Annotated in this window: 105 protein-coding genes, 1 tRNA gene, 1 other RNA gene and 1 pseudogene (2 of these 108 running past the window's edge); 48 read left to right on the forward strand and 60 right to left on the reverse strand. The window is 73.1% G+C overall.

The window, feature by feature from the left end; all coding sequences use genetic code 11:
• A protein-coding gene (locus DB033_RS07060; RefSeq protein ID WP_240615775.1) for a putative bifunctional diguanylate cyclase/phosphodiesterase crosses the window boundary here: on the forward strand, positions 1-1,827 show its 3' portion. It extends 18 nt beyond the left edge of the window; the window shows 1,827 of its 1,845 coding nt (coding positions 19-1,845); the start codon falls outside the window, past its left edge; it ends in the stop codon at positions 1,825-1,827.
• A 10-nt stretch (positions 1,828-1,837) separates the two neighbouring features.
• Here the strand turns inward: DB033_RS07060 and DB033_RS07065 are convergent, their stop codons facing one another.
• Together DB033_RS07065 and DB033_RS07070 are read right to left on the reverse strand one after the other, a co-directional pair.
• On the reverse strand, positions 1,838-2,998 hold the full coding sequence (locus tag DB033_RS07065; protein ID WP_240615776.1) for a uroporphyrinogen-III synthase: 1,161 nt from the start codon (positions 2,996-2,998) through the stop codon (positions 1,838-1,840).
• Between the two features lie 250 nt (positions 2,999-3,248).
• A complete protein-coding gene (locus DB033_RS07070) occupies positions 3,249-3,929 on the reverse strand; it encodes a hypothetical protein (RefSeq protein WP_111766057.1) in 681 nt (226 codons plus the stop codon).
• A gap of 222 nt (positions 3,930-4,151) precedes the next feature.
• On the opposite strand from DB033_RS07070, the gene DB033_RS07075 reads away from it, so the two are divergent.
• Complete coding sequence (locus DB033_RS07075; protein WP_111766058.1) at positions 4,152-5,168, forward strand: SDR family NAD(P)-dependent oxidoreductase; 1,017 nt, start codon at positions 4,152-4,154, stop codon at positions 5,166-5,168.
• Here DB033_RS07075 and DB033_RS07080 read toward each other — a convergent pair.
• Positions 5,103-6,692 carry a phytoene desaturase family protein gene (locus DB033_RS07080; protein ID WP_111766059.1) on the reverse strand — a complete coding sequence of 530 codons (1,590 nt, stop codon included), beginning with the start codon at positions 6,690-6,692 and terminating at the stop codon, positions 5,103-5,105. The genes DB033_RS07075 and DB033_RS07080 overlap by 66 nt on opposite strands.
• 308 nt (positions 6,693-7,000) lie before the next feature.
• Here DB033_RS07080 and DB033_RS07085 point away from each other — a divergent pair, with 308 nt between their 5' ends.
• From DB033_RS07085 to DB033_RS07105, 5 genes are all read left to right on the forward strand, one after another.
• The gene (locus DB033_RS07085; RefSeq protein WP_111766060.1) at positions 7,001-7,654 is read left to right on the forward strand and encodes an ANTAR domain-containing protein; all 654 of its coding nucleotides are present in this window, start codon (positions 7,001-7,003) and stop codon (positions 7,652-7,654) included.
• A 64-nt stretch (positions 7,655-7,718) separates the two neighbouring features.
• On the forward strand, positions 7,719-8,222 hold the full coding sequence (locus tag DB033_RS07090) for an NUDIX domain-containing protein (protein WP_111766061.1): 504 nt from the start codon (positions 7,719-7,721) through the stop codon (positions 8,220-8,222).
• Positions 8,223-8,354: 132 nt separating this feature from the next.
• Positions 8,355-9,842, forward strand: coding sequence for a sugar porter family MFS transporter (locus tag DB033_RS07095; RefSeq protein WP_111766062.1), 1,488 nt, complete (start codon positions 8,355-8,357; stop codon positions 9,840-9,842).
• Positions 9,843-9,927: 85 nt separating this feature from the next.
• On the forward strand, positions 9,928-10,596 hold the full coding sequence (locus DB033_RS07100) for a class I SAM-dependent methyltransferase (protein WP_205843700.1): 669 nt from the start codon (positions 9,928-9,930) through the stop codon (positions 10,594-10,596).
• A gap of 20 nt (positions 10,597-10,616) precedes the next feature.
• The gene (locus tag DB033_RS07105) at positions 10,617-11,525 is read left to right on the forward strand and encodes an alpha/beta fold hydrolase (protein WP_111766063.1); all 909 of its coding nucleotides are present in this window, start codon (positions 10,617-10,619) and stop codon (positions 11,523-11,525) included.
• Positions 11,526-11,547: 22 nt separating this feature from the next.
• Here the strand turns inward: DB033_RS07105 and DB033_RS07110 are convergent, their stop codons facing one another.
• The gene (locus DB033_RS07110) at positions 11,548-14,559 is read right to left on the reverse strand and encodes a sensor domain-containing protein (RefSeq protein WP_157970558.1); all 3,012 of its coding nucleotides are present in this window, start codon (positions 14,557-14,559) and stop codon (positions 11,548-11,550) included.
• Between the two features lie 225 nt (positions 14,560-14,784).
• On the opposite strand from DB033_RS07110, the gene DB033_RS07115 reads away from it, so the two are divergent.
• The 3 genes from DB033_RS07115 (at position 14,785) to DB033_RS07125 (ending at position 16,295) form a co-directional block, all read left to right on the forward strand.
• On the forward strand, positions 14,785-15,462 hold the full coding sequence (locus tag DB033_RS07115) for an SDR family NAD(P)-dependent oxidoreductase (RefSeq protein WP_111766065.1): 678 nt from the start codon (positions 14,785-14,787) through the stop codon (positions 15,460-15,462).
• A gap of 186 nt (positions 15,463-15,648) precedes the next feature.
• Positions 15,649-15,870, forward strand: coding sequence for a hypothetical protein (locus DB033_RS07120; protein ID WP_111766066.1), 222 nt, complete (start codon positions 15,649-15,651; stop codon positions 15,868-15,870).
• Positions 15,870-16,295, forward strand: coding sequence for a hypothetical protein (locus tag DB033_RS07125; RefSeq protein ID WP_111766067.1), 426 nt, complete (start codon positions 15,870-15,872; stop codon positions 16,293-16,295). Before DB033_RS07120 ends, DB033_RS07125 begins: the two co-directional genes overlap by 1 nt.
• 80 nt (positions 16,296-16,375) lie before the next feature.
• Here the strand turns inward: DB033_RS07125 and DB033_RS07130 are convergent, their stop codons facing one another.
• Complete coding sequence (locus tag DB033_RS07130; protein ID WP_111766068.1) at positions 16,376-17,113, reverse strand: hypothetical protein; 738 nt, start codon at positions 17,111-17,113, stop codon at positions 16,376-16,378.
• 149 nt (positions 17,114-17,262) lie between these two features.
• Complete coding sequence (locus DB033_RS07135; RefSeq protein ID WP_111766069.1) at positions 17,263-18,549, reverse strand: sensor histidine kinase; 1,287 nt, start codon at positions 18,547-18,549, stop codon at positions 17,263-17,265.
• A gap of 126 nt (positions 18,550-18,675) precedes the next feature.
• Between DB033_RS07135 and DB033_RS07140 the strand changes: the two genes are divergently transcribed.
• From DB033_RS07140 to glgX, 4 genes are all read left to right on the forward strand, one after another.
• Positions 18,676-19,323 carry a response regulator gene (locus DB033_RS07140; protein WP_111766070.1) on the forward strand — a complete coding sequence of 216 codons (648 nt, stop codon included), beginning with the start codon at positions 18,676-18,678 and terminating at the stop codon, positions 19,321-19,323.
• Positions 19,324-19,949: 626 nt separating this feature from the next.
• Positions 19,950-22,385 carry a sensor domain-containing diguanylate cyclase gene (locus DB033_RS07150; protein WP_170315489.1) on the forward strand — a complete coding sequence of 812 codons (2,436 nt, stop codon included), beginning with the start codon at positions 19,950-19,952 and terminating at the stop codon, positions 22,383-22,385.
• 283 nt (positions 22,386-22,668) lie between these two features.
• A complete protein-coding gene (locus DB033_RS07155; RefSeq protein ID WP_111766073.1) occupies positions 22,669-23,451 on the forward strand; it encodes a potassium channel family protein in 783 nt (260 codons plus the stop codon).
• Positions 23,452-23,690: 239 nt separating this feature from the next.
• The gene (gene glgX, locus DB033_RS07160; protein WP_111767311.1) at positions 23,691-25,844 is read left to right on the forward strand and encodes a glycogen debranching protein GlgX; all 2,154 of its coding nucleotides are present in this window, start codon (positions 23,691-23,693) and stop codon (positions 25,842-25,844) included.
• A gap of 95 nt (positions 25,845-25,939) precedes the next feature.
• Here glgX and DB033_RS07165 read toward each other — a convergent pair whose 3' ends face one another.
• Positions 25,940-26,188 carry a DUF3072 domain-containing protein gene (locus DB033_RS07165; RefSeq protein ID WP_111766074.1) on the reverse strand — a complete coding sequence of 83 codons (249 nt, stop codon included), beginning with the start codon at positions 26,186-26,188 and terminating at the stop codon, positions 25,940-25,942.
• A gap of 377 nt (positions 26,189-26,565) precedes the next feature.
• Here DB033_RS07165 and DB033_RS07170 point away from each other — a divergent pair, with 377 nt between their 5' ends.
• Positions 26,566-27,504 carry an SMP-30/gluconolactonase/LRE family protein gene (locus tag DB033_RS07170; RefSeq protein ID WP_111766075.1) on the forward strand — a complete coding sequence of 313 codons (939 nt, stop codon included), beginning with the start codon at positions 26,566-26,568 and terminating at the stop codon, positions 27,502-27,504.
• Between the two features lie 60 nt (positions 27,505-27,564).
• On the opposite strand, the gene DB033_RS07175 is transcribed toward DB033_RS07170, so the two are convergent.
• The gene (locus DB033_RS07175; protein ID WP_205843701.1) at positions 27,565-28,323 is read right to left on the reverse strand and encodes a sulfite exporter TauE/SafE family protein; all 759 of its coding nucleotides are present in this window, start codon (positions 28,321-28,323) and stop codon (positions 27,565-27,567) included.
• A 376-nt stretch (positions 28,324-28,699) separates the two neighbouring features.
• Between DB033_RS07175 and DB033_RS07180 the strand changes: the two genes are divergently transcribed.
• Positions 28,700-30,226, forward strand: a complete 1,527-nt coding sequence (locus DB033_RS07180; RefSeq protein ID WP_111766077.1) for an amino acid permease — start codon at positions 28,700-28,702, stop codon at positions 30,224-30,226.
• A gap of 273 nt (positions 30,227-30,499) precedes the next feature.
• Complete coding sequence (locus DB033_RS07185) at positions 30,500-32,272, forward strand: putative nucleotidyltransferase substrate binding domain-containing protein (RefSeq protein WP_205843702.1); 1,773 nt, start codon at positions 30,500-30,502, stop codon at positions 32,270-32,272.
• Here the strand turns inward: DB033_RS07185 and DB033_RS07190 are convergent.
• Positions 32,262-33,128: a metallophosphoesterase gene (locus tag DB033_RS07190; RefSeq protein WP_111766079.1), complete on the reverse strand. Its 867-nt coding sequence runs from the start codon at positions 33,126-33,128 to the stop codon at positions 32,262-32,264. The two genes, DB033_RS07185 and DB033_RS07190, sit on opposite strands and share 11 nt — an antisense overlap.
• A 136-nt stretch (positions 33,129-33,264) precedes the next feature.
• Complete coding sequence (locus DB033_RS07195) at positions 33,265-33,825, reverse strand: hypothetical protein (RefSeq protein WP_111766080.1); 561 nt, start codon at positions 33,823-33,825, stop codon at positions 33,265-33,267.
• A gap of 179 nt (positions 33,826-34,004) precedes the next feature.
• Here DB033_RS07195 and DB033_RS07200 point away from each other — a divergent pair, with 179 nt between their 5' ends.
• Positions 34,005-34,988, forward strand: a complete 984-nt coding sequence (locus DB033_RS07200; protein ID WP_111766081.1) for an acyl-CoA thioesterase — start codon at positions 34,005-34,007, stop codon at positions 34,986-34,988.
• 399 nt (positions 34,989-35,387) lie between these two features.
• Here the strand turns inward: DB033_RS07200 and DB033_RS07210 are convergent, their stop codons facing one another.
• Positions 35,388-36,044, reverse strand: coding sequence for a hypothetical protein (locus DB033_RS07210; protein WP_111766083.1), 657 nt, complete (start codon positions 36,042-36,044; stop codon positions 35,388-35,390).
• An 86-nt stretch (positions 36,045-36,130) separates the two neighbouring features.
• A complete protein-coding gene (locus DB033_RS07215; protein ID WP_111766084.1) occupies positions 36,131-36,520 on the reverse strand; it encodes a rhodanese-like domain-containing protein in 390 nt (129 codons plus the stop codon).
• 139 nt (positions 36,521-36,659) lie between these two features.
• Between DB033_RS07215 and DB033_RS07220 the strand changes: the two genes are divergently transcribed.
• Positions 36,660-38,942 carry an ATP-binding protein gene (locus tag DB033_RS07220; RefSeq protein WP_170315490.1) on the forward strand — a complete coding sequence of 761 codons (2,283 nt, stop codon included), beginning with the start codon at positions 36,660-36,662 and terminating at the stop codon, positions 38,940-38,942.
• An 8-nt stretch (positions 38,943-38,950) separates the two neighbouring features.
• Here DB033_RS07220 and DB033_RS07225 read toward each other — a convergent pair whose 3' ends face one another.
• Together DB033_RS07225 and DB033_RS07230 are read right to left on the reverse strand one after the other, a co-directional pair.
• Positions 38,951-39,202: an SCO4848 family membrane protein gene (locus DB033_RS07225; RefSeq protein WP_111766086.1), complete on the reverse strand. Its 252-nt coding sequence runs from the start codon at positions 39,200-39,202 to the stop codon at positions 38,951-38,953.
• A gap of 27 nt (positions 39,203-39,229) precedes the next feature.
• Entirely contained in the window at positions 39,230-39,658 is a 429-nt protein-coding gene (locus DB033_RS07230) for a MarR family winged helix-turn-helix transcriptional regulator (protein ID WP_111766087.1), read from the reverse strand.
• 181 nt (positions 39,659-39,839) lie between these two features.
• Here DB033_RS07230 and DB033_RS07235 point away from each other — a divergent pair, with 181 nt between their 5' ends.
• Entirely contained in the window at positions 39,840-41,642 is a 1,803-nt protein-coding gene (locus DB033_RS07235) for an ABC transporter ATP-binding protein (protein ID WP_111766088.1), read from the forward strand.
• Between the two features lie 123 nt (positions 41,643-41,765).
• Here DB033_RS07235 and DB033_RS07240 read toward each other — a convergent pair whose 3' ends face one another.
• Together DB033_RS07240 and DB033_RS07245 are read right to left on the reverse strand one after the other, a co-directional pair.
• Positions 41,766-42,575, reverse strand: a complete 810-nt coding sequence (locus tag DB033_RS07240; RefSeq protein WP_111766089.1) for a VIT1/CCC1 transporter family protein — start codon at positions 42,573-42,575, stop codon at positions 41,766-41,768.
• 25 nt (positions 42,576-42,600) lie between these two features.
• On the reverse strand, positions 42,601-43,188 hold the full coding sequence (locus DB033_RS07245; protein ID WP_111766090.1) for a winged helix-turn-helix domain-containing protein: 588 nt from the start codon (positions 43,186-43,188) through the stop codon (positions 42,601-42,603).
• A gap of 67 nt (positions 43,189-43,255) precedes the next feature.
• Between DB033_RS07245 and DB033_RS07250 the strand changes: the two genes are divergently transcribed.
• The 3 genes from DB033_RS07250 to DB033_RS21650 all read left to right on the forward strand — a co-directional run bounded on the left by DB033_RS07250 (position 43,256) and on the right by DB033_RS21650 (position 45,398).
• On the forward strand, positions 43,256-44,521 hold the full coding sequence (locus DB033_RS07250; RefSeq protein ID WP_111767312.1) for an MFS transporter: 1,266 nt from the start codon (positions 43,256-43,258) through the stop codon (positions 44,519-44,521).
• A 74-nt stretch (positions 44,522-44,595) separates the two neighbouring features.
• On the forward strand, positions 44,596-45,150 hold the full coding sequence (locus tag DB033_RS07255) for a maltokinase N-terminal cap-like domain-containing protein (RefSeq protein WP_111766091.1): 555 nt from the start codon (positions 44,596-44,598) through the stop codon (positions 45,148-45,150).
• Positions 45,147-45,398 carry an Ada metal-binding domain-containing protein gene (locus DB033_RS21650; protein WP_111766092.1) on the forward strand — a complete coding sequence of 84 codons (252 nt, stop codon included), beginning with the start codon at positions 45,147-45,149 and terminating at the stop codon, positions 45,396-45,398. The genes DB033_RS07255 and DB033_RS21650 overlap by 4 nt, the downstream gene beginning before the upstream one ends.
• On the opposite strand, the gene DB033_RS07265 is transcribed toward DB033_RS21650, so the two are convergent.
• The 3 genes from DB033_RS07265 to DB033_RS07275 are packed head-to-tail and all read right to left on the reverse strand — an operon-like array spanning position 45,385 to position 48,844.
• Positions 45,385-46,242 carry a MaoC/PaaZ C-terminal domain-containing protein gene (locus tag DB033_RS07265; RefSeq protein ID WP_111766093.1) on the reverse strand — a complete coding sequence of 286 codons (858 nt, stop codon included), beginning with the start codon at positions 46,240-46,242 and terminating at the stop codon, positions 45,385-45,387. The genes DB033_RS21650 and DB033_RS07265 overlap by 14 nt on opposite strands.
• Entirely contained in the window at positions 46,242-47,561 is a 1,320-nt protein-coding gene (locus tag DB033_RS07270) for a 3-oxoacyl-ACP reductase (protein WP_111766094.1), read from the reverse strand. Before DB033_RS07270 ends, DB033_RS07265 begins: the two co-directional genes overlap by 1 nt.
• Complete coding sequence (locus DB033_RS07275; RefSeq protein WP_111767313.1) at positions 47,558-48,844, reverse strand: acetyl-CoA C-acetyltransferase; 1,287 nt, start codon at positions 48,842-48,844, stop codon at positions 47,558-47,560. Before DB033_RS07275 ends, DB033_RS07270 begins: the two co-directional genes overlap by 4 nt.
• 55 nt (positions 48,845-48,899) lie before the next feature.
• On the opposite strand from DB033_RS07275, the gene DB033_RS07280 reads away from it, so the two are divergent.
• The 4 genes from DB033_RS07280 (at position 48,900) to DB033_RS07295 (ending at position 52,800) form a co-directional block, all read left to right on the forward strand.
• Entirely contained in the window at positions 48,900-49,583 is a 684-nt protein-coding gene (locus DB033_RS07280; RefSeq protein WP_111766095.1) for a TetR family transcriptional regulator, read from the forward strand.
• Entirely contained in the window at positions 49,580-51,622 is a 2,043-nt protein-coding gene (locus tag DB033_RS07285; RefSeq protein WP_111766096.1) for an acyl-CoA dehydrogenase family protein, read from the forward strand. Before DB033_RS07280 ends, DB033_RS07285 begins: the two co-directional genes overlap by 4 nt.
• A gap of 131 nt (positions 51,623-51,753) precedes the next feature.
• A complete protein-coding gene (locus tag DB033_RS07290; RefSeq protein WP_111766097.1) occupies positions 51,754-52,149 on the forward strand; it encodes a VOC family protein in 396 nt (131 codons plus the stop codon).
• 45 nt (positions 52,150-52,194) lie between these two features.
• Positions 52,195-52,800 carry a hypothetical protein gene (locus DB033_RS07295; protein WP_111766098.1) on the forward strand — a complete coding sequence of 202 codons (606 nt, stop codon included), beginning with the start codon at positions 52,195-52,197 and terminating at the stop codon, positions 52,798-52,800.
• A gap of 454 nt (positions 52,801-53,254) precedes the next feature.
• On the opposite strand, the gene DB033_RS07300 is transcribed toward DB033_RS07295, so the two are convergent.
• The 8 genes from DB033_RS07300 to clpS form a co-directional block, all read right to left on the reverse strand.
• The gene (locus DB033_RS07300; RefSeq protein ID WP_157970559.1) at positions 53,255-53,734 is read right to left on the reverse strand and encodes a DUF5709 domain-containing protein; all 480 of its coding nucleotides are present in this window, start codon (positions 53,732-53,734) and stop codon (positions 53,255-53,257) included.
• 84 nt (positions 53,735-53,818) lie between these two features.
• Entirely contained in the window at positions 53,819-54,424 is a 606-nt protein-coding gene (gene rdgB, locus DB033_RS07305) for an RdgB/HAM1 family non-canonical purine NTP pyrophosphatase (protein WP_111766100.1), read from the reverse strand.
• Positions 54,421-55,206: a ribonuclease PH gene (gene rph / locus DB033_RS07310; protein WP_111766101.1), complete on the reverse strand. Its 786-nt coding sequence runs from the start codon at positions 55,204-55,206 to the stop codon at positions 54,421-54,423. Before rph ends, rdgB begins: the two co-directional genes overlap by 4 nt.
• 63 nt (positions 55,207-55,269) lie before the next feature.
• Positions 55,270-55,614 (reverse strand): hypothetical protein, encoded by a 345-nt coding sequence (locus tag DB033_RS07315; protein ID WP_111766102.1) that lies wholly within the window; start codon positions 55,612-55,614, stop codon positions 55,270-55,272.
• A 349-nt stretch (positions 55,615-55,963) separates the two neighbouring features.
• The gene (gene murI, locus DB033_RS07320) at positions 55,964-56,773 is read right to left on the reverse strand and encodes a glutamate racemase (protein ID WP_111767314.1); all 810 of its coding nucleotides are present in this window, start codon (positions 56,771-56,773) and stop codon (positions 55,964-55,966) included.
• 15 nt (positions 56,774-56,788) lie between these two features.
• On the reverse strand, positions 56,789-57,445 hold the full coding sequence (locus DB033_RS07325; RefSeq protein WP_111766103.1) for a rhomboid family intramembrane serine protease: 657 nt from the start codon (positions 57,443-57,445) through the stop codon (positions 56,789-56,791).
• Between the two features lie 88 nt (positions 57,446-57,533).
• Complete coding sequence (locus DB033_RS07330; protein WP_111766104.1) at positions 57,534-58,079, reverse strand: DUF2017 domain-containing protein; 546 nt, start codon at positions 58,077-58,079, stop codon at positions 57,534-57,536.
• A 1-nt stretch (position 58,080) separates the two neighbouring features.
• On the reverse strand, positions 58,081-58,377 hold the full coding sequence (gene clpS, locus DB033_RS07335; RefSeq protein ID WP_111766105.1) for an ATP-dependent Clp protease adapter ClpS: 297 nt from the start codon (positions 58,375-58,377) through the stop codon (positions 58,081-58,083).
• Between the two features lie 76 nt (positions 58,378-58,453).
• On the opposite strand from clpS, the gene DB033_RS07340 reads away from it, so the two are divergent.
• Both DB033_RS07340 and DB033_RS07345 read left to right on the forward strand, forming a co-directional pair.
• Complete coding sequence (locus DB033_RS07340) at positions 58,454-59,755, forward strand: nicotinate phosphoribosyltransferase (RefSeq protein WP_111766106.1); 1,302 nt, start codon at positions 58,454-58,456, stop codon at positions 59,753-59,755.
• A 10-nt stretch (positions 59,756-59,765) separates the two neighbouring features.
• A complete protein-coding gene (locus DB033_RS07345; protein WP_111766107.1) occupies positions 59,766-60,353 on the forward strand; it encodes an isochorismatase family protein in 588 nt (195 codons plus the stop codon).
• 20 nt (positions 60,354-60,373) lie between these two features.
• On the opposite strand, the gene DB033_RS07350 is transcribed toward DB033_RS07345, so the two are convergent.
• From DB033_RS07350 to ctaD, 3 genes are all read right to left on the reverse strand, one after another.
• The gene (locus tag DB033_RS07350; RefSeq protein WP_111766108.1) at positions 60,374-61,174 is read right to left on the reverse strand and encodes a peptidyl-tRNA hydrolase; all 801 of its coding nucleotides are present in this window, start codon (positions 61,172-61,174) and stop codon (positions 60,374-60,376) included.
• A complete protein-coding gene (serB, locus tag DB033_RS07355) occupies positions 61,171-62,376 on the reverse strand; it encodes a phosphoserine phosphatase SerB (RefSeq protein ID WP_111766109.1) in 1,206 nt (401 codons plus the stop codon). Before serB ends, DB033_RS07350 begins: the two co-directional genes overlap by 4 nt.
• 97 nt (positions 62,377-62,473) lie before the next feature.
• On the reverse strand, positions 62,474-64,219 hold the full coding sequence (ctaD, locus tag DB033_RS07360; protein WP_240615779.1) for an aa3-type cytochrome oxidase subunit I: 1,746 nt from the start codon (positions 64,217-64,219) through the stop codon (positions 62,474-62,476).
• Positions 64,220-64,659: 440 nt separating this feature from the next.
• On the opposite strand from ctaD, the gene DB033_RS07365 reads away from it, so the two are divergent.
• On the forward strand, positions 64,660-65,601 hold the full coding sequence (locus tag DB033_RS07365; RefSeq protein ID WP_111766111.1) for a siderophore-interacting protein: 942 nt from the start codon (positions 64,660-64,662) through the stop codon (positions 65,599-65,601).
• Positions 65,602-65,608: 7 nt separating this feature from the next.
• Here the strand turns inward: DB033_RS07365 and DB033_RS07370 are convergent, their stop codons facing one another.
• Positions 65,609-66,691: a glycosyltransferase family 4 protein gene (locus DB033_RS07370; RefSeq protein WP_111766112.1), complete on the reverse strand. Its 1,083-nt coding sequence runs from the start codon at positions 66,689-66,691 to the stop codon at positions 65,609-65,611.
• Positions 66,692-66,776: 85 nt separating this feature from the next.
• Between DB033_RS07370 and DB033_RS07375 the strand changes: the two genes are divergently transcribed.
• Entirely contained in the window at positions 66,777-67,841 is a 1,065-nt protein-coding gene (locus tag DB033_RS07375; protein WP_111766113.1) for an NAD-dependent epimerase/dehydratase family protein, read from the forward strand.
• A gap of 151 nt (positions 67,842-67,992) precedes the next feature.
• A complete protein-coding gene (locus tag DB033_RS07380) occupies positions 67,993-68,400 on the forward strand; it encodes a nitroreductase family deazaflavin-dependent oxidoreductase (RefSeq protein ID WP_111766114.1) in 408 nt (135 codons plus the stop codon).
• Positions 68,401-68,414: 14 nt separating this feature from the next.
• Here the strand turns inward: DB033_RS07380 and DB033_RS07385 are convergent, their stop codons facing one another.
• Positions 68,415-68,813: a DNA polymerase ligase N-terminal domain-containing protein gene (locus tag DB033_RS07385; protein ID WP_205843704.1), complete on the reverse strand. Its 399-nt coding sequence runs from the start codon at positions 68,811-68,813 to the stop codon at positions 68,415-68,417.
• A gap of 234 nt (positions 68,814-69,047) precedes the next feature.
• Between DB033_RS07385 and DB033_RS07390 the strand changes: the two genes are divergently transcribed.
• Together DB033_RS07390 and DB033_RS20605 are read left to right on the forward strand one after the other, a co-directional pair.
• Positions 69,048-69,905: a hypothetical protein gene (locus DB033_RS07390; protein WP_157970560.1), complete on the forward strand. Its 858-nt coding sequence runs from the start codon at positions 69,048-69,050 to the stop codon at positions 69,903-69,905.
• 80 nt (positions 69,906-69,985) lie between these two features.
• Positions 69,986-70,156 carry a hypothetical protein gene (locus DB033_RS20605; RefSeq protein ID WP_157970561.1) on the forward strand — a complete coding sequence of 57 codons (171 nt, stop codon included), beginning with the start codon at positions 69,986-69,988 and terminating at the stop codon, positions 70,154-70,156.
• A 47-nt stretch (positions 70,157-70,203) separates the two neighbouring features.
• Here DB033_RS20605 and DB033_RS07395 read toward each other — a convergent pair whose 3' ends face one another.
• Positions 70,204-71,112: a GAF domain-containing protein gene (locus tag DB033_RS07395; RefSeq protein WP_157970562.1), complete on the reverse strand. Its 909-nt coding sequence runs from the start codon at positions 71,110-71,112 to the stop codon at positions 70,204-70,206.
• Between the two features lie 578 nt (positions 71,113-71,690).
• On the opposite strand from DB033_RS07395, the gene DB033_RS07400 reads away from it, so the two are divergent.
• From DB033_RS07400 to DB033_RS07410, 3 genes are all read left to right on the forward strand, one after another.
• Positions 71,691-71,924: a type II toxin-antitoxin system Phd/YefM family antitoxin gene (locus DB033_RS07400; protein WP_111766117.1), complete on the forward strand. Its 234-nt coding sequence runs from the start codon at positions 71,691-71,693 to the stop codon at positions 71,922-71,924.
• Positions 71,925-72,002: 78 nt separating this feature from the next.
• Entirely contained in the window at positions 72,003-73,034 is a 1,032-nt protein-coding gene (locus DB033_RS07405) for an aldo/keto reductase (protein WP_111766118.1), read from the forward strand.
• Between the two features lie 353 nt (positions 73,035-73,387).
• Positions 73,388-73,720: a TfoX/Sxy family protein gene (locus DB033_RS07410; RefSeq protein ID WP_111766119.1), complete on the forward strand. Its 333-nt coding sequence runs from the start codon at positions 73,388-73,390 to the stop codon at positions 73,718-73,720.
• Here the strand turns inward: DB033_RS07410 and DB033_RS07415 are convergent, their stop codons facing one another.
• On the reverse strand, positions 73,721-74,353 hold the full coding sequence (locus DB033_RS07415; RefSeq protein ID WP_111766120.1) for an alpha-ketoglutarate-dependent dioxygenase AlkB: 633 nt from the start codon (positions 74,351-74,353) through the stop codon (positions 73,721-73,723). It abuts the gene before it with no gap.
• A 170-nt stretch (positions 74,354-74,523) separates the two neighbouring features.
• On the opposite strand from DB033_RS07415, the gene DB033_RS07420 reads away from it, so the two are divergent.
• Together DB033_RS07420 and DB033_RS07425 are read left to right on the forward strand one after the other, a co-directional pair.
• Positions 74,524-76,176, forward strand: coding sequence for an FAD-dependent monooxygenase (locus DB033_RS07420; RefSeq protein WP_111766121.1), 1,653 nt, complete (start codon positions 74,524-74,526; stop codon positions 76,174-76,176).
• Between the two features lie 254 nt (positions 76,177-76,430).
• The gene (locus DB033_RS07425; protein ID WP_111766122.1) at positions 76,431-76,943 is read left to right on the forward strand and encodes a hypothetical protein; all 513 of its coding nucleotides are present in this window, start codon (positions 76,431-76,433) and stop codon (positions 76,941-76,943) included.
• A 294-nt stretch (positions 76,944-77,237) separates the two neighbouring features.
• Here DB033_RS07425 and DB033_RS07430 read toward each other — a convergent pair.
• The 3 genes from DB033_RS07430 to DB033_RS21405 all read right to left on the reverse strand — a co-directional run bounded on the left by DB033_RS07430 (position 77,238) and on the right by DB033_RS21405 (position 78,871).
• Positions 77,238-77,310: transfer RNA gene (locus DB033_RS07430), tRNA-Ala, on the reverse strand.
• A gap of 129 nt (positions 77,311-77,439) precedes the next feature.
• The gene (locus DB033_RS07435; protein ID WP_205843705.1) at positions 77,440-78,357 is read right to left on the reverse strand and encodes a DsbA family protein; all 918 of its coding nucleotides are present in this window, start codon (positions 78,355-78,357) and stop codon (positions 77,440-77,442) included.
• A gap of 58 nt (positions 78,358-78,415) precedes the next feature.
• Positions 78,416-78,871 (reverse strand): MauE/DoxX family redox-associated membrane protein, encoded by a 456-nt coding sequence (locus DB033_RS21405; RefSeq protein WP_240615780.1) that lies wholly within the window; start codon positions 78,869-78,871, stop codon positions 78,416-78,418.
• A 417-nt stretch (positions 78,872-79,288) separates the two neighbouring features.
• Here DB033_RS21405 and DB033_RS07445 point away from each other — a divergent pair, with 417 nt between their 5' ends.
• Both DB033_RS07445 and DB033_RS07450 read left to right on the forward strand, forming a co-directional pair.
• Complete coding sequence (locus tag DB033_RS07445) at positions 79,289-80,497, forward strand: inorganic phosphate transporter (protein WP_111766124.1); 1,209 nt, start codon at positions 79,289-79,291, stop codon at positions 80,495-80,497.
• Positions 80,494-80,724 carry a hypothetical protein gene (locus DB033_RS07450; protein ID WP_111766125.1) on the forward strand — a complete coding sequence of 77 codons (231 nt, stop codon included), beginning with the start codon at positions 80,494-80,496 and terminating at the stop codon, positions 80,722-80,724. The genes DB033_RS07445 and DB033_RS07450 overlap by 4 nt, the downstream gene beginning before the upstream one ends.
• A 19-nt stretch (positions 80,725-80,743) precedes the next feature.
• Here the strand turns inward: DB033_RS07450 and DB033_RS07455 are convergent, their stop codons facing one another.
• Both DB033_RS07455 and DB033_RS07460 read right to left on the reverse strand, forming a co-directional pair.
• Positions 80,744-82,921, reverse strand: a complete 2,178-nt coding sequence (locus DB033_RS07455) for a copper-translocating P-type ATPase (RefSeq protein ID WP_240615781.1) — start codon at positions 82,919-82,921, stop codon at positions 80,744-80,746.
• Positions 82,922-83,342: 421 nt separating this feature from the next.
• Positions 83,343-84,296 carry an FKBP-type peptidyl-prolyl cis-trans isomerase gene (locus tag DB033_RS07460; RefSeq protein WP_157970563.1) on the reverse strand — a complete coding sequence of 318 codons (954 nt, stop codon included), beginning with the start codon at positions 84,294-84,296 and terminating at the stop codon, positions 83,343-83,345.
• A 183-nt stretch (positions 84,297-84,479) separates the two neighbouring features.
• On the opposite strand from DB033_RS07460, the gene DB033_RS07465 reads away from it, so the two are divergent.
• From DB033_RS07465 to DB033_RS07480, 4 genes and pseudogenes are all read left to right on the forward strand, one after another.
• Positions 84,480-85,763, forward strand: coding sequence for a magnesium transporter MgtE N-terminal domain-containing protein (locus tag DB033_RS07465; RefSeq protein WP_111766128.1), 1,284 nt, complete (start codon positions 84,480-84,482; stop codon positions 85,761-85,763).
• Positions 85,756-86,211, forward strand: a pseudogene (locus DB033_RS07470) (DUF1003 domain-containing protein); the annotation flags it as partial. The gene DB033_RS07465 and the pseudogene DB033_RS07470, both read left to right, overlap by 8 nt.
• Before the next feature lie 197 nt (positions 86,212-86,408).
• Complete coding sequence (locus DB033_RS07475; protein WP_111766130.1) at positions 86,409-87,239, forward strand: ATP-grasp domain-containing protein; 831 nt, start codon at positions 86,409-86,411, stop codon at positions 87,237-87,239.
• The gene (locus DB033_RS07480; protein WP_111766131.1) at positions 87,236-88,243 is read left to right on the forward strand and encodes a glycerate kinase family protein; all 1,008 of its coding nucleotides are present in this window, start codon (positions 87,236-87,238) and stop codon (positions 88,241-88,243) included. Before DB033_RS07475 ends, DB033_RS07480 begins: the two co-directional genes overlap by 4 nt.
• On the opposite strand, the gene DB033_RS07485 is transcribed toward DB033_RS07480, so the two are convergent.
• The 9 genes from DB033_RS07485 to DB033_RS07530 all read right to left on the reverse strand — a co-directional run bounded on the left by DB033_RS07485 (position 88,244) and on the right by DB033_RS07530 (position 99,086).
• Positions 88,244-89,044: an ECF transporter S component family protein gene (locus tag DB033_RS07485; RefSeq protein WP_111766132.1), complete on the reverse strand. Its 801-nt coding sequence runs from the start codon at positions 89,042-89,044 to the stop codon at positions 88,244-88,246. It abuts the gene before it with no gap.
• The gene (locus DB033_RS07490) at positions 89,041-90,621 is read right to left on the reverse strand and encodes an ABC transporter ATP-binding protein (protein ID WP_420814051.1); all 1,581 of its coding nucleotides are present in this window, start codon (positions 90,619-90,621) and stop codon (positions 89,041-89,043) included. Before DB033_RS07490 ends, DB033_RS07485 begins: the two co-directional genes overlap by 4 nt.
• Positions 90,618-91,682, reverse strand: a complete 1,065-nt coding sequence (locus tag DB033_RS07495; RefSeq protein ID WP_111766134.1) for an energy-coupling factor transporter transmembrane component T — start codon at positions 91,680-91,682, stop codon at positions 90,618-90,620. Before DB033_RS07495 ends, DB033_RS07490 begins: the two co-directional genes overlap by 4 nt.
• A 6-nt stretch (positions 91,683-91,688) precedes the next feature.
• A complete protein-coding gene (locus tag DB033_RS21090) occupies positions 91,689-92,813 on the reverse strand; it encodes a ribosomal eL19 family protein (RefSeq protein WP_157970564.1) in 1,125 nt (374 codons plus the stop codon).
• Positions 92,813-94,645 (reverse strand): prenyltransferase/squalene oxidase repeat-containing protein, encoded by a 1,833-nt coding sequence (locus DB033_RS07510; RefSeq protein WP_111766136.1) that lies wholly within the window; start codon positions 94,643-94,645, stop codon positions 92,813-92,815. Before DB033_RS07510 ends, DB033_RS21090 begins: the two co-directional genes overlap by 1 nt.
• 588 nt (positions 94,646-95,233) lie before the next feature.
• Positions 95,234-95,606, reverse strand: a transfer-messenger RNA (tmRNA) gene (ssrA, locus tag DB033_RS07515).
• A gap of 732 nt (positions 95,607-96,338) precedes the next feature.
• A complete protein-coding gene (locus DB033_RS07520) occupies positions 96,339-97,223 on the reverse strand; it encodes an oxidoreductase (protein WP_111766137.1) in 885 nt (294 codons plus the stop codon).
• 82 nt (positions 97,224-97,305) lie between these two features.
• Entirely contained in the window at positions 97,306-97,785 is a 480-nt protein-coding gene (locus DB033_RS07525; RefSeq protein ID WP_111766138.1) for a DUF3817 domain-containing protein, read from the reverse strand.
• Positions 97,786-97,847: 62 nt separating this feature from the next.
• Positions 97,848-99,086 (reverse strand): MFS transporter, encoded by a 1,239-nt coding sequence (locus DB033_RS07530; RefSeq protein WP_205843706.1) that lies wholly within the window; start codon positions 99,084-99,086, stop codon positions 97,848-97,850.
• Between the two features lie 166 nt (positions 99,087-99,252).
• Between DB033_RS07530 and DB033_RS07535 the strand changes: the two genes are divergently transcribed.
• Both DB033_RS07535 and DB033_RS07540 read left to right on the forward strand, forming a co-directional pair.
• The gene (locus DB033_RS07535; RefSeq protein WP_157970565.1) at positions 99,253-99,531 is read left to right on the forward strand and encodes a hypothetical protein; all 279 of its coding nucleotides are present in this window, start codon (positions 99,253-99,255) and stop codon (positions 99,529-99,531) included.
• Between the two features lie 73 nt (positions 99,532-99,604).
• On the forward strand, positions 99,605-100,180 hold the full coding sequence (locus tag DB033_RS07540; protein WP_111766141.1) for a mismatch-specific DNA-glycosylase: 576 nt from the start codon (positions 99,605-99,607) through the stop codon (positions 100,178-100,180).
• Here DB033_RS07540 and DB033_RS07545 read toward each other — a convergent pair.
• From DB033_RS07545 to DB033_RS07590, 10 genes are all read right to left on the reverse strand, one after another.
• The gene (locus tag DB033_RS07545; RefSeq protein ID WP_157970566.1) at positions 100,161-100,325 is read right to left on the reverse strand and encodes a hypothetical protein; all 165 of its coding nucleotides are present in this window, start codon (positions 100,323-100,325) and stop codon (positions 100,161-100,163) included. The two genes, DB033_RS07540 and DB033_RS07545, sit on opposite strands and share 20 nt — an antisense overlap.
• A gap of 80 nt (positions 100,326-100,405) precedes the next feature.
• The gene (gene smpB, locus DB033_RS07550) at positions 100,406-100,882 is read right to left on the reverse strand and encodes an SsrA-binding protein SmpB (protein WP_111766143.1); all 477 of its coding nucleotides are present in this window, start codon (positions 100,880-100,882) and stop codon (positions 100,406-100,408) included.
• An 88-nt stretch (positions 100,883-100,970) separates the two neighbouring features.
• A complete protein-coding gene (locus tag DB033_RS07555) occupies positions 100,971-101,849 on the reverse strand; it encodes a hypothetical protein (protein ID WP_111766144.1) in 879 nt (292 codons plus the stop codon).
• Positions 101,850-101,884: 35 nt separating this feature from the next.
• Positions 101,885-102,379, reverse strand: a complete 495-nt coding sequence (locus DB033_RS07560) for a metallophosphoesterase family protein (RefSeq protein WP_111767317.1) — start codon at positions 102,377-102,379, stop codon at positions 101,885-101,887.
• 4 nt (positions 102,380-102,383) lie between these two features.
• Entirely contained in the window at positions 102,384-103,286 is a 903-nt protein-coding gene (ftsX, locus tag DB033_RS07565; protein WP_111766145.1) for a permease-like cell division protein FtsX, read from the reverse strand.
• An 84-nt stretch (positions 103,287-103,370) separates the two neighbouring features.
• Positions 103,371-104,051: a cell division ATP-binding protein FtsE gene (gene ftsE, locus DB033_RS07570; protein WP_205843857.1), complete on the reverse strand. Its 681-nt coding sequence runs from the start codon at positions 104,049-104,051 to the stop codon at positions 103,371-103,373.
• Between the two features lie 146 nt (positions 104,052-104,197).
• Positions 104,198-105,676 (reverse strand): glycosyltransferase family 39 protein, encoded by a 1,479-nt coding sequence (locus DB033_RS07575; RefSeq protein WP_111766147.1) that lies wholly within the window; start codon positions 105,674-105,676, stop codon positions 104,198-104,200.
• A 2-nt stretch (positions 105,677-105,678) separates the two neighbouring features.
• Positions 105,679-106,491 (reverse strand): inositol monophosphatase family protein, encoded by an 813-nt coding sequence (locus tag DB033_RS07580; protein WP_111766148.1) that lies wholly within the window; start codon positions 106,489-106,491, stop codon positions 105,679-105,681.
• Positions 106,492-106,513: 22 nt separating this feature from the next.
• Positions 106,514-107,101 (reverse strand): hypothetical protein, encoded by a 588-nt coding sequence (locus DB033_RS07585; RefSeq protein ID WP_111766149.1) that lies wholly within the window; start codon positions 107,099-107,101, stop codon positions 106,514-106,516.
• Entirely contained in the window at positions 107,098-107,640 is a 543-nt protein-coding gene (locus DB033_RS07590) for an RNA polymerase sigma factor (RefSeq protein ID WP_205843707.1), read from the reverse strand. The genes DB033_RS07585 and DB033_RS07590 overlap by 4 nt, the downstream gene beginning before the upstream one ends.
• Positions 107,641-107,770: 130 nt before the next feature.
• On the opposite strand from DB033_RS07590, the gene DB033_RS07595 reads away from it, so the two are divergent.
• The gene (locus DB033_RS07595; RefSeq protein ID WP_111766151.1) at positions 107,771-109,024 is read left to right on the forward strand and encodes a TadA family conjugal transfer-associated ATPase; all 1,254 of its coding nucleotides are present in this window, start codon (positions 107,771-107,773) and stop codon (positions 109,022-109,024) included.
• Between the two features lie 7 nt (positions 109,025-109,031).
• Here the strand turns inward: DB033_RS07595 and DB033_RS07600 are convergent, their stop codons facing one another.
• Entirely contained in the window at positions 109,032-112,211 is a 3,180-nt protein-coding gene (locus tag DB033_RS07600; RefSeq protein ID WP_111767318.1) for a M14 family metallopeptidase, read from the reverse strand.
• Between the two features lie 204 nt (positions 112,212-112,415).
• A protein-coding gene (locus DB033_RS07605) for a hypothetical protein (RefSeq protein WP_111766152.1) crosses the window boundary here: on the reverse strand, positions 112,416-112,745 show its 3' portion. The gene runs 168 nt beyond the window's last position; the window shows 330 of its 498 coding nt (coding positions 169-498); its start codon lies beyond the right edge, outside the window; the stop codon is at positions 112,416-112,418.

Raw genomic sequence — 112,745 nt, forward strand, 5'->3', positions numbered from 1 at the left:
TTGGACGACCTGGTCACCTCCGTGGCGACCGACCTGATGGGCGTCACCGCCGAGACGCTGCACGAGGCGTCGGAACGGCTGCTGCACCAGCTCGTCGACTACTTCCAGGTCGACCTGAGCTTCCTGCGGCGCAACGACCACGACCTGGGCGCGACCATCCTGGTCGCCGAGTGGCCGCCGCGCCCGGAGATCCCGGTGCCGGACCCGCTCGGGGTCATCTTCTTCGCCACCGCGGACCCGACCTTCGCCGCGCTCGAGACTCTGGACACGGTCCTCGTGGTGCGGCCCACCGCGGCCAGCGACGGCTACCAGGACCGGGTGCGGCAGGCCTCGGGCATCCCCAGCGTGTCGCTGGCGACCGTGCCGTTGATGACCCGCGACGTCACCACCGGCACCCTGGGGTTCATCAAGTACGGCGACCGGGCGTGGGAGGTCGAGGAGATCAACGCGCTGCGGGCCGTCGCGGCGCTGCTCGCCCAGCTGCAGGCCCGGGTGGCGGCCGAGGAGCGGCTGCGCTACCTGGCCTACCACGACGCGCTGACCGGGCTGGCGACGCGGCGCGCCCTCACCGACCATCTCGGCGAGCGGCTCGCCGCCGGCGCGCCCGGTCCGGTGCCGGTCATCTTCATCGACGTCGACCGGCTCAAGGCGCTCAACAGCTTCCTCGGACACGCCGCCGGTGACCAGTTCCTGGCCACCCTCGCCGACCGGATGAAGAACGCCTCGCCCCGCCACCACCTGCTGGCCCGGCTCGGCGGCGACGAGTTCGTCGCCATCATGGACGGGCCGGCCGACGAGGCCGAGGCCGCCGCCTACGCCGACCTGCTGCGCCGGGTCGCCAACGAGCCGGTCCAGGTCGGCGGCGAGGAGATCAGCCGGGCGGTGAGCATCGGACTCGCGCTGGGCGAGCCCGGCGTGTCCAACGTGTCGGAGCTGATGAACCAGGCCGATCAGGCGATGCTGCAGGCCAAGTCGCGGGGCGGCAACGAGATCGCCGTGTTCACCGGTGAGATGCGCCGGCAGAACGAGATCCGCACCGACATCGAGCTGCACCTGGTCACCGCGATCCGCACCGGGTCGCTGCTGCTGCACTACCAGCCGGAGGTCGACATGATGACCGGCGCGGTGACCGGCATCGAGGCCCTGGTGCGCTGGCCGCACCCGAACCTGGGCCTGCTGCCGCCCGGCGCGTTCATCGACGTCATCGAGACCACCAACCTGGCCGGGGAGCTCGGCCGCTGGGTGCTCGAGACGGGGTGCCGGCAGCTGCGGAAGTGGCACCGGATGTTCCCGGACAGCGAGCCCGTCGGTCTCAGCGTCAACGTCACCCCGGCCGAGCTGATCACCCGCGACTTCGTCTCCACCGTCGCGCAGATCCTCGCCGACGCCGACCTCGCCGGTGAGCACCTGACCCTGGAGATCACCGAGAAGGCGATCGTGCGCGACACCGAGCAGGCGCTGGCCACCCTGCGTGGGCTGAAGGAGATCGGCGTCAAGGTCGCCATCGACGACTTCGGCACCGGCTACAGCTCACTCGCCCAGCTGAAGTCGCTGCCCGTCGACGGGCTCAAGATCGACCGCGGTTTCGTCCGCGACCTCGGGGTCAGCGCCGACGACCTGGCGATCGTGCGCTCGATCATCGGGCTGGCCGGCTCGTTCGGCCTGAACATCGTCGCCGAGGGCGTCGAGACCGAGTTGGCCGCGGCCACTCTCGTCGCGCTGGGCTGCACCCGGGCCCAGGGGTTCCTGTACGCGAAGCCGTGCAGCGCCGAGGAGATCGGCACGGTGCTGGAGATGAAGCGGTTCCAGGTCAAGCGGATGCTCTGACCCGGCCGGTTCAGTCGTCCGGGACCGCCAGCCGGTAGCCCCGTTTGACCACCGTGCGCACGACGTCCGGCCGGCCCAGCAGGGTGCGCAACCGGGCGACCGCCACCTCGACGGCGTGCTCGTCCCGGCTCTCCCCCGGCAGCGCCGTGAGCAGGTCGGCCCGGGTCAGCACCTGACCCGGCCGGGCCGACAACGCCCGCAGCAGCGACATCCCCACCGGCGGCAGCGCGATCCAGCGGCCGTCGAGGACGACGCCGTGGCCCCGGATGTCCAGCGTCCCGGCGGCCAGCGGGACCGTCCGGCCCGACCGTCGCGGCACCTGCAGCACGATCTCGCGGACCAGGGCACCGAGCCGGAAACGCTCCGGCTGCACGATCGGGACGCCCGCACGCTCCAGGGGTGCCGCGGTCACGGAGCCGACGCAGGCGGCGACCACGTCGGTCCGCAGCGCCTCCCGCACCGCCGGTCCGTGGCCGTCGGCGTCGGCGGTGCGCAGGAAGTTCAGCGACGCGGGGGCGCTGGTGAAAGCGACCGCCTGCAGCTCCCGGTCCACGACCCCGGCGATCAGCCGGCGCAACGGCTGCACGTCCGCCGGCGGTTCCCAGCGGTACACCGGCACCTCGATGACGTGGGCACCCGCCGCGACGAGGGTCTCGAGCATCCCGGGCACCGGCTCCCCGTGCAGCTGCACCGCGATGCGGGCACCGGCCAGCTCGTGGTGCCCGACCAGGTGCCGCAGCACCTCCGTCGACGACTCCGAGTCCGGCGACCACTCCTCCCGCAGCCCCGAGGCCCGGATGGCCCCCTGCACCTTCGGGCCACGGGCCAGCACCGTGGCCGCCCCCAGCGCGGCCAGCAGCGACTCCCCCAGCCCCCAGGTGTCGGCGGCCTCGATCCAGCCCCGGTACCCGATGGCGGTCGTCACCACCACCAGGTCCAGGGGTTCGGCGATGCACGCCCGCGTCGCGGCCAGCAGGTCGGCGTCGTCGACCAGCGGAACGATGCGGATGGCGGGTCCGTACCGGACGGTCGCGCCGCGGCGCTCCAGGGCGGCTCCGAATTCCTCGCGCCGGCGGGCGGCGGTGATCCCGACGGTGAACCCGGTGAGCGGCTCCACCCCGCCGGCGCCCCGCGCCGGCCGCGGCACGGCCGCCCCGTCCGCGGTGCTCACGTCGCCCCGTCCGGGCGTCCCACGGAGCCGTCGGGGCGGGGGTGCGGTGCCGTCGTCGCCGGTGCGTCGGTGCTCATCTGCGTCCTCCACGGTGCGTGTGTCGCCGCCGGGCCCCACCGGCGATCCGGACCCGACCGTGCGTTGCGGTCCGGAGCACCGATGGTCGCGTCCAGGTGTACCCGGCGGGCGTCGGGGGTGTTACGGGCACATGACGTGCGGGCGGTCCCCGTCCCCGCCGGCCGCCGGGTGGTCAGTCGCCGGCCGGCCGGTGCCGGTCCGGGGCGCTGGCCGGTAGCTCGTCGGCCGTGTGGTCGTCGCGGGCCGCCTCGGCGTCCTGCTGCTCCTGCATCTGTTCGATCTTGCGCTTCACCCGGCCCAGGCCCGGGACCGAGCCGATGAGCTCGTTGAGCTCCCTGGAGACGTCCAGCAGGTCCCGCAGATCCGGCGCCACGGTCGCGAGCGTGTCCAGCACCGGGAGGATGTCGGCGTCGAGCTTGGTCACGATCGCGGGCAGTGCGTCGATCAGCGTGACGACCGCGTCGACCTCGGTGGCGCTGGTGGTGTTCACGAGGCGGTCCACGAGCGGCTCCAGCCGGTGCATCAGCGGTTCGTAGCGGTCCAGCAGCGGCTCCACCCGGTGCACCAGCTGCGAGGACCGGCCGACGACGCTCTCGGTGCGCTCGAGCAGACCGGTCGTCGTGTCCAACACGGCGTCGGTCCGGTCGGAGATCCGCTGCACGCGGGACACCGCGGCCGCCGCCTGCCGTTGGGTCTCCTCGATACCGGTGAGCACCGCGTCGACGCGCCGCATCACGCCCTCCACCTGACCGACGATGTCGACCAGCTGGGGCACCAGGCCGATGGCCCGCTGGATCGCCTCGTACCCCTGCTCGGTGATGCGGAACAGATCGCCCGGTCCTGGAAGTCGCATGTGCGTCCCGCCTCGTCGCCGCGGCCCGGTCCGCGCAGGTGCGTCCCGTCGCCGCGTCGAGGCTAGCCGCTCGGCCGGGCCCGGGCGGCGGCACCGGCGTCCACCGGCGACGGGGCCCGGCGGGTCGGTGCGGCGAAGTGGGTACCCACCCCAGCAGCCAGTGCTCCCACCGGAAGGCTCCTCCATGCTGCTGTCCCTCCCCTCCGTCCCCGGCGTCCCGCGGTGACCGGCGACCGTCCGACGGTGCTCATCACCGGCGCGTCCAGCGGCATCGGGCTGGCCACCGCCCGTGACTTCGCCCGGCGCGGGGCACGGCTCGTGCTGGTCTCCCGGTCCGCGGAGGCCCTCGGTGCCGCCGCGGAGAGCTGCACCGCGCTGGGCGCGGAGGTGCTCACCGCACCCGCCGACATCGGCGTGGCGGCCACGGTCGACGCGGCCTTCGACGCCGCGGTCGCGCGCTTCGGCCGGATCGACGTGGTGGTGAACTCGGCGGCCACCGTGGCCTACGGGCGCTTCGTGGACGTCCCCCCGGAGATCTTCGACCGCGTCCTGCGGACCAACCTGACCGGCACCGCCAACGTGGCCCGCGCGGCCCTGAAGCACTTCGAGGCGGGCGGCGGCGGCGACCTCATCCTGGTGGGCTCGCTGCTGGGCAAGATCGCGGTACCCACCATGGGCAGCTACGTCACCGGCAAGTGGGGTGTGCACGGGTTGGCCCGCATCCTGCAGCTGGAGGCGCGCGCGATGGACGGGGTCCGGGTCAGCCTGGTCTCGCCGGGCGGTGTCGACACCCCGGTCTACGCCCAGGCCGCGAACTACGTCGGCTGGGAGGGACGGCCGCCGCCGCCGGTGGACCCGCCGGAGAAGGTGGCCGCCGCCATCGTCGCGGCGGTCGGCCGGCAGCGGCGGGACCGTTCGGTCGGCCTGGCCAACGAGGTCATCGTCCTGGGCTTCCGGGCATTGCCCGCGGTGTTCGACGCGCTGGTGACCCCGCTGGTGAAGCTGGCCGCGCACTCCCGTACCCCGGTGTCCCCGTGGGCGGGCAACGTCCTGGAGCCGCAGCCGGCCGGCGAGGCCGAACACGGCAAGTGGGGCCGGCACTGGCTGCGCGGCGTCACCGCGGGCACCGTCGCCGTCGCGGGTGGCGTCGCGGGCGCCGTCCTGCGGGGACGCTCAGCGGGCCAGGACGCGGTCCCAGGCGGTGCGGCTCAGACGCCGGCGGAGCGCACCCGCCGCTGAGCCCGCGGCCAGCGCCGAGCGGGCCGCGTTCCACCCGCAGGCACCGTGCACCCCGCCCCCCGGGTGCGCGGAGGCGCTGGCCAGGTAGAGCCCCTCGACGGGGGTCTCGGGCCGGCCGAGACCCACCGTCGGACGGAAGACAAGCTGCTGGTGGATCGACGCCGTGCCGCCGTTGAGCGCACCGCCGACCAGATTCGCGTCGTCGTCCTCCAGGTCCCCCGGGGTCTGGACCTGCCGGGCGACGACGCGGTCGGCGAAGCCGGGCGCCACCGTCTCCAGGTGGTCCTCGACCCGGCCGACCTGCGCGTCGATCTCGGCCCGCGAGGCCCCGAACGGCACGTGGGTGTACGCCCACGCCGACTCGGTGCCGGTGGGTGACCGCGTCGGGTCGGCCGTGGTCATCTGCCCGAACAACGTGAACGGGTGCCGCGGCATCCGGCCCACGGACAGGTCGGCGGCGGTGTCGACGAACCCGTCGACGTCCACGCCGAAGTGCACGGTGCCCGCCCGCCGGGCGCCCGGCGCGACCCACGGCACCGGCCGGTCCAGCGCCCAGTTGAGCTTGAGCGTGGGGTTGTCCCACTGGAAGCGCTCGACATCGGCCCGCAGCCGGGGCGGCAGCCGGTCGAAACCGACCAGGTCGCGGTAGAGCACCGGTGCGGCCACGTCGGCGAGCACCGCCCGCCGGACCCGGACGAAGGTGCCGTCGGCCGTGCGCACCCCGACCGCACGGCCGCCGGTCACCGCGATCGAGGTGACCCGGGCGCCGGTGCGCACCTGACCGCCGGCCGCGACGAAGCGGGACTCGAGTGCCCGGGCCAGATTCTGCGCACCGCCCCGTGGGACCGGGAAGCCGACGTCCTGACCCAGCATGCTGAGCAGCCAGCCGAAGACGCCGCTGCCCGCCGCGTCCGGCGCGACGTCGCTGTGCATCGCGTTGCCGGTGAGCAGCAGTGCCGCACCCGCGCCGTCGAAGTTCTCCATGGCCAGCCGCCGCACCGGCAACACGGCCAGTCGGGCCAGATCCAGCAGGCCGGCGACCTTCAACCGGCGCAGCAGCCCGACCGCGGCCTTCACCGGCGGGAGCGGTGTGAAGAGAGCGTCCAGCAGCGGATCCCGGACGCGCTGCCACTGCTGGAACATCGCCGTCCACGCCGCACCGTCGCCGGGGGCGAACTCCTCCAGCCCCGCGGCGGTCGCGCTCACGTCCCGGTGCAGCACCGCGGCTCGGCCGTCCGGCAACGCGTGGGCCAGCACCGAGTCCGCCTGCACCCAGCTCAGCCCGTGAGCGCCCAGGTCCAGGTCACGGATCACCGGCGAGGCCAACGCGAGCGGGTAGAACGCGCTGTAGAGGTCGTTGAGGTAGCCGGGCGCGGTGACCTCCGCGGTGCGGACGGCACCTCCGGTGGTGGCGTTGGCCTCCAGGAGCAGCACGTCCCAACCCGCGTCGGCCAGCGCGTTCGCCGCCACCAGTCCGTTCGGGCCGCCACCGACGACGACCGCGTCCACTGCCTGATCCGTCATACCGTTCCCACCGTCGCCATGTCCCGGGACCCTCGGCGCCGCGGCCGTTGCGCCGCGACGTCCGTTCCCGGCCGGACCGCAGTCCTATACCCAGCCCCGTCGGCCCGCCGGTGGGGGCCGGCGGGCCTCCGTCCGGGTCGGTGCGGGCTGCTGGGCCGTCACCACCCCGGGCGTCGACCCCGCCCGGACGGGTGGACCCGGCCGGGCGGCGGTGGGATCACTCCCGGAGCCCCGGCCGGGTCTCTACATTGGGACCGGTGACCGTGCTGCGGCGTCCGTCCGTCGCAGCGTCGTACGAAGGAGCGGTGATGCGCCAACCACGGGCGGAAGCGACGCTGGCCGTGGGCGAGAACGCCCCGGTCGGCACCTACCGCTACCGACGCGCCACCGACACCTGGTGGTGGTCGGACGAGGTGTACGTGCTGCACGGCTTCCGGCCCGGCGAGGTGGTCCCCACCTCGGCGCTGCTGCTGGCCCACAAGCACCCCCAGGACCGGGCGATGGTCCAGCACGTCATCGACGTCGAGATCCCCGCGACGGGCAGCTACTGCTTCCGGCACAAGATCGTGGACGCCCAGCGGCGGGTGCGCACGGTCATCGCGGTCGGCCAGTCCGACCGGGACCCGGAGACCGCCGAGGTCATCGGCCTGTCCGGCTACTTCGTCGATCTGACCGAGTCCGAGCGGGTGCACGCCGCCGTCGCCGTCGCCAACGCCTTCGAGCTGTCGCTGGAGCACCGGATCGTGATCGAGCAGGCCAAGGGCGCCCTGATGGCCGTCTACGGCCTCGCGCCGGACGACGCCTTCACGCTGCTGTCCACCCGCTCGCAGCTGCTCAACGTCAAGGTGCGCGAACTGGCCGCCCGGATGATGCGGCAACTCGCCGCGGGCGGGCGGGTGGACGCCGCTCCCGACCCGCGGACCACGGTCGCCGACGTGCTGGCGCTGGACCGGACGGCCTGACGGCACACTGGATCCCGGACCGGCCGCACGGGACGGGTCCGCGACGACGGGACGTGGTGGCGGCATGACCGGTGGGTCGGGTGACGGCTGGACGACGTGCGCCGCCGGGCACCGCCACTGGGGGCTCTTCGGCGCGGCGGGGCTGATGGTGTCCACCCCCACCGCCCTGCTGCTGCAGCTGCGCAGTCCCCGCACCCACCACGGCGACACCTGGAGCGTGCCCGGCGGCGCCCGCGACCGTGGCGAGGGCGTCGTGGCCGCCGCGCTGCGGGAGGCGGCGGAGGAGATGGACGTCCGCCCGGCCGAGATCGCGGTGTGGGGCGAGGACGTCGACGACCACGGTGGCTGGAGCTACACCACGGTGCTCGCCCACCCCAGGGTCCCGCTGCGGTTCCGGACGAACGAGGAGACGGCGGCGGTGCGCTGGGTTCCCCTGGACGAGGTGGCGACACTGCCGCTGCACCCCGGGTTCCGGGCCAGCTGGCCCCGGCTCGCCGCCCGCCTGCAGGCCGGCCCGGGCGCCACCGGGGACGCCGGGCCGGTCGACCGGCGCCCTGACCGTCCGTGACGTACTGTGCGGAGGTTGTGACGAGGCGTCCTGACGGGTGGGGTCTTTCGCGGTGAGCCGCGGTGAGCCGCGGTCCGTCGGCACGTCCTCGCCGACCGGTGCCCTCCGGGGCACGGCATCGAAGGAGATGTGATGGGTGGGAGCGGCATCACGGACGCGGGTGGGGCCGGGGCGGACCCGATGGAACCCGCCGACGAGGCCACGAGTGACACCGGCTCCGGCCGCAGCGCCATCCGGATCGCCGCGGTCGCCGCCCTCGGCGGGTTCCTCTTCGGCTACGACAGCGCGGTGGTCAACGGCGCGGTGGACGCCATCCAGCGGCAGTTCGAGATCGCCGCGCAGCCATTGGGTTTCGCCGTGGCGTCGGCCCTGCTGGGCGCCGCGGTGGGCGCGGTCAGCGCGGGCCGGGTGGCCGACCGGCTGGGCCGGCTCGCCGTCATGAAGATCGCCGCGTTCCTGTTCTTCCTCAGCGCCATCGGCACCGGACTGGCCCCCAACCTGACCATGCTGATCATCTTCCGGGTGGTCGGTGGCTTCGGCGTCGGTGTCGCCTCGGTGATCGCGCCGGCCTACATCGCCGAGATCGCCCCGGCCCGGATCCGCGGCCGGCTCGGGTCGCTGCAACAGCTCGCCATCGTCAGCGGCATCTTCATCTCGCTGCTGGTCGACTTCATCCTCGCCAAGATCGCCGGCGGCTCGGGCGAGACGCTGTGGCTGGGTCTGGAGGCGTGGCGGTGGATGTTCATCGCGATGGTCGTCCCCGCGGTGCTGTACGGCACGTTCTCCTTCACCATCCCGGAGTCCCCGCGGTACCTGATCGCCACCCACCGCATCCCCGAGGCCCGCCGGATCCTGTCCAAGCTGCTGGGCGAGAAGGGCCTGGACGTCAAGATGGACACCATCGCGCGCAGCCTCGCCAGCGAGAAGCCGCCGTCGTGGGGTGACCTGCTGCGGACCGGCGGCTCGCGGTTCTCGCTGCTGCCCATCGTCTGGATCGGCCTGGGCCTGTCGGTCTTCCAGCAGTTCGTCGGGATCAACGTGATCTTCTACTACTCCAACGTGCTCTGGCAGTCCGTCGGGTTCAGCGAGAGCGACTCGTTCGTCTTCACCGTCATCACCGCGGTGATCAACATCCTGACCACCCTGATCGCCATCGCCACGGTCGACCGGGTCGGCCGGAAGCCGTTGCTGCTCATCGGGTCGGTCGGGATGACGGTGACCCTGGCGACCATGTCGTTCATCTTCGGCACCGCCGACCTCAACGCCGCCGGCGACCCGGTTCTGACCGGCGCGGCCGGCCCGGTGGCACTCGTCGCGGCGAACTTGTTCGTGGTGGCCTTCGGCATGTCCTGGGGCCCGGTGGTGTGGGTGCTGCTGGGTGAGGCGTTCCCGAACCGCATCCGCGCCTCGGCGCTGGCCTTCGCCGCCGGTGGCCAGTGGATCGCCAACTGGATCATCACCGAGACGTTCCCGTCGCTGAAGAACCTGTCGCTGGGCCTGGCCTACGGGTTCTACGCGGTCTGCGCGCTGCTGTCGTTCTTCTTCGTCTGGCGCTGGGTGCGCGAGACCAAGGGCCGCGAGCTGGAGGAGATCGGCAGCGAGGCCGGACAGCAGCGGTGACGCCCGGTACCCGCCCCACCCGCCGCGCCGCCCGCCGGTGACGGCCGGGTCGCCGTCCGCGGGGTACGACCGGGAATCCGTCCGGGTGGCGTACGACGTGGTCGCCGCCGACTACGCCGACCTGGTCCGGCTGGACCGGGCCGAGACGATGCTGGACCGGGCGCTGATCGCCGACTTCGCCGACCGGGTGCGCGGCCGCGGCCGGGTGCTCGACGCGGGGTGCGGTCCCGGCCGGCTCACCCGGCACCTGGCCGACCTCGGCGTCGACGCGGTCGGGGTGGACCTGTCTCCGGAGATGGTGCGGATCGCCCGGGAGCGGCATCCCGACCTGGACGTGTCGGTGGGCGACCTGGACGCGCTGCCCGCCGCCGACGGCAGCCTCGCCGGGGTGCTCGCCTGGTACTCGGTCATCCACACCCGACCCGCCGCGCTGCCCGGGGTGCTCGCGGAACTGCTGCGGGTGCTGCGGCCGGGCGGCTGGCTGCTCATCGCGGTGCAGAGCGGCACCGGCAGCCGGCACCTGGCCTCCGCGTACGGACACAACATCGATCTCACCGCGTACCTGCACACCGCCGACGCGCTCGCCGGAGACCTCGAGGCGCTCGGTGCGACCGTCCACCTGCGGACGACCCGCGGGCCCGAGGGCGCCGAACGGCGACCGCAGGCGTTCGTGCTGGCCCGCCGCCCACCGGACCCCGGGGGCACACCGGACCCGCGGGACGCCGCACGGTCGCCGGAGCCGGCTGCCGGGTAGTTAGCCTGGGCAAGGGGCCGATGCGACCTCACCGATGTCAGGAAGAGGTCCAGGTGTTCCAGGAGTCCGCGCCCCATCCCCCGCCCCACGCCGGTGACGGCCGTCCGGGCGACGCCCCCGGCCCGGCGGGCGGACCGCCGGCGACCGACCGGCGGCTGGTGCGGGTCGGGTGGTTCGACCTGCAGGTCGAGCTGCGGGCCGGCGACCCCTGGCGGACGCCGTTGCTGATGTTCGGCGGCATCGGTGCCGCACTGGACGTCCTCGGGCCGCTGGTCGACGCCATCGACGCCGACGTCCCGGTCATCCGGGTGGACGTGCCCGGCATCGGCGGCTCGCCCGCCGCGGTGCCGCTGCCGATCCCGGTGCTCGCGGGTCTGATGTCGGAACTGCTCGACACGCTCGGCCACCCCGAGGTCGACGTCCTCGGCTATTCGTGGGGCGGCGCCCTGGCGCAGCAGTTCGCTCTCCAGCACGCCGTCCGCTGCCGCCGGCTGATCCTGATGAGCACCAACACCGGGGCGGTGTCGGTCCTGCCGCAACCGTCGGTGCTGGCGTCGCTGCTGATCCCGCGCTCGGTCCCGGACGCCGGCGCCGCGGCCCGGCTGGACGGCCTGACGCTGCACGAGGACCTGCGGACCGCCATCGCCGGGGCGGCGGGCGGCGGCGCCGGCACCGGCACCGGCTGGTGGGGCTACCTGACCCAGCTCGGGGCGCTGATGGCCTGGTCGAGCCTGCCCTTCCTGCCGTTCCTCACGCAGGAGACGCTGGTCATCAGCGGCGCCGACGACCCGATCGTCCCGCTGGTCAACGCCCGGGTGCTGGCCGAGACCATTCCGCGCGCGACGCTGGCCGTGGTGCCCGGCGGGCACTTCGGGATCGTGCACGAAGCCCCGGATCTCGGCGCCCGGATCAGCCGCTTCCTGGCCTGATCAGTCCGCCGGAACGGTGCCGTCAGGGAACCGTCGCCACCTCGACCGGGAGCGGCGCCGGCGGCGGGACCGCAGCGGCCGCGCCCGGGACGAACGACGCGCCCCGGCTCAGGGCCGCCCGCAGATCGCCCTCGGTCAGCGGCCGGCTGTAGCGGAAACCCTGCACGGTCCGACATCCCAGTCGGCGCAGGACGTCCTCCTGGTGCGCATGCTCCACCCCCTCGGCGATCACCGTCAGGTGCAGCGCGTCGCCGATGCCCAGGACGGCCTGCACCACGGCGTGGGCCGCGGGGTCGTGCGACATCCGGTCGATGAAGCCGCGGTCGATCTTGAGGACGTCCACCGGCAGCTCGGCCAGCCGGCTCAGGCTGCTGTGGCCGGTGCCCACGTCGTCGACGGCCAGCCGGACACCGCGGTCGCGCAGATCGCCGAGCTGGTCCAGCACCGGTCCCGCGATCAACGGGGTGAACGTCTCGGGGAGCTCGAGCACCAGCCGGTCGGCGCTCAGACCCGAGTCGGCCAGTGCCGCCAGCACGTCGCCGTGCAGGGTCCCGGACTCCACCTGCCGCCCCGAGATGTTCACCGACACCGACAGTGCCGGCACCGTGGGCGGCAGGGCCGCGACCAGCCGGCACGACTGCGTCAGCACCCACCGCCCCAACGGCACCATCAGGTCACCGGTCTCGGCGACGTCGAGGAAGTCGGCGGGCGGGAGCAGCCCCTGCTGCGGATGCTGCCACCGCAGCAGGGTCTCGACCGCCGTCGCGGCACCGGTCGTCAGGTCGAGCACCGGCTGGGCGTGCAGGACCAGCTCGCCGCGATCCAGCGCCCTGCGCAGCTCGGCCTCCACCTGCAGGAACCGCGCGGCGCGCACGGTGCGCGCCGGTGACCGCGGATCCATGGTGCCGCTGCGGAACACCCGGTTCTTCCCGTCGTCCTTCGCCACGTACATGGCGGCGTCGGCCTCGCGCAGCAGGTTCTCCGCGGTAGCGGCACCGTCGGACACCGCCACCCCGAGGCTGGCACTGAGCCGGTGGACGCTCCGGCCGTAGCGGTAGGGCTGCGCGACGACCACCCGGACCCGCTCGGCCAGCGCCTCCGCGTCCGCCGGATCCACGAAGCCCGGCGCCACCACGACGAACTCGTCGCCCCCGATGCGGGCCACGGTGTCCCCGGGACGCAGGTGGTCGCTCAGCCGCTGGGCCACCGTGCGCAGCACGTCGTCGCCGGCGGAGTGCCCGTCCTCGTCGTTGACCGCCTTGAAACCGTCCAGGTCCAGCCACAGCACCGCGACCTGCGTCTCGGTACGGCGGGCGGCGGCCAGGGCGTGGTGCAGGCGGTCCTGCAGCAGCGCCCGGTTGGGCAGCCCGGTGAGGGCGTCGTGCAGCGCCAGGTGGTTGAGCCGGTCCTCGGCCTCCCGCCGGGCCGTCACGTCCTCGACGATCGCCACCACCCAGCTGCCCTGCTCGGCGGCGATCGGGCTGACGCTGACCGAGACCCAGATGTCCCGGCCGTCGGACCGGACCCACCGCCACTCCGCCTCCGGGGCCCACGACCGGCCGCCGACGAACTCGTCGGCACCGTGCCGGGTGTGCTCGCGGTGGTCGGGGTGCACCAGGTCGCCGAGCGGCATCTCCCGCAGCTGGTCGGCGGTGTACCCGGTGATCCGGCACAGGGCCGGGTTGACCCGCTCGGTCCGGATCCGCAGCGGGTCCGACGTGTCCAGCAGCATGATGCCCGACGGGGCGTTGTCGAAGATCCGCTCGAACAGCGATTCGCTGGCCCGCAGCGCCCGCTCCGCCGTCACCTGCGACGTGACGTCGGTGGCGACGATGAGGTACCCGTCGAGGGCGCCGCCCTCGTCGCGCAGTGCGGTACTGGTGGTGGACACCTGCAACCGGCGGCCGTCCAGGGTCGACCAGGTCCAGCGGTGCGTCTCGGGCACCCCCCGGGCGGCGCTGCCCACGACGACCGGCAGCTGCGCGCGCAGGTCACCGGCGGCGTCGGGGACGGGCAGCCCGAGTTCGGCCGCCCGCGCCGCGACCTCGGCGGCGTCGTAGAACGCCGGCGGCACGCGCCCGACCACCCGGTCGGCCCGGTGGCCGAGCATCCGCTGCGCGCCGCGGTTGAACACCCGGACCGTCCCGTCCAGGTCCACCCGGAGGATGGCCTGCTCGGTGGCGGCGTCGAGCACCCCGGCGAACAGGTCCCGCGCCTCGGCCGACGCCCGCGAGGCCCGGCGCGCGTCGGTGACGTCCTGCACCGTCCCGAGTGCGTACAGCAGGGTGCCGTCGGCGTCGACGTGCCCACGGCCGCGGCTGTGGATCTCGCGGACCACCCCGTCCGCGCGCACCAACGGATGGTCGATCTCGTAGCCGCCCGCACGGACGCCCTCGACGACCGCCCGCGCGAGCACCTGCCGGTGCGGCTCGGGGACCATCGCCAGATAGGAATCGGTGGTCAGCCGGTCGACGGTCGGGTCCAGGCCCAGGATGACGTACATCTCGTCCGACCACGACGACAGACCGGACCGTTGGTCCCACGTCCACGCCCCCACGCCGGTCAGCTGCTCGATGTCGCGGTGGACCTGGTCCCGCAGGTCCGGCGCGCCGGTGCGGGCCGCCAGCCGGTCGACCCCCGCCACGGGCCGGCGGGCGACGTCCGGCGCCGGCGGCGCGGCCGGTCCGAGGTGGCCGGAATCCGCTGACGACGGATCAGTGGGGGCCGGGTCGGTGCCGGTGCGTGTGCCTGTGCGGCCGACCGTGGTCGGGTCCGCGGGTCCGTGATCGGTGCCAGGGGCGCCGACGGTCGTCCGGTCGGTGGGTGTGGGGGCGATGTAGCCGGCGCCGGTGGGAGCGACGGCCGTCCGGTCGGTCGCTGCGGGGTCGGTGTAGTCGGCGCCGGTGGGAGCGACGGCCGTCCGGTCGGTCGCTGCGGGGTCGGTGTAGCCGGCGCCGGTGTGGGCTGCGTCGCCGCCGACCGGGGCCGAACGCGCGTCCGACCGCGCCGGTCCGGGAAGGCCGTGGCTGTCCACGTGCACATCGTGCCATTCCGGCTGCCGCGAATGGTCCGAACCGGCGAAACGTCCGCGCCCGTGCCGCAGAAGAGCCGTCGCCCCGACGACCACCGGATCAGCCCGGCACCCGCCGGAACGGGCCGCGGGCCGACGCGCTCCGGCCCCGCCCAGCCCTGGTGAACGGCCGGGCGGGCGGCGGAGATCCATCGCTTGCGCCCCCGGGTGACTGGGCAGTCACCCTGCATGACGGATCTGAACAACAGACGTGTCCTCGTGGTCGGTGCGAGCGGTGGGCTGGGCGCCCCACTGGCCCGGGCGTTGGCCGCCGCCGGTGCGACGGTGGTGCTGCACGGAAGGGACCCGGACCGGCTCGCCGCGGTCGGCCTCGACGGCGCCGAGATCCACACCGGCGACCTGCGGGACCCGGCCGTCCCGGCGGCGTTGATCGCCGCGGCGGCCGAGGGCGGTCTGGACGGCGTGGTGATCGCCTCGGGCGTCGTCGCCTTCGGCCCGGTCGCCGACGTCACCGACGATCTGGTCGAGGAGCTGATGGCGGTCAACTTCACCGGACCCCGGCAGCTGATCCGGGCGGCGCTGGGCACCCTGGACGCCGGCGGTTTCGTCGTCAGCATCAGCGCCATCGTGGCCGAGATGCCGACCGCGGGGATGTCGGCCTACTCGGCCAGCAAGGCCGCGCTGAGCGCGTTCACCGTCAGCGCCCGCATCGAGGCCCGGCGCCGCCGGATCCGGGTGATCGACGCGCGACCGCCGCACACCGAGACCGGTCTGGCCGGACGCCCGATCGCCGGTGTCGCACCGCATCTCGCCGAGGGCCTGGCGCCCGAGACCGTGGCGGCCCGCATCGTGCGGGCCGTCCTGGACGACGAGACCGAGCTGCCGTCGGCCGCTTTCACGTCCTGACCCGCACCGTTTGCCCCGCCGGGGCGCCGGGTAGTACCGCTGGTGTACCCGACATCCGCTGCGCTGCAACGGTCTTGGCTCCCCTGTCGACTGGCCGGGGGGCAGGCCGATGCCATCTCCGGGGGCCGACCGGCCTCCCGGCGAGCCCCGTGGACGTCACCCCACTTGAATGGAGAGGATTTCGTCATGGCCGAAGAGAGTGCCCCGATGGAAGGTCAGAAGAGCAGCTTCGCCGACATCGGCAAGGAGATGTGGTCGTTCCTGACCGGACGGAACGCCGCGATCAACTACCAGTTCGTCGACATGTCCGTGGAGGTGCCGCGCAGCACCGGGGCCGACTCGCCCCGGGCCACCTGGAAGCTCAACGGCACGCTGCGCATCACCACCGAAGACCGCGCAGCGCTCTGATGGACGGTCGGACCCGCACGCTGGTCGTGCAGGCCGACGTCCGCGTGGAGGTGGACGGTCTTCCGGCGCACCTCACCGGATCCGGCCGTGACCTGCAGCTGAGCACGGACGCCCCCGCCCGGTTGTGGACGGAGTTCACCCGGGCCGAGCTGCCGTCGGGCTGGGGACGCGTCAACGGGCCCCGGGCCATCGGGCGGATCGCCGACCAGCTCGCCGGCCAGGGATTGTCGCTCTCGGTCGTCGGGCCCACCGGTGAGGTGGTGCGCCTCGGCGACCGGGTGTCGTCGCGTCTCGGGCGGGTCGCCACCGGCAGCGCCGCGGTGCACTTCGGATCGCCGCGGACGCTGGCGCCCACGGTGGTCGAGGTGGTCCGCCACGGCGGGGCCGGGTTGTTCGACCGGCTCCGACGGCGGTTGCGCCGCTGACCGACCGCACGCACACGACAGCGCCGCCGACGGATCCCCGTCGGCGGCGCTGTCGTGTTCCGGCCGGTCGGCCCGTCCGGTCAGCGGTTGCGGGCGTTGGACGCCGCCACCGGGACCAGCACCATGATCGACACCCCGACGACCAGGTTCACCAGGGCCAGCGCCAGCTGGGACCCGATGGCCACCGGGGCGGCGAACGGCAGCAGCACGGCGAGGGCGACGAGCAGTCCGGTCAGCCAGCCGTAGTAGACGGCCGGCCGCGGCGCGAACGCGAGCATCCCGTCGTAGGCCAGTGCCGCCAGCATCGCGACCAGCGCGGCGAGCAGGCCGTAGGTCCCCACGTGCGCGCCCCCCAGCCCGATCGAGGCCAGACCCACCGGGACCTTGAGCAGATCCTGGGCGATGACCAGGCCGATCACCCCGGACAACGCCGCCACCCCGGAGGTCAGGACCGCGCCGACCCAGAAGCGGCCCTGGTCGACCACCGCGAAGCGGCCGGCCGGCCGGACGGCGGCTGCCGTGTCGACGGGCTGCAGGGAGCCGGCCGGCGTGTCGTACGCGGGCTCGACGCGACTCACCGGCACCGGGAACGAACGGTAGTGGGTGCCCCCCACCGGGAACCGGTCGGTGACGCGCGGATCGCCGTAGCCGGTGAACCGCGGTCCGTCGAAGCGGGGGCCTGCGGCCGAGCGGGCGTCCGCGGCGTAGCGGACGTCCCGGTCGTCGGTCCGCTCGTCGCGGTGGTCGCCATCCCGGTCGAAGCCGTTGGTGGTGCCGAGGGACTTCCACTGCTGCTCGGGGCTGACGATGGTGGACATTGCGGACCTTCTTCTCTGTGTCCGGCGCTGTGCTGGCCGGCTGAGAACCATCCTCGGTCCGGTCCGACGGCGACACCGTCGGCCGTCCGGTGGGTCCGTCGGCGGAACCCGGGCTCCACCGATCGGCGGACACCGGGGTCCTCCGGTCGTCAGCCGCCGCCGGTTCCGTCCGAGCGGACCGGCAGTTCCACGGTGACCCGGGTGCCGTGCGGGAGAGCCGGCGCGATCAGGAACCTGCCGCCGGCCGCCTCCACCTTCCACCGGTGCGACGCGACCCCGATGTGGCCGGCCGCGAGCCGGCGCTCGACCGCACCGTCGGCGATCCCCCGCCCGTCGTCGGTGACGGTGACCCGCAGCAGGGCGTCGGTACGCTCGACGACGATCGCCACCGCGCTCGCGTGCGCGTGCTTGACCACGTTGCCGAGCGCCTCCCGCACCGCGGAGTACACCACCAGATCACCCGCGTCCCGCCGTACCGCCGGTGCGTCGTCCGGCCGGACGACCACCGAGATCGCGAGACCGGTACGGGCGGCGGTGGTGTCGGCCAGGTCGCGGACCGCCTGGTCCAGCCCCGCCTGCGCGAGGACGGCCGGGTGCAGCTCGCTGACGGTGGACCGCAGGAGTCGACTGGACTGGGTCAGCGCCTCGTCGATCCGGTCGAACGCCGCCGGGTCGCCGGTGTCACGGGCCTCGTCCAGCTCCAGCCGCGCCCCCAGCAGGTACTGCAGGGCACCGTCGTGCAAGGCCTCGGCGAGCTCACGGCGCTGCCGGTCCTCGAGCGTGCCGAGCTGCTCCAGCAGCGCGGCCCGGTCCTTGGCGAGACGGCCGATCTCGGCCACCCGACTCCGCTGGACCCGGCTGAGCAGCACGGCGGCCAGCGCCACCGCGGCCACCACCACGGTCCGCAGCACCACCGAGCTCCACGGCTCCCACTGGGTGCTGTCCTCCCCGTAGGTGCGGGCCGCGGCGCTGGAGACGAAGTACAGGACGGTGGTGACCGCGCCGATGGCCGCGCCGAGCCCGGGCCGCAACTGGGTCGCCGCCAGCAACGGGATGAGGAGGAAGCCGTTGACCAGGATGTACGGCGTCCAGCTCTGGTCCTCCGAGGCGCCAGTCACCTGCACCAGCACACCGAACAGCAGCAGGTCCACGGCCAGCACCAACCAGGTCAGTCGGGCCAGGTGCTGCGGGTCACGGCGGAACCAGAGCAGGACCAGTCCGGCGAAGCCGGCGTAGCCGACGACCAGCGCGCGGCAGAGACCGGCGTCGAACTGCGGCGGCTCCCACCAGACGGTGGCCGCGGCGAAGGCGACGAGCAGCCACCGGAGGGCGACGTGCAGCGCGGCACCGCGGGCCCGTTGGGCGTCGACCCGGGCACCGGCGTCGGACCACCCCCCGGCCGGCCGCCGGTCGGATTCCGTGGCGCGCTCAGACATCGTCGTCCCCCCGTCGCGGACCCCGGTATCGCGGCAGCTCGCGACCGGTCCCCGCGATGGTGCCACGTGCGATGCTGTGTGCTCCGCAGTCCGATCCGCCCGTGCCGCGCCGACCGCCGAGGACCGATGACCACTTCCACGCCCCGGATCACAGTGCTCGTCGCCGACGACCACCCGTTCTTCCGCGACGGTGTCACCCGCGGCCTGCTGCAGAGTGGGATCGTCGACGTGGTCGCACAGGCCGAGGACGGCCGGCAGGCGCTGGAGCTGATCCGCCGACACCGCCCACAGGTGGCTCTCGTCGACTACCAGATGCCCGACATGGACGGCCTGGACGTCCTGCACGCTGTGGTCCGCGACGCCCTGCCGACCCGGGTGCTGCTGTTGTCCGCCGCGACCGACAGTGCCGTGGTGTACCGGGCTCTCGAGGAGGGCGCGGCCGGCTACCTGTCCAAGGACGCCCGCCGCGCGGAGATCGTGGACGCGGTCCGGCAGGCCGCCAGGGGGGACATCGTGGTGCCGCCGGCTCTGGCGGCCGGCCTCGCCGGACAGATCCGGCTGCGCGCGACGTCGTCGGCGCCGGTGCTGTCCGAGCGCGAGCGCGAGGTGCTGGTGGGCTTCGCCCAGGGGAAATCGATCCCGGCCATCGCGGGCGAGCTGTACCTGGCCCCCAGCACCGTCAAGACGCACACCCAGCGGCTCTACGAGAAGCTGGGCGTCTCCGACCGGGCCGCCGCCGTCGCGGAGGCGATGCGGCGGGGCCTGCTCGAGTGACGGCCCGCGTTCACGGCGTCCCGACGCCTCCACCAGTGCGCCGATCCCCCACGACCACTCGACGGCCGGACGGACGCTCAGCCGCCGGCCGCTGATGCCGTGCGGGATGATCCCGCAGCCGGCGGAGATCCGCACCCGGCACCCACGGCACGAGCCCGGTGCCCTCGGTGCGCCCGATCAGCCGCGGATGGTGCTCCGCCGCCACCTCCTCGGCCCAGCCGCGGACGAGCAGGTTCCCCGTGCCGCGCGGGCCGCCAGGGACGTCGGTCCCGCGCCGAGAACCCGACACGCCTGTCGGACCGTCGATCTCGGTCCGCCGGTCGTCGCGGGCGGGCCGTCGGGGCCGCACCGTGCCGCAGCCGGCGGGTCGCGGTGCGCGGCCCCGGACGGTGGCGGCCACGGACGGTCCGGAGCGGCGATCCGCCGGGCCGTCGCGGGGTGGGCGTCGCTCCGCCGGCCACGGAGCCCATCGCCGCCGCCGGCGTGGCCGTCCCGTCGCCGGAACGCGGCTCTCGACCGGAGGAATCCGTCTTGTTACTATCAGCGACAACTCGAACACGGAGAGGATGCAGGATGCGGCTCCACCAGGGCTCCGGATCATCGGACGTCGCGTCCGCACGCGTCGGATGACCACGCCCCGGGTGACGGCCGACGCCGCGCTGCCGCACCCCCGGTCCGCCGCCGGCGACCACACCCCCTCGCGGCCCGCCCTGGCCGTGGCGACCGGCCCGGCGCCGGTCACGGCCGCCGTCCCGCGACTCCCCGTGGGTCCGTCGCGACACCACCCGGGGTCCGGCGCCGCGACCGTGCCCGAACCGGTCCGGCTCGCCGAACTGCACAGTTTCGAGGTGCTCGACACGCCCGCCGAGGACGACTTCGACCTGCTCGTCCGCCTGGCGGCGCACGTCTGCGACGCGCCCATCGCCCTGATCAGCCTGGTCGACACCCACCGCGTGTGGTTCAAGGCGCGCGTCGGCCTCGACCTCTGCGAGAGCGACCGCGCCGGCTCGTTCTGCGACGACGCCCTGTCCCGACGGGAGCTGCTGGTCGTCCCCGACGCGGCAGCCGATCCACGGTTCGCCCACGGGGCGTTCGTCAGCGGCCGGCCGGGGGTGCGCTCCTACGCCGGCGCACCCCTGGTCACGCCGTCCGGGGCGGTCCTGGGCACCTTGTGCGTGCTCGACGTCCGCCCCCGGGACCTCACCCCACTGCAACGGACCCAGCTCACCGGGCTGGCCGGACAGGTGGTCGCCCAGCTGCTGCTGCGCCGGCAGGCCGGCCGGTTGCAGGCCGAGACCACCGCCCACGAAGCCGCCGAGGAGGCCCTGCGGGCCAACGAGCGGCTCCTGCGGGGCGTGCTGTCGCATCCGGACGCGATCGTGTTCGCCAAGGACCTCGAGGGCCGGTACCTGCTGTGCAACACCGCGGGCCACCAACTGTTCGGCGTGCCGGACGGCTCCCTGATCGGGCGGACCGACGACGAGGTGCTCGACACCGCCTCCGCGTCGGTGCTGCGGCGCGGTGACGACCAGGTGCTGCGCCACGGCGCCCGGGTCAGCGCGACCGAGTCGTTCGTGCAGACCGGCGGGATCCGCCGCGACTACCAGACCACGAAGTTCCCGCTACACGATCAACACGGGGCGGTGTACGCCATCGCCGGTATCTCCACCGACATCACCGCTCAGCTGGGCACCGAACGGGCGCTGCGTCAGAGCGAGACCCGGTGGCGGCAACTGTTCGACGCCTCACCGGTGGGGGTCGGGCTGATCGACGAACACGGCCGGTGGATCGCGGTGAACCCCGCGCTGTGCACCCTGCTGGGCCGACCCGCCGCGGACGTCGTGGAGCATCCCGCCGACGACGTCGTGCACCCCGGCGACTCCTTCGACGTCGCCGCCATCTCCGCGCTGATCGCCGGCGCGACGGGCGGCGCCCCGTACAGCGAACTGCGGTTCCGGCTGCCGGACGGCGAGTACCGCTGGGTCGGGACCACTCTGGCGCACACCCAGGGTCCCGACGGGCAACGGTGGACGGTGGCGCACCTGCAGGACATCACCGAGCGGGTGGCCGCGGAGCGGTCCGCCCGGGAGGCCCAGGCCGACCTGACGGCCGTCGTCGAGGTGGTGCGCCGCGTCCAGGCGGCCGCCGACGCCCACCGCATCGTCATCGAGGCCTGTGTGGAACTGGCCGGCGCCGACACCGTCTCGCTGCTCGAGCCCGCTCCCGGTGGCGGCAGTCTGCAGGTGACCGCGGCGAGCCGGGTCGGGCGGCGCGGCCAGCTCATCCCCCTCCGGGTCCGCGACGCCGGCCTGCACGGTCTCGACCCACGGGCGGCGGCGTTCCTGTCGGGCGAGTCGGTACTGACCAAACAGCGGCTGCCGCACACCCCCGGTCTGCCGGCCACCGCGCCGGGGGCGGGGCTGATGGTGCCGATCCGGTCACACACCGGGGTGTCCGCGGTGCTGGCCGTCGAATGGGCCGCGCCCGGGCCGGGACCCGACGACCGGCGCGCCCAGGTGGTGACGATGCTGGCCGCGCAGGCGGGCTCGGTGCTCAGCCAGCGTTCGCTGCTGACCGAGCTGGAGACGCTCGCCCACACCGACGCCCTGACCGGGTTGCCCAACCGCCGCAGCTGGGAGCTGCGGCTGCGCTCGCTGCTGACCACGGTGCCGGCCGGCCGCGGACTGGTCGTCGCGTTGATCGACTTCGACCACTTCAAGCACTACAACGACAGTCGTGGACACGCCGCCGGCGACGTGCTGCTCAGCGGCTTCGCCCGGCAAGCCCGGGCCCAGCTCAAGGCCGACGACATGCTGGCCCGGTGGGGCGGCGAGGAGTTCGCGCTGTCGTTGGTGGACTGCGGCGAGGCGGACGCCGAAGCGGTGCTCGAGCGGGTCCGCACGGCCGTGCCGGACGGCCGGACCTGCAGCATCGGTTACCGGATGGTCGGTCCCGGCGACCGTCCGGAGGATCTGATGGCCGGCGCCGACCTCGCGCTGTACCGGGCGAAGAACACCGGCCGCGACCGGGTGTGCCGTGATCCCGGGGCCGCCGGCGGCTGACCGGTCCCGTGACCGGCGCAGCCGCCCCGCCCGCCCGCGGTGTGGATGGACGGGGCTGCACCCCTCCGACCCGGTCCGCCGGTCGGGGTCGGCGGACGGGCCACGGCCCGCCGGCGGCGACGTGTCGCCGCCGGCGTCTCGACCGATGGAGGTGGTTCGGACCCCGGCCGGGAGGGGTTTGGTCCGGCTCCGACATCCGTCGCCCGCGGTGCGCGACGGGACCGCCGCGACACGGGTGTGCCGCTCCCCGCTCCCCACGGACACGTCCTGCCACACTGCCCGGATGACGCGACTGCAGCGCTGGGCCGACCGCACCGAGGTGCCGTTGATCGTGGTGGCCCTGGTCTTCCTGGGTGCCTACGCCGTTCCGATCGTCCGCCCGGACCTGCCCCGGACCGTGGTGGCGTGGTGCGAGGCGATCGTCACCGTCACCTGGATCCTGTTCGGGGTCGACTACCTGGTCCGGGTCCTGCTGGCCGATCACCGGTGGCGCTTCGTCCGCTCCAACCTGTTCGACCTGGCCGTCCTCGTGCTGCCGTTGCTGCGGCCGCTGCGGCTGTTGCGGCTGCTGGCCCTGCTGTCCGTCCTCAACCGGTCCACCGCCGACAACCTGCGCGGCAAGGTCGTGGTCTACGCCACCGGCGGCGCACTGCTGCTGCTGATCTGTGCCGGACTCGCCATCACCGACGAGGAGCGCCTCGCGCCCGACTCCACCATCACCTCGTTCGGGGACGGCCTGTGGTGGGCCATCACCACCATGACCACCGTCGGCTACGGCGACCGCTACCCGGTGACCACGACCGGCCGCGTCATCGCCGCGGCGCTGATGGTCGGCGGCATCGCCCTGCTCGGCGTGGTCACCGCGACCCTGGCGTCGTGGATGGTGCAGCAGGTGGCCGAGGCCACCGAGGCCGACCAGACCGTCACCAAGGCGCACATCGACCAGCTCGCCGCCCGGATCGAGGACCTGCAGGGCGAGATCCGCCGCCTGGCGCCCCCGCCGCCCGCGACCACCGGCGCTCCCGCGGGCCCAGACCACCCGGGGGCGGCTCCGGCATCGGGGTGATTCCGGTCTCCGGACCTCCCCGACCGGCGTCGGAGCCGGTCGGCTGGGTATAGCTCCCGACGCTGAACGGACGTCCCCGACGCCTGCTCCGACCCCGGTGCGCCGCGGTCCGCGGGGTACGGGACGACCAGGGTCACCGTCCCGCCGGATTTCCGCACGGCGACGGTTCTGTGATCCTGTGAACCCGTTCCGACGACGACACGACCACGGCGCTGTGCGCCCTATGACACGAGGTGACGATGACCGCGACCCAACGGGTCTGGCCGGGAACCCCCTATCCGCTCGGTGCCACCTACAACGGCACCGGCACGAACTTCGCGCTGTTCTCCGAGGTGGCGAAAAAGGTCGAGCTGTGCCTCTTCGACGGCGACGGCACCGAGACGCGCTACCCGCTGACCGAGCGCGACGCCTTCGTCTGGCACGGCTACCTGCCGCACGTCGGACCCGGGCAGCAGTACGGCTTCCGGGTGCACGGTCCCTACGAGCCGGAGAACGGCCACCGCTGCAACCCCAGCAAGCTGCTGCTCGATCCGTACGCGAAGGCGATCGAGGGTGACATCGACTGGGACCAGGCCTGCTTCTCCTACACCTGGGGCGACGAGGACTCGTTCAACGACGAGGACTCCGCGCCGCACATGAGCAAGTCGGTCGTGGTGAGCCCGTTCTTCGACTGGGAGAACGACCGCCCGCCGCGTATCCCCTACGCCGACACGATCGTCTACGAGGCGCACGTGAAGGGCCTCACCCAGACGCACCCGGGCATTCCGGAGGACATCCGCGGCACCTACGCGGCGCTGGCGCACCCGGTCATGCTCGAGCACTACAAGAAGCTCGGGATCACCGCGATCGAGTTGATGCCGGTGCACCAGTTCGTGCACGACAGCCACCTCGCCGACCGCGGGATGCGCAACTACTGGGGTTACAACACCATCGGTTTCTTCGCCCCGCACGCCGAGTACTGCTCGCAGGGCCAGAACGGCCAGCAGGTGCAGGAGTTCAAGGCGACCGTCAAGGCGCTGCACGAGGCGGGCCTGGAGGTCATCCTCGACGTGGTCTACAACCACACCGCCGAGGGCAACCAGCTCGGCCCGACGCTGTCGTTCCGCGGCATCGACAACGCCGCCTACTACCGGCTCGTCGACGGCGACCAGGCGCACTACTTCGACACCACCGGCACCGGCAACTCGCTGCTGATGCGGCACCCGCACGTGCTGCAGCTCATCATGGACTCGTTGCGCTACTGGGTCACCGAGATGCACGTCGACGGGTTCCGCTTCGATCTGGCCAGCTCCCTGGCGCGCCAGTTCCACGAGGTGGACCGGCTGTCGGCGTTCTTCGACCTGGTCCAGCAGGACCCGATCGTCAGCCAGGTCAAGTTGATCGCCGAGCCGTGGGACATCGGTTCCAACGGCTACAACGTCGGCGGGTTCCCCCCGCTGTGGACCGAGTGGAACGGCAAGTACCGCGACCAGGTCCGCGACTTCTGGCGCGGCCAGGACGCCACCCTCGGTGAGTTCGCCTCCCGCTTCACCGGGTCGGCGGATCTGTACGAGGGCGACGGCCGCCGGCCGCACGCGTCGATCAACTTCGTCACCGCGCACGACGGCTTCACGATGCACGACCTGGTGTCGTACAACGAGAAGCACAACGACGCCAACGGCGAAGGCGGCAACGACGGCGAGAGCAACAACTCGTCGTGGAACTGCGGCGTCGAGGGCGAGACCGACGACCCGGAGATCCAGGCGCTGCGCGAGAAGCAGAAGCGCAACATGCTGATGACGCTGTTCCTGTCGCAGGGCGTGCCGATGCTGCTGCACGGTGACGAACTGGGCCGCACCCAGCAGGGCAACAACAACGTCTACGCGCAGGACAACGAACTGGCCTGGGTCGACTGGGAGCGGGCGGAGGAGTTCTCCGACCTCACCGACTTCGTCGGCATCCTCGGGGCCCTGCGTCACGCGCACCCGGTGCTGCGCCGTCGGCGCCACTTCACCGGTCGCGGGTTGAAGAACGAGGAGCTGGCCGACATCGGCTGGTTCACCCCGTCCGGTGACCAGATGTCCAACGAGGACTGGGACAACGCGCACATCCGGTCGGTCGCCGTGTTCCTCAACGGCGACGCCATCCGGGAGCCCGACGACCGCGGCGAGAAGGTCGTGGACGACTCGTTCTTCGTCCTGTTCAACGGCCACTACGAGCCGATCGACTTCACGCTGCCCGACCTGTTCGCCGGCCAGTCGTGGATCATCGAGGCCGACACCGCCCTCGGCGCGGCCGAGGTGGTGGCCATCTCCGGTGGCGTGCCGGTCGTCGTCGAGCCGACGGTGGTGAAGACGGGCGAGACCTTCGCCGTCGACGCACGCTCGATCCGGTTGCTCAAGCGCACCACCTGAGTCCGACAGCACGACGCCCACGGCGCCGGCCCTCCACGGAGGGCCGGCGCCGTGGGCGTTGCTGCGGGTGATGCCGTGATACTGCCGGGGACGGACTACTGGCCGCGGCCGGTCTTGCCCTGCAGCTCGTCGATCATCGTGCTGGCGTCGGCCTTGGTCAGATCCTCGGGGACCTCGACGTCGGCCTCCTGGGCCAGGGTGTGCAGGTAGGACTCCTGCGGGCCGGTCATCGGCTCACCGCCGGTCACCCACTCCTTGGGGTCCTTCTCCGGGTTGGTCGAGACGTTCTCGTCGGAGGCGGTGGCGTTGCTGTCGCCGGCTGCGGTGTCACTGGGCTTGCTCATGGCGTGTCCTTCTCGTCGTGCCTGCCGGAGCAGGGCGGTCCGTCGGAAACCGCAGTACCCACCTGCCGCCCGGTCGAACCTGCGTTCGAACCCGGTCCCGCGTCGTGGACGACATTCCAATTCCCGGCCGGGAGTGGCGTTCACCCGACCGTCCGGAGGGCCTCGGCGGCACCGCGTCCCGAGGGCAGGCTCGCCCTCCCCGAGCACCGGCGCCGGGACCGGTGCGGCCGCCGTCCGGGCCGACCGGGTCCCCCGCGCACGGACGGGCCGCATCCGGCGCCGGTGATCCGGGAGTACTTCGGTGAACGGCGCCGCCTGCCGGGACGTACTTCCTGCAGGGGGCGGCACCGTCCCCGATCCTCGACGTGGAGGTACGCATGTCCGTGCGCCTGTCCCGTGTCCTCGTGGCCACCCTGCTGGCCCTCGGCGTCGGCGTCGCCGCCGCTCCCGCTGCCGCCGCCCACCCCGGCGGCGGCGGCTCCGGTCCGGCCCGCATCGAGCTCCCGGCCGGTTTCCAGCCGGAGGGCATCTCCAGCGCGGGATCGGTCTTCTTCGTCGGTTCCCGCACCGACGGCGCCATCTACCGCGGCAGCCTGCGCACCGGCGAGGGTGCGGTCCTGGTGCCCGGCACCCCCGGCGGCTTCGCGGCCGGCACCGAGGTGGACCGCGCCGGTCGGCTCTGGGTCGCCGGCGGCGCCACCGGGACCGGCACCGTCTACGACACCCGCACCGGCGCCCGGCTGGCCCGCTTCGACTTCGACACCAGCGGCGCCGCCTTCATCAACGACGTGGTCGTGACCCGCAACGCCGCGTACTACACCGACTCACGCCACCCGGTGCTCTACGTCGTCCCGCTGGGCCGCCACGGCAGCGTCGGTGAGGTCACCGCCCTGCCGCTGACCGGCGCGGTGCAGGTCGTCCCCGGCGCCACCAACCTCAACGGCATCGAGACCACCCCGGACGGCCGGCGACTGCTGGCGGTGCAGTCCAACACCGGACTGCTCTTCGCCGTCGACCCGTCCACCGGGGTCACGACTCAGGTCGATCTCGGCGGGGTCGGCGTGGCCAACGGCGACGGCCTGCTGCGGGACGGCCGGACGCTGTACGTGGTGCAGAACCGGCTGAACACCATCGCCGCGTTCGATCTGGACAAGACCGGCACCCGCGGGACCCTGCGGGAGCTCATCACCAGCGGCGACTTCGACATCCCGACCACCGTCACCGGGTCCGGCAGGTACCTGTTCGCCGTCAACGCCCGGTTCGGCACCGCCGATCCGCTCACCGCCGCGTACTGGATCACCCGCGTACCCCGCTGAGCCCGGGGCCGTGGTGCCCCGGCCCGCGCGGCACGGGGCCGGGTGACGCCGCCGTCCGGGTCAGCCGAACGCCCGGATCCCGAGGTGGACGGCCAGCGCCAGCCCGGCCGCTCCGATGAGCCAGCGCAGCACCGTGGCGGGTGACCGCCGGACCACGGCGGGTCCCAGCCGGGCACCGATCAGGCATCCGATGCCCAGCGGGACGACCGCGGACCACTGCACGGGGGCGAGGACGACGAACCCGGCCGCGGCCACCAGGTTCGCCGCCCCCAGCAGCACGTTCTTCGCCGCGTTGGCGCGGGGCAGGTCCAGCGGCGTGCTGTGCAGCAGCAGCGCCAGCAGCAGCACTCCCGCGGCGGCGCCGAAGTAGCCGCCGTAGACCGCGATCGCCCCGAGGGCGACGGCCTGCAGGACCCGGTGCCGCCGGGTCGGCCCGGCGTCGGCCGCGGGATCGGTGCGCCGGCGTGGGATGAGGATGGTCAGCGCCGCCGCGCCGAGGAGGAACGGCACCACCTTCTCGAAGCCGTCCGCGGGCGTGGACAGCAGCAGGGCCCCGCCGAGCACCCCGCCGAGCACCGCCACCGGAACCAGCGGCCGCAGGAAGGGGCCCTGCCCACGCAGTTCCGGGCGCGAACCCAGCACCGACCCGATGGTGGAGAACGTCAGCGCGACCGTGTTGGTGACGTTGGCGTCGATCGGTGACAGCCCGACGGCGAGCAGGCCCGAGTAGGTGGCCAGCGACGCGAGCCCGGCGATGCTCCCGGTCAATCCACCGGCGATGCCGGCGACGACGAGGAAGCAGAACGCGAGGACCGACACCCGCGTGATTCTCCCAGCCCGCTGACGCATGTCCCGCCGTCGATGCACCCGGACGGGTGTGCCGCCGGTCTCCCGTTCGCCCGGTCGTGAGTAATACGCGGGTAAAGGCCCTCCTGAGCGTGAGCTCCGACACGCATTGTTAACAGCGGCGTCCCCGAAGGGGTCCTCACCACCTCCTACAGTTCGCGGCACGAGCACCGACGTCCACGCTGCGAGACGCGGTTCGCCCCCGAGGAGATCCCATGACGCACCCGCAGCACCAGCGGCGCCCCGCCCGGGCGCTCCGTCGTCCCGGGGCGGCCCTCCCGCCCCGCGGTCACCGTCGCCCGCTCCACCCGAGGACGGCGTCCGCCGTCCCGACCCCTCAGGAGACCCGATGACCACCACCGACAAGCCGTCGTCGCTGGACGCCGAACAGGTCGGCTACAAACAGTCGCTGGGCCGCCGACACGTGCAGATGATCGCCATCGGCGGCGCCATCGGCACCGGCCTGTTCCTCGGCTCGGCCTCCCGGCTCAACGCCACCGGACCGGCCCTGCTGATCAGCTACGCCACCGTCGGCGTGATCGCGTACTTCCTGATGCGCGCGTTGGGCGAGCTGGTCCTGCACCGCCAGACGTCCGGCGCCTTCGTGTCGTACATGCGCGAGTTCTACGGCGAGAAGGCGGCCTACGTCACCGGCTGGATGTACTGGCTGAACTGGGCGCTGACCGGCATCGCCGAACTCTCCGCCGTGGCCATCTACATGCAGTACTGGTTCCCGGAGCTGCCGCGCCCGATCACCGTGCTCGTCGCGCTGGCCGTCGTGCTGATCATCAACCTGCTGTCGGCGCGGGCGTTCGGTGAGTTCGAGTTCTGGGCGTCCATCCTCAAGGTCGGCGCGATCGTGATCTTCCTCGTCGTCGGGCTCGTGGTGGTGATCGGCCGGTTCGACATCGGTGACCACCAGGCCGGGTTCCAGAACCTGTGGAGCAACGAGGGCGGCTTCTGGCCGACCTCGGGCGGCTACAACTGGTACGGCCCGATCCTGGTGATGAGCGGCGTGGTGTTCGCCTACGCCGCCATCGAGATGGTCGGCGTCGCCGCCGGCGAGATGGCCGACCCGAAGCGCGAGGTCCCCAAGGCGGTCAACTCGGTCATCTTCCGGATCGCCGTGTTCTACTGCGGCTCGATCCTGCTGCTGGTCAGCATGCTGCCGACCACCGACTACACCGCCGGCGAGAGCCCGTTCGTCACCGTGTTCGGCGCGATGGGGCTGAACTGGATGGGCGCGCTCATCCAGGCCGTGCTCATCGTCGCCGCGATGAGCAGCCTGAACTCCGGGCTCTACTCCACCGGCCGGGTGCTGCGCAGTCTGGGGATGAGCAAGCAGGCGCCGGCCTTCACGCTCAAGATGAGCAGGTCCGGCGTGCCGTGGGCCGGCATCGTGATGACGTCCGTGGTCTACGTGTTCGGCGCCATCCTCAACGAGATCGACCCGGACGCCTTCGAGACCGCCCTGGAGGCGGCCGCCATCGGCGTCGTGTTCACCTGGGGGACGATCTTCGTCTGCCAGCTGCGGCTGCGGAAGCTGGTGGACAGGGGCGTGATCCCGAAGGCGCCGTTCCAGATGCCCGGCTCGCCGTACACCAGCTGGATCGGCCTGGTCTTCCTGGGTCTGGTGCTGGTCGGGATGGCCATCTCCGGGTGGCAGTCATCGCCGGAGTTCTGGCACAAGACCAGCTTCATCGTGATCGTCATCGGCATCCCGGTGATCGCGCTGCTGCTCACCATCGGCTGGAACGTGGTGCGCAACAGGGTCGTGGAGAACACCGGCGGCCGGATGGGACCGCACTGGACCGACGAGGGTCCGGCCTACGGTGACGACGACCCGGAGCTGACCTCCGGCCACCGCGCACCGTGACGGCACGGACGCCCTGACGGCGTCCACCGGCCCCGGGTGCACCCGGGCACGAACCGCCCCGACCGGGCACCGACGGCACCGTCGGTGCCCGGTCGGCTGTGACAGGAGACCGCGATATCGAACCGCCCGCCCCGTGACACGCCGGCCGACCCGGCCCGATCGGTCGAGTCGCTGGCCCGCTTCCTCGCCCGGCATCCCCCGTTCGACGCGCTGCCACCCCCCGAGCGGCACACCCTCGCCGCCGCCGCGACGATCGAGGACGTCGCCCCGGGGGTGACCGTGCTGGACGCGTTCGCCGCCCCGAGCACGGCGATGTTCGTCGTCGTGGCCGGCGAGGTCGAGCTGTGGGACACCGCCGACGCCGCCGGAGCGCCCGACGAGACCCTCGCCGCCGGCGGGGTGTTCGGGTTCTCCGCGATGCTGAGCCGGTCGGCCGTCGGCCCGATCGCCCGCGCCCTGGGGCCGGTGCGGCTGGCCCGGATCCCCGCCGACGCGGTCACCCCGGCGTTCTCGTCGGGCTCGGGCGTGCGGTTCCTGGCCGAGACGTTGACCGCGGTCAACACCCGCACCGGCCAGTCCGGCTACGGCATCGTCGACGAGCTGATCGTCTCGGTGCCGCTGGTGGTGCCGCCGACCGCCACCGTCGGTGAGGTGGCACGGGCCATGAACCGACGCGACACGCGCTATGCCGTGGTCGATCTCGGCGAGGTCGCGACACCAGCGCCGCACGCCGGTGGCAGCCCCGTCCACGGGCTGGTGACCGACGGGACGCTGCGCCGGCTCGTCCTCGGCGCCGGCCGGGGCGCCGACACCCCGGTCACGGAGGCGATGATGCACCCGGCTCCCCGGGTGTTCGCCGGCACCCTGGCCGCGCAGGCGCTGCTCGAACTCACCGACCGCGACCTGCACTGTCTGCTGGTGGTGGGGCGCACCGGAGATCTGCGCGGCATCGTCGACATCGCCGACTTCCTGGTCTCTCCGTCCACCGTCGGGGTGTCGTTGCGGCAGCAGATCGCCCGGAGCACCACCGCCGACCAGCTGGTGACGCTGTCCCGGCGAGCGCCGTTGGTGCTGTCGGACCTGCTGCGCCGGGGTCGCAGCGCCGGGGAGATGACCACCGTCTACTCGACCGTCGTGGACGCCCTCACCCAGCGGGCGCTCACGCTCGTGCTCGAGCAGCACCCCGGGGTGGACCCGGCCGGCGTGACCTGGCTCGCGCTGGGCAGCACCGGACGACGCGAGCCGGTCTTCAGCTCCGATGTCGACGCGGCCGTGGTGCTCGCCGACGACGTGGACCCGGTGGCGGCGCGCACCCGCTACCGCGCCGCATTCGACGACGTCGGGGCGCTGCTGGCGCGCTGCGGGCTCCGGGTCGACGGCCACGGGGCGGTGCCCTGGCGACCGGCGTTCGCGCGGACCCGCCGCGAGTGGCGGGACGCGGCGACCCGCTGGATCGAGTCGCCGCTCGACGACAACGGCATGATGATGACCTCGCTGCTGCTGGACGCCCGGCCCGTCCACGGCGAGCCCGGGCCGCCGATCGTGGCCGAGGTCTTCGGCGACGTGCACCGGCTGCCGGGGACCCTGCGGCTGCTGCTGGCCGAGTCCCTGTCCACCCGCGCCCGGCTCCGCTCCATGCGCGACGTGCTGGCCCGCCGCGGCGGCACCTTCGACATCAAGACGCACGCGCTGCGTCCGGTGGTGGACATCGCCCGGTGGGCGGCACTGGCCGTCGGCTCCACCGAGCTGTCCACCGCCGGCCGGCTGGCGGCGGCGTCCGGTTCGCCGATGCTGCCGGAGGACTCCGCGGCGGTGCTGACCGAGGTGCACGAGGTGCTGCAGCGGACCCGGCTGCGGTACCAGCTCGCCCAGCTCGACCGCGGCGAGGAGCCGAGCGACGTGATGTCGATGCGCCGGCTGTCGCCGCTGGACCGCAGCCTCATCGGGCAGGCGGTCCGGGAGATCGCCGTCGTGCAGAAGCGGATGGCCAACGTGTCGCACCTGGTGGACCCGGCGGCGTGGGGCACGCCCGGCGTCAGCGGATGACGCGGGCGCCGTCCAGGACGAACGGCTCCCACCGCACCCCGCCGACCGCCCCCAGGCAGGGGTCGACACCGACGACGGCATGCGCCCCGACCGGCACGGTCACGTGGCGCCGGTCGCGATCCACCTCGGCCACCGCGGTGACCGCGGGACCGGCCCGCCAGACGTCGCGCTGCCAGTCGATCACCGTGGAGTGGCCGTGCAGCTGCGAGAAGGGCAGCTCGGCCGGCAACTGCTGCCAGGACGCGACCAGCTCGTCGCCGGCCGCCGCCCACAGCGGCCCGGCGGTGGTGGACACCACGCCGTCGATGAGCACCCCGCCGTGGAAGAGCACCGGCTCGTGCACGGTGCCGATGAGGCCGTTCAGGGCCCGCGCCGCGTACGGGGCGGCGGTGGGGGCGGCGAGCACGGTCGACCAGTAGCCGCGGGTGAGGCCGGCGTGGGTGACCAGCCAGTCGTCGGTGGGTCCGGCGATCGCCGCCGCCACCTGCATGCGGCCGTCGCGCCACCAGTCCTGGACGGTACGGACGGTGGCGCGGTCGAGCTTCTCGCGCCAGACGAACCGGGGCTCCTCGGTGAGGTACTGGGCCTCGTGGTTGCCGGCGAGTTGCACCCACCGGCCGGGGTGGTCGGTCATCAACCGGTCGACGAGCCGCACCACGCCGGGGGTGTCCGGGCCGCGGTGGATCAGGTCGCCGACCTGGACGACGGTGAGATCGTCCGGCAGCGCACAGGTCCGGGGGTCGGCGCCGAGCCCGGTGAGCACCCGGGTGAGCTCGGCGGCGTGCCCGCCGATGTCGCCGAGCACCGCCACGCGTCCGACCGCCACCGCCACCCCCTCGTCGCCCCCGGGCTGCATCGTCTCATCCGGGCGGCGATCGGGCGGGCCGCGCCCGCCTGACCCGGCCGCACCCGCCGCGCGCGGATCGGGCGGGCCGCGCCCGCCTGACCCGGCCGCACCCGCCGCGCGCGGATCGGCGCGGACCTCGCCGGGGTCAGCCGAGGCGCCGGCGGACGACGGCCTTCGCGAGCACCAGCGCCACGGTGGCCGTCACCGCGCCGGCCCACAGCCACGGGCTGGACCCGACATTCGCCGGATCGGCACTGAAGAAGCCGGTCGGGTCGGGCGCCGGCGGACGACCCGCTCCCAGTTCCGCGCGCACCCCCGCCGGGACGTTCGCCAACGGCAGGCTGACCCCACAGCCGGACTCGCGCAGGACGCCGCCGTGGACGGTCGGCAGCATCAGGTACGGCCGGTCGTCGTAGCCGGTGCCACAGACCGGGGGGACGAGAACGTCGACGGTGCGGTCGACCTCACCGCGGTAGACCGTGTCCACCGTGAAGGTCCACCGGGTCGCGTCCGACCAGTGCAGCCACCCGACGGGCTCACCGACGGACGTGACGCGGCCGACGAACACCGGTTCCGGGTTCTCGGCCAGCCGTTCGGCGAGGGAGACGTCGACGCAGCTGCAGGCGTGCGCCGTCCCCGGCACACCGACCGACACCAGCCCGCCGAGGAACGCCGCGGCCGCCAGCGACCCGATCCGACGACCCACGGTGGGAGCCTCCCCTCTGTGCTGGTCGGAGCGTAACCGGGGCCGGGCGCTCCGGCGCGGCTCACGCCTCCCGGTCCGGGCGGGTGGGGCGGCGGGGTGAGAAGCTACCTGTCACGACTCCCGCGCCGCCGCGGCCGGCGGGTCGCGACGCCGGCAGACCCCGCTCGGAGAGGCGAACCATGACCGACACCGCGACGGACCTCCCCGGGCGCGCCGGGATCGGGGAACGTGAGATCACCCTCCGCTTCCTCGCCGCCCCCACCGACGTGGCCCTGATCGACAGCACCGCCGTGGCCGGCGGGCGGGTCCTGGAATGGATCGACAAGGCCGCCTACGCCTGCGCGGTCGGCTGGAGCGGTGGCTACTGCGTCACCGCCTACGTCGGCAACGTCAGCTTCACCCGGCCCATCAACTCCGGCGAGCTCGTCGAGGTGCTCGCCCGGCTGGTCTACACCGGCCGTTCGAGCATGCACATCGAGGTGTTGGTGTCCTCGGCCGATCCGCAGCTCGGGGTCTACACCCTCGCGACCTCGTGCACCGTCATCTTCGTCGCCGTCGGTGACGACGGCCGCCCGGTCCCGGTGCAGCAGTGGGAGCCGGTGACCGACGACGACCGCTGGCGCGGCCGCATCGCCCGCGAGAAGATCGCCGTCCGGGCCGATGTCGAGGCCGCGATGAAGGAGCAGACCTACACCGACGACACCGCGGCGCAGCAGGCGACGCTGCGGTTCCTGGCCGCCCCGACGGACGTGAACTGGGGCGGCAAGACCCACGGTGGCACGGTGATGCGCTGGATCGACGAGGCCGCGTACGTGTGCGCCGCCGGGTGGAGCGGTCAGCGCAGCATCGCCATCTACTCCGGCGGGATCCGGTTCTACCGGCCCATCCTCATCGGCCACCTCGTCGAGGTGCAGGCCCGGCTGCTCTACACCGGGCGGTCCAGCATGCACGTCTCGGTGCACGTCCGCTCGGGCGACCCGAAGGCGCCGGAGCTCCAGCTGACCACCCACTGCCTCAGCGTCTTCGTGGCCCTGGACGCCGACGGCCGCACCACGAAGGTGCGGCCGTGGGTGCCGCAGACCGACGAGGACCGTCGCCTCGACGCGCACGCCCAGCATCTGGTCAAGCTGCGGGCGCGGCTGGCGCCGCCCTACCCGGTCTGACCTCCGGTCGGCGGGCCGCCGCGACGCGGGCGATCCGGACGGGCCCGGACCGTCGGGGCGCCGGGACCCCTCCGCCCGGCGCCACCAGCCGCTCCATCCACGGCCGGTCCGGCCGCACCGACGGCGCCGGCAGCGGCGCGGCCGGCAGCGGCGCGGCCGGCAGCGGGGCGGCGGACACCGGTGGGGCCGCGGACACCGGTGGGGCCGCAGACGACGCCCACCCGGCCGGAGGACGCCCCGGCCGCACCACCCGGCGGCCACCGGCCGCCCCGCCGGACCGCCGCGCGAGATCCCGGGCGGCCGCGATCACCGCGGCGGCGCCGGACCGGGCGGCCGGCGCCCGCCTGCCGGACCGGCCGGCCACCGGGTGCGCGGCCGTCTGCGTGGGTCGGTCCATCGTCAGGCCGTGGCCCCGCAGAGCGCGGTGGCGTTCGCGCGCAGTTCCGCCAGGAGCCCGTCGACGATGGCCCGGTCGTAGCTGACCATGCCGACCCCGAGGTCCGCGAGGCACATGTTCTCCTCGGTGACGACCCAGGCGGCGGCATCGGCCCACTCGTAGTGCCGGCCGTGGGCGTCCATGGTGCCCGGGTTGTCGGAGAACAGCGCCGCGGTGGCGTCCGACGGCCGGACCCCCCGCGCGAAGGCGCCGACCTCGATGTTCGTCGCGGCCCCGACGCAGGCGTCCCCCTCGCACGGGGCTCCCCGGAAGGCCTTGACCGCGGCGTCCTCCATCCCGCTGGGCCGGGGGACGACGACGGACATCAGGGTGGCCACGAGGTCGCCGCCCTCCTCGCCCGCGGTCCAGGTGCACTGATGACTGACTTGGAAGTCCTGCTCCTCGGTGGTGGTCTCCCAGCCGTCGGTGAGCGAGATACCCGGGGTGGCGGGGCAGTCGGTGGGTGGTTCGCCGGCCGGCAGCTCGCCGATCGCCGCACCGCCGCCGGTCGGGGACGCACCGCCGCCGGCGGCTGACGGTGGGGCGGAGCCGGAACAGCCGGCGGTGGCGATCAGGGCTGCGGCCATGGTCGCGAACAGGACGGGCCGGATGGGACGCATGCATTCACTCCTGGGTCTGGGGGGGTTCGGGTCGGCCCGACGTACGCCGTCACGGGCGAGGTCGGACCGGGGCCTGCATCGGGGGGTCAGCCGGTCGGGTCGAGGCGGGTGACGGGCCGGCCCTCGTCCTGCCAGGCGGCCATCCCACCGTCGAGGTGCGCGATGTCGGTGTAGCCGAGCGCCCGCATCGTGACCGACGCCAGTGCCGACTGCCCGCCCAGCCCGCAGTACAGCACCGTGCGCCGCTGCGGGTCGAGACCTGTCAGGTGATAGGAACTTTCGGGATCGGCAAGGAACTCGAGCATGCCGCGCGGGGCGTGCAGCGCCTGCGGGATGTGGCCGTCGCGGCGCAGTTCGTCGGCGTCGCGCAGGTCGACGAGGGTGATGCCGCCGTCCTCGAGTTCGCGGGCCACCTCGGCCACGCTGAGGTTGGGTATCTGCTGCCGGGCCGTGCTGATCATGTCTTGGACGCCCATCGCGGGCTCCTTCCGTGTGCTGGGGTTGACGGTTCCCAGTCCAGCCGCCGGCCGGCTGCGGCACATCCGTGGGAACCACGGAACCGGCCACGGAGATCGGTACGGACACCGCGGCCGGCCCCGGGGGATACTCGTGCCCATGTCCGAGACGGCCCCCGATCCCACCGCGGCCGGTGTCACCCGCCGCGAACGTGAGGTGCTGGACCTGGTGGTCGCCCGGCTCGCGAACCGGGAGATCGCCGAGGCCCTGTTCCTGTCGGAACGGACGGTCGAGAGCCACGTGTCGTCGCTGCTGCGCAAGCTCGGCGGCCGGGACCGTTCGGCCCTGCTGCGGTTCGCCCCGCCGCCCACCGTCCCGACCGCCACCGCCGGGGACGCGGCCGGCAGCCGCGGGTTGCCCCATGTGCTGTCCAGCTTCGTGGGGCGGGACCGCGAGACGGCCGACGTGCTGGACCTGATGCGACGGCACCGGCTGGTCACCCTGACCGGGCCGGCCGGCGCCGGGAAGACCCGGTTGGCCGTGCAGCTGGCCGGGTCCGAGGCGATCGGTGGCCCGGTGACCATGGTCGACCTGGCCACCGTCCGCACGCCCGACGACGTGGAACGGGCCTTCGCCGACGCACTCGGCGTGACCGGTGACGACCGTCGTCTGCGGTCGGTGGTGCGCCGGACCGCCGCGTCCCGTCCGCAGCTGCTGCTGATCGACAACTGTGAGCACGTCGTGGACACCACCGCCGAGCTGGTCGGCGAGCTGCTCGCCGACTCCCCCGACACCCGGGTGCTGGCCACCGGTCTCGGGCCTCTGCGGGTGGCCGGTGAGTCGGTGTACGACGTGCCACCGCTACCGGTGCCCAGCGACGCCGCGGCGACCGGATGGGACGCCGACGATCCGGACGGGTCGGCGGTGTCGTTGTTCGTCGAGCGCGCCCGCGCGGTCGATCCCCACCTGGCCATGACTGACGAGAACCGCGCGGCGGTGGCCACCATCTGCCGGCTGCTCGACGGGTTGCCGCTGGCGATCGAGCTGGCCGCGGCCCGAGCGCGGTACTACAGCCCGGTGCAGCTCGTCAGCCTGCTCGACGACCGCTTCGCCCTGCTCACCGACGCCGCGCGACCCAGCCGGCACCGCACCCTCGAGGCCGCCCTGCGGTGGAGTCACGATCTGCTCGGAGACGACGAGAAGCGTCTGCTCGCACGGTGTGCCGTGTTCCCGGCCGACTTCGACCACGACACCGCGGCGCAGGTGCTCATCCTGCCGCCACTGGCCGCGACGGACATGGTGCGGCTCTTCCCCCGGCTGCTCGACCGGTCGCTGATCTCCCGGCGGCAGGGCACCTCGGGCACCCGCTACCGGCTGCTGGACAGCGTCCGGCAGTTCGCCGCCGGGAAGCTGGCCGAGGCCGGCGAGGTGCAGCGCCTCCAGGACCGCCACGCCGACCACTTCCTGGCCGCCGCGGTGACGCGGGCGGCGGATCTGCAGGGCCCCCGGCAGCCGGCCGCGATCGCCTGGTTCGACGAGCACTGGTCCGATCTCCGGGTGGCCGTGCGGCACAGCCTCCAGCGGTCCGACCACACGGCGGCCTGGGCGTTCTTCAGCGGTGTGGGCCTGGGCTGGGAGGTGCTCGGCGCCCGGGGTGAGGTGTTCGACTGGCTCCGGGTGCTCCTCGCGCGGGGTCTCCCCGACGGACCGCCCGGAGTGCGCGCGGCGGCCGGTGCGGCGGTGATGCTCAGCTATCAGGACACCGGGCACGCCCTCCGCGTCGCCCGGCAGGGGTTCGCGCTGGCGCGCGGCCTACCGCCCGGTCCGGAGCTCGCGCTGGCCCACTTCGGTCTGGGATGGGCGCTGATGTACCAGCACGGCGAGACGGGCATCCCGCACCTGGAGACGGCGCGGGACCTCTTCGCCGCCGCCGGCCTGCGGTGGCACGAGGCACTGGCCATCGACGCGATCGGCCTGTCCACCACCGACCTCGACCGTTCGGTGGCGTTCTCACTGCGGGCGGTGGAGGTCCTCACCGGGCTGGGCGACCGGGTGTGGCGGGCCAGCGCGCTGGTGCAGCTGGCCAACCGCTGCATCCGCGCCGGCGTCCGCACCGAGGAGGCGCAGGTGTGGCTGGCGGAGTCGGAGCGGCTGGCGATCGAGACCGGCAACCGGCACGGCGTGCTCCACGTGTCGGCGTTCCGCGCCTTCCTCGACCAGCGCCGCGGGATGGCGGTCGCCGACCGGCTCGAGGAGCTCACCGTCGAGTTCGAACGCATCGGTGACAAGCGATGCGCCGTCCGGTGTCTGCTCGGCCGGGCCCGCGAGCAGGGGTCCGGTGCCGAGCGGTCGCAACTCGTCGAGCGGGCCGGCGTGCTGGCCGGGGAGATGGACGACGTCACCCTGAGGTCGGCGGTGCAGGCCGCGCGGGCCTCGGCCTGAGCCGACCGTCAGCGGGACAGCGGCTGCGGGTCCCGGCTCCGTGCGGCGAGGAATCCGCGCGCCCCGACCGCCAGGATCCCCAGACCGATCACGGTCGCGCTGACGATCAGCACCGCGTGCAGCCAGAGGAAGGCGGTCGGGGCCGACCCGTCGAACGCGCGGGGGTCGTTCCAGATCGCCACCGCGAAGCGGGGCCACACCACCACGTTGAACAGGCCCGCGAGGGCCAGGAACAGGGACAGTCTCCGGGTCAGCACCACCGGTCCAGTATGGCGCGGGCCGCCGGGTCAGCCCCGGAGCAGCCGCAGGATCCGGGCCAGCTCGTCGCGGTCGGCCGGCTCCAACACCCCGAAGAACTCCTCGGACTGGGCGTGCCGCTGTGCCCGCACCGCCGCCGCGACGTCGGCCCCGGCGTCGGTGAGCGACACCAGGGTGGCCCGCCGGTCGTGCGGGTCGGGGCTCCGGACGACCAGACCGCGGTCCTGCAGCTGGTCGACGACCTCGGTCGTGGACCGCGGCGCGATCCGGAGATGATCGGACAACCCGGACAGTCGCATGGGGCCACCGCGCGCCAGCACCGCCACCGCACGGGCGTGCGACGGCGAGATGTCGTACGGCGCCAGGCTCTCCCGACTGCCGTGACGCATCGCTCGGGCCACCGACCAGAACAGGTCGGGCAGCGTGTCACCACCGTGTTCGGGCGGGTCCGGGTCCATCGCGGGCACGGGAATACCGTAGCAGGGAATCATGTTGTAGCCTCATGTTGAGGTTACCTCAGCAGACGACCCGGAACCTTCTCCCCCCGCCTCCCCGCCGGGCGCCGCACCGCTGCGACGCCGCCCGCACGACGCTCCCGGACATCCGGCCGCCGTCCCGCCCTCCAGAATCGAGACCTCCTTGGACACCCCCGCCCCCTCCGAACGCCCCCGCCGCGGCGGCGGTCACACCGTCACCGCCGCCGAGAAGGCCCAGGCCCGCGACGTGTCGCTGCGCCGGGTCGGCCGGCTGTTCACTCCCTACCGGTGGCAGCTCGCCGTCGTCACCGCCCTCATCGTGGCCTCCTCCGTCGTCGCGATGGCCTCGCCGTTCCTGCTCCGGGCCACCATCGACGACGCCCTTCCGCACGGTGACGTCACGCTGCTGGTCTGGCTGGTCGCCGGCATGCTCGCCGTCGCCGCGGTCACCGCCGCGCTCGGCGTCGTCCAGACCTGGATCAGCACGCGCATCGGCCAGCAGGTCATGCACACGCTGCGGTCCGGCGTCTTCGCCCACCTCCAGCGCCAGTCACTGGCCTTCTTCACCCGGACCCGCACCGGCGAGGTGCAGTCCCGCATCACCAACGACATCGGCGGCATGCAGTCCGTCGTCACCTCCACGGCCACCTCGGTCGCGTCCAACCTGACCACCGCCGTCGCCACCGCCGTCGCGATGGCCGCACTGTCCTGGCGGCTGTCCCTGATCTCCCTCGTCGTGATGCCGCCGGCCGTGTTCCTGACCCGCAAAGTCGCGTCGATGCGCAGGGAGATCACCGCCCAGCGGCAGCGGGAACTCGCCGACCTCAACGTGACCATCGACGAGGGCCTGTCGATCAGCGGCATCCAGCTCAGCAAGACGATGGGCACCGCACCGGTGTTGATCGACCGCTTCACCGCCTCCTCCACCCGGCTGATCGACCTGGAGCTGCGCTCGGAACTGGCGGGCCGCTGGCGGATGGCGTCGATGAGCGTCATCTTCGCCGCCATCCCGGCGATCATCTACCTGATGGCCGGACTGCCGGTCACGTCCGGCGGCATGACCATCGGCACCCTGGTCGCCTTCACCGCCCTGCAGGCCGGTCTGTTCCGGCCGTTGATGGGGCTGCTCGGGGTGAGCGTGTCGATCACCAGCTCGCTGGCCCTGTTCGCCCGGATCTTCGAGTACCTCGACCTGCCGGTCGACATCGCCGACCCGGCCGACCCGGTCGCCGTCGATCCGGCGAAAGTCCGTGGCCACGTGCGGTTCTCCGATGTCACCTTCGCCTACCCGGGCAGCGAGACCGCCGCGATCGCGGGTGTCTCGATCGACGTCCCGGCCGGCACCACGCTGGCCCTGGTCGGAGAGACCGGTTCGGGCAAGAGCACTCTGGCGGCCCTGGTGGCCCGGCTCTACGACCCGACCGGGGGCGCCGTCACCATCGACGGGGTGGACCTGCGCGACCTGGCGCTCGCCGACCTCGCGGCGATCGTCGGCGTGGTGAACCAGGAGACCTACCTGCTGCACACCTCGGTGCGGGAGAACCTGCGCTACGCCCGGCCCGACGCGACCGACGCCGAGATCGAGGAGGCGGCCCGCGCCGCGCAGATCCACGATCTCATCACGACCCTGCCGGACGGCTACGACACCACCGTGGGATCCCGCGGTCACCGCTTCTCCGGTGGCGAGAAGCAGCGCATCGCGATCGCCCGGACGCTGCTGCGCAACCCGCGGGTGCTGGTGCTCGACGAGGCCACCAGCGCGTTGGACAACGAGACCGAGCGGCTGGTGCAGCAGGCCTTCGACACGCTGTCGGAGGGCCGCACCACGATCACCATCGCCCACCGGCTCTCCACCGTCCGCGACGCCGATCAGATCGCTGTGGTGGACCACGGCCGCGTCGTCGAGATCGGTTCACACGAGGCTCTCCTCGGCCGTGACGGCCGCTACGCCGCCCTGGCCGCCTGACCCGGGCGCCCCACCCCACCGCACCGCGCCGCACGCCCGGCGGCGCCTCCCGTTCCGCGGGACGGAGCCACCGGGTTCTGTACCTGGGGCGGGCACACCCCGGTGACCGGGGCGAGCGGCGGATCAGCCGACGGGAGTACCGATGAGCAGGCCGACGCCGTAGGTCACCGCGACCGCGAACCCACCGAGCGCGAGCTGGCGCACCCCGGACCGCAGCAGCGGCCGGCCGGTCAGCCGGCCGACCGCCGTGCCACCGGCAGTGAGCGCCACCGCGGTGATGACCATCGCCACGAGCAGGCTGGGGAACCCGAAGAGGTACGGGATCAGCGGCAGCAGCGCCCCGACCGAGAACGCCGCCAACGACGCACTTCCCGCCACGATCGGCGACGGCAGGTCCTGCGGGTCGACGCCGAGCTCGGTCTGGGTGTGCACCCGCAGCGCCGTGTCCGGGTCGGCCGACACGGCGGCCGCCATCCGCGCCGCGGTCTCCGGGTCGGCGCCGTAACCACGGAAGGTGTCGGCCAGCTCGGCCTGTTCGGCGGCCGGGAACTGTGCGTGCATCCGCCGTTCCACGGCCACCTCGGCCTGCACCAGCTCGTTCTGGTTCGTCACCGAGACGTACTCCCCGGTGCCCATCGAGAAGGCCCCGGCGACCAGCCCGGCCAGGCCGGTCAACACGATGGTGTGGGTCGACACCCCCACCCCGCCGACGCCGGCGATCAGCGCGGCGTTGGTCACCAGGCCGTCGACGGCGCCGAACACCGTCGGCCGCAACCAGCCGCCGGAGACGTCGCGGTGCCGGTGCGACCACCCCGCCGCGTGCGCCGCCTCGATGGTCGCCGGCTCCGCCGAGGTGGTGAGGCGCCGCGTGCGGTCGGCCGACCAGGCGCCGTCCTCGGGGTCGCCGGCCGGGGCGGGGATGTCAGCGGTCATGGCACCTGACTACCCGGTCGCGCGGTCAGGAGCCCTCCGCCGCGCCGACGTCCCGGGCGGGCTGCAGGATCTGCAGGAGCTGGTACGTCCGGGCGTCCGCACCGGCGGCGCGGCCGCGCCGCTGCCAGGTGGTGACCAGCGCGGTCAGCTCGGCCATGAACGCCGTGGCGTCCGCCCGCGTCAGCCGCAGGACGCTGTCGCTGATGACGGTCCGGCCCTCGGGGTCGTGCGACATCCCGTACGCCCGGTCGACCGCCTCATGGGCGGTCGCGGCAGCCTCACGGCGGAACACCCGGACGGCCGCGGCACCCCCGGGTGCGGCCGACAACTGCTCGATGTCCACGGTCAGGCCCTCGTCGTGAGTCGCCCGCCACACACGGTCGCGGCCGTCCCGGGCCTGTTCGGGCGCCTCGACGACCAGTCCGTACTTGGCCAGCTGACGCAGATGGAAGCTGGCCTGATTGGCGGGGATGCCGAGGAGACGGGCGATGTCGGCCGCCCGCGACGGGCCGGTGGCGCCCAGTTCGTCCAGCACCCGGACCCGGACGGGATGGGCGATGGCCCGCAGCACGCGGGGATCGTGGACGGACTCGGGCCGCTCGCGCTGGGTCACGGCGCCAGCCTAGAGGATCAGCACGCACTATTGCGCACTGACTATTGCGCAAGTTAGCGTGCGCATCATGAACCGCTTCCGGAGCCTCGCCCGCAACCACGACTTCACCGTCCTGTGGACCGCCCAGACGGCCAGCGAGCTGGGCAGCCGGATGAGCCTGTTCGTGTTCCCGCTGCTCGTGTACGCGATGACCGGGTCGGCGTGGCTGGCCGCTGCCGCGGAGGCGGCGCATCTGCTCGGGTACGTCGGAGCACTGCTGCCCGCGGGGGTGCTCGCCGACCGGGTCGACCGCCGACGTCTGATGTGCCGGGCGGCGGCCGCCGGCCTGCTCCTGCACGGGTCGCTGGTCGCGGCGGCGGCCGTGGGGGTCCTGACCGTCGGGCACCTGCTCGGAGTCGCCCTGCTCGGCGGGGCCGTGGCGGGCGCCTTCGGTCCCGCCGAGATGTCGGCGGTGCGCGCCGTGGTCCCCCGCGACGACCTGCCGACGGCGCTGGCCCAGCACCAGGCCCGGCAGCATCTCGCCGGCCTGATCGGCGGTCCCGTCGGCGGCGCCCTGTACAGCGTGAGCCGCTGGTTGCCGTTCGCCGTGGACACCGTCACCTACGCCGTGTCGCTGGTGCTGCTGCGCCGCATCCGCGCCGATCTCTCCGCCCCGCCGCGGACCGGACCGGCCCGGCGCCGGGGCCGGGACCTGCTCGACGGGTGGTCGGCGATCCGCCGGAGCCCTCTGCTCCGGGTCCTGATGGTCTGGTCGGCGTCGACGAACCTGGTGGTCAACGCGCTGTTCTTCGTGGCCGTGCTCCGGCTGCTCGCCGGCGGTGTCCCCGCGGTGCAGATCGGACTCGTCGAGGGCTTCGCCGGGGTGTGCGGCATCGTCGGCGCCGTCCTCGCGCCGGCTCTCGTCGAACGGGTGCCGACCGGGCGGTTGACCATCGCGGTGGCGTGGAGCGTGCTGCCGCTGGTGGTCCCGATGGCGCTGTGGAACCACCCCGTCGCCGTGGCGGTCGCGCTGGGGGCCACCGTCCTGCTGAATCCGGCCGGCAACGCGGGCATCTCGGCCTATCGCATGACGGTGACCCCGCCGGAGCTGCAGGGCCGGGTCCAGGCCACGTCGCAGTTCGTGTCGATGTCGATGATGCCGCTGGCGCCGGTCGTGGCCGGTGCGGCCCTGACCGGGCTCGGGGGTGCCGCGGCGGTGCTGCTCCTCGGTGGGGTGGCGGGTGCGGTCGCCCTGTTGCCCACGCTGAGCCCCACGGTCCGGTCGGTACCCCGACCGGCGGTGTGGCGCGAAGCGCCGGCGCCGGCCGGCCTGACCGTCGCCGCCGGCGGTTGACCGGGCACCCCGGACCGCCGTCCGCGCCTTCGGGGAGGACACTGTCGGGACGGCACGACCGAGGAGGACGACCCGTGGCGCAGATCTACCGGACCACCCTGACCCCGTCGAAGCTCGACCTGGCCGCCGGCTGGCTGGCCGGTCGGGCCTGGTACCGCGGATCCGGCGCGCCCGACCTCGTCAAGGCCGGCGGCTTCCGGCTGGACGATCCCGACGGCGAGGTCGGCTGCGAATTCATGGTCGTCCGGGACGCCGACGGCACCTGCTACCAGCTGCCGGTGACCTACCGCGGCGCTCCGGTGGACGGTGCCGACGAGGCCCTGGTCGGCACCACCGAGCACGGTGTGCTCGGACGTCGCTGGGTCTACGACGGCGCCGATGATCCGCTGCTGCTGACGGTGCTCGCCGGGTTCCTCAACGGGGAGGTGCCGGCCCAGGCGCAGAGCGAGTCGGACACCCTGGACCCGACCGTGCTGGCGGTGCTCTCCGGTGGGCCGGCCGTGCCCGCGGACCTGGACATCGTCCGGGTTCTCGTCGCCGGCGAGCTCCCGGCCGGCCGGGGCCACGTCAGCGGCACCTGGCACGACGGCACCACGACCGTGCGCGGCCCGATGGTGCTGGTCCGCTGAGCTACCTGCTGACCGGCCCGGCGGGCACCTACCGGTCGGAGGCCCCGGGGACGCTCGGCGGTCATCGGCGCGGCCGCCGGTACGGGCGGCTGGACTGCCCGGCGGCGCTGCGGGCGTTGCGCGGCGGCGGCTACGCGGCCGACCGGGTGTTCTTCGCCGACGAGGCGACGGCGGTCGCCGCCGGCTACCGGCCGTGCGCCGCCTGCCTGCCGGAGCGCTACCGGAGCTGGCGACTCACCCGGCCCTGACGGTGCCCACGAGGTGCAGGGTGCCGCTCCCCCGGTCGCTGACCGCGACGTCCCAACCGTCGTCCCTGGGGGCGGTCGCCAGCGCGACCGTCGACGGCAGGTACACCGGCTTGCGGAAGCCGACGTCGAACGAACCGGCGTCCGGCGTCCGCCCCTGCAGCGACGCCACCACCCGCGCGGCGGTGCCCATCCCGTGCGCGATGGCCCGGCGGAAACCGAACGCCCTGGCCGACACCGCCGTCAGGTGGATCGGGTTGACGTCTCCGCTGACCGCCGCGTACCGGCGGCCGGTGTCGGCCGGCAGTCGCCACACCGCGACAGTCCGTGTCGGGGCGACGGTGTCGGGTTCCGCCGCCGGCTCCGGTGTGCCCGCCGGGGCGGTGACGCCCCGGGCCAGGTACGTCGAGACCGACTCCCACACCGGCACCCCACCGACGGTGACCGCGGCGTGCAGATCGACCGCGGTGCCGCTCCGGTGGGCGGCGAGATCCGCTGCCCACACGGTGATGTCGAGCGTCTCGTCGGCCTTCAGCGGCCGGTGCCAGCCGATCCGGTTCCGCACGTGCACCAGGCCCGGCAGAGCCAGCGGGAAGTCCCGTCCGGTCATCAGCGCCGCCTGGAGCGGGAACGCCAGCAGGTGCGGGTAGGTCACCGGCAGGACGTCGTCGACCGGGAAGCCGCACAGCCGGGCGTAGTCGGCCAGCGCCGCCCGATCGACGGCGAGACCGTCGACGGCGACCCGTCTCCCGGGGAGCGGCCCGGGGCGGCGGCCGCGGGCGGTGAGCGCGGCGCGGACGAAGAGCGGACCCAGCCGCGGGGACGACGCCGCCGTGGTGGTCGTCATCAGGCGCCGATCAGGGACTGGCCGCAGACCCGGACGACCTGACCGTTGACGCCGGCCGAGCCCGGTTGGGCGAGCCAGGCGACGGTCTCGGCGACGTCCACCGGCAGGCCGCCCTGCTTGAGGGAGTTCAGCCGCGCCCCGATCTCACGGGTCCCGACCGGCATCCTCGCGGTCATCTCGGTGACGATGAACCCGGGGGCGACGGCGTTGACGGTCGCGCCGCGGGCGGCGAACTCCGGGGCCCATGCGCGCACCATCCCGATGATGCCGGCCTTGGACGCCGCGTAGTTGGTCTGGCCGCGGTTGCCCGCGATGCCGGACTGCGAGCTCACCGCCACGACCCGGCTGCCGGGCCGGAGGGTGTCGGTGTCAAGCAGGGCCTGCGTCAGGGTGAGCTGCGCCTGCAGGTTGACCGCGATCACCGCGTCCCAGCGGGCGGCGTCCATGGTGACGAGCAGCTTGTCCCGGGTGATGCCGGCGTTGTGCACGACGATGTCCACGCCGCCGTGCCGCGCCCGCAGATGGTCGGCCAACCGGACCCCGGCGTCGGCCGCGGTGATGTCCAGCTGCAGTGCGGTGCCTGCGATCTCGTTGGCGACGGCGGCGAGTGACTCCCCCGCGGCCGGCACGTCCACGGCGACCACCGTGGCCCCGTCACGGGCGAGGACCCGGGCGATCGCCGCGCCGATGCCGCGGGCCGCACCGGTGACCACGGCCACCCGGCCGGCCAGCGGATCGTCCGGGGCGGCGACGGGCGCCTCCGCCGCGGTCAGCGTCACCACCTGACCGTCCACGTAGGCCGAGCGCCCGGACAGGAAGAAGCGCAGCGGCCCGGGGACGGCGTCGTCGGCGCCGGACGGTACCAGGAGGAGGTTGGCCGTCGACCCGGCCCGCAGTTCCTTGGCCAGCGATCGCACCAGCCCCTCGACCGCCTGCCGTGCCGCCGCCACCACCGGCGACGCGGCCGTACCGGGCGGCTCGGCCAGCACGACGACACGACCGGACGGCGCCAGCCGCCTGACCGCGGGTGCCAGCGCGGTGCGCAGCGCAGCGAGATCAGCGGGCCCGGCCAGTCCGGTGGCGTCGACCACCACCGCTGCCACCCGACCGTCGGCGCCGGCGATCTCGACCCCGGACAGCGATCGGGCGAGCACCGGACCGAGGCGTCCCGACCCGGCGGAGACCAGCAGCACGGCGCCGGGCGACAGCGGGTCACCCGGGGAGTACCGGCGCAGCACGGCCGGCCGGGGCAGTCCGGTCCGCCGTGCGACGGCCGCACCGAGAGCGGAGTTGACCAGGTCGCGGTACCGGTCGCTCACGGTCGGCTCTCCAGGATCGCGACGACACCCTGGCCGCCGGCGGCGCAGATGGAGATGAGTCCGCGTCGGCCCGGCCCGGCCCGGTGCAACGTCTTCGCCAGCGTCGCCACGATGCGGGCGCCGGTGGCCGCGAACGGATGTCCGGCGGCCAGCGACGAGCCGTGCACGTTGAGCTTCGCACGGTCGATCCCGCCGAGTGCGGCGTCGAGTCCGAGGTGGGTCCGGCAGTACTCCGGGTCCGCCCACGCGTGCAGGGTGGCCAGCACGGTGGACGCGAACGCCTCGTGGATCTCGTAGAAGTCGAAGTCCCGCAACGTCAACCCGTGGCGCGCCAACAGCACCGGAACCGCCCGCACCGGTGCCATCAGCAGCCCCTCGTCGCCGTGGACGTGGTCCACGGCCGCGGTCTGCGCGTCGACGAGGTGCGCCAGCACCGGCAGTCGGTGCGCGGCGGCCCATTCGTCGGACCCGAGCAGCACCGCGGCGGCGCCGTCGGTGAGCGGTGTGGAGTTGCCGGCGGTCATGGTGGCACCCTCACCGCGGCCGAAGACCGGCCGCAGCGCCGCGAGCCTGTCGAGACTGGTGTCGGGGCGCAGGTTCTGGTCGCGGACGAGGCCGAGATAGGGCGTCACCAGGTCGTCGAAGAAGCCGCTGTCCCAGGCGGCGGCGAGGTTGTGGTGAGAGGCCACGGTCAACGCGTCCTGCTCCGCACGGCCGATGCCGAGTTCCCGCGCGGTGATCGCCGCGTGCTCGCCCATCGACAGCCCGGTGCGGCGCTCGGCCGTTCTCGGCAGGTCCGGCACGAGTTGCCCGGGCCGTATCCCGGCCAGCGCCCGCACCTTGCGCTGCCAGGTCCGGGCGCTGCTGAGGTCGATCAGCACGCGGCGCAGGTCGTCGTTCAGCGCCACCGGGGCGTCGGAGGTGGTGTCCACGCCACCGGCGATCCCGGAGTCGATCTGGCCGAGCGCGATCTTGTTGGCCACCAGCACCGCCGCCTCGAGGCCGGTCCCGCAGGCCTGCTGGACGTCGTAGGCGGGCGTGGTCGGGTCCAGACGCGAGCCCAGGACGCTCTCCCGGGTCAGGTTGAAGTCCCGTGCGTGCTTGAGGACCGCTCCGGCGACGACCTCCCCCATCCGCTTCCCCTGCAGCCCGAAGCGGGCGACCAGACCGTCCAGGGTCGCGGTCAGCATGTCCTGGTTGGACGCCCGGCGGTAGGCGCCGTGCGCGCGGGCGAAGGGGATGCGGTTCCCCCCGATGATGGCGGCTCTGCGGGTCATCGACATCTCCAGACAGCGGGTGATCGGTGCGGTACCCAACGTATCAGGTACCGTTTTTCACATGAACGTCGTCGAGGTCGAACCCGTCGCCGCGGTCCCGCGCGACCGGCGGGACTCCCGCTGGGACGAGCACCGCCGGCGGCGCCGCGAGGAGCTCGTGGACGCCACCCTGGCCGCGGTCGCCCGGCACGGCGCCGACGTGGGCATGGACGAGATCGCCGCCGCGGCGGGCACCAGCAAGACCGTGGTGTACCGGCACTTCGCCGACCGGGCCGAGTTGTACCTCGCGGTCAGCCGGCGGGTCGCCGACGACCTGGTGCCCCGGTTGCGGCGGGCCGTGGCCGACACCGCGGGCCCTCGCGAGATGATGGCCGCCGCCGTCGACACCTACCTGGCGTTCGTGGAGGCCGATCCCGAGCTGTACCGCTTCGTCGTGCACGGCGTCCCGTCCGGCCGGATCGGCCGGTCCGGCCCGACCTCGGAGACCGACCCCATCGGCAGCCTGTCCGACGCGGTGGGCCACCAGGTGGCCGCCCTCATCGGCACCGCCCTGCGGCGGGCGGGCCGCGGCACCGACGCCGCCGAACCCTGGGGCCATGCCCTGGTGGGGCTGGTCCGGTCGACCGCCGACTGGTGGCTGCGCACCGGCCGCCCCCTCCCCCGCGCCACCCTCACCGCCCAGCTCACCGACCTGGCCTGGTCGGGCCTGGGCGGCGTCATCCCCACCCTCGAGGAGCATCCGTGACCAGCATCCTGCCGTCCCCCGTCGACGTCGCCGGCCTGCAGCAGGTGCTGGACGGCCGCTGGGCCGCACTCCGCCGCGAGACCCGGGAGTTGTTGCGCGACGAGCGGTTCCGCCCCGTGTACGGGGAGACGATGGCCGAGGCGCGGGAGCGCACGACCCGGCTGACCCGCGCGCTGGCGGCCACCGGACGCACCGGGCTGGGCTTCCCGGTGGCCCACGGCGGCGCCGACGACGCCGGCGGTTCGGTGGTGATGGTCGAGATGCTCGCCTTCGCCGACCTGTCGCTGATGGTCAAGGCGGGCGTGCAGTGGGGCCTCTTCGGCGGTGCCGTGCAGTTGCTCGGCACCGAGCGCCACCACGCCGCCCACCTCCGGGACATCGCGAGCTTCGAGCTGCCCGGCTGCTTCGCCATGACCGAGACCGGCCACGGCTCGGACGTCCAGCAGCTGCGCACCACCTGCACCTACGACCCGGAGACCGGCACGTTCGACCTGCACACACCGCACGAGGCGGCCCGCAAGGACTACATCGGCAACGCCGCCCGGGACGGTCGGATGGCCGTCGTCTTCGCGCAGTTGATCACCGGGGGGAAGCGGCGCGGGGTGCACGCCTGGCTGGTGCCGATCCGCCGTCCCGACGGCACTCCGTGCGACGGCGTCACCATCGGCGACGACGGCCCCAAGGCGGGCCTGCTCGGGGTCGACAACGGCCGGCTGTCGTTCGACCACGTCACCGTGCCGCGCGAGATGCTGCTGGACCGGTTCGGTCAGGTGGCCGCCGACGGCAGCTACACGAGCGCGATCGAGAACGAGACCCGCCGGTTCTTCACCATGCTCGGCACCCTGGTGCGCGGGCGTGTCAGCGTCGGCGGGTCGGCGTCGTCGGCGGCCAAGGTCGCCCTCGACATCGCCGTGCGCTACGGCGACGTCCGCCGGCAGTTCACCGCTCCCGGCCGTGAGCGGGAGGTCGTGCTCAACGACTACCTCGCCCACCAGCGCGTCCTGCTCCCGGCGGTCGCGACGTCCTATGCGCTGCACTTCGCGCAGGAGGAGCTGGTCGGGCGGATGCACGATCTGCACACCGCCGTCCACGTCGACGGCACCGACGTCCCCGAGCCCGAGCAGCGCGCCCTGGAGTCCCGCGCGGCGGGGCTCAAGGCCGTCCAGACCTGGCACGCCACCCGGACCGTCCAGCAGTGCCGGGAGGCGTGTGGCGGGGCCGGTTACCTCGCCGAGAACCGGCTGCCGGGGCTGCGTGCCGACATCGACGTGTTCACCACCTTCGAGGGCGACAACACGGTGCTCCTGCAGCTCGTCGCCAAGGGCCTGCTCACCGGCTACAGGGACGCCTTCGGCTCGCTGGACAACTGGGGCAAGGTCGGGCACGTCGCCGAGCAGGTGCGCGACACGGTGCTCGAGCGCACCGCCGCGCGCAGCCTGATCCAGCGTCTGGTCGATGCGGTGCCCAGCCGGGACGACGACGTGCCGCTGCTGTCCCGCGGCTGGCAGCTGAAGATGTTCGCTGACCGGGAGAAGCATCTGCTCGACAGCGTCGTCCGGCGGCTGCGCAGGCGCGGGGCCGGCACCGACCCGTTCGACACGCTCAACGACGTGCAGGACCACCTGCTGCACGTCGCGCGGGCGCACATCGACCGGCTCGTGCTGGAGGCGTTCACCGCGGGCGTCGACCGCACCACGGACCCGGCGATCCGGGCCCTGCTGGACTCCGTGTGCTCGCTGTACGCCCTGAGCGTCCTGGAAACCGATCGTGCCTGGCTGCTGGAACACGACCGGATCACGCCCTCCCGGTCGAAGGCCCTGACGACCACGGTCAACGGCCTGCTCAAGACGCTGCGGCCGCATCTGGTCACCCTGGTCGACGGGTTCGCCGTGCTGCCCGAGTGGCGCGGTGCCCGGATCCTCGACGAGGAGCCGCGACGGCAGGAGGTCACCGAGGCGCACGATCGCGGCATCCGGGGGAACACCGCCGGCGACACCGCACGCACCGCGACGGATCTGATGATGGCGCCGGCTCAGTAGCGTGATCCGCACCGCACGTCGGTGCGAACGGCCCGCGCGGCGCCCGCGGATCTGCTGCAGTGGATGGACACACCGCCGGTGCGCAGGACGCGCCGGCCCCGCACCCCGTCCGTCCCGAGAGGTACCCCGCCATGGACATGAAGCTCGAACTGGTCCCGGTCCCGGTTCACGACGTCGACCGTTCCCGGGACTTCTACGTCCACGCCCTGGGCTTCGCGGTCGACGTCGACGTCGCTCCGGCGCCCGGCGTCCGAGTCGTGCAGCTCACGCCGCCGGGCTCGGCGTGTTCGCTGTTGCTGTCCACCGGGCTGCCGCAGCTGAAGGGCATGACCCCGGGCACCGTCAAGGGCCTGCACCTGGTGGTGGACGACATCGAGGCGACCCGGGGTGAGCTGCGCGGGCGCGGTGTCGCCGTCGGGGCCATCGACGACGCCGGCGGCGGCGTGCGGTACGCCGCGGTCGTGGACCCGGACGGCAACACGATGGTCCTGCAGGAGCTGGCCTGGCGGGCCGGCGCCACTCCCTGACGCCGGAGCCGCGTACCGGGGGGCGCATCTGGGGATAACCACCGCATGCGTCTCCCGACCCCCGCCGACCTGCTGCGGTTGCCGACCACCGCCGCCTCCGCCATCGAGACGGCTCTCGCGCTCGTCCCGCAGATGGCCGTGCTGGTCCGGGATCTCGACGCCCTGGTCCGGGAGGCCCGGACGGTGATCGCCGAGGCGGCCGCCACCCGGCAACTCGCCCAGTCGATCGCCGCCGAGGCGCAGGAGACGCTGACCGCCGCCCGCCGGGTCGTCGACCGTGCGGTCGTCACGGAGGCCGCCGCCGCCGCCGCGGTCGCCGAGGTGACGACCCTGACGGCGCGGGCCGAGACGCTGCTGCGGCGCTACGAACCGGCCCTGGAGACCCTCGCCCCGCTGGCGGAGCGGGTGGCCGACGGGGTCGGTCCGGCCGAGGCCGACGCCCTCGTCGACGTCGTGCAGCAGGTCCCCGCGCTGGTGGACACGATCACCGACCAGGTGCTGCCGGTGCTGGACTCGCTCGAGACGGTCGCCCCGGACCTCCGGGAGGTCCGCGACGTGTCCGAGGGTCTCGAGGAGATGCTCGGCGCGGTGCCCGGACTCGGCCGGGTCAAGAAGCGCGTCGACGCGCAGAAACGCCGCCGTACGACCTGAGCCATCCCGGAACGCGACAGAAGCCGGCACCCGAGGGTGCCGGCCTCCGTCGTGCCCGGTCCGATGACCGTCGGCGCCGGCACTGAGCCGTTCTCACTGCGGACCGGGCGGTGACACACGGGCCGCCGGTCTCGACCGGTCAGTGCTGATCAGCATCAGCCGGTGCCGGTCGGCGCCGGTCCGGAACGCGGCGCCGGTCGGGCCGGTCAGGACCGACCGGCACCGATGGGGACGGTCGATGTCAATCACCGGTCAGTGGAAGGTCATCCACGGCGCGCGATCAGAACCGCTGGACGCGGGTCAGGCCTCGCGACGCCCATCGGTGCCGCTCGGCGCTCCGCAGGACCGGTCGGCGCCACACAGGACCCGTCGGCGCCACGCAGGACCGGTCGGCGCCTGGTGATCCGTCGGCGCCGACCGCGGACCGTCGCTACCGGTCCCGATCGTGGCGCTGTCAGTACCGGTCGGTGCCCTCCGGGTCGAAGACGTGCATCGCCGCCTCCTCCGCGGTGGCCCCGCCACCGGCGATGCCGTCGTCCTCGGCGATCATCGCCTTCTCGGTGTCGGTGAAGCCGTCGTCCCCGATGTCCACGAGCCGCCCCGCCCGCTCGTCGCCGACCTCCAGGGCCTCGACCTCCTGCTGGTCCTGGCGCTCGGCCAGCACGTCCACATCGGGCTCCTCGGCGGCGAGCAGCTCGTCGAGACTGAGCCCCTCGGCCTCCTCCGCCTCGGTGGGCACCTTGGTCTTGGGCTCGTAGTCGGGCGGGCTGTATCCCTGGTCGAGCACCTGGTCCTGGGTCATGTCGTAGACCGGGTCACCCTCGACGGACTGCTCGAAGGAGTCCTCGCCGCCGTCATTGGAACTCAGTTCGGGGTTGGTGCCGTCGAGCGTCCCGACCTCGAAGCTCTCGTTGGCGTCCGCTGATTCACTCACGGTGTCGTTGCTCCTCTCGTGCCGACTGCCGGTCACGGCAGCCGGACGTTCTCTCTCGTGCGGTCTGGCAGGTACCCGTGCCGTCTACCCGGCAACCCCCAGCGCCTTCCGGAGCACCGGCAGCATCAGCGCGGTGGCCCGCCCGCGGTGGGACAGCGCGTCCTTCTCGGGCGGCGCCAGCTCGGCGCTGGACCGCCCGTCGGCGTCGTCCGGCGCGAACACCGGGTCGTAGCCGAACCCGTTGCCGCCGCGCGGTTCCCGCAGCACCCGGCCGTGCCACTCGCCGCGGACCAGGTGGTGTTCCCCGCCCGGGACGGCCAGTGCCAGCGCGCACACGAACGCGCCACCGCGCCGGTCGTCGGGAACGTCCCGCAGCTGCGCGAGCAGCAGTGCGGTGTTGGCCGGATCGTCGCCGTGCACTCCGGACCAGCGCGCCGACAGCACGCCGGGCATCCCGTTGAGCGCGTCGACGCAGAAGCCGGAATCGTCGGCGAGGGCGATCTCACCGGTCTCGCGGGCGGCCTGCAGGGCCTTGTCGAGCGCGTTCTCCTCGAACGTCGCACCGGTCTCGGGCTCCTCCGGGAACGCGCGGACGTCGTCCAGGCCCAGCACCGTGACCGAGGCGCCGAGGATGCGCTGCAGTTCGGCGAGCTTCTTGGCGTTGCGGGTGGCCAGCAGGACACGGCTCATCGGCGCTTCTTCTCGGGGAGCGGCTTCGGATACGGGGTGGCGAGGGCCTCCCGCTGCCGGGTGGTGAGCTCCTCGACGCCGGCGAGCGCGACGTCGATCATGGCGTTCATCGTGCTGCGTGAGAACGTGGCGCCCTCACCGGTGCCCTGCACCTCGACGATGGTGCCGGCGTCGGTCGCGACGACGTTCATGTCGACCTCGGCGCGGGAGTCCTCCTCGTAGGGCAGATCCAGCCGGACCCGACCGCCGACCACCCCCACCGAGATCGCCGCGACCTGGCAGGACAGCGGCTGCGGGTCGGCGAGCGCACCGGACGCGCCCAGCCAGGTGACCGCGTCGGCAAGCGCCACGTACGCGCCGGTGATGGCCGCGGTGCGGGTGCCGCCGTCGGCCTGCAGGACGTCACAGTCGATCGCGATGGTGTTCTCGCCCAGCGCGGCCAGGTCGATGCAGGCGCGCAGCGAGCGGCCGACCAGCCGGCTGATCTCCTGGGTGCGGCCACCGACGCGGCCCTTGACCGACTCCCGGTCGTTGCGGTCGTGGGTGGACGACGGGAGCATCGCGTACTCCGCGGTCAGCCACCCCAGGCCGCTGCCCTTGCGCCAGCGCGGGACGCCCTGGGTCACCGACGCCGCGCACAGCACCTTGGTGCCACCGAACTCGACGAGGACCGAGCCGGCCGGATGCAGCTGGAAGCCGCGGGTGAAGGTGACCGGGCGGAGCTGGTCGTCGGCGCGGCCGTCCAGCCGGGCGACGACGGGTGGGTTCTCGATGGCAGGCATGACTGGCGACGTTACTAGGCCGCAGCGGCCGGGCGGGGCGACCCGGCGCCCCGCCCGGTGCGGTCAACGGGTGCAGCGTCCCGTCCCGCGGACCTCGAACGAGGTGCCGGTGCCGGTGCCGGTGACGGTGTACGACACGTCCGACTGCGCCGAGTTGAGGTAGCCCGCGGCGACCAGGGTGGCCATGTCCGGCGCGAAGCCGCCCCCGGGTTGCTGCGTCTCGTACGCCAGCGCGGCCATCCGGACCGTCTCCACGCCGGCGCGGCAGGCGACGTCGACCGCATCGGCGGCGAGCGGCGACATGGTGACGATCGCCAGCGCACCGACGCCCCCCAGGACGGTGACGACGGCGGTCAGTTCGAGGGTGCTGGCACCGTCGTCGTGGTCCCGTCCGGGTCGGCGGTTCACCGCCGTGCCTCGTCCCGGAGGACGTCCGGTGCGACGACGGGCGCGCTGCCGTTCGGGGTCGCGCACCCCCGAACGGAGGCATGGATGCAGCGCAGGGTCACGGTCATCGGGTGATCGTAGCCGGATGTCCGAATTGTGCACGCATCTGCCACCCTTCCGGCCCAGCCTGCCGCGTGAGTGTCACCGTCGGTGACGAACAGAACGGCGACCGGACGGACGGTGATCGGGACGGCGACCTGCGGAGCAGGGATCGACCGCCGGCCGCGACGCCGCGACGCTGCGCCGTGGCGGCGGACCCGGACGGCTCACCGGCGGTGGATCCGGTGTCGAGCGGTCCGGCCGGCCCGGCCTATCGGGCCGCGACCGCGCTGAGCCGGGCCACGGCACCCATCTCGGGGCCGAGGAACCGGCGTCCGAGCCGGGTGAACGGCTCCGGGTCGCCGGTGGCGAGGAACTCGTGCGGCTGGGCGGGCGTGTCCCCCGGGGCCAGCAGATCGCGCTGGGTCAGGAGCCGGTAGACGTCCAGCGAAGTCTCCTCGGCGCTGTTCACCAGCGTCACCGACTCGCCCATCACCAGGCTGAGCACCCCCGTCAGCAGTGGGTAGTGCGTGCAGCCGAGCACCAGGGTGTCGATGTCTCGGTGCTGCAGCGGCGCCAGGTACGACTCGGCGAGACCGAGGATCTGCCGCCCGGAGGTCACGCCGCGCTCGACGAAATCCACGAACGACGGGCAGGCCGCAGGGTGCACGGTGACGTGTGAGGCGACGGAGAAGGCGTCCTGGTAGGCGTGCGAGTTGATGGTGGCCGACGTCCCGATGACCGCGACCTGACCGGTCCGGGACGCGGCAATGGCACGGCGGACCGCCGGCCGGATGACCTCGACGACGGGCACGTCGTACCGCTCGCGGACGTCGGCCAGGCTGGCCGCGGACGCGGTGTTGCACGCGATCACCAGCATCTTCACGCCGCTGTCCACCAGCCGGTCGGCCACGGCGAGGGCGTGCCGGCGGACCTCGGCGAGCGGCAGCGGTCCGTAGGGTCCGTTGGCGGTGTCACCGACGTAGCGGATCTGCTCGCCCGGCAGCTGGTCGATGATCGCGCGGGCGACGGTCAGCCCGCCCATCCCGGAGTCGAAGACGCCGATCGGTGCGGTACTCACGCCCGCCACGCTACGTCAGGCGGTCAGCGCAGGCGTCTTCCGGCGGGGCCCGTCGGCCTTGGCGGCGAGGAACGCGGCCAGCACGCCGCCCAGGGCACCGAACAGGTGCGCCTGCCAGGAGATGCCGTTGGCCCCGGGGAGGACGCCCCAGAAGATGCCGCCCCAGAGAGCCAGCAGCACGAGACCGACCAGGATCTGGCCCAGGTTGCGGGTGAACACCCCACGGACGACGAGGTAGGCGAGCCACCCGAAGACGATGCCGCTCGCCCCGACGACGGTGGTGCCCGACGCCGCGGTCAGCCACACCCCGATGCCGCTGACCAGCCAGACCAGGACGGTGACGGCGATGAACTGCCTGGCTCCGTTGACCATCAGCAGGAAGCCGAAGATCATCAGCGGCACCGCGTTGGCCAGCAGGTGCGACCAACTGCCGTGGACGAACGGCGCCGTGAGGATACCGAGCAGACCGTCCACCCGGCGGGGGTCGATCCCGGTGTGCTGGACGACGTTCAACGCCGGGACCGAGTTGACGATCTGCACCACGACCATCACCGCGACGAGCACCCCGGGCACGATCGCGGCCTGCTGCCAGCGGGCCGGCACCAGGGTGTTGCGGCTCTTCGGGACCACCGTGGTCCGCGGATTCGGGGAGGGCGTCACCGGGAAGGTCATGCTCTCCAGGCTACCGACGGGGTGGCCGCCCACATCGGGGTGAACCCTGAACCGACCCCGGCCCGACCGCGCCGGCCCGCCCCCCCGGTCAGTGCATCAACGCGACGACGAGCGAGTCCTGCAGCGCCGACAGCCAGCGGTACACGTTGTACATCGCCGCGCCGGTTCCGTGCAGGTCGGGCCGGTCCAGGTCCGGCTCCGCCTCGTCGTCGGTGATGTCCAGCCGGACGCCGAGCGCCAGCCGGACGTCGTTGAGCGACGTGAGCCACGCCTGCGCCGTGTCCTCCGAGAGCCGGACCGTGCCGCCGCCGTGCGGCAGGGAGTCCAGGAGCGCGACGGCGGCGCGGTCCTTGGCGGTGATCAGCTCCGGCTCGTACAGCACCCGCAGACCCGCCGCCAGCTCGTCGTCCTCGCGGTGGAAGGCGGGCAGCAACCGGCCCAGCGCCGGGTCGGCCGGCGCGGTCGACGGTGCGGTCTGGATGCCGGTGATGGCGTCCAACGGATCCGAGGGCGCCTCCGCGCGGCGTTGCGCCAGCAACTGCCGGACCTGGTCGACGACGTCGGCCAGCACCTGCACCTCGGCGGGTTCCAGCGTGACGACGAGCTTGCCGCGGCGGCGGCGGAATCCCGGCACGTCAGGAGTCCTGCTGCAGCGTCGCCCACAGACCCGCGCCCTGCAGCTTGGCCACGTCGGCCTCCATCTGCTCACGGGAGCCACTGCTGACGGCGGCGCGGCCGAGGTGGTGCACGTCCGACATCAGCTTCTCGGCCTTGTCCTTGGGGTGTCCCAGCAGCTTCATGAACACGTAGGTGACGTAGGACATCAGGTTGACCGGGTCGTTCCAGACGATGGTCACCCAGGGCAGTTGCGCGGCGGTGACCTCGTCCGTCTGCTGGATCACCTCGGTCGTCGGTGCGGTCACGGCGTCCATTGTTCCACTCCCGCCCGACCCCGCCGCCTCCCGCGAGGCGATCGGGCGGCCGTCGGGTCGCTACAGTGCTGGACCTATGACGCCCTCCGCACTGTCGCCGCGGTCGACCGCGCTGATGACGGACCATTATGAACTGACCATGCTGCAGGCCGCGCTGCGGGACGGTACCGCCGAGCGCACCTGCAGTTTCGAGGCGTTCACCCGCCGGCTGCCCGACGGGCGCCGCTACGGCGTGGTCGCGGGGATCGGCCGACTGGTCGACGCGATCGCGCAGTTCCGGTTCGGCGACGCGGAGCTGGAACGGCTGCGGGGTGTGCTCGACGAGCCGACCCTGGACTACCTGGCCGGCTACCGCTTCGACGGCGACATCGACGCCTACCCCGAGGGTGAGCTGTTCTTCCCGGGTTCGCCGATCCTCACCGTCCGCGGCACCTTCGCCGCCGCCGGCATCCTCGAGACGCTCGTCCTGTCGATCCTGAACTACGACTGCGCGGTGGCCTCGGCCGCGGCCCGGATGGTCAGCGCGGCCGAGGGCCGGCCGCTGATCGAGATGGGCGGCCGGCGCACCCACGAGGAGTCGGCCGTGGCCGCCGCCCGCGCCGCCTACCTCGCCGGCTTCACCGCCACGTCCAACCTCGAGGCGGGACGCCGTCACGGCATCCCGACCGGCGGCACCGCGGCGCATTCGTTCACCCTGCTGCACGACACCGAGGCGGCCGCGTTCCGGGCGCAGGTGGACGCGCTGGGCGTGGGCACGACCCTGCTCGTGGACACCTACGACATCACGCAGGGCATCGCCACCGCGATCGAGGTCGCCGGCACCGGGCTGGGGGCGGTCCGCATCGACTCCGGGGACCTGGGGGTACTCACCCGCTCGGCCCGCCGTCAGCTGGATTCGCTGGGCGCCACCGCCACGAAGATCGTCCTGTCGGGCGACCTCGACGAGTACGCGATCGCCGCGCTGCGCGCGGAGCCGGTCGACACCTACGGCGTGGGCACCTCGGTGGTCACCGGTTCGGGGGCACCGACGGCCAGCATGGTCTACAAGCTGGTCGAGGTGGACGGCCGGCCGGTCGCCAAGCGGAGCGAGAACAAGCGCTCCTACGGCGGCCGCAAGGCCGCGCTCCGGCGGTACAAGTCCACCGGTACCGCCCTGGAGGAGGTCGTCTACCTCGCCGACGGTGAGCCGCCGGCGGCCGAGGAGTTCGACCGGCACCTGCCCCGGCCGTTGCTGCGCGGCGGCGTCCCCGTCGACGGGCTGCCCACCCTGGAGGAGTCGCGTCGGGCGCTGGCCGACGGCCTGGTCTCACTCCCCTGGGCGGGCCTGAAGCTCTCCCGCGGCGAGCCCGCGATCCCGACCCTCAACCTGATCCCCTGACAGGACACCGATGACGCAGACCTACCTCCCGTCCACCGCGCTCGTGGTGGTGGACATGCAGCACGACTTCGCCGACCCCGACGGCAGCCTGTACGTCCGGGGCGGCGAACAGCTCCTGGACGGCGTGAACGCCGAGATCGCCGCGGCGCAGGCCGCGGGCGCCACGGTGGTCTACACCCAGGACTGGCACCCCGAGAGCACCCCGCACTTCGCCAAGGACGGCGGGCTGTGGCCCGTGCACTGCGTGATCGGCAGCCACGGCGCCGCACTGCTGGACGGTCTGGACGTCGTGGGTGAGGTCGTCCGCAAGGGTGACGGACCGGAGGACGGCTACTCGGGGTTCACGGTGCTGCACCTGCCCACCGGCACCAACCGCGGTACGAAGCTGTCGACCATCCTGGACGAGAACGGCGTGATGTCCGTCGTCGTCGTGGGGCTGGCCGGTGACTGGTGCGTCAAGGAGACGGCCATCGACGGCGTCAAGCTCGGTTACGACGTGACGGTGCCGCTCGAGCTGACCCGCTTCGTCGAGCTGCAGCCCGGTGACGGTGACCGCGCGGTCGAGGCGATGCGCGAGTCCGGGGTGACGCTGGTCTGAGCCGGCCGCCGGGGGTGTCGCTACAGCCCGGTGGCGTCGGCGATCACGGTGACGGTGCCGGGGTCGATCTCGGTGAACCCGGCGTCGCGGACCGCGACCCGGCGGTGTTCCCAGGCGTGGGCGTCGCCGGCAAGGATGTGCTCCGCCGACCAGGCCCGCTCGGTCAGCAGCGCGACCGTGGTCGGCAGGCCCGCCGCCCACCAGCGTTGCAGCGCGCCGCCGTCGGTCGCGGACAGCAGGGCGGCCGTGATCATCCCGGCGTGCCCGGTCTGGGCCATCAATTTGCCGGCCGTCATGGGGATGTGCGCGGGCAGTTGCAGCAGCAGGACGCCCGCGGGCGCCACCGGACGGTCGCCGGCCCTCAGGTCCACCGGCAGATCGGTGCCGCCCACCTGGAGTTTGCCGACCCGTTTGTCGAGATCGGTGACCGGACCGGGAAGCAGCGCCCGCACCTCGGCGTCACGACGGGTGACGGTCGTGCCGGGCAGGTCCTGCACCGCCTGCCACTGGCCGGCCCGCGCGCGCCGGGTGACCTTGCGGATGTGCGCCCGCACGTACCCGGCGACGGGGTCGTGCCAGGCGCCACCCGGGGCCGCCCGCTCGTCCAGGCAGATGGCGGTGGCCGCGGTGCATGCCGCGGCCAGCGCCGACGACCAGGACGGCGCCTGCTCACGCTCCAGCCGCAGGATCAGCTGCATCGCCCGGACGTCCTCGGCGGCCTCGTCCCGGTCGTCGAGCACCTCGTCGTCGCGCAGGCTCATCCAGTGGGCGTGCCGCTCCGCCAGCGGGGCCAGCACGGCGCCGAAGGCCTCGGGGGTCATCCGATCGGCACCCGGCGAAGCGTGCCGTCGGCGGCGTCGGCGGCTTCGACCTCGGCCCGGGTGATGCCGAGGATGAACAGCACCGGGTCCAGGAACGGCTGGTTGAGGGTGGTGTCGGCGAACTCTGCGACGATCGGCTTGGCGTTGAAGGCGATCCCCAGCCCGGCGGCGGTGAGCATGTCGATGTCGTTGGCCCCGTCGCCGACCGCGACCGTCTGGTTCATCGGCACCCCGGACTCGAGAGCGAAGCGGGCGAGCGCACGCGCCTTTCCCTGCCGGTCGACGACGTCCCCGACGACCCGTCCGGTCAGGCGGCCACCCTCCACCTCGAGGGTGTTGGCGGCCACGAAATCCAGCGACAGATCGTCGACGAGGTGGCGGGCGACCTGGGTGAACCCGCCCGAGACGATGCCGCAGCGGTAGCCCAGACGCTTCAGCGTCCGGATGGTGGTGCGCGCACCCGGGGTGAGCTCCAGCGACCGGCCGACCTCGTCGAGGACCGCGGCGTCGAGCCCGGCGAGCATCGCGACCCGTCGGTGCAGCGACTGGGCGAAGTCGAGTTCGCCGCGCATGGCCGCCTCGGTGATCCGCTCGACCTCGGCCCGCCGTCCGGTGTGGTCGGCGAGGATCTCGATGACCTCGCCGGTGATCAACGTCGAGTCGACGTCGAACACGATGAGCCGCTTGGAGCGGCGGGCGATCCCGGCGCGCTGGACGGCGATGTCGACCCCGGCGGCGGCGCCGACCTCGGCGACGGCCTGCCGGAGCAGTTCGTCCCCGGCCGCCGACACCAGCAGTTCCAGCCCCGTCACCGGGTAGTCGGCCACCCGCTTGATCGTCTCGATGTTGACCCCGAGCTCGCCCAGCCGGCCCGCCAGCAGCGCGACCGCGGTGGCCTGCAGCGGGCGGCCCATCACGACCAGCACGTGGGTGCCCGCGGAGCGGGGCTCGTCGACCCCGACGTCGAGTCGGACGGTGACCGCCATGTCGACGGCGGCCATCGCGGCCTGCACGTCCTCCTGCAGGCGCACGCCGGAGCCGTCCACGGAGACCAGCACGCCGAGGGTGAGCTGGCCCCGCACGACGACCTGCTCGACGTCGAGGACGTCGACGCGGTGGGCGCCGAGGACGGCGAAGAGGGCCCCGGTGACGCCCGGGTGGTCGCTGCCGGTGACCGTCATCAGCACGGCGTTCTGCGCCATGCGCACTCCTTCGGGTGGGGCCGGCCACCCTGCCACGCGCAGGGTCCGGACATGCCGAGTCCCGCTGCCGGATCGGCAGCGGGACTCGGGGATCAGCTCAGGACTTCGGTTCGTCGGGGATCTTGAGGTGGTCGCTGGACTCCGCGGCCTCGAGTCCCTTCCAGTCACGGCTCGGGTGGGCCTCCGAGCGCATCCGCTCGATCATGTGCGGGTGGTGCAGCTCGAACGCGGGGCGCTCGGACCGGATGCGCGGCAGCGTGAGGAAGTTGTGCCGCGGCGGCGGGGAGCTGGTGGCCCACTCCAGCGAGTTGCCGTAACCCCACGGGTCGTCGGCGTGGGTGATCTCGCCGTGGCGGAACGACTTGGCGACGTTCCAGATGAACGGCAACGTCGAGGCCCCGAGGATGAAGGCGCCCACCGTGGAGAACGTGTTCATGAACGTGAAGCCGTCGCTCTCCACGTAGTCGGCGTACCGGCGCGGCATACCGACGTTGCCCAGCCAGTGCTGGATGAGGAAGGTGGCGTGGAAGCCGACGAAGGTCAGCCAGAAGTGCCACTTGCCGAGGCCCTCGTCGAGGAAGCGACCGGTCATCTTCGGGAACCAGAAGTAGATCCCGCCGAAGGTGGCGAACACGATGACGCCGAACAGCACGTAGTGGAAGTGCGCGACCACGAAGTAGGAGTCCGACACGTGGAAGTCCAGGGCGGGCGCGGCCAGGATGATGCCGGTCAGGCCGCCGAAGAGGAACGTCACCAGGAAGCCCGCGACGAACAGCATCGGCGTCTCGAAGGTGAGCTGGCCCTTCCACATGGTGCCGATCCAGTTGAAGAACTTCAGCCCGGTCGGCACCGCGATGAGGAAGGTCATCAGCGAGAAGAACGGCAGCAGCACCGAACCGGTGGCGAACATGTGGTGAGCCCACACCGCGACCGACAGGGCGGCGATGGAGATGGTCGCGAACACCAGGCCGCGGTAGCCGAAGATCGGCTTGCGGGCGAAGACCGGGATGATCTCGGAGACGATGCCGAAGAACGGCAGCGCCAGGATGTACACCTCGGGGTGCCCGAAGAACCAGAACAGGTGCTGGAAGAGGATCGCACCGCCGTTGGCGGGGTCGAACACGTGGGAGCCGAAGTGCCGGTCGGCGGCGAGGCCGAACAGGGCCGCGGTCAGCACCGGGAAGGCGATCAGGACCAGCAGCGAGGTGACCAGGATCGTCCAGGTGAAGACGGGCATCCGCCACATCGTCATGCCGGGGGCACGCAGGCAGATGATCGTGGTGATCATGTTGACCGCGCCGAGGATGGTGCCGAGACCGCCGACGGCCAGGCCCATGATCCACAGGTCGCCACCGACGCCGGGCGAGTGCTCGACGCTGGAGAGCGGGGTGTAGGCGGTCCAGCCGAACGCCGCGGCGCCACCCGGCGTGAAGAAGCCGGACATCGCGATCAGCGCGCCGAACAGGAACAGCCAGTACGAGAAGGCGTTCAGGCGCGGGAAGGCGACGTCGGGGGCACCGATCTGCAGCGGCATCACGAAGTTCGCGAAACCGAACACGATGGGCGTCGCGTAGAACAGCAGCATCACCGTGCCGTGCATGGTGAACAGCTGGTTGTACTGGTCGGTCGACAGGAACTGCAGGCCCGGCCGGGCGAGCTCGGCGCGCATGAGCAGCGCGAGGACGCCACCGATCATGAAGAAGACCATGCAGGTCGTGATGTACATCAGACCGAGGGTCTTGTGGTCGGTCGTCTGCAGCAGGCTGAGGAACTTGGTCCCTCGGGACGGCCGATGGACGGGGATCGGCCTGCTCACCACGGGGCGAGGAGCGACGGCGGTCACTGAACTGTTCCTCCAGCTGATCGGCGCACTGACGTCCCGGGTGCCCCGGAATGCCATGAGCTTAGTCCGATCACGCCCCCGACACCTGTCGGGCTGACCCGATATCGGCGTCGGGTACGGCGGTGATGCGAACCGAGGACCAATCTACGCCGCGTAGAGCCGGGCGCGGGCACCGCCCGGCCCGCGCGCCGCCGGCCGACTCCCCCGCCGGGAGGTCGTCAGCTCCACCGTGGACCCCCGACCTGTGGCGATGCTGTGGACCGCGTCCGAACGCGCTGGACGGCCGCCGCCGGATGCGCCGCCGGACGTGGCCCTGCTCACGCCCACCCGCCCTGGAGAGCTTAGGCAACCCTCAGTTAGGGTTGCCTCAGCAGTGCACTCCGGCCGGTCGTCCGACGCCGGAACGCGGTCCCGCCCGGCGGGCAGAACGGAAGCGACAGATGAGCGCCCCCACTCTCGTCACCCCGTACCACCTGGTCTCCTCGACGGTCGCCCGCATCGTCGACCTCGGCCGCGGCTTCCGCCGCTTCACCTTCACCGGCCCGGCCGTGCACCGGCTCGCCAGCGGCGGGTACGACCAGCGCGTCAAGCTCATCCTGCCGCTCCCCGATCGCGGCTTCGCGGATCTGCCCACGGGCGGCGACTGGTACCTGCAGTGGCGTGCGCTGCCCGACGAGTGCCGCAATCCCGTCCGCACCTACACCGTGCGGGCCCTGCGTCCCGAGGCCGCCGAGGTCGACATCGACATCGCCCTGCACGGACGCACGGGCCCGGCGTCCCGGTGGGCCACCGACGCGGTCGTCGGCGACGAGCTCTACATCTGCGGTCCCAACGCCGAACACGGCGGGCCCTACGGCGGTGTGGACTTCCTGCCGCCGGCGCACACCGACCAGTTCCTGCTCGCGGGCGACCCGACCGCCGTCCCGGCCATCGCCGCCATCCTGGAGTCGCTGCCCCCGCACGCCCGGGGGGTGGCGGTCCTGGAGGTCGAGCACGCCTCGGACGGCAACGCGCTCGGACGCGTGCCCGACGGCGTGCAGGTCCGGCTGGTGGTCCGCGAGCCCGGACGGCACGGCTCGCGGTTGATCCCCGCGGTCGAGGTCGCGGCGGCCGAGCTGTGCGGCACGGGAAGCTGCCACGACACCCCGCCCAGCACCGACCTCGAGGACGTCGACGTGGACGCCGGTCTGCTGTGGGAGGCGCCGCGCAACGACGAGGACGGCCCGGCGCGCGACCGCACCCGCCTGTACGCCTGGCTCGCCGGCGAGGCCGCGGTGATCAAGTCGCTGCGCCGTCACCTGGTCAGCGAGCGCGGCATCGACCGGAAGTCGGTGGCCTTCATGGGGTACTGGCGTCAGGGTCGCGCCGAGGACGGCCGCTGACCTCGGCTCACGCCGTGTGCAGGCGCCACAACGCGGTCGCCGCGTCGGTCCACCGGTAGCCGGCGGCACGCAGCCGCCCCCGGGTGGCCAGGTCCGCGGCCGTCGGCCGGTCATCCAGCACGGTCCGCAGCCGGTCCGCCAGCGCGTCGGCGTCGTCCCGGGGGAACGACAGCGTGGCGTCGCCGCCCACCTCCACGAGCGCCGGTGCGTCGGAGTGCACCACCGGGATCCCCGCGGCCATCCCCTCCAGCACCGGCAGCCCGAACCCTTCGGCCCGGGACGGCACGGCCAGCACCGCGGCGCGGTCCAGCACGACCCCGAGGTCGGCGTCGGGCAGCCGGCCGAGCAGGTGCAGCCGGCGGCGGTCCAGCCCGGCCGCGTCGGCCCAGCGCCGCAGGTCCACCTCCCCCCAGCCGGCCTGACCCACCACCACCAGGTCGGCGTCGACGCCGGCCATCGCGGCGACCAGCACGTCCAGACCCTTGCGCGGCTCCACCGTGGCCAGACTCAGCACGTACCGCGCCGGCACGCCCAGCGCCGCGGCGCGCGCGTCCGGGTCGTCGGCGCCGGGCAGCGCGGTGACCCCGTGTCCCACCACCACGATCCGGTCCGCGGCCCGGGGGAACAGCGCGGCCAGCTCGTCGGCGACCGTCCGGGTCGGGACGACGATCCGGTCCGCGGTCCGGGCCGCGCGGTCGATCATCGTCCGGTGCCAGGCCACGCCGCGCGGCGTGAGCGTCTCCGGATGCGTCCAGGGCACCGTGTCGTGGACGGTGACCACGGTCCGGCCGCGTCGGGGGGCCGGGGCCAGCGGGGTGGTGGCGTGCACCCGGTCACCCGCCGGCCAGGGCGGCAGGCCGTGCCTCCACAGCTGGGCCAGTGCCCGGGGCCCGGCCGGCTGCCGGTGGGGCCCGTCCACCCCGGGCACGACGGCACGTCCGGTGTCCCGGTGCCAGGCGGTCGTGGACCGGACCGTCCACCCGGCCGGCGACGTCTGCGCCAGCGCCTGCAGGATCTGGCGTGCGTACCGCCCGGTACCGCCCGGCACCGGCGCCAGGATCTGCTCGGCGATGACGGTCAGGGTCGGCATCGACCGAGCCTACGGTCGCCCCGCCGCAGCTGAGACGCGCGCCACCACCGCATCACGGCTCGGGGGATCGGGTAGCAGCGCAGTCATGAAGCTGGTCATCATCGGAGCGTCGGGCAACATCGGAACGGCACTGCTGCGGCGGTGCGCGCAGGACGCGGAGCTCACGGTGGTCGGCGTCAGCCGCCGTCGGCCACCCGCCGAACCGCCGTACGACGTGAGCGCCTGGGTGCCGCTGGACGTCGCCGGACCCTCCGCGGCCGGCGAGCTGGCCGAGGCGTTCGCCGATGCGGACGCCGTGGTCAACCTGGCGTGGGGGTTCCAGCCGTCACGCGACGAGGCGTACCTGGAGGCCGTCGGGGTCGGCGGTCTGCGGTCGGTGCTGTCCGCCGCCGTGGCGGCGGGCGTCCCCCACGTGGTGCACATGTCGTCGGTCGGCGCCTACGGGCCCGGGTCCTACGGCGTGCCGGTGGACGAGTCGTTCCCGACCACCGGCATCCCGACCTCGCCGTACAGCCGTCACAAGTCCGCCGCCGAGCACGTGCTCGACGTCTTCGAGCGTGAGCACCCCGACCTGCTGATCAGTCGCGCCCGGCCGGGCCTGGTCATGAGCCCCGATGCCGGCTCAAGCCTGCTGCGGTACGGGCTCCCGCCGTTCGTCCCGGGCCGGCTCGTCGGCCTGCTGCCGGTGCTGCCCCTCGACGGCGACTTCCGGGTGCCTGTGGTGCACGCTGACGACGTGGCCGCCGCCCTGCTGGAGATGGTGCGGCGCCGGGCGGGTGGCGCGTTCAACCTCGCCGCCCCCACCCCGCTGGACCGTGCGTTGATCGCCCGGGCGATGCACGCCCGGCCGCTCCCGATGCCCCGCTCGTTGCTGCGGGGGCTGGTGACCGCGGGGTGGCGGCTGCACCTCGAGCGGCTCGACCCGGGTTGGATCGACCTGGCGTTCTCGGTGCCGCTGATGCGGACCGACCGGGCCCGGGAGGTCCTGGACTGGACGCCGCGCATCGACACCGCCGTCGGTATCGCGCAGGTCGTCGACGCCATGACGCAGGGCGCGGGCACCGCGAGCCCGGTCCTGCGGCGGCGGTCCGTGCGGTCGGAGCTGGGCGACCTGCGCCGGGGGGCGGCCAGCCGGCGACGGCTGACCTGAACGGCGTCACCGCCGGGATCCGGCACCGCCGGGGTATCGCCGGAACCGGAGCTCCGCGGCGGCGGGTGGGCGCCGCGTGGGCCCGGGTGGTGACACCGTGCGGTGGGCGGTGCACCATCGACGCCATCCGACACCTGCGGGAGGACCGACGATGGCCGACTACAACACCCAGATCATCGAGGAGTTCCGGGCCAACGAGGGCCGGGTGGGCGGCAACTTCGCGGGTGCTCCGCTGCTGCTGCTGCACACCACCGGCGCCCGGTCCGGGGAGGAGCGCGTGCATCCGATGATGTACCGGGCCGTGGACGGGGGCTGGGCGGTGTTCGCGTCGAAGGCGGGCGCCGACACGCACCCCGCCTGGTACCACAACCTGCTGGCCCATCCGGCGGCCGGCATCGAGGTCGGGACCGAGTACCGGACGGTGACGGCGCGGGTGGCCGAGGGCGCGGAGCGCGAGGCGATCTGGACGGCCCAGAAGGCGGACTACCCGGGCTTCGCCGGCTACGAGGCGAAGACGTCGCGGGTCATCCCGGTCGTGGTCCTGGAACCGACCGGCTGACGTCGCGGCGCCGGTCAGTCCGGCGGACCGTCCTCGGGTTGCGCCCGGGTCCGGCGCAGCAGCCACTGGGTCCCACCGGTGTGCACGAGCACGTACCGCACGTCGAACTCCCGTCCGTGCAGGGTGAAGACCATCCGCCGGTCGTTGCGGTCGTGCTCCTCCCACCACCCGGTGTCGGCGATGGACTTGTCGGCGTCGGTGTAGCGCAGGTGGTCCAGGTCGTGGTCGTCCACGGCCACCGCCAGCCGGCTCTCGTCGGGCCCGGGCAGTCCCCGCGGTACCGCCCACGAACGCAGCACACCGCCCTCCTCGAGCCGGAGGTCGAAGTGCGGTCGCGGCGTCCGGTGGTCGTGCAGCACGAACGCCGCCCGGTCGGGTCGACCGGGACCGTGGGATTCCTCCGGATCGGTCACGACCCCGCCTTCCTGCGTCGGCCCGCTGCACCCTGACGGCGCACCTCGCGGGCCCGATGTGACACGTGTGACCACTGTGGCAGAAGAGGATCGCCCTGCGTAGTCGGCGGGGCTACTCTGGTGACGGCATCGGGCCGGTCGTCGTCCGGGGCGGGTGCGTCGAGTGGACGCACGTCGGTGCGGGTGGTCCTGTTCGCGTCGTCCAACCGACGACCCGGTGCACGCGGAGTGGTGATGAGCGAATCGGACCGGCGTCCGCCCCAGGGCGAGGCGGTGTGGGTCCCGCAGCCACCCCCTGAACAGGACGACCCCGACTGGCTGCTCGCGTGGTCGCGGAGCACCCGGCAGGAGGCGCCGGAGCCGCCCCGCTCGGACCGCAGCCTGTGGAGGCCCCGGCCGCCACGGTTCGGTCCCCTGCTGGACCGCGTCGAGGCGCGGCGGCTGGCGCCGATCCTGGACGGATCCTCGGTGCGCATGGTCGACACCCCGGACGGTCCGCGCCGCGCCTTGGTCCACCGGCACTGGATCGGTCTCGTCCTGCGCCTCGTCGCCGGCTTCGTGGCCGTGGTCGTCGCGGTGCTCGTGTCGCCCGCCTACCTGGCGCTGGTGCTGCTCGCCGCGGCGCACGCCGGTGTGGTGTCGATGCGGCGCGGGGTCAAGCGTGAGACCGGCGCGATCATCGGCGGCGCTGAGCTCGCCGCCGGCCTGCTGATCGGCATCTTCGCCGGCGAGGGCCTGCTGCACGCCGCGCTGATCCTGGCCACGATCGGCATGATGGCCCTGACGGTGGCCGCCTGGCAGGTGGACATGGAGCTGATCACCGAAGGTGGCCGCCTCGTGCGGACACGCGGTCTGTGGCTGATGAAACGCACCGTGACCGCACCGCTGACGTCGATCCGGATCGCCAACACGAAGGGCCCGTTCGTGGGTCTGGGGTACGTGACTGTTGACACACCGTCCGACAACGACGACATGCTGCACAATTTCGGCTTGATCGGTCAGCCGAACGAGTGGGCCGCGCTGCTCCTGCGCGAAGCCACCCGACCGAAGGTCACGTCGTCCCCGGCGGCGCAGGCCGCGCAGGCGGACTGAACCGTCACCACCGACCGGCTCGACCGAGCCGGCCCGGACCCGCCCGTAGGCATCCCGTTGTATCGAAAGGTCGTTTGGACATGGTGAAGACCGGTATCCGCACCGTCGTGTGGCTGGCCGTCGTGCTGCTGCTGCTGACCGCGCTGCTGGGGGTGACCCCGACGCAGGCCGGCGAATTCATCCGCGACCAGTGGAACAACGTGCTGGAGTTCCTGCGCACGGTCTTCGCCGGCGGACTCACCAACTCCTGACCCGGCGGCCGGCACCCGGCGCACCGCCGGGGACGGCCGGGGGTGGGTCAGGCGGCCAGTCCGTGCGAGTCGGCCACTTCCTGGCCGGCCTCCCGGAGCATCGCGGCGTAGGCCGTGAGTCCGACGGCCTGGCTCAGCTGGTCGGCGATCTGCCGGCACTCGTCGGTGAAGCCGCGGGGCGACCGGATCGTGTGCGCCACGACCAGCTGACCGCCCACGGGACCGGGTAACGGCACCACCAGCAGCGACCGGGTGCCCTGCTCCCAGGAGAAGTGGTCGGGCAACGGCACCGACCGGGTGTCCTGGATGCAGAGCGGCCCCTCGCCCATCGCGCGCAGGGCGCCGAGCGCACCGGCGAGGGCGTCGTGGTCGCAGACGTCGACCGATCCCCAGGTGCTGGTGGCGCCGTAGCGGCCGGTGCCGTCCTGGACGACCGCCACCTCGCAGCGGAGCGCGCCGGCGGCCACGTCGGCAGCCAGCGACAGGATGCTCCAGACGTCGGGACGGCGGCTGGTCGTGATGGCCTGCACGGCCGGATGGACGTCGTTGTGCCGCACGGGCGTCCCCGCCCCGGGGACGTCGAACGTCCAGCGGGCCAGGTCGGCGAGCTGCCGCAGCTGGGCGTCGTCGGCGTGGCCGGCGAGCTGACCCCGGCGGTTCCCGACGACGACGAGCGTGTCGGCGTCGAGACGCACCAGGACCGCTCCCCACGCCCAGTACGGTCCCAGGATCCGGGTCGATTCACGGTGACGGAACCAGCGCTGTTCGCCCGGTCCGTCGGGAATGGCGGCGAACCCGACCGGATCGGAGTCCTCGACACCGAAGGGGCCGATCCACACCTCGCCGCGACCCACCCCGCCCAGGTTGACCCACTGGCCGGCCTCGGTGTGCCGGAGGACGAAAACGTCGAGCGCGCCGAGTCCGGTGGCGCGCCCCGCCACTTCTGGAGCGGTCATGACTTCCCCCACGTGCTGACGGTCGGTGCTCGGTCCGCCGGTGCTGCACCGGCGGAGTCTCTTCTGTTCGGGACACGGGACCTGGGTCCCGCCGGGCCGCGCTGCCCACGTGATGCTTCAAGTTACCGGTCGGAACGTCGCTCTTCGGCGAGAGGACGTTACGCGCGTCCGCCGGGCACCCGCGTCCCATCATCCGTTCGCCGACCCGCGCGTCGCAGGACAATGCGCCGGGTGCACGCTTTCGCCACGGACCGTCACCCGGTCACCGTCGGTAGGTCACGTCACGTGGCCGAGGTCGGTCGCGGCGCGGTGGCGACGGGTCGCTCACCATGGTTCGACCGCATTCTCGTCACGGAGAGTGGCGGGGACGGGCGGACGGGCACGGTGCGTCATCGCCGGCGGCCGTCGACCAGCATGTACCCCACAGCCCACCTCCGGCAACGTGACGTCGTCGGTGCGACCGGAGGCCGCAGGGTCCACGCTCCGGCGGTGGCCACCGCGCCGGGGTGCCATGGCCGGTCGGCGACACGGCGACGGGATGACCGGAGTCACGAGGTCGGGTCGCTAGCGTGAGCGGCATGCGAACCGTCGGTGCCTACGAGGCGAACACCACTCTCTCCCGGCTTCTCGAGGCCGTCGAGGCCGGCGAGACGATCAGCATCACCCGGCACGGCCGGGAGGTCGCCAAGCTGGTGCCGGCCCGTGAGCAGCCGCTGCACAGCGAGGTGGTGACCGCCCTGCGGGCGGCGCGGACCGGTGTGCGACGTTCGGGGACGTCGCTGCGCCGGCTCATCGAGGCCGGCCGCCGCTGACGCGTCCCGGGTTCAGCTGACAGCGCAGCGCCGACGCCCGACGGGACCGCCACCCGCGATGGGGGCACTACGGACGGTATGGAATACAGAAACCTCGGTAACAGCGGCTGCGCCGTCTCCAATCTCGCCCTGGGCACCATGACCTTCGGCGACGAGTCCGACGAGAAGGTCTCGTTCGCCCAGCTGGACCGCTTCATCGAAGCGGGCGGCACCCTCGTCGACACCGCCGATGTCTACTCCACCGGCATCTCCGAGGAGATCATCGGACGCTGGCTCAAGGACCGCCCGGCCGACGTCACCGACCGTGTCGTCCTGGCCACCAAGGGCCGTTTCCCCATGGACGACACCCCGAACGGCGTCGGGCTGTCGAACCGGCACCTCACCAAGGCGCTGCACGCCTCGCTGAAGCGGCTCGGCGTCGAATCGGTCGACCTCTACCAGGCGCACGCCTGGGACGCGCTCACCCCCATCGACGAGACGCTGCGCACGATGGACGGCTTCGTCCGCGCCGGCCTGATCCACTACTACGGGTTCTCCAACTTCACCGGCTGGCAGCTGACGAAGGCCGTGCACCGCGCCCAGGCTCTCGGGCTGGCCGCGCCGGTCACCCTGCAGCCGCAGTACAACCTGCTGGTCCGCGAGATCGAGTGGGAGGTCGTGCCCGCGTCGCTGGACGCCGGTCTCGGCCTGCTGCCGTGGTCGCCGCTCGGCGGCGGCTGGCTGTCCGGCAAGTACCGGCGCGACCAGCGGCCGACCGGTGCCACCCGGCTCGGTGAGGACCCCGACCGCGGCGTCGAGGCCTACGACCGTCGCAACGTCGACCGGACGTGGAACGTCATCGAGGCGGTGCAGAAGATCGCCGAGGGCCGTGGCGCGTCGATGGCGCAGGTGGCGCTGGCCTGGGTCACCGATCAGCCGGGCGTCACGTCGACCATCCTCGGGGCCCGCACCCTCGAGCAGCTCGACGACAACCTGGGTGCGGCCGATCTGCACCTGGACGCCGAGGAGATGTCGGCGCTGGACGACGCGAGCCGGACGGTCGTCGGGGACTACCCGTACGGCTTGCTGGGCGTGCAGCAGCGCGAGCGGAAGATCACCGGCGGCCGCTGAGCGGTCGGATGTCGACGGCCCCCGGCTCCGGCCGGGGCCGTCGCCGCGTCCGAAGCCCGTTGGGTCCGTCCGGGTCGGTCGATCGGCCGGTCGCCACGGCCGTAGGCTGCGGTCATCGCACCGGAGCCGGGAACTCCCTCGCGTCCACGCATTCCCACCACGCTCCGGAGGTCCTCATGGCCAGCAAGAACAAGGGCGGACGCGAAGTCCGCAAGCCCAAAGCCGACAAGAAGCTGAAGGCGATCCCGTCCTCGACGGTCGTGCCGGCCCCCAAGAAGGCCTGAGCCGCGTCGGACGCCCCGACGTCGCGCCGGGAACTGCCGGCGCGACGGCGGGGTCGCATACTCAGGGCCATGGCCTACGACCGTGACCTCGCCGACCGCATCCGTGCCGTGCTGGACGACCAGCCCGACCTGACGGAGAAGGCGATGTTCGGCGGGCTCGGCTTCATGGTCAACGGCAACATGGGGGTGGCGGCCGCGGGTCACGGCGGGTTGATGGTCCGGGTGGGCCCGGCCGAGGCCGACGGTCTGATCGCCGACGGCAGCGCGGCACGGATGGTCATGCAGGGTCGCGAGCTCGCCGGCTGGGTGCTCGTCCCAGCCGGGAACCTCGTGACCGAATCCGAGCTGGAGCGCTGGGTGCGCACCGGCACCGGTTACGCGTCGACGCTGCCGCCGAAGTGATCAGCGGACCCCGCGGGGCCGGAACTGCACGCTGATCCGGGGACCGGTCGGCTTCGCCGTCTTGGGCACCGCGTGGTCCCAGGTGCGCTGACAACTGCCGCCCATCACCACGAGGTCGCCGTGCCCCAGGAGATACCGCCGGGACGGGCCACCGCTGTGCGGCCGGAGCAGCAGGGCCCTCGGCGCCCCCAGCGACAGGATCGCCACCATCGTGTCCTCGGTGCTGCTGCGTCCGATCCGGTCCCCGTGCCAGGCCACACTGTCGCGTCCGTCGCGGTAGAAGCACAGTCCTGCCGTCGCGAACCGCTCCCCCAGCTCGGCCCGGTAGTGCGCGTCCAGCCGCGCCCGCGCCTCCTCGAGCGACGGATCCGGCAGGGGCCGCCCCTCGTCGTAGAAGCACAGCAGCCGTGGAACGGCCACGGTCCGGTCGTACATCACCCGGTGCTCGGCGTGCCACGGCACCACGTCCCGCAACCGCTCGAAGAGCACGTCGGCACCGGACAACCAACCGGGCCGGACGTCCAACCAGGCCCCGTCGGTCAGTTCGGTGCGCCGGACCTCGGCGCCGAGCGGGCCGACGGTCACCTCGTCGCATCCCGCGTCGAACAGGGACGCCTGGAAAGCCGCACTCATACCTGCATCGTAGCCGCTCTCATACACGTGTTCGAAGACGAGGCGGGCACTGGTCGGCACTGGTCGGCAATCGGTCGGCAGCGGTTGTCAAGGGACTGGTCCCCCTTGATGCGACTCCCGTCGCCCACCTACCGTGCACTCCAACTCCGACTGCGACGAAACGGCCTCGAATGACGACGACTGGTGCGCTGGACACGTCCGTGCTGATCGCGGGCGCCGGACCGGTGGGTCTGATGACCGCCGTGGAACTCCGCCGCCGCGGGATCGACGTCATCGTCCTCGAGCCGCGCCTGACCGTGGCCCCGTGGGCCAAGGCCGTCGGGGTGCAACCGCGGACCCTGGAACTGTGGGACGGGGTCGGCGTGGCCCGTGACGCGCTGGACGCCGGGATGACCATGCACGGCCAGCTGGCTTTCCAGGACGGCGAACCGTCGGGCCGCATCGACCTGACGTTGCCCGACGACGTGCCCTACCGGTTCATCGCGCTGCCCCAGTACGAGACCGAACGGATCCTCGGCGCCCGGCTCCGCGAGTCGGGCACCGACGTCCGCCGGGGCTGGGAACTCGTCGACGTCGCCCAGGACGACTCCGGGGTCACGGCCACCGTCCGCAGTCCGGCCGGCGAGACCTCCCTGCGGGCGGCGTATCTCGTCGGGTGCGACGGTGCCCACAGCCGGGTGCGCAAGAGCCTGGGACTGTCGTTCGACGGAGCGGCGTTCGCCGAGGAGTACATGCTCGCCGACGTCGAGGTGGACTGGGACCTGCCCACCGGGTACGGCGTCCGGTCCTTGCGCCGGACGGACGGATCGGTGGACGACATCCTCGTGGGCATCCCGCTCCCGGGACACAAGCGGTACCGGATGTCGATGCTGGTGCCCGACGAACTGCGGACGGCGCCGGCCGACGGCGGGCTCGCCCACGGTCTCGAGGGCGGCCGGGCGCCGGAGCTGCACCACATCCAGGCGGTGCTGGACCGGCTGTCGCCCCGCCCCACCACCGCGTCGGCGATGCGCTGGTCGTCGGTGTTCCGCATCAGTCACCGCATCGTCGACCGGTACTCCGTCGGCCGGGTCTTCGTCGCCGGCGATGCCGCCCACATCCACCCGCCGACCGGCGCGCAGGGGATGAACACCGGCATCCAGGACGCCTGCAACCTCGGGTGGAAGCTGGCGGCGGCGGTCCGGGGCCGGGCGGCCGCGGGTCTGCTGGACAGCTACCACGACGAGCGGCACCCCATCGGCGAGGAGGTCGTCGGGCGGACGGTGCGGGCCGCGCGGACCGGCATCGGGACCGGCGAGACGCTGTCGTTCGAGCAGATCGTGATGCGCGAGGCGCAGTTGCTGCTGGGTTACCCCGAGAGTGCCCTGTCCGCCGCGGATGTCGACGCCGGATGGTTCACCGGTGGTCCGGCACCCGGGCTCCGCGCGCCGGATGCGGGCGGACTGCGGCAGGACCCGGTGGGCGCGGCTTTCCGGTGGCACGAACTGATGCGCCATCCCGGGCACACGCTCCTGCTGTGGGTCCCCGACGCCGACGGTCACCGTGCCGCGCTCGACGCCGCGACGGAGATCGCGAGGGCCACCGCCGGCGACGTCCGGTCCCGGGTGGTCGTGGCACGAGGCGTCGAGATCGACGACGTCTCCGGGATCACCTTCCGGGACGCGAGCGGAACCCTCGCCGCCGCCTACGGTTTCGCGCAGCCGGGCCGACTCGGCGCCTACCTCGTCAGACCGGACGGTTACGTCGGTTACCGCACGGCGTCGCTGGACGTCGGGCATTTGCTGACCCATCTGCAGCACACCTTCGTCGTGGCACAGCGATGACGGCGGGGCGACGAGGCACCGGCACGCGGTGGCGGCGACTCCGGGCCGCGGTCACCCTCGGCACGATCACCCTCGGCACGGTCGCGGCCGTCCAGGGGTGCGCCGGGCCGGCCCCAGCCCACGTTGCGGGACCCGTTGCCGCCTCGTCGGTCTCGAGTGACCGAGCGGCGGAAGCGGACTCCGTGGTACCCGTCACGGCCACGGGCCCGGGCCCGGCAGCCACGGCGGGGCCCCTCACCCCGGGGACACCGGCCATGGGGCCGGACGGTCCGGAGTGGCCGAACGACGTCGCCCGGGTCGCCGACGCCCTGCGGGCGGCCTTCCCGGACGAGTTCGGCACGGCGCGCGTGGATGTGGACGCCGGCACGGGCACCGTGAGGTTCAAGGGCGAGATCCCGGCCGGCGCCGCCGCGATCGCCGCCGGCGTCCCCCAGGTGCGACTGGCCGGCGGCGCGGGGTTCAGCGAGGGCGACCTGGCGGGGGCGACGACCACCTATCTCGCGGCGGTGCACGCCGCTTTCGACCCGGCCAGGGTCGTCGTCGCCGAAGCGGACCAGGAGACCGGCCGGATCCTCGTCCGCGTCGGCTCCGCGCTCGACCCGGGGGTGGTGTCGGCGCCGCTGACCGCCGGGGAGGTGGCGGCGGTGCGAGCCGCCGCGCTGGCGGTCGACCCGCTGCCGCCGGGGCTGAGTCTGGAGTTGGAGTTCGCCGCGGACGCGGAGCTCGACTTGGTGCCGCCGTGGGGGCCCGAGCCGTCGGGCCGGTAGGGAGTCCACCTGATCCGTGCCGTGCGCCACCGACCGTCACCGCCACCGCACGGACGGCGGCGGGTGCCGGTCGGCCGCGTCACCCGGACCGGCGGCACCGGTGGCCGGAGGTTGACGGGCGCGCCGCGGCACCGGCGATCGGTCGGCCCCGGCGGCGTCGCGTCGTGACGTGGCGCTGATCACCACCGGTTCTGCCGGCGAGGACACCGGCCCGGCAACGACGAAGGCCGTGGATCCCGATGGGATCCACGGCCTTCGTCGTACTGTTCCCGGTGCTCCGGAGAGCCGCCCGAGTGGAGCTGAGGGGACTCGAACCCCTGACCCCCACACTGCCAGTGTGGTGCGCTACCAGCTGCGCCACAGCCCCATGCTGCCTGACAACTTTATCAAGACCCCGCCCGCGAAACCTAATCGGCGGCCGGCGGGCCGCCCGGGGGTCGTCGGCAGACACCGCCGGCGCCCGGGGTGCCCGATGACCACCCCGGCGCCGCGGGTGTCAGCCGGTGATGGTCGACAGCCAGTTGGTGTCGTCGACGTTCACCACGGCCCCGTCGTGGGCGATGACCGGCGACCGGACCCCACCGACGAGCTGGGTCAGGGTGGCACTGCTGGCGTTGAAGGCGGACGTGACGGTCGGCAGCATCTGACCGCTGTCGATGCAGGAGGTGGCGGCGGTGATCGGCGCCGCGTCGGCGGCCAGACCCGCGCCGGTCCCGGCGTCGGTGACGTGCTGCGCGAGCTGCGCGTCGGTCATGTCCTCGACGGAGTTCTCCTCGGGCTGCACGTCCTCCTCGTACAGCGTGGTGTGCAGCGAGGCCCAGGCGCCAGGGGTGGAACCCAGGTTGGTCGCGGCGCACATCAGTGCCGCGGTGGCCCGCGTCGAGTAGTTCCCGGACCCGGACGCCCGGTCCAGGAAGTTGAGCAGGTGGTAGTTGACCGCGACCTTGCCCTCGTCCACGGCCTGGGCGATCTGCTGGCCGTACTGGCGCTCGAACTGCGCGCAGTAGGGGCAGAGCGGGTCCTCGTAGACGTCGAAGGAGGCGGCGGGGTTGCCCGCGCTGACGGTGATGGTGCCGGCGGCGTCCATGGTGACGGTGCTCTTCGCGGCGGTGCCGTAACCGTCGTTCTCGGTCTTGTTGCTGTTCATGTTGATCACGATGCCGACCACGATCACCACCGCCATCACGGCGATGGCCGCTCCCCAGATGATGAGCTGGCTGCGGTTGGTGCCCGAGGTGCGGCCCGCGGCGGCCTGACGGCTGCGGGTGCTGCCCTGGGGACCGTTGCCGACCGGTGTCCGCTGGGCGGCCGACGGCACCCGGTTCGCTGAGGCACCGGAGGCACCGCCGGGTCGCGCCGCCTTACCGGTCGGGCCCGATCCGGACGGTCGCTTCTTCTTGCCCTGCTGCGCCACTACCGATCTCCGCTCTCGTCCCGTGTCCGTGCGTGCGGGGCCTGATCCCCTGGGTCCACTATGCCTGCCGGACCTGCGCGTTCCCGATCGCGGCGTCGACCGACAGGGGTGACGACGGACGCCACGCGAGGTAGCCGGCCATCACCAGGAAGACGGCGTCACGGACGATCTCCTCGGTGTAGCGGGTCTCCCCGGGCGCGACCGCACCACCGCCTCCGAAGCATCCGCAGTCGATGGCCAGCCCCCGCGCCGCCGCCGAGGCGACCCCGGCGATGAACGCAGCCATCAGCACCGCCGAGACCACCGCGGTCACCCGGGTGGCGAGCCCCACGACCAGCAGCAATGCCAGCCCGATCTCGAACCAGGGCAGCACCGCGGCGACCGGCCCGACGAGCGCTCCGGGCAGCAGCGAGTAGGCGCGGACGGCGACCTCGGTGCCGAGGGGGTCACCGGCCTTGGCGATCCCGGACCAGCCGAACACGACGGCCAGACCGAGCCGGACGGCGAGTGACACCCAGCGCCACCACGGGCGAGGGTGGCCGCCGGCGCCGTCCTCGGCCCCGGCACCGCCGTCGTGAACATCACGTCCCGGCCCGCTCTCCGGCCGGGTCGGGGGGTTCGGCGCCGGTCGCTGCGTCGGTGATGGTTCCACCTGGTCACGGTAGCCCGGCGAAGCTCCACGGGCCGGTCGGTGCGGCGGTTCCCCGGTCGCGTTCCCGCTCGCGGGTCGGAATCGACCGTGTACACGACTGCCGCACGGATGCCGTTCGTGCGCACGGGGATTCGATCCGACCGGATGTCGTCGCGTTCTCCACTTGGACACGGGCCGCGCGCCCGGCATAGTGACCGCCATGGTCAACGGTCAGCCGAAATCCCGGCGACATTTCGGTGAACCCGCGATGAACGGTTCGTCCGGGACGCCGGTGCCCGGGTGAGCACCACGCTCTTCGTCGTGATCGTCGTGGTCGTGACGGCGTTGATGTTCGATTTCACCAACGGCTTCCACGACAGCGCGAACGCGATGGCCACGTCGGTGGCGACCGGCGCGCTGAAGCCCAGGACGGCGGTCCTGCTCGCGGCGGTGCTCAACGTCGTCGGGGCGTTCCTGTCCACCGAGGTCGCCAAGACGATCTCGGGCGGACTGGTCAACGAGTCGTTCGTGACCCCGGCGATGGTGTTCGGGGGACTCGTCGGCGCCATCCTGTGGAATCTGCTCACGTGGTTGTACGGCCTGCCGTCCAGTTCCTCACATGCCCTGTTCGGTGGCCTGATCGGCGCCGTGCTGGTGGGAGCGGGCACCGCCGGCGTGAACTTCTCCGTGGTGATCTCCAAGATCCTGCTGCCGGCGATCGTGGCGCCGCTCGTCGCCGGCGTCGCCGCGGGCCTGGCCACCGCACTCGCGTACCGGATCACCGGCAACCAGAACAAGCGCACCCGACGCGGCTTCAAGAGCGGCCAGGCCGTCACCGGCTCCCTCGTCGCGTTGGCCCACGGCACCTCCGACGGTCAGAAGACGATGGGCGTCATCACGCTCGTGCTCATCACCGCCAACTACCAGGACGCGGGCACCGACCCCCAGTGGTGGGTCATCCTGACCGCCGGCCTGGCCATCGGCCTGGGCACCTACTCGGGCGGCTGGCGCATCATGCGGACCCTGGGCAAGGGTCTCGCCGACATCGAGCCCGCCCAGGGCTTCGCGGCCAACGCCTCGTCCACCGCCACCATCCTCGCCTCCTCGCACCTGGGCTTCGGGCTCTCCACCACCCACGTCTGCTCCGGGTCCGTGTTGGGCTCGGGCGTGGGCCGCGCGGGCGGCACCGTCCGTTGGGGCACCGCGGGCCGGATGGGCCTGGCCTGGCTGCTCACGCTGCCGGCCGCCGCGGTGGTCGGCGGCCTCGCCGCCTGGATCGCCATCACCGGGCCGGTGGGGGTGGCGATCGTCCTCACCCTGCTCGTCGCCGGATCGGCCGTCATCTGGGTCATCTCCCGCAAGACCGCGGTCGACCGGCACAACGTCAACGAGATGCCCGAGGTCGAGGTGCTCGGCGAGTACCGGACGAAGAAGGAGCGCAAGCGGGCGCTCAAGGAGCGGCAACGCCAGCGCCAGCCCTCCCTCACCGAGCACGGGGGTCCGTCGTGAAGATCGACTGGTCGGCCCTGGGTCTGGTCAGCGTCGTGTCGCTGGTGGCCACCGTGCTCGTGGTCGGGGTCGCCGCCTGCGGCATCCGCGCGCTGGACGTCGCCGTCGAGCACGAGAAGCTCGGACGACCCGCGGCCGGGCTCCGCGCCGCCGGCCGGCTCTGCATCGGCGTCGCCGGCCTGGCGGTGCTGTTCGGCATCTACCTGATCGTGCCCGCACTGCACTGAGCCGTCCGGGTCCGGGGGCTCAGTCCCGCGGCCGCAGCGACAGCCGCCGCAACAGCTGGGCGTTGGCCGCCACCACGACCGTCGAGACGCTCATCAGGACGGCGCCGACCGCGGGTGGCAGCACCACTCCCGCGGGTGCGAGGACGCCCGCGGCCAGCGGCACCATGACCACGTTGTAGCCGGTCGCCCAGGCCAGGTTCTGTCGCATGGTGCGGTAGCTCGCGCGGGACAGCGCGATCACCCCGAGCACCGACCGCGGATCGTCGGACGCCAGCACCACCCCGGCCGACTCGACGGCGACGTCCGTCCCGGCGCCGATCGCGATACCGACGTCGGCGCGGGCGAGCGCCGGCGCGTCGTTCACCCCGTCACCGACCATCGCCACCCGACGCCCCCGGGCCTGCAGCGCCGCCACCGCCCCGTCCTTGTCGGCCGGCAGCACCTCGGCGACGACCTCGTCCACGCCGACGGACCGGCCCACCGCGTCGGCCACCGGCTGGGCGTCCCCGCTGATCAGCACCGTGCGGACCCCCCGCGCGCGCAGTTCACGGACCGCCGCCACCGACTCGGGACGCACCTCGTCGGCCAGGGCCAGCACCCCGGCGGGAACACCGTCGCGCAGCACCGTCAGGACGGTGCTGCCGTCGGCCGCCCACCGGTTCGCCGCGGTGGCGAGGGTGTCCGGCAGCGTCACGCCCAGGTCGCGCAGCATGCCCGGTCCTCCCACGGAGATCCGGCGGCCGCCGACGTCGGCCGACACCCCCCGGGCGGTCGTCGCCCGGAAGTCCGACGCCGCCGGGAGCGGCGCCGGGGCCGCGGCGACCACCGCCCGGGCCAGCGGGTGTTCGCTGTCGGCCTCCGCCGCGGCGGCCTCCCGCAGCAGCGCGTCGGTGTCGCCGTCGGTCGCGACGGCGCCGGTGACGGCCGGTGTCCCGCGGGTGAGCGTGCCGGTCTTGTCGAACAGGACCGTGTCCACAGTCCGCATCCGTTCCAGTGCCAGCCGGTCCTTGACCAGGATGCCGGCGCGGGCCGACACCGTGGTCGAGATCGCCACCACCAGCGGGATCGCCAGCCCCAGCGCGTGTGGGCAGGCGATGACGAGCACGGTGACCGTCCGCTCCACCGCCTCCTGCGGATCTCCCAGCATCAGCCACACGACGAAGGTCAGCAGGCCGGCCACCGCCGCGAACCAGAACAGGGCACCCGCGGCCCGGTCGGCCAGGGCCTGCGCCCGCGACCGCGACGACTGCGCCTGCTCGACGAGGCGGCGGATGCCGGCCAGCGCGGTCCGCTCACCCACCGCGTCGACGACGAGGCGTAACGACGCGTCGGTGGCGACCGTGCCGGCCACCACACGCCCGCCGACGGCTCGGTGCACGGGCCGGGACTCCCCGGTGATCATCGACTCGTCGACGTCCGCGGCACCGTCGACGACGACGCCGTCCGCGGGCACCCGACCGCCGGGGCGCACCAGCACCAGGTCGCCGGGAGCCAGCGCCGCCAGCCCGACCACCTCGACCGTCCCGTCCGGGCGGAGGCGTTCCGCCTGGTCCGGGAGCAGCGCGGCGAGGGCGTCCAGCGCCCCCGAGGCCTGCCCCAGCGCGCGCATCTCCAGCCAGTGGCCCAACAGCATGATCACCACGAGAAGGGCGAGCTCCCACCAGAAGTCGAGCTCCACGCCCCCCACACCCAGGGTGGTGGCCAGGCTCGCACCGAAGGCCACGGTGAGGGCCGTCGCGACCAGCAGCATCATGCCGGGCCTGCGTACCCGGATCTCGTCCACCGCTCCGGCGAGGAACGGCCGCCCCCCGTACAGGTACACCGCGGTACCCAGGACCGGCGCGACCCATCCGGTGCCGGGCGGGAGGTGGTACCCGAGCAGGTCGGCCACCATGTGGCTGAACCCCACCACCGGCACCGCGAGCGCCAGGCTCCACCAGAAGCGGTCCCGGAACTGCGCCGCGTGGTCGGTGTGGTTCCCGTGGCCGGCGTGGTGCCCGCGGTCTCCGCGGCCGGCACGGTCTGCGTGCGCTCGGTGGCCGACGCCGTCGGTGAGGTTCCCGTGGCCGGCGTGATCGGTGTGACCGGCGGACTCCTGCCCGGCGATCCCGGCGTACGCCGCCGAATCCCCGTCGAGCCGCGTCCGGGGCGATCCCCCGGCCTGGTCGGTGTGGTCGGTGTGGGTCTGTGAGTGCACCGTTCCTCCTCCGTCGGGCCGCCCGCCGGCGACCATCCACAGATATACCCCCTGGGGGTATCAACGCAAGGCCGTCGGAGGATGTTCCACCGACCGGTGGACCTGCCCCGCACCGACGACCGGAAGCCGCCGGACCCACCGACGACGAAGCGCCCGCCGGGCGGTGCACCAGCCCGCACCGCCGACCGGAAGCCGCCGGACCCGCCGACGACGAAGCGCCCGCCGGGCGGTGCACCGACCCGCACCGACGACCGGAAGCCGGCGGACCCACCGACGACGAAGCGCCCGCCGGGCGGTGCACCAGCCCGCACCGACGACCGGAAGCCGGCGGACCCGCCGACGACGGAGGGCCCGGTCGGGCGGTGTTCCCACCGCCCGACCGGGCCCTCCGAGACGTGCGCCTACCGGCGCATCCTGGTACCTACTGGAACAGCAGATCGAGCACGATCACCGACGCGGGCGAACCGGACGCGGCGTCCGCCGGGATCTGCAGCATGACGCGGCTGCCGACCGGGATGCCGATCAGCCCGGCGAGCTGCGGGGTCTCCGCGGCGACCGGGATCGACTGCGGTCCCTCGTTCTCCCAGCTGGCCGCCTGCTGCGCACCCTGCCAGTCCCACACGCCGTACTGGGCGTACACGTCGCCCGCGACGACCGGGGCGCCGGTGCCCTGGGCGATGACCGTGGTCTTAACCTCGGTCGGCTCGGCCAGACCAGCCGGGATGGTCAGCGTCGGGGCGGCACCGAGGTCGCCGCCGACCTGGGGGCCGGCGGGGTCCTGCGGCTGCGGCGCGGCGTCGGCCTGGCCGAAGACGGTCTTGCCCAGGGAGTTGACGATGTCGATGACGAACACCAGGGTGTCGGTGCCGGTGATGTCGGGGGCGCGGCCGGTGGTGCCGTACCCGTCCGACGGCGACAGGGTCAGCAGCACGCGGGAACCGACCTTCATGCCGACGAGGCCGACGTCCCAGCCCTTGACGACCTGGCCGACGCCGATCGGGAAGACGCTGGGCTTGCCGCGGTCGTAGGAGTTGTCGAACGGCGTGGTGCCGCCCCACACCTCACCGAGGTAGTTCGCGACCAGCTGGTCACCGGTCTGCACCTCGGGCCCGGTGCCCTCGACGAGCACCTGGCGCTGCAGCCCGGGCGGCGGCGTCTCGCTCGGGAAGGTGAACGTCGGCTTCTCGCCGAAAGCGCCCGTGGCGGTGGGCATCTCGGCCGCGGTCGCGGTGCCGACGGCGGTGGCGGCCGGAGTGGCCGGGCCGGCGACGTCGGCTGTCGGGCTGGTGTTGACCGCCGCGACGGGTTCGGCGGTGCCGCCGCACGCGGCGAGCAGGACCAACGGGACAGCGACGAACAGGGACCGGATGCGCATGAATTCCTCAGGACGGACGACGATCGACGGTTGCCACCGTACCGGCCGTGGCTGTGTCACGGCAGCCACCGGATCGGTCACCCACGGCAACCACATCCGTCGCACAGGGAGCCGTCGATGAACATCGGGTGTCCCGGAGTCGCCGTGGTACACGCACCCCACCGGCCCTCCTAGGCTGTTCAGGTGGTCGCCAACAGCAAGGTCTTCGCCGCCCAGCTCGACGGGCTGCCCGTGTACGGTCCGGGCGGCGAGTCGATCGGCAAGGTGCGCGACCTCGTCGCCGCCGTCCGGGTGGACAAACAGGCGCCCCGCGTACTGGGGATCGTCGTCGAGCTGCCCAACCGGCGGCCCATCTTCGTCCCCATGCTGCGGGTCAACAGCATCGAGGCGCACGCGGTGTCGCTGGCCCGCGGTTCGGTGTCGCTGCGCCGCTTCGAGCAGCGCCCGACCGAGGTGCTGCTGCTGGCCCAGTTGATCGGCACCAAGGTCACCGTGGCGACCACCCAGGCGGGTGTGGTCATCGTCGACGCCGGCCTGGAGCAGTCGCGCACGCGGGACTGGCTGGTCAACCGGGTGGCGGTGCGCGCGCGCACCCCGTTCCTCGGCCGCCGCGGCAACGTCACGGTCGTCGGCTGGAACGACGTCCGTGGCGTGGACTTCCACTCCCTGACCGGTACCGCGCAGGGCACCCACCAGTTGCTGACCAGCCTGGAGACCATGCGCGCCGCCGATGCCGCCGGTGTGTTCCGCGACCTGGACGACGAACGCCGCCACGAGATCGCCGACGCGCTCAACGACGAGAAGCTCGCCGACGTCATCGAGGAGCTGTCCGAGGACGACCAGATGGACGTGCTGACCCACCTCGACGAGGCCCGGGCCGCCGACATCCTGGAGGCGATGGACCCCGACGACGCCGCCGACCTGCTCAGCGAGCTGCCCAAGGGCGTCTCGGAGCGGCTGCTGGAGCTGATGGAGCCCGAGGAGTCCGCGCCGGTCAAGCGGCTCATGCAGTACTCCTACGACACCGCCGGCGGTCTGATGACCCCGGAGCCGGTGATCGTCAGCCCGGACGCCACCATCGCCGAGGCACTGGCCCGGGTCCGCGCCCCCAACCTGACGCCGGCGCTGGCCTCGATGGTGTTCGTCTGCCGGCCGCCCCAGGCCACCCCGACCGGACGCTACCTGGGCTGCGTGCACACCCAGCGGCTGCTGCGGGAGTCGCCGTTCGACCTGGTGGCGGGAGCGTTGGACACCGACATGGCCAGGCTCGCCCCGCAGGCCCGGATTCCCGAGGTGACGCGGTTCTTCGCCGCCTACAACCTGGTCTGCGCGCCGGTCGTGGACGACGAGAACCACCTGCTGGGAGCGGTCTCGGTCGACGACCTGCTCGACCATCTGCTGCCCGACAACTGGCGCGACGACGACACCGCGCTGGACGCCGACGTGATCGGGGCGCACGGTGGCTGAGCCGACCCGGCGGCGCCTGGACCAGCCGCGCACCGTCACCAAGTGGCGTCCGCAGATCGACCCGGACTCCTTCGGCCGCACCTCCGAACGCCTGGCCCGGTTCCTGGGTACCGGCAAGTTCCTGTTCTGGCAGTCGATGATCGTCATCGCCTGGATCACCCTCAACATCACCGGGTGGATCGGGCAGTGGGACGCCTATCCGTTCATCCTGCTCAACCTGGCGTTCTCGACCCAGGCGGCGTACGCGGCACCCCTGATCCTGCTCGCGCAGAACCGCCAGGACGACCGCGACCGGATCTCGCTCGAGGAGGACCGCAGCCGCGCTCTGCAGACGCGGGCCGGCACCGAGTACCTGGCCCGCGAGATCGCCGCCCTGCGCGTCGCCATCAACGAGGTGGCCACCCGTGACTACCTGCGCGGTGAGCTCGAGAAGCTACGGACCGATCTGGAGGACCTGAGCGAGAAGGTGACCGGCGAGCCGGCCGAACCGCCGGCGGCGACGCCGCGGAAGGCGGGCAAGCAGAAGGCCCGGACCGACCGCGACCGGGAACGGGACCGCGCCCAGCGTGACCGCGAGCGGGAACGGGAGCGGGAACGCCGCCGGGAACGCGACCGCGCCGCCACCGCAGCCGGGCCGGCCGACTCGTGACCCCCCGCATCACGCTGCTCACCGGCGCCGACATGCCCGTCCCCGACGACGAGACCGTGCACCTGGTCGCGGCTCTGGACCGCGCCGGGGTGCAGGCCCGGATCGCCGTCTGGTCCGACGAGGAGGCGATCACCGACCCCGGTGATCTCGTCGTCGTCCGCACCACCTGGGACTACACGTTCATGCCCGACCGGTTCCTCGCGACACTGCCGCGCTGGGGGGCGACGCTGCAGAACCCGTTCCCGGTCATCGAGCGGAACGTCCGCAAGCGGTACCTGCTCGCCCTCGCCGACGCCGGAGTGCCGGTGGTGCCCACCCGGCTGCTCACCGCCGGCGAGACCCTCGGCGCGGCAACGGGTCGCATCGTGCTCAAGCCCGAGATCGCTGCCGGCGCGGACGGGATCGGACTCTTCGACGCCGACGATCCCGCGGCGGCAGCGCATCTGCAGGACCTCCATCGGCGCGGTGACGTGCTGCTGCAGCCGTACCTGGAATCGGTGCAGGACGGCGAGCGGTCGCTGGTGTACCTGGGCGGGGAGTACTCGCACGCGGTCCGCAAGGTGCCGGCGGACGGCGACTTCCGGGTGCAGCTCGAGCACGGCGGCACCACGATCCCGTACGTCCCCACACCCGCGGAGCGGCGGCTCGCCGAGGCGGCCCTGGCCGAGGTCGGGCACGACCTGCTGTACGCCCGGGTCGATCTCGTGGCCACGCCGGACGGTCCGCTGCTGATGGAGCTGGAACTGATCGAGCCCGACCTGTTCCTCGGTCACGCCGACGGCGCCTTCGACCGTTTCGCCGCGGTTCTCGCCGCGGCCGCACGGTGACGCGGGTCCTGGCCGCCCCGGACAAGTTCCGGGGTACGGCGACCGCACCCGAAGCGGCGGCCGCGATCGCGGCCGGGGTCGGGGACGCGGGCGGCAGCTGTGTGCGGCACCCGTTGGCCGACGGCGGCGAGGGCACCGTCGACGCCTTCGGCGGCGCCAACCGGTGGTCGGAGGTCGCCGGCCCGGCCGGCCGGCCGGTGCGGGCCGGCTGGCGGCTCACCGACGAGGGCGACGCCGTCCTGGAGATGGCGGCGGCCTCGGGCCTGGTGGCGGCGGGCGGCGCCGACCGCAACGACCCGTGGGATGCCACCACCGCCGGCACCGGCGAGCTGATCCTGGCGGCGACCGCGGCGGGTGCACGGCGCATCATCGTCGGTCTCGGTGGCTCCGCGACCACCGACGGCGGCTGGGATGCCCTGGAGGTGCTGCGGCAGCACCCCCGCTGGCAGGACCCGGCGAGCCGCCCCGAGCTCGTCGTGTGCTGCGACGTCACCACCGCCTTCGTCGACGCGGCCGCGGTCTTCGGTCCACAGAAGGGCGCCGACCCCGACACCGTGTCCCGCCTGGCCGACCGGCTGCGAGCCCTGCAGGACCGCTACCGGGACGAGTTCGGCGTCGACGTCTCGGCGTTGCCCGGCGCCGGCGCGGCGGGCGGCCTGGCCGGCGGGCTCGCCGTCCTGGGCGCCCGGCTGGCCCCCGGTTTCGACCTCGTCGCCGACGTCACCGGCTTCGACACCGCCCTCAGCGAGGCCGATCTGGTGATCACCGGCGAGGGTCATCTGGACGCGGGGTCCTACGACGGCAAGGTCGTCGGTGGGGTGCTGCACCGGGCCCGCGGCCGCGGCGTGCCGGTGGTGGCGGTGGTCGGGCGGCAGACCCGCTCCGATCGGGACGACGAGGACCTGACGGTTCTGGAGCTGGTGTCCTTCGTCGGCGCCGACGCCGCGATCGGGGACACCACGGCGTCGATCCGCCGGGTGGTCGCGGAGTACCTGGCCGGCTGATCAGCGGCTCGGGGCGTCGAACCGGGCGCGCCTCGCGGCCCGGCGCAACACGGTCAGCACCGCCGGTCCCAGCACGGAGATCGCGACGACGTTCGTCAGGGCGCGGCCGGTGTCCCACCCGGCCGTGGAGGTGATGAGGGTGTAGACCACGAAGCGGTGCAGGTTCTCCCCCGGCGACGCCCCCGGAAGGTAGGCCAGACCCGGGGTGTCGAAGCCGGCGCTGACCGCGAACGGCCACGACGAGAGGTTCATCAGCAGGCCGAACGCGTACGCCGCCAGCACGCCGTACAGGGCCAGCATCACGATCTCGGCGACGCCGCGGACCCGTCGCGGCAGCAGCCCGGCGCCCATCCCGACCCACGCCGCCGCCAGCATCTGGAACGGCAGCCACGGCCCCACCCCGGCGGTCAGCAGGGCCGAGGCGAACAGCGAGGTGATGCCGAGCATGAACCCGAACCCGGGTCCGAAGACCCGGCCGGACAGGATGAGCAGGAAGAACACCAGCTCGATGCCGGCGGTGCCGGCACCCAGCGGCCGCAGGGCGGCGTTCACCGCGGACAGCACACCCAGCATCGCCAGCGTGGTGGCGCTGAGCCCCCCGTCGGACAACTGGGCCACCACCAGCAGCACCAGCACCGGCAGCAGCGCCACCACGACGAACGGCGCCTGGGCGTCCTGCACGGCGGTCGGCGCGTTCCCGATCAGCAGCGGCCAGCCGAACAGCAACAACCCGGCGACGGTGGCCGCGGTCAGCACCACCGCCGAGCGCACCCCCAGCGGCCAGGCACGGATCCCGCTCATGACAACGCCTTTCTGACCTGCTCGACGGTCAGCCACGGTTCCGGGTGCAGGACCCGGGCCACCTGCGGCGCGAACGCCGGGGAGGCGGCGATGACGTCCGCGGTGGGTCCGTCGGCGACGATCTCACCGGCCGCCAGCACCATCACGCGGTCGGCGTAGCGGGCCACGAACTCGACGTCGTGGGTGGCGACCAGCAGGGTGGTGCCGGCGTCGGCGAGTTCGGCCAGGACGTCGACCAGCGCCGCCTTGGCGCGGTAGTCCAGCCCGCGGGTCGGCTCGTCGAGGAGCACCAGGGCCGGCGCGGCGGTGAGCTGGACGGCCAGCGCCAACGCCAGCCGCTGACCCTCCGAGAGGTCGCGCGGGTGGGTGCTGTCGGCGATCCCCGGGGCGAGCCGGTCCAGCAGGGTGCGACAGGTCCCGTCGGGGACCTGCTGTTGACGCTCGGCGGTCCGGCACTCGGCGCCGACGCTGTCCAGGTAGAGCAGGTCGGCGGCCGTCTGCGGCACCAGTACCACCTGGGCGTCCCGGTCGACCGGGACGCCCCGTACCGTCACCCGTCCCGCCGTGCGGCGGCCGACACCGGTGAGGGACCAGAGCAGGCTGGATTTCCCGGACCCGTTGCGCCCCATCAGGGCCACCCGCTCCCCCGTCCGCAACGTCAGCGTCAGGTCGTGGACGGCGGTGCGCTCCCCGTAGCGGACGGTGAGACCGGCCGCGGTCAGCAGGGTCGCGCCGACGGACGCGGTGCGCTGCGGCGGACGGCGACCGGCCAGCCGGTCCCGCAGCGGCGTCGCGCGGCGCCGGGCGTCCCGGATGGACAGGGGAAGCGGCGACCAGCCGGTCAACCGGCCGAGTTCGACCAGCGGTGGCGCCACCGGAGCGTCGACCATCAGACGGGCCGGGTCACCCGCCGCGATCGTGCCGTCCCCGGCCACCAGCACCAGCCGGTCGGCGTACTGCAGCACCCGCTCCAGCCGGTGTTCGGCCATCACGACGGTGACCCCGAGGTCGTGGACGAGGCGCACCACCGCCGCGACGACCTCCTCGGCGCTGGTCGGGTCCAGCGCGCTGGTCGGCTCGTCCAGCACGAGCACCCGGGGGCCGGCGGCGAGCACCGCGGCGATGGCCACCCGCTGCTGCTGGCCGCCGGAGAGCGTCCGGAGCGCACGGTCGCGCAGATCGGCGATACCGAGCAGGTCCAGCGTCTCCTCGACGCGGGTGCGCATCGTCGACGGCGGCAGCCCGAGCTGCTCCATGCCGTAGGCGAGCTCCTCCTCGACCACGTCGGTCACGAAGCCCGCGAGCGGGTCCTGCCCGACGACCCCGACGCTGGCGGCGAAGTCGCGTGGCGGGTGGTCGGCGGTGCGCAGGCCGGCCACGGTGACCGTCCCGGTGAGGACGCCGCCGGAGAAGTGCGGCACCAGGCCGTTGAGCAGCCCGAGCAGCGACGACTTGCCGGAGCCGGTCGGGCCCGCGACGACGACCAGCTCCCCCTCGGGGATGTCGAGGTCGACCCGGTGCAGGACCGCGGGGCCGTCGTCGGTGTACCGCAGGGTGACGTCGTCCAGCCGGATCACCATCGGAACGCCCCCGCCGGCAACGCCGGGATCACTGCGACCAGCAGTCCGAGCGCGGCCGTCACCGGCAGGGCCGGCCACATCAGCGGGTTCGCGCTCGGGTACAGCTGCGCGGGGGATGCGGCGAACACCGCGGCGGCGGCCACCGCGCCAGTGCCGGCCACCAGCCACTCCCGTCCGCGCCACGGGTCGGGACGGTACCGGGAACGGTGCACCCGGGCGCCGGCCAGCCGGAACCCCAGCGCGCCGACGACGACCCCCGCGATCGCCACCGGGGTGCCCAGCCACCAGGGGCTCTGGGCGTCGAGCAACCCGTAGGCCCCGATCGCCACGCCGCCGACGCCGGCCAGCAGGCAGGCCGACGTGAGCCGGCGGCGCTCCGATCCGGCCGGTGACCGGCCGTAGCCCCGGGAATCCATCGACGCGGCGAGCAGCAGCGACCGGTCGAGCGCGTCGGTGAGCACCGGGACGACCACCGTCCGCAGCCGGTGACGCCGGGTCCGTGGACCGCGCCGCAACGCCTGGGCGCGGCGGACCCGGCCGACCGCCTCGACCAGCTGCGGGAACACCGACACGCTCACCACCAGCACGGTGCCCACCTCGTACAACGCCGACGGCATCGCGGCCAGCAGCCGTTTCGGATTGGCCAGCGCGGCGGCCGCGCCGACACAGACGATCATCGTGGCCAACCGCAGTCCGTCGTAGAAGCCGGCGAGCAGTGCCTCCGCCGACACCTCGCCGAGCAGGCTGACGCCGGCCGCGGCCTCGGGCAGTGCGATCTCCGGGAGGGTGAACAGCACGGTGGGTCCGGCGCCGGCCGTGAGCATCCGGAAGGTGACGCGCAGCACGACCACGAGCGCGGCGACCGCCAGGTACCAGCGGAACCCGACCGCCCACGGGGCGGCGGTGCGGCGGGCGGCGACCACCAGTCCGGCGATCGCGATGATGAGGCCCAGCAGCAACGGGTTGGTGGTGTGGCTGGCCGCGGCGGCCAGCGTCAGCGACCACAGCCACCAGGCGCCCGGATGGGTCGCCCGGCGTCGTGTCCAACTGTCCGCCATCGAGGGTCAGTCGTCGTCGCGGGTGGCCCGGCGCCGGTGGATCAGCACGGTGCCGACGACGAGCACGGCGATGAGCACGGCGCCGGCGAGCGCGACCAGCGCGGCGTCACCGGAGTCGTCGGGGGTGAGATCCGCAGCATCAGCGGCGTTGTCGAGGGTGGTGGCTCCGGCGTTCGGCGTCCCCGTGGCCGTTCCGGTGGACGACGGATCCGTGGCGGCCGACGTCGACGACGCTGATCCTTCACCGGGAGGCGAGGTCCCGGCGACCGGCGGGGTGGACGACTCCGTGGGTGGGGTGGCGGCGGGGTCGACCGCCGTGGTGCCGGGCGCCGGGTCCACCGTGCCCGGCGCCGGGTCGGCGGTGCCCGGCTCCGGGTCGGCGCTGTCGGGGGGCGGGGTGCGCGAGGTGGTGGCCGGTGACGTCGTGCTCCGTGACGGAGTCGTCGGGGCGGGGGCCGGAGCAGGTGCGGGCGCGGGGGCCGGGGCAGGTGCCGGAGCGGGGGCCGGAGCAGGTGCCGGTGCGGGGGCGGGGGCGGGTTCCGGATCGGGCTGTGGTGCGGGCGCCTGGACCTCGGGTGGCACCTCGACGGCCGCGGCGGCGACCGGGGCGTAGCCGGGCGGCGAACCGCTACCCCGCCCGAAGACCCACCCTTCGAAGCCGCCGGGCTGCACCCGGCTGGAGGTGAGTCCGTTGCTGCTGTAGGTCCAGTTCCCGTCGCCGCTGGACTGCCAGTACGCCCAGGAGGCGTCGGCGGGCGGGGTGTCGACGCAGGACTCGGTGTAGTCCGCGTCCTTGGTGGTGCCGACGCTCTCGGCGATGGTCGGACGGCCGTTGAGCCGGCAGAGGAACCCCGGCTGGGTCGTCGGTGGCGACCACGAGAAGCCCGCGGCTTCCAGGGCCCTGCTCCCCCGGGATGCCGAAGTCAGTCCAGTGGCGCAGCCGACCTGGATGCCGCCGCCGAGGCGGCCGTAGTCGACGACGACGGTGACACCGTCGGCACTGGTGCAGCCGCTCCCGCGAGCGGCGGTGGCCGTGCCCGGCGCGAACGTCCCGAGCAGCACGCAGAGGACCCCGACGAGGGCGGCGACCCGGCCGGGTCGCCGCCCGGTGGCTGCGGTGCGGATCGGCATCAGTGCCGGCGGGGTGCCCGGGTCCGGCGGCCCGCGACGACGAGGCCGGCGCCGGCGACGAGCAGGAGTGCGGCGATCCCGAGCTCGGTACCGGTCCGGTCGGTGACGCCGGTGGACGCCAGCGCCGGAGCGGTGGTCTTGACCGGGGTGCGGGTAGTCGACGGGGTCGTGCTCGTGGTCACCGGAGCCGCCGCGGAGGCGGTCGTCGGCTGCGCGGAGGTGGTCGGGGCCACGGGCTCGGTGGTCGGGGCCACGGGCTCGGTGGTCGGAACCACGGGCTCGCTCGTCGGGTCGGTGGGCTCGGTGACCGGGGCCTCACAGGTGGCGGCGGCGGGCAGCGCGTCCTCGGCGCCGGCGGCGGTCAGGTCGGCCAGTGCGGGAGTGCCCAGGCCGAGCACGGCCTGCACGGAGGCGTACTGCCACTCGCCCAGGTTGCCCTCGTCGAGGCCGAACTCGGCGGCGTCGGCCAGGCCGGCCGGGGTCCAGGCGATGGCGCCGACCTCGGCCGGGGTCAGCGCGGTGTCGACGAGGGTGTCGCAGGTGACCTGCAGCCCGCCGATGAAGCCCGCGGCGGCGGTGGCGGCGTCGGCAGCCCCCACGGCGGCGAAGGCGTTGCCGCCCAGACCGGTCGAGTTCGTGTTGCCACCGAGATCACCGGCGGTGCCCTGCTGCGCGCTCAGCCAGGCGGTGGCCGTCGCGACGGTCGCGTCGTCGCCGGTCAGGCCGCCGGCCAGCAGGCCCTCGACGGCCAGGGCGGTGTAGTCGGGGTCGGCGGAGGTGCACGGATCGGCGTCGTAACCGAAACCGCCCGCGTTCGCCCCCTCGGCGCACTGCTGGGCGGCCAGCCAGCTCAGCGCGGTGGCCGGAGCACCCGCTTCGGTGCGACTCAGCGCGATGAGCGCGTAGGCGTGCCGGAACGGGTCGTCGGCGGTGCCGAACGAGCCGTCGGCGTTGAGGGTGGAGCGGAGTTCGCCGAGGAGGTCGCGGGTGCCGCCGGCACCGTCCGGGAAGGCCGCGGTGTCCACGCCGGCGATCTGCAGGGCCAGCGCGAACTTGGCGATCTGCGCGAACTTCGCGGGCGCCTCGGCTGCTGTCCCGACGTAGGCCGACCCGGACGCGAGCAGCGCGGCGGCGGAGCGGTCGATGGTGTCGCCACCGACACCGGCCGCGGCCAGCGCGTAGACCGCGTCCACGGTCAATCCGGGCGAGCCGTTGATCAGGCCGTCGCCGGCCTCCAATTGACGGCCGATCCAGCCGGCGACCGCGGTGGCGCTGCCCTGGGCGGGGCCGTAGGCGGGCACCTCGACCGGGGTGTTGTCGCGAGCCGGCAGCGCGGTCAGGTCGAGGCGGGGCGGCGCGCTGGTCGTGCCATCACTGAGGCTGTAACCGATCGTGCTACCCACACCCACCGGTCCGCCGCTCAGCCCGACCTGGGCGAACGCCCACTCGTCGGTCGGCGCTCCAGCCGGCTGACCCTCTGCGTTGGACAGCCACGACGACCAGTAGGGCCCGGGGAACGCGAAACAGTCGTCGGCATTGGCTGCGACCCCGTCGATGGCGCACAGGTAGGGTCCGCTGAAGTCCTGCGTGGTGACCTCGAAGCCGGCCGCCTCCATCGCATCTCCGAGGGACTCCTGCGGACCCGCCGCGCAGCCGACGACGAGCTCGTCCTCGGCGGGCGCGAAGTCCACGACGACGGTGACGCCCTCGTTGACGCCGCAGGCGGTGCCGGTGACGGTCGGTGCGGCGGAGGCGGACTGCACCAGCATCAGCGAGCTCAGTCCGGCGGTGGCGGTGACGAGGGTGACGGCAGCGAGCCGGCGGATCGACATACGGGCCTTTCGGGCGCGGGCGGAGCGCCGGCAGGCTCGAAGTAGGGCGTCCGACGGAGCGCAGCATGCATCGCACCGGGACGACGGGACCCGAGCTCCGCCCTGCAATCCGCGACAGGGATGGAGCGTCACTCACATCCGGGAAGGCGATCCGACTCACGGCCCTGGGGCCGACCACGGTTGCGCGACAGTGCCGGAATCCGACCGGCTTCCCCTGCCCGGGGTGGAACAACGCCGCTGAGCGTATCCCACGCTCACAGCCGATTCCGACCCTGCCCACATCCGCCCCCCACGAGCGTGCCGTGCCCGAGTTGGTACCGGCGCGTCGGTCGTCGTGGACCGGGATCGGGACCGTCCTGGTTCGGCGGTCCGCGTATCCAGGCCGTCAGCGTGCCCACCGCGCTGCGCGGTGTCTCGCCGCACCCGGTGGCGACGCGCCGGGGATGCCGCGAACGTCGCCGTGCAGCGGCGTGGCTCCTCCACCCGCCGCGGTGAGGGCGGCACCGTGGTCCGGTCGCCGGTAGCCCGGCGGCCGACCGAGCCCGGGAAACACAACAGCCCCGGACCGGGGTCCGGGGCTGCTCTGCGCTGTGGAGGTGGCGGGAATCGAACCCGCGTCCAACGTTGCTTTCTGAGGGCTTCTACGTGCGTAGTCCACTAAGCCTCTACTCGACCCCATCGATCACGTGAACATGCCGATGTGACGGGCCCAGTCACTGTTTGATGTCCCATTCACCCGCGTGACCCGGCTGAACGGTGATCCCCCTAGTCGACGCCAGGATCCGGGCTGGGGGCAGGCCCGGTCTGACGGAGTCGCTACTCGCTCAGGCGGCGAGGGCGAACTCGCGCTGACTGTTGTCGGCGCTTGATTTTTTTGCGACGGGTGGTTAACGAGCTCATCGTCGCCTTCCTCGGCACGCTTCACCTCAGTCGACATCCGCTGTCGAAACCAATCACCCCCTGGGGGATGCCTGACCTCTTCAAGCCTTGCCATCCTACGTGGTGGACAACGGTGAAGGCCAGCCGGTTGTTCCCGGTGCTGCCGTCTCGCCCCGTGGCGGGCGTTTCCGGGTCGGCCGTCGCCGGCTACCCGAGCGCTCCGACGCTGGTCGGTCGCTGGGCCTGGCCCCCTCCGCGACAGGATCGACGTCTTCGCGACAGCTTCACGGAGGTGCAACCGTCGCGAAGCTGACGAACCCGTCTCGAAGCCGACCGAGAGCCTCCGGCACACAGCCTGGGCGGCCCTCCGGGTCAGCCCCAGCCTGCACCCGACCACTCGCGACACCCTCACCCACTTCGCGACAGGTCCACACATCCGCGACCGTCGCATCGCCGACGGACACGTCGCGAAGTGAACCGGGCAGCACCATTCCAGTCCGACCGTTGTCGGTGGGCCTCCCGGGGCGGCTGTCGCGCCCGCACTCGACCACTTCGCGACACCCTCACCCACTTCGCGACAGGTCCACACGTCCGCAACCGTCGCGAAGCCGACGGACACGTCGTGAAGTAACCGGGCGGGATCCGCCCGCGCCGCTCAGTCCACGGGCAGGCTGCGGGCCGGTGGAGCCGGCACCGTGACCGCTCCCAGCCCGTTGCAACCGTCGCGGAAAGAAGGCAGCGGCCGCGGAGCGACGTCGGGACAACGCCGGCCGTCCACCCATCCCGGGCACTCCGGGTCGGACGAAGCGCCCCGTCACGCCGCGGACAGCACCTCGACGCCGGTCAGGCGCGCGGACAGGTCGAACAGCTGGCGGGCCATCTCGTCGTCCCGGGCCGCCCGGCTCCGGCTCTCCAGCTGGGGTCCGTTCCTGCCCGGCCCGACGAAGCTGTCGCCGGGCAGGTCCTGCGTCGCGGCGTACAGGGTCGGGAGCGCGCCGTCCGCGGCCGAGGTCGCGACCAGGCTCGTCAGCGTGTTCAGTGGTCGGCCCAGGAAGCCGTCGAAATGCGAGGTCAGACCGGTGGCGGCGAAGCCCGGGTGTGCGGCGACCGCCCGGACCGGGCTGCCGGCCAGCTCGAGCCGTCGCTGCAGCTCGCTGGTGAACAGCAGGTTCGCGAGCTTCGACTGCCCGTAGGCCCCCCAGCGGTGGTAGCGCCGGCGTTCGGCGTTGAGATCGGTGAGGTGGATCCGCCCCATCCGGTGCGCCTGGGACGAGACGGTGACGACCCGGTCCGTGATGTGGGGCAACAGCAGTGCGGTGAGCGCGAAGTGCCCGAGGTGGTTGGTGCCGATCTGCATCTCGAAGCCGTCGGCGGTCTCCCCCTCGGGCACCGCCATGATCCCGGCGTTGTTGATCAACACGTCCAGTGGACCCGACCAGTCGGCGGCGAAGGCGCGGACCGAGGCGAGATCGGCGAGGTCCAGCCACCGGACCTCGAGATCACCGGTCATGGCTTCGGCGACCCGCTCGCCCTTGGCGATGTCGCGGACGGCGAGCACCACGCGGGCGCCGGCGCGGGTGAGCTCGGCGGCGTTGCGCTCCCCCAGCCCGCTGGAGGCTCCGGTGACGACGACGGTCGTGCCCTCCATCCGGTGGAGGTCGTGCGCGGACCAGGCGGGCCTGGGTGTGGCGGCGGTCATCGTCGTCCTGCTCTCGTTGTCGTCCCGGGGCGGATGCGCCCACGGGACCGACGAACGGTAGCGCCGATTCGTGCCCGCAGGTTCAGGCGCGGCTGCCCGGCGGCCCGACGACCAGCAACGCGGCGAAGATCAGCGCCACGGCGACGAGACCGATGAGGGCCATCCGACCGGGGTGGGCGAGCAGGGTCCGCAGCATCCGGTCGGCGGCGCCGGCGTCGGCGGGGTCGTTCCCGGGGGTCCGGCGCCAGTCGCCGTCGAGGCGTCCGCGCTTCTCGAGCCGGCGGTCCATCGGGATGGTGGCGAACGGCAGGATCGAGGTCGCCAGGGTGACCAGCAACAGCACGGCCGACCACCGCTGGTTGACGCCCACGACGACGGCGACGACCAGGTACAGCAGGAACACGAAGCCGTGGAGCCCGCCGCCGATCGTGACACCGAGGCCGCCGAGGTCGAAGACGTACTTGCCGAGCATTCCCAGGATCAGCAGCGTCCAGGTGACCGCCTCGGCGATCGCGACGGTGCGGAAGAGCCGGCGTGGGGTCCAGGTGTCGGTGGTGTTCATCGTCTCCGAGCCTAGGGCGACGGCCCGGGTGCGACCCTTCGCGGCGACGTGAGGTCGGTCGCTCAGCCGGCGGACTTCGGCAGCGTCTCGGGCGAGCGGAACCACAGCGGAACGGTCGCGAGCACGACCGCGGCACCGACCCCGAGAGCGACGCCGAAGCCGCTCGCGTCGACGAGCAGGCCGGCGACGACGGGACCGACGACCGCGCCGATGTCACCGGTCATCTGGTAGACCGCGAGCACCGAACCACCGGGTCGGCCGCCCATCACGTCGGCGACGACGGCCTGCTGGGCCGGGGTGATCAGGCCGGACCCGATGCCGCCGACGAGACACAGCGCGAGCAGCTCCCAGACCTGGCCGCTGATCCCGATGAGACCCAGGGAGGCCGCCGACACGACGAGCCCCAGGATCATCGGCGTCTTCCGGCCGACCTGATCGACCCAGCGACCGACGAAGGTGAGGACGGCGGCGTTGCCGATGGCGAAGACGGTCAGCGCCCAGCCGGCCATCGCCTCACCGGCGTCCAGGACCTGGACGACGAACAGCGGGATGAGGGCCATCCGGATGCCGAACACCGACCAGCCGACGGCGAAGTTGGACGACAGCGCGGCCTGGAAGGCGGGCAGCCGCAGCGTCTCCCGCAGGTCGACCTGCACGATGTCGGTGTTGCGCACCGGGTTCGGGATGTGCCGGAGCGAGACCTGCACGACCGCAGCGGCGATCACCAGCAGCACGCCGTAGGAGATGAACGGCGCCTTGATCGACCAGCCGGCGAGCAGGCCACCGATCAACGGCCCGGAGATGCCGCCGATGAGGAAGCCCGAGGCGTACATCGCCGAGGCGCGGCCGCGCAACGGCGCCGGCGTCACCCGCACCAGCAGGGCCAGGCCGGAGATGGTGAACATCGCCGACCCGATGCCGCCGGCGCTGCGGGCGATGAGCAGCCCGGAGTACCCCGGCGAGTAGGCGATGGCGATGCTGGAGGCGGCGACGATGAGGAGACCGGCGAGGTACAGCGGCCGCTCGGCGAGCCTGGCCAGCAGCTTCCCGGCGAAGGGCGAGAAGATCAACCGGGCGAAGGCGAAGGCGGAGATGATGACGCTGACCGCGGCGTTGGAGACCCCGAACCCGGAGGCGTAGGCCGGCAGCACCGGCGCGATCAGTCCGTAGCCGACGGCGACCAGGAACGCCGCCGCGACCAGCACGATGACTTCGCGCGGCAGGGTCGGCTTCTCGCCGGACGTCGGTGGCAGCGCCGCGTCCCTCACCGGGTCGGACGGGTCGAGCGGTGGTGGAGGCACTCGTTCGACACTACCCATCGAGCCGTGCACCGACCCGTGTTCACGCCACTGCACGGCCGGGCGGATAGCGACCCACGGCCCGCCCGGTGCACCGATTGGCTCCGGTTGCCGGTGACCGGCTGCAGACCTACGCTTCGCCGATCCCATTCATCCTTTGGAGGCAAAGATGTCACGTCCCCGTTCGATTCTGCTGGTCGGTGGCGCTGCGATCGGTCTGGCAATGGCGGCGAGCCCGGCGGCGCAGGCGGGAGAACCCGTCGGAGGGTGCAATCCGTCGACTGAACTTCGTACGGTCGCGTCGCTCCAGGAGGAGGCCAGCAACGCCGCCGATGCCTTCTTCGTGGCCACCGACAAGAACGGCGACGGCTACCTGTGCAACAAGTACCTGCCCGAGCCGCCAGCCGCCAAGGGGTTGGTTTTCGACAACTCGAAGAAGCTCCGCTGACGGCCGGACGGCATCACGCGCTGACTTCGTGACCGTCATCGGGTGCGAGTCGTACCGGCAGTAGGTTCGCCGGATGGGCTTCACCAAGGCGCAACTGGAAGAGTTCCGGGACACCACCGTCGACGATCTGGTCGGGCCGTCGGTGCGTCTGTTGTTCGTCGGGATCAACCCCGGGCTGTGGACGGCGGCCGTGCAGACGCACTTCGCCCGGCCCGGCAACCGCTTCTACCCGGCGTTGGTCGCAGCCGGGATCCTCGAGCGGCCGGTGGGCTACGTCGACGGCATGACTCCGGACGACCGCGCGTACCTGCTCGACCGGGGCATCGGCATCACCAACCTGGCGCACCGGGCCACCGCGCGGGCGGACGAGCTGACGCCCGAGGAGTTGCGGGCGGGCCGGCTGCAGCTCGAGCAGCTGGTCGCCCGGATCCGGCCGACGGTCGTGGCCATGGCGGGCATCACCGCCTACCGCGCGGCGTTCGGCCGCAACCGGGCCACGCCGGGACGCCAGCCGGAGACGTTGTCCGGGTCGATCCTGTGGGTGGTGCCGAACCCGAGCGGACTCAACGCCCACGACACCGCGGCCAGCCTCGCGGCGGCCTACCGGGAGCCGGCGATCGCCGCCGGGATCATCCGATCCGGTGAGTGACGACGCCGGGAGCGACCGCGGTGGCGGATGTCCCGGCGAAGAGCGGCACGGCGAGCGCCATCTCGACCCGGGTGCCGGAGCCCACCGCGATCGCGGCCACGGCGGTCAGCGGGAACCCGGTCACCGCCGGCGCCCGGGTGGGCACGGCGCCACCACGCCCGCCGCCGCGGCACATCCACGGGTCACGCGGGTCGTCAGGGGCCGTCGGCACCCCGAGGGCGACCGTCAGTCCATGCCCTTGAAGTGCCGGCCGCTGACGCGGGCGAGCTCGCGCTCGGCGTCCCGCTTGGCCAGGCTCTGCCGCTTGTCGTAGGTCTTCTTGCCCTTGGCCAGACCGAGCTCGACCTTGGCCTTGCCGTTGGAGAAGTACAGGCTCAGCGGCACCAGGGCCCAGCCGTCCTCGCGCATGATGCCGGACAGCTTCGCGATCTCCTCGCGGTGCAGCAGGAGCTTGCGGGCCCGCCGCGGCTCGTGGTTGGTCCACGTACCCTGCAGGTACTCGTTGATGTGCACGCCCCGCAGCCACACCTCGTTGTCGGTGAGCGTCGCGTAGCCGTCCACCAGGGACGCGCGACCGTCACGCAACGACTTCACCTCCGTCCCCTTGAGCAGCATCCCTGCTTCGTAGGTGTCGACGATCGTGTAGTCGTGGCGTGCTTTGCGGTTCGACGCGATGAGCTTGCGTCCGGTTTCTCTGGGCATGGCCGTTCCAGAGTAGTCGGCGGTCCAGCGCGCGCCGATCAGTCGTCCGCCGGGCTGAATGTGCCGCGCCCCCCTGCCCGTCGCACCGCTATCCCGCCCACGGCAGCGGCCCGTCCCCGATCTGCCGCAGCGACAGGGTGAGCGACCGGTCGTCGGCGACACGGACGCCGCACAGCGCGGTGGCGCCCTTGGCGTTGTCGGGCAGGGGCATCGGCACGAACCGGGACTGGATGCCCTCGAACCAGACGAACACCGCGGACTCCACGGTCAGTCCCGCGAGGTCGCTGCGCCCGGTGGTGCGTCCGACGATGCCGGCGCACCACGCGTCGATGTCGTCCTGGGCCGGCGGCCGCGCGACGTCGATCTCGAGGGAGGCGAACAGCTCGCCGCGGTGCGGCATCCGGCAGGGCGTGTCGCGGGCGTCGAACGCGGCGAACTCGTCGTCGTAGCAGCGGCCGAGGGTGGGCGGCGGGTCGTCGTCCGCCGCGACCCCGGCCAGTGACCCGGTGAACGGCTCGGCGCCGTACACGATGCAGGCCGCCCACCGCTGGCCCCCCGCGAACTGCCGGACGTCCGGGCCGGTGGCGGTCACGTCGTAGACCAGTACCGCCGACCACGGCTCGGTGGTCGCGTCGCCGGTCAGATAGGTCTGCAGCCCGTCGCTCGCCCAGCAGGTGGCGAGCCCGGACGCCCCCTGCCCGGACGGCACGTCGATGACGTCGAACACCTCGCCCCAGTGGGCCGCACCGCAGTCGCCCGCCACGAACTCGGGCAGCGGCCGCATCCAGCCGGCGGCGTCGAACACCGGGTGGACGGGATCGCGCAGACAGGTTCCGACGGCCGGCGGCGGGCCCGGCGGCTCGGCCGACGCGGTCCCGTTCACGCCGGGACCCGACACCCGCGGCAGCACCGCGACGATCAACGCCACGAACAGCAGCACCACCGCCCCCGCCGCCCTCCGGTCCATGACCGGACCTTACGTGCGTGGCCCGCAGCGTCGGGTCAGCCGATGCGGTGCAGCTCCACCGAGGTGAGCTCGCCGGCGTCGATCTCGGCGGTCAGATAGGTGCGGAAGGGCTCCCGACGGCGGTCGGTGCACGATCCGGGGTTGAGCAGTCGCATCCCGTTCGGTGCCGTCGAGTCCCACGGGATGTGGCTGTGGCCGAAGACCAGCACGTCGGTGTCGGGGAACGCCGCCTGCATCCGCTGCTCGCGACGGTCCTTGGCGCCGGTCTCGTGGACGACCGTGCACCGCACCCCGTCGAGCGTCACGGATGCGACCAGCGGCAACCGCTCCCGCAGCACGCCGTGGTCGTTGTTGCCGTACACACCGACGAGCCGGGCAGCCCGGGTCTCGAGCTGGTCCAGCAGGGCCACGTCCACCCAGTCGCCCGCGTGGACGACGACGTCGGCGGCGTCGACCGCGGCCCACACCTCGGCGGGCAGGTCCTTCGCGCGTGCCGGGACGTGGGTGTCGGAGATCAGCAGCAGGCGCAGCACGTCACGTACGGACGTAGAGCCGCAGCGTCACGTAGGCCGAGATCGCGGCCAGACCGGCGCCGACGACACCGAGGATCGGGGCCACGTAGAAGAACGCGGCCTGGTCGATCGCCGGGATGATGCCGGCCTGGATGGGCGCTTCGAGGGCACTGTCGACGAACCACACCTTCGCCGCGACCAGGCCGGCCACCGCGAGGATCGCACCCACCACGCCGGCCACCACCGCTTCGATGATGAACGGCAACTGCGTCCGCCATCGGGAGGCGCCGACGAGCCGCATGATCTCGGTCTCCGTGCGCCGCGTGTACGCGGCGATCTGGACCATGTTCGAGATCAGCAGGAACGCGGCGATCGCCTGCACGATGGAGATCGCCAGCGTGGCGTTGCGCAACCCGTTGAGCAGCGAGAACAGCCGGTCCAGGAACGCGCTCTGGTCGGACACCGAATCCACCCCGGGACGGCCGGAGTACTCGGTGATGATGGTGCGGTAGTTCTCCGGGTTGTTCAGGGCGACGTGGAACGACGCCGGCAGCGCGTCCGCGGACACGATGTCCAGCAGCTCGGGCTGCGCGGCGAACATCTCGTTGTAGCGCTCGAGGGCCTGCTGCTGCGACTCGTAGCGGGCGGTGGACACCTCGGGGTTGTCGGTCAGGTCCTTCAGGAGCGCCTGGCACAGGTCCTGCTCGCAGTTGGGGTCGGCCTGCGACTGGGCGGTCGTCAGGTAGACGGTGACCTCCACGCGGTTGCCGAAGATCTGCTTCATCTGGTCGGTCATCCGGGCGATGATCAGGCCGCCACCGAGCATCCCGAGCGAGATGGCGGTGGTCAGGATCATCGCGATCGTCATCGTGACGTTGCGTCTGAGCCCAGCCATGACCTCGCTGAACATGATTCCGGCTCGCATGGGGTTCTCCTCGTGCTTTCTACGGCGGGTACGGCGGTGCGTGCGGTGCGCCCGCTGCGGGCGCTCCGGCGGGGTGCGGGGGTGTCAGCGCCCCACGCCGTACACGCCACGGGACTCGTCCCGGACGACCTTGCCGGACTGCAGTTCGATGACCCGCCGACGCATGGCGTCGACGATGTGGTTGTCGTGGGTGGCCATCAGCACCGTGGTGCCGGTGCGGTTGATGCGCTCGAGCAGCAGCATGATGTCGCCACTGGTGTCGGGGTCGAGGTTGCCGGTGGGCTCGTCGGCCAGCAGCAGCAACGGACGGTTGACGAACGCGCGGGCGATGGCCACGCGCTGCTGCTCGCCACCCGACAACTCGTGCGGGAAGCGCTTGGCCTTGCCCTCCAGGCCGACGAGTTCGAGGACCTCGGGGACGACCTTGCGGATGTGCGGACGCGACTTGCCGATGACCTCGAGCGCGAACCCGATGTTGCCCTCGACCGTCTTGTTGGAGAGCAACCGGAAGTCCTGGAAGACGCAGCCGAGGCTGCGCCGGTGGGCCGGGATCTTGGAGCGGCGCATGCGTTGCAGGTCGCTACCGGCCACCTCGATCTCGCCCTTCGAGGGCTGCTCCTCGCGCAGCAGCAGTCGCAGGAAGGTGGACTTACCGGAACCGGACGGGCCTATGAGGAAGACGAATTCGCCCTTCTCCACGTCGACCGTGACGTCGTCCAACGCGGGACGCGTCGAGGTCTTGTACGTCTTGGAGATCTGGGACATGTGGATCACGGGACCTGACTCTACCTCGACCACCTTTGCGGAATCGTTATCCGACGGCCCGCCACGCCCCCGTCTTCAACTCCGTGACCGGCCACAACAGGTGCAATTGTGCCTTTGGGCACCTGGCCCGGCGGATCCCCGGGGGGTCAGCTCCGGTGCCGCATGGCCGGCCAGACGGCGGCCCAGCCGCCGATCGGACCCCGGCAGACGACCACCGGCTGCTCCTGCTCCTCGTTGTCGACGCCGCGCCCGTTGTCGAGTTCGTCGGCGGCGGTACACGTCCGGAACAGCAACCGGGTCGGCTCCGCCCGGCCGACCACGACGGCGGTGGTGGCGGTGTCGGGCGGGGGCGGGCCGTCGGCCAGGGCGTTGTGTCCGCTGTAGGCGGCGGGGAGTCCGTGATGCGGACCGAAGCGCGCGATCGCGCCCGCCTCGCCGTAGTTGGCGGTGACGATCACCGCGGCCGCGCGCTCGTCGACCGGCAGCGCGGCCCAGACGGCGGCGATCTGGTCGACGTAGGTGGGCCAGCCGATGGAATCGCCGGTCACGGCGTTCATCCCGGGCAGCGGGGTGTCGCCGACGAACCGCTCCGGGATGACGGGCAGCGCGATCACGGCGGCCACCGCCCCGTTGACCGCCACCGCGACGACGGCGCCGACCCGCCACCCCTGTCGGCCGGCGAGCCACCGGCTCACCGGAACGCAGCCGACCGCGAACACGACCAGCATCAACGGCGCCGGATAGTAGAACTGCGTGCCGCCGACCCAGGTGGCGACCAGCACCACGACGAGAGCGACCGGCAGCCACCGGGCGGCCCGCAGCGCGGCCGAGCGGTACGGCGCGATCATCCCGGCGACCAGCACCGGCAGCAGCGGTGGACCGAGCAGCAACGGCAGGAACACGGGGATGTTCGACCGCACCCGCCCGGAGTTCCCGGCGGCCAGCGCCGCCCCCATCTGCAGCTGCGGCCAGTCGTGGGTGGCCTGGTAGATCAGGTTCGGGGCGCCGACCGCCAGCGCCAGCAGGATGCCGAGCACCGGCCACCGGGTGGCGAGCACCCTGCGGGGACCGCCGACCAGCAGGCCGACGGCGATGCCGGCCAGCAGCATCGCGATCAGCAGCTTGTTGTACATGCTCAGGCCGGTGACCAGCCCGGCGACCAGCCACCACCCCGGGCGGTCGCGGACCACCGCCCACAGCACGCACAGGCACACGACCGGCCAGATGAGCAGGTCCAGCGACGCGGTCAGCATGGTGTGCCCGAAGACCAGCACGATCGACGTCGACGCGGTGCCGAACGCGGCCAGGCTCTGCGCGGTGCGCCCGCCGCCGAGCTCGCGGGCGGTCGCCGCCGCCGCGATGACGGTCAGGGTCGCGGCGAGAGTCGCCGGGATCCGGATCATCCACGGCTCGTCGACGATCCCGCTGAGCGTCCGCACCACCAGCGGCAGCAGCGGCGGCTGGTCGACGTAGCCCCATGCCGGCGGCAGCATCCGGAAGTACAGCTCGTCCCGGTGGTAGCCGTAGCCGTTGCTCGCGAGGGTCAGCGCGACCGCGACCAGTCCCGCGGCGACGAAGACGGGCAGCCGCGCGGGCGGCGGCCGGACGGGGGTGGCGTCGTCCACCGTCAGGGCGCGAGCGCCGCGGACACCGCGGCGTGCAGCAGGCCGTTGGTGGCCAGTGCGTTGCCGGCGTCGGTGGCCGGCGTGCGGCCGTCGATGCCGGTCATGGTGCCGCCGGCTTCGCTGACGATGGGGACGAGCGCGGCCATGTCCCAGACGTTGAGTTCCGGCTCGGCGGCGATGTCGACGGCGCCTTCGGCGACCAGCATGTACGGATAGAAGTCGCCGTAGCCGCGGAGCCGCCAGGTCGCCCGCGACAGCCCGAGCAGTTGCTCGAGCCGGTCGTGCGCCTCCCATTCGGCGAGGTCGGAGATCGCCAGGCTGGCGTCGGCCGGGTCCGCGACCGCCGACACCCGGCAGCGGCGGGGCGTGCCCTCCCGGAAGGCGGTGAAGGCGCCGCCACCGACGGTGGCCCACCAGCGGCGGGCCAGCGCGGGGGCGGAGACGACTCCGACGACGATGGCGCCGGTGTCGTCGAGCAGCGCGATCAGCGTGGCCCACACGGGGACACCGCGGACGTAGTTCTTCGTCCCGTCGATCGGGTCGACGACCCAGCGGCGACCGGTGGTGTCGGACAGCGCACCGCCGTACTCCTCACCCACGACGACGTCGTCCGGCCGCTCGGCGGTGATCATCGCCCGTAACGCCCGCTCGACGGCGGTGTCGGCGTCCGACACCGGCGTCAGGTCGGGCTTGGAGTCGACCCGCAGGTCGGCGGCCTGGAAGCGGTCCATGCTGATCGCGTCGGCGGCGTCGGCCAGCAGCAACGCGAGGGCCAGATCGTCGGCGTGGACGGGGCGGGGGTCTGCGGCGGACATGACCGCAGACCCTATCGGCCGGTCACCCCCCGAAAGCCCTCCGGTAGAGCTCGCGCAGCTCCGGGCCGGCTTCGCCGCTCCGCCCGCAGGTGGCGACCCGGCCGTCGGTGGCGGCGATCAGGTAAGCGGTGCCCCGGACGTACGGCACGGCGGAGAAGTCGGCGGCGGCGGCGTCCTGCTGCGTGACGGCGACCTCGTCGCCGATCTCACCTCGGAACCGCTCCGAGACGTCGAGGGTCACAGTGGAACCGTCGATGCCGGTCACCGTCCCCTCGAAGGCCAGCGTGTTCGGCGCCAACGCCTCCGCGGTGACCTGGGCGCACATGGCCATCGGGTCGGTCGCGGATTGCGTGAGGCGGGTGACGTCGGGGCCGCCGGTGGTCAACACCATCACCCCGGCGGCCGCCGCGGCGACGCCGATCCCCCCGCCGATCAGCCACGTCGTACGGCGCCGACGCAGCGGCGCCACGGTCGCGGTGGGTTCGATGGCGGTCATGGCGTCCTCCAGGTGTCGGTCCCGCCGGTCGGCGGGCAGCGGCGGCAGAGCGGCGGCCGGGTCGACGGCGCGCAGGCGGGCCCGGAGCGGATCGTCGTCGTAGTCGGTGGTCATCCCCGGCTCCTCTCTGTGTCCTGTCCATGTCCGTCGGGGTGGTCACTCTTTCCGAGCGCGGCCCTGAGCCGTTGTTTCGCCCGGTGCAGGCGGATCGACGCGGCGTTGGGGGTGATGCCGAGGACGGTGCCGATGGCGGCGGGCGCCAGGTCCTCCCAGGCCCACAGACGCAGCACCTCGGCGTCGTCCGCCGACAGTGACGCGAAGGCCCGATCCAGGGTGTCGTCGGCGGAGTCCGGGCCGGGGGTGGCCGTCGCGGGCGGGTCGACCGCCCGGATGCGGCCGATCAGCCTCGCCTGGCGGCGGTCGGAGCGGTCGGCGTTGGCCAGGCAGTTGCGGGCGACGACGTAGGTCCACGGCAGCACGTCGTCCGGGATGTCGTCGAGGCGCCGCCAGCAGACCAGCAGCGTCTCGCTCAGCACGTCCTCGGCGGTGTCGGCGTCGGTACGCCGGTGCAGGTACCGCCGCACCGGCTCGACCACGACCGCCGCGACGGCGTGGAACCGCGCCGCCCGCTCCCCCTCACGCACACCCGTCACGCCCCTCCATGTCCGGTCCTCCCCGGCATCTTTCCCGGCCGGCGGGATCCATCCCCATTCGCCGCGATCCGTCCCGCCGATCCGCCGATGTCGATACCGTTGCGGCAGACGGGTGAACGGCAGGGGCGGCATGGCGACGGCAGTGGCGGCGGCGGAACACATCCAGCTTGAGGTGCGGGAGCTGATCCGGCGACGGGGCATCGATCCGGTCGCCGACCCGCGGTCGGCCCGCGACCTCATCAACGAGGTCATCAACCACTACGAGGAGCGGGTCAGCACCTCGTCGCTGCCACCGATGACCCACCGCGGCCAGGTCACCCGCGAGGTGTTCGACGCCGTCGCCGGATTCGGCCCGCTGCAGCGGTTCCTCGACGACGAGGAGGTCGAGGAGATCTGGGTCAACCAACCCGGGCAGGTCTTCGTCGCCCGCGCCGGACGGTCCGAACTCACCACCACGGTGCTCACCGCCGGCGAGCTGCGTGACCTCGTCGAACGGATGCTCAAACCGTCCGGCCGGCGCCTGGACCTCAGCTCACCGTTCGTCGACGCCCTGCTGCCCGACGGCAGTCGGCTGCACGCAGTCATCCCCGACATCACCCGCACGCACCTGTCGCTGAACATCCGGAAGTTCGTGGTCGCGGCGCACTCGCTCGACGACCTGGTCGGCCGGCGGTCGCTCACCGGGCACGCCGCCCGGTTCCTGGAGGCCGCGGTGGCCAGCGGGCTGAACATCATCGTGGCCGGCGGCACCCAGGCCGGGAAGACGACGCTGCTCAACGCGCTGATCAACTCGATCCCGGCGACGGAACGGGTGATCACCTGCGAGGAGGTGTTCGAGCTGCGGCCGCGGCTGCCCGACGTGGTGGCCATGCAGACCCGCCAGCCCAACCTGGAGGGCACCGGTGAGATCCGGTTGCGGCGGCTGATCAAGGAGGCGCTGCGGATGCGCCCGTCCCGCATCATCGTCGGGGAGGTCCGCCAGGAGGAGTCGCTGGACCTGCTGATCGCACTGAACTCCGGGCTGCCCGGCATGTGCTCGGTGCACGCGAACTCCGCCCGCGAGGCCGTCGTCAAGCTGTGCACGCTGCCGCTGCTGGCCGGCGAGAACGTCACCGCCGCGTTCGTCGTCCCCACCGTCGCGGCGTCCGTGGACCTCATCGTCCAGGTCGGCCTCGACCACCACGGCCACCGCACCGTCCGCGAGATCGTCGCCCTCCCCGGCCGGGTCGAGAACGGCGTCGTGGAGACCGCCGATCTCTTCACCGCCCGCGACGGCACTCTCGTCCGCGCCGACGGCTACCCGCCGCACGCCGAACGCTTCGCCCGGCACGGGTACGACCTCGCCGCGCTGCTCAGCGGCGAGCGGGCGCCAGGGTCGCGCTGACCCCGGGTCAGGACCCCAGCAGGTGCTCGACCGTCGCACCGAGCAGTGCCGCCCGGGCGGCCGGGTCCGCCACCTGCTCGACCCCGAATCCGAACAGCACCGTGTCCGGCGTCGTCACGGCCGCTCCGAACAGGCTCTGGCTCCGCCCGAACGCCACGCCGTTCGCCGGACTGCCTTCGGGCGGTCCCGTGACACTCCACGCGCCGAGACCGTCCTCGAAGCCTTCCGCCCCGGCCACGGCGCCGCCGACCAGCAACCGCGTGTCGTCCACGGCCACGCCGAGCCCGCCGAATCCGGGGTCGGTGACGTAGGCGACGGACACCTCGATCTGCGAGCCGGCGTACGCCGACAGATCGAAGGCGACCTGCTGCCAGCCGCCCGAATTCCCGGTCATCGCATGCCAGGAACCGGTGGTGCCGGTCGGCGTGCAGGCCTCCTCCCCCGGTGTCAGGTAGTGCCCGAGGAACGGGTGGTCGGCCAGCAGGAAGCCGACCTCGCATTCCGCGGGCACGTCGGTCGTCGTCCGGCCACCCGCCTCGGGCAGGGTCGTCCAGTCGTCGGAACCGACGGTGTGGACCTCGACGATGACGTTGTCGTAGCTGGGCTCGGTGTCGAAGGACAGTCCGAACGCCAGCGTCGGTGTCTCGGCCGCGGTGACCGCACCGAGGTCGACGGTCCGGGTCAGCCGGGTCCACGAGCTGTCCGCGTGCGGGGTCGCCGCGTACCAGTTCCCCACCAGCGGCTCGAACGGCGCGGCCACCTCCCCTCCCTCGTAGCGACCGGACACCCAACTGCGGAACTGGGGGAACTCCGACTCCGGCAACACGGCACTGGTCGGCAGGAACGCGCCGGCTTCGTCCAGTGGGTTCGCCACGGTGGCCGGCCCGCCGAAGGCCACACCGCCGCCGGTGAACGGCTCCGCCGTCCCCACCGCGCCCGTCGGCCCGGTGGAGGTCGTGCGCGCGAAGGCCCCGAGGTAGTACTGCGTGAAGTCGTCCGACAGCACCAGGCAGTCGGTCGAGAAGTCGGCCGGGATGGCGCAGTCCTGGTCGGGGGCGCCGTCGAGCCCGTAGAGCAGACCACCGAAATCACCCGCGAGAGGACCGTAGTAGGCGGCGGTCTCGCCACTGAAGGCGAGCTTGCCGCCGGCGTTGAGATGGTCCCGCACGGCGAGGGTCAGGTACTGCTGACGCTCCGCCACCGCCGCGTCCGGGTAGGACTCACCGCCGATGTCGGTGAGCTCGTCCTCCGGATCCTGGGTCAGCCGGTTGTCGCCGAGGTACCAGACCACCGCCGGGAAGTGCGCGAGGACCCCGAGATCGTGCGGTACCCCCTGGGCGGTCACGTCCCACACGGTCGCGCGGTGTCCGGCGGCGGCCAGCGCATCGACGTACTCCTGCGCGTACTTCGGCGCGGTCACCGTCGCGGGGTAGGTGGGGTTCACACCCTCGTAGTCCTCGTCGGCGATGACCAGCACCTCGGTGTCGGGGACGTCGACGACGGTGTAGGTGAAGTGCTCGCTCTGCACCCACCCGCGGTGACCGTGACCGCGGGATTCCGGCGCCGCCGCGTCGGAGTGACGTCCGGCCCGGCGGCCGGCGAACCAGACCTCGACGCTGTCGCCCGGCTCGGCCCGCGTGATCGCCGCGCGGTACTCCGCGAAGTACACGTCGCCGGTGTCGCCGTACCGTTCCCCGCCGCCCCACTCCGCCACCGACAGCCGACGCTCCTTGCCTCCGTTGATCCGGTACCGCACATGGAGGTCCCGCAAATCCCGCCGGGCCACCACCGCGACGGTCTGCGGCCGGCCGTAGCTCACCTCGAAGGTGTCGACCGCGAAATCGGGTGCGGTGCGCCCGACCACCGACACCGGGTACGCCGGGTTGCCCGCGGACTCCGCGACGGCCACCGCGAACGGCAGGTTCTTCTCGAACTCGGCCTGGATGAGAGGCTCGGAATCGGGGAAGTTGAAGCCGCTCTCGCAGGCGTCCGGCTCGAAGGCGTCGTCGGGATCGATCGCACTGACGGTCTGACAGGTCGACATCTCCGGCGTGAACGCCAGCGTCCCGTAGGCCGCCTGGGCGTGCTCGGTGGTCTCCCCGTTGGTGGTGTACAGCTCGGCCGACAGGTCGGGGTCGTACCCCGGCACCGCGGGGTTCTGGTTGTCCCCCACCATCGCCTCGTACAGCAGGTCGTCGGGCGTGGGCGTGGCGACCTGGGAACCCACCCCGTAGAGCAGCAGCTCGGCCGCCGAGTGGTAGTTGATCAGGAAGGCGAAGTCGACACGGCTCAGCAGACCGTCGTAGGCGCGGGTCTCGGGCTCGGACGCGGCGGACGGTCCGCGGTAGGTGTCACTGCCCGGAGTGGACGACGAGCCCTCGTTGTCGTAGCCCCACTTGGTCGGGAAGTTCCGGTTCAGGTCGACGCCGTCGGAGCCCGTGATGACGCCGTCACCGTCGTTGTCGCGGAGGTTCTTGCGCCAGAGGCGGTTGCCCTCGGTGAAGGTGAAGTCGTAGCCGTCGGGGTTGGCCACCGGGATGAACCACAGCTCGGTGGAATCCAGCAGGCTGCGGATGCGGCGGTCGGTCCGGTAGTTGTCGACGTAGTACCGCAGCAGCCGCCGGTTCATCTCCGGCGTGATCCACTCCCGGGCGTGCTGGGCCGCTGCGTAGAGCACGGCCGGGCGGCGACCGTCCCTGGTCGTGCCCGCGTCCCTGGTGACCTTGAGCGCGATGATGTCGGTCCCCTGGACCGTGGTACCGATGCTGACCAGCTTGACCAGGGTGGGATGCGCGGCCGCGAGGCTGCGGTACTCCTCCAGCAGACCTCCCGGACCCGAGTAGGGGCGGAAGACCGATTCCTGCACGCTCCGCCGGTCGCCGGTGGTGTCCGAGGAGGGTCGTTCCTCGAGAGCAAGCCCGGCGCGCCGCAGTGTCTCCACCTGCAGATCGGTGAGGACCACCTCGACCCGGGTGCTTCCCGCTCGGGCACCGGCGGTGGCCCGGACCTCCCGACGGTCGACCCCGAGCTCCCACAGCAGCGCCTGCTGCGGAGCGGTCAGGTCACCGACGTAGGCGCTGGGTCCGCCCGTGTCAGCCGGCGGCGGCGCCTGCGCGGCGACGGGTGTCCCGATCACCATGCCCGCCGTCAGTACCGCCGCGATCAACAACGCCGACACACGCTTCATCGCGTCCACCCGTGTCCGAGGATCAGTCGAGGATCAGGCGGCGCTCCGCGACCGCACAGCACGACTCAAGGACAACCGGACGAACCAGTCAAGGAACGGATCGAAGTTCGCCCGTTCGCCACGGGCACGTTCGCCGCACCAGGGGTCGTCCCGCGCCGGACGCGGTCACCCGACCGGTGCACCACGGCTCCGGCAGGCGGGACGTCAGTGCGACACCCTGCCGCGCCGGGACTGCAGCTCCGGCCGGATCAGCCGCTCCGCGACGAGGCCGGTGACGAGCGCGTACACGGCCTTGTGGGTGTAGTCGACGACCCGCTCCCGGACCGGCCAGGTCTGCGGGGGCGCACCCACGCCGGTCGCGTTTTCGACGGTCTGGTCGAACGCCAGCCGCACCACGGTGGCGGCGACGGTCGCCTCCGGACCGCGCAGCCCCACCACCGCCCACACTCCGCGGACGGCACCGAGGGTCGCGCCGGTGGCCCAGTGCATCGCGTGGTTCCAGACCAGCGGGCGCTCCGCGTCCGACGGGTGGCG

Source organism: Nakamurella deserti, assembly GCF_003260015.1.
GTDB lineage: Bacteria > Actinomycetota > Actinomycetes > Mycobacteriales > Nakamurellaceae > Nakamurella > Nakamurella deserti.

Excerpts from the sequence above, each read along its gene's own strand:
- DB033_RS07070 (WP_111766057.1), bottom strand. The coding sequence starts at position 3,929 with ATGCGACTTCCAGGACCGGGCGATCTGTTCCGCATCACCGAGCAGGGG.
- DB033_RS07080 (WP_111766059.1), bottom strand. The coding sequence starts at position 6,692 with ATGACGGATCAGGCAGTGGACGCGGTCGTCGTCGGTGGCGGCCCGAAC.
- DB033_RS07085 (WP_111766060.1), top strand. The coding sequence starts at position 7,001 with ATGCGCCAACCACGGGCGGAAGCGACGCTGGCCGTGGGCGAGAACGCC.
- DB033_RS07090 (WP_111766061.1), top strand. The coding sequence starts at position 7,719 with ATGACCGGTGGGTCGGGTGACGGCTGGACGACGTGCGCCGCCGGGCAC.
- DB033_RS07095 (WP_111766062.1), top strand. The coding sequence starts at position 8,355 with ATGGGTGGGAGCGGCATCACGGACGCGGGTGGGGCCGGGGCGGACCCG.
- DB033_RS07105 (WP_111766063.1), top strand. The coding sequence starts at position 10,617 with ATGCGACCTCACCGATGTCAGGAAGAGGTCCAGGTGTTCCAGGAGTCC.
- DB033_RS07115 (WP_111766065.1), top strand. The coding sequence starts at position 14,785 with ATGACGGATCTGAACAACAGACGTGTCCTCGTGGTCGGTGCGAGCGGT.
- DB033_RS07120 (WP_111766066.1), top strand. The coding sequence starts at position 15,649 with ATGGCCGAAGAGAGTGCCCCGATGGAAGGTCAGAAGAGCAGCTTCGCC.
- DB033_RS07125 (WP_111766067.1), top strand. The coding sequence starts at position 15,870 with ATGGACGGTCGGACCCGCACGCTGGTCGTGCAGGCCGACGTCCGCGTG.
- DB033_RS07130 (WP_111766068.1), bottom strand. The coding sequence starts at position 17,113 with ATGTCCACCATCGTCAGCCCCGAGCAGCAGTGGAAGTCCCTCGGCACC.
- DB033_RS07135 (WP_111766069.1), bottom strand. The coding sequence starts at position 18,549 with ATGTCTGAGCGCGCCACGGAATCCGACCGGCGGCCGGCCGGGGGGTGG.
- DB033_RS07140 (WP_111766070.1), top strand. The coding sequence starts at position 18,676 with ATGACCACTTCCACGCCCCGGATCACAGTGCTCGTCGCCGACGACCAC.
- DB033_RS07150 (WP_170315489.1), top strand. The coding sequence starts at position 19,950 with ATGACCACGCCCCGGGTGACGGCCGACGCCGCGCTGCCGCACCCCCGG.
- DB033_RS07155 (WP_111766073.1), top strand. The coding sequence starts at position 22,669 with ATGACGCGACTGCAGCGCTGGGCCGACCGCACCGAGGTGCCGTTGATC.
- glgX (WP_111767311.1), top strand. The coding sequence starts at position 23,691 with ATGACCGCGACCCAACGGGTCTGGCCGGGAACCCCCTATCCGCTCGGT.
- DB033_RS07165 (WP_111766074.1), bottom strand. The coding sequence starts at position 26,188 with ATGAGCAAGCCCAGTGACACCGCAGCCGGCGACAGCAACGCCACCGCC.
- DB033_RS07170 (WP_111766075.1), top strand. The coding sequence starts at position 26,566 with ATGTCCGTGCGCCTGTCCCGTGTCCTCGTGGCCACCCTGCTGGCCCTC.
- DB033_RS07180 (WP_111766077.1), top strand. The coding sequence starts at position 28,700 with ATGACCACCACCGACAAGCCGTCGTCGCTGGACGCCGAACAGGTCGGC.
- DB033_RS07190 (WP_111766079.1), bottom strand. The coding sequence starts at position 33,128 with ATGCAGCCCGGGGGCGACGAGGGGGTGGCGGTGGCGGTCGGACGCGTG.
- DB033_RS07200 (WP_111766081.1), top strand. The coding sequence starts at position 34,005 with ATGACCGACACCGCGACGGACCTCCCCGGGCGCGCCGGGATCGGGGAA.
- DB033_RS07210 (WP_111766083.1), bottom strand. The coding sequence starts at position 36,044 with ATGCGTCCCATCCGGCCCGTCCTGTTCGCGACCATGGCCGCAGCCCTG.
- DB033_RS07215 (WP_111766084.1), bottom strand. The coding sequence starts at position 36,520 with ATGGGCGTCCAAGACATGATCAGCACGGCCCGGCAGCAGATACCCAAC.
- DB033_RS07220 (WP_170315490.1), top strand. The coding sequence starts at position 36,660 with ATGTCCGAGACGGCCCCCGATCCCACCGCGGCCGGTGTCACCCGCCGC.
- DB033_RS07230 (WP_111766087.1), bottom strand. The coding sequence starts at position 39,658 with ATGGACCCGGACCCGCCCGAACACGGTGGTGACACGCTGCCCGACCTG.
- DB033_RS07240 (WP_111766089.1), bottom strand. The coding sequence starts at position 42,575 with ATGACCGCTGACATCCCCGCCCCGGCCGGCGACCCCGAGGACGGCGCC.
- DB033_RS07250 (WP_111767312.1), top strand. The coding sequence starts at position 43,256 with ATGAACCGCTTCCGGAGCCTCGCCCGCAACCACGACTTCACCGTCCTG.
- DB033_RS07265 (WP_111766093.1), bottom strand. The coding sequence starts at position 46,242 with ATGACGACCACCACGGCGGCGTCGTCCCCGCGGCTGGGTCCGCTCTTC.
- DB033_RS07275 (WP_111767313.1), bottom strand. The coding sequence starts at position 48,844 with ATGTCGATGACCCGCAGAGCCGCCATCATCGGGGGGAACCGCATCCCC.
- DB033_RS07280 (WP_111766095.1), top strand. The coding sequence starts at position 48,900 with ATGAACGTCGTCGAGGTCGAACCCGTCGCCGCGGTCCCGCGCGACCGG.
- DB033_RS07290 (WP_111766097.1), top strand. The coding sequence starts at position 51,754 with ATGGACATGAAGCTCGAACTGGTCCCGGTCCCGGTTCACGACGTCGAC.
- DB033_RS07295 (WP_111766098.1), top strand. The coding sequence starts at position 52,195 with ATGCGTCTCCCGACCCCCGCCGACCTGCTGCGGTTGCCGACCACCGCC.
- rdgB (WP_111766100.1), bottom strand. The coding sequence starts at position 54,424 with ATGAGCCGTGTCCTGCTGGCCACCCGCAACGCCAAGAAGCTCGCCGAA.
- rph (WP_111766101.1), bottom strand. The coding sequence starts at position 55,206 with ATGCCTGCCATCGAGAACCCACCCGTCGTCGCCCGGCTGGACGGCCGC.
- DB033_RS07325 (WP_111766103.1), bottom strand. The coding sequence starts at position 57,445 with ATGACCTTCCCGGTGACGCCCTCCCCGAATCCGCGGACCACGGTGGTC.
- clpS (WP_111766105.1), bottom strand. The coding sequence starts at position 58,377 with ATGGACGCCGTGACCGCACCGACGACCGAGGTGATCCAGCAGACGGAC.
- DB033_RS07340 (WP_111766106.1), top strand. The coding sequence starts at position 58,454 with ATGACGCCCTCCGCACTGTCGCCGCGGTCGACCGCGCTGATGACGGAC.
- DB033_RS07345 (WP_111766107.1), top strand. The coding sequence starts at position 59,766 with ATGACGCAGACCTACCTCCCGTCCACCGCGCTCGTGGTGGTGGACATG.
- DB033_RS07350 (WP_111766108.1), bottom strand. The coding sequence starts at position 61,174 with ATGACCCCCGAGGCCTTCGGCGCCGTGCTGGCCCCGCTGGCGGAGCGG.
- serB (WP_111766109.1), bottom strand. The coding sequence starts at position 62,376 with ATGGCGCAGAACGCCGTGCTGATGACGGTCACCGGCAGCGACCACCCG.
- DB033_RS07365 (WP_111766111.1), top strand. The coding sequence starts at position 64,660 with ATGAGCGCCCCCACTCTCGTCACCCCGTACCACCTGGTCTCCTCGACG.
- DB033_RS07370 (WP_111766112.1), bottom strand. The coding sequence starts at position 66,691 with ATGCCGACCCTGACCGTCATCGCCGAGCAGATCCTGGCGCCGGTGCCG.
- DB033_RS07375 (WP_111766113.1), top strand. The coding sequence starts at position 66,777 with ATGAAGCTGGTCATCATCGGAGCGTCGGGCAACATCGGAACGGCACTG.
- DB033_RS07380 (WP_111766114.1), top strand. The coding sequence starts at position 67,993 with ATGGCCGACTACAACACCCAGATCATCGAGGAGTTCCGGGCCAACGAG.
- DB033_RS07390 (WP_157970560.1), top strand. The coding sequence starts at position 69,048 with ATGAGCGAATCGGACCGGCGTCCGCCCCAGGGCGAGGCGGTGTGGGTC.
- DB033_RS20605 (WP_157970561.1), top strand. The coding sequence starts at position 69,986 with ATGGTGAAGACCGGTATCCGCACCGTCGTGTGGCTGGCCGTCGTGCTG.
- DB033_RS07395 (WP_157970562.1), bottom strand. The coding sequence starts at position 71,112 with ATGACCGCTCCAGAAGTGGCGGGGCGCGCCACCGGACTCGGCGCGCTC.
- DB033_RS07400 (WP_111766117.1), top strand. The coding sequence starts at position 71,691 with ATGCGAACCGTCGGTGCCTACGAGGCGAACACCACTCTCTCCCGGCTT.
- DB033_RS07405 (WP_111766118.1), top strand. The coding sequence starts at position 72,003 with ATGGAATACAGAAACCTCGGTAACAGCGGCTGCGCCGTCTCCAATCTC.
- DB033_RS07410 (WP_111766119.1), top strand. The coding sequence starts at position 73,388 with ATGGCCTACGACCGTGACCTCGCCGACCGCATCCGTGCCGTGCTGGAC.
- DB033_RS07415 (WP_111766120.1), bottom strand. The coding sequence starts at position 74,353 with ATGAGTGCGGCTTTCCAGGCGTCCCTGTTCGACGCGGGATGCGACGAG.
- DB033_RS07420 (WP_111766121.1), top strand. The coding sequence starts at position 74,524 with ATGACGACGACTGGTGCGCTGGACACGTCCGTGCTGATCGCGGGCGCC.
- DB033_RS07425 (WP_111766122.1), top strand. The coding sequence starts at position 76,431 with ATGGGGCCGGACGGTCCGGAGTGGCCGAACGACGTCGCCCGGGTCGCC.
- DB033_RS07460 (WP_157970563.1), bottom strand. The coding sequence starts at position 84,296 with ATGCGCATCCGGTCCCTGTTCGTCGCTGTCCCGTTGGTCCTGCTCGCC.
- DB033_RS07485 (WP_111766132.1), bottom strand. The coding sequence starts at position 89,044 with ATGAGCGGGATCCGTGCCTGGCCGCTGGGGGTGCGCTCGGCGGTGGTG.
- DB033_RS07495 (WP_111766134.1), bottom strand. The coding sequence starts at position 91,682 with ATGGCGGACAGTTGGACACGACGCCGGGCGACCCATCCGGGCGCCTGG.
- DB033_RS21090 (WP_157970564.1), bottom strand. The coding sequence starts at position 92,813 with ATGCCGATCCGCACCGCAGCCACCGGGCGGCGACCCGGCCGGGTCGCC.
- DB033_RS07510 (WP_111766136.1), bottom strand. The coding sequence starts at position 94,645 with ATGTCGATCCGCCGGCTCGCTGCCGTCACCCTCGTCACCGCCACCGCC.
- DB033_RS07520 (WP_111766137.1), bottom strand. The coding sequence starts at position 97,223 with ATGACCGCCGCCACACCCAGGCCCGCCTGGTCCGCGCACGACCTCCAC.
- DB033_RS07525 (WP_111766138.1), bottom strand. The coding sequence starts at position 97,785 with ATGAACACCACCGACACCTGGACCCCACGCCGGCTCTTCCGCACCGTC.
- DB033_RS07535 (WP_157970565.1), top strand. The coding sequence starts at position 99,253 with ATGTCACGTCCCCGTTCGATTCTGCTGGTCGGTGGCGCTGCGATCGGT.
- DB033_RS07540 (WP_111766141.1), top strand. The coding sequence starts at position 99,605 with ATGGGCTTCACCAAGGCGCAACTGGAAGAGTTCCGGGACACCACCGTC.
- smpB (WP_111766143.1), bottom strand. The coding sequence starts at position 100,882 with ATGCCCAGAGAAACCGGACGCAAGCTCATCGCGTCGAACCGCAAAGCA.
- DB033_RS07555 (WP_111766144.1), bottom strand. The coding sequence starts at position 101,849 with ATGGACCGGAGGGCGGCGGGGGCGGTGGTGCTGCTGTTCGTGGCGTTG.
- ftsX (WP_111766145.1), bottom strand. The coding sequence starts at position 103,286 with ATGCGAGCCGGAATCATGTTCAGCGAGGTCATGGCTGGGCTCAGACGC.
- ftsE (WP_205843857.1), bottom strand. The coding sequence starts at position 104,051 with ATGTCCCAGATCTCCAAGACGTACAAGACCTCGACGCGTCCCGCGTTG.
- DB033_RS07580 (WP_111766148.1), bottom strand. The coding sequence starts at position 106,491 with ATGTCCGCCGCAGACCCCCGCCCCGTCCACGCCGACGATCTGGCCCTC.
- DB033_RS07585 (WP_111766149.1), bottom strand. The coding sequence starts at position 107,101 with ATGACCACCGACTACGACGACGATCCGCTCCGGGCCCGCCTGCGCGCC.
- DB033_RS07595 (WP_111766151.1), top strand. The coding sequence starts at position 107,771 with ATGGCGACGGCAGTGGCGGCGGCGGAACACATCCAGCTTGAGGTGCGG.
- DB033_RS07600 (WP_111767318.1), bottom strand. The coding sequence starts at position 112,211 with ATGAAGCGTGTGTCGGCGTTGTTGATCGCGGCGGTACTGACGGCGGGC.